Below are 109,505 nucleotides of genomic sequence, written 5' to 3'. Positions count from 1 at the left end.
CGCAGCCCTCACCCCGCCCCTCTCCCCACAGGAAGAGGGAGCAAGCCAGGGGCTCAGAACAGCACGCGGCTGCGAATGGTCCCGTTCACCTTCGACAGCTCTTCGAGCGCCAGGTCGGAAGAAGCCGCGTCGATGTCCATCACCACGTACCCGACCTTCTCGTTCGTCTGCAGGAACTGGGAGGCGATGTTGATGTGGTTGTCCGAGAAGATCTTGTTGATTTCCGACAGCACGCCCGGCACGTTGCGGTGCACGTGCAGCAGCCGGTGCTTGCCCGGGTGCGCCGGCAGCGCCACCTCGGGGAAGTTGACGGACGACGTCGAGGTGCCGTTGTCGCTGTACTTCACCAGTTTTTCCGCCACTTCCAGCCCGATGTTGGCCTGCGCCTCCATCGTCGAGCCGCCGATGTGCGGCGTCAGGATCACGTTGTCCAGGCCGCGCAGCGGCGACAGGAACTCGTCCTTGTTGCTGCGCGGCTCCACCGGGAACACGTCGATGGCGGCGCCCAGCAGCTTCTTCGCCTTCAGGGCCTCGGCCAGCGCGTCGATCTCGACCACGGTGCCGCGCGAGGCGTTGATCAGGATCGACCCGGGCTTCATGGCCGCGATTTCGGCCGCGCCGATCATCCATTGCGTGGCCTGCGTCTCGGGCACGTGCAGGGTCACGATGTCGCTCTGCCCCAGCAGCTGGTGCAGGTCGCGCACCTGGCGCGCATTGCCCAGCGGCAGCTTGGTGATCACGTCGTAGAAGGCCACGTGCATGCCCAGCGCCTCGGCCAGCACCGACAGCTGCGCGCCGATCGAGCCATAGCCCACGATGCCCAGCGTCTTGCCGCGGATCTCGAAGGCGTTGTCGGCCGACTTGAGCCAGCCGCCGCGGTGCGCCACCGCGCTCTTCTCGGGAATGCCGCGCAGCAGCAATATGGCCTCGGCCAGCACCAGCTCGGCCACCGAGCGGGTGTTCGAATAGGGGGCGTTGAACACGGCCACGCCGTGCTCGCGGGCGGCTTCCAGGTCGACCTGGTTGGTGCCGATGCAGAAGCACCCGGCGGCCACCAGCTTGTGGGCGGCGGCGAACACGTCGGCGGTGAGTTGCGTGCGCGAGCGGATGCCCAGGAAGTGCACGTCGGCGATCTTGGCCTTCAGGTCCGCGTCGGGCAGCGCGCCCGGCAGCGACTCGATGTTGGTGTAGCCGGCGGCGCGCAGAACCTCCAGCGCCGAGGGGTGGATGCCCTCGAGCAAGAGGAACTTGATCCTGCTTTTGTCGAGGGAAGTTTTGCTGCTCATGGCGGTCTCGCGGAAGCCCCGGCCGTGGCGACAAGCTGGGCCAAAAAAGGGAGGGCGATGCTAGCATGGTGCGCTGCACCATGCAGGGCCGCAGGCCGCGCCGGGCTTGACGCCAACAGGGCCAAAGGGGTTTCCCCGATTGGAAGAAACCCGCGCACCGTGCGCCAATGTGACGCGGCGGTGTCACGCACATGCCATAGCATCCGCGCTTTCTCTTTTTCCCTTCAGGAGTCTTCATGCGATTCAAGACGCTTGCGCTGGCATCGGCGCTGGCCGCGACCACGCTGTTCAACGTGGCACACGCCCAGACCGAAATCCAGTGGTGGCATTCCATGACCGCCGTCAACAACGAGTGGGTCAACGACCTGGCCAAGCAGTTCAACGAGAGCCAGAAGGAATACAAGATCGTGCCGACCTTCAAGGGCACGTACGACGAATCCATGACGGCTTCCATCGCGGCCTTCCGCTCGGGCAACGCGCCGCACATCCTGCAGGTGTTCGAAGTGGGCACCGCCACCATGATGGCCAGCAAGGGCGCCATCATTCCCGTGGGCCAGGTCATGAAGGACGCGGGCGAGAAGTTCGATCCGGCCGCCTACATCCCCGCCGTGGCCGGTTACTACACCGCCCCCAACGGCCAGATGCTGAGCTTCCCGTTCAACAGCTCGACCACCATCTTCTATTTCAACAAGGACGCCTTCAAGGCGGCCGGCATCCCCACCGACAAGGCACCGTCGACCTGGCCCGAAGTGGTCTCGGCCGCAGCCAAGCTCAAGGCCAGCGGCCACAAGTGCCCGTTCACCACCGCCTGGCAGAACTGGACGCAGGTCGAGAGCTTTTCGGCCTGGCACAACGTGGAGTTCGCGAGCAAGGGCAACGGCCTGCAGGGCCTGGACGCGCGGCTGAAGGTGAATTCGCCGCTGCACCAGCGCCACATCGAGAACCTGGCGAGCATGGCCAAGCAGGGCCTGTTCGTCTACAAGGGCCGCGGCAACGTGCCTGAAGCCTCGTTCGTGTCGGGCGAGTGCGCCATGATCAACACGTCGTCGGGCTTCTACGGCAACGTGGCCAAGAACGCCAAGTTCGCCTACGGCCTGGCCCCCCTGCCCTACTACCCGGACGTGCCGGGCGCACCGCAGAACACGGTGATCGGCGGCGCGAGCCTGTGGGTCATGTCGGGCAAGAAGGCCGCCGAGTACAAGGGCGTGGCCAAGTTCTTCAGCTTCATCTCGACGCCTGAAGTGCAGTCCGCCAGCCACAAGCGCACGGGCTACCTGCCCGTGACCACGGCGTCTTACAAGCTCACCGAGGAATCGGGCTTCTACAAGCAGAACCCCGGCACCGACGTGGCCGTGACGCAGATGATCCGCAAGGTCACCGACAAGAGCCGCGGCATCCGCCTGGGCAACTACGTGCAGATCCGCGCCATCGAGGACGAAGAGCTGGAACAGGTCTGGAACGGCAAGAAGACGGCCAAGGAAGCCCTGGACGCCATCGTGACCCGCGGCAACGAGCAGCTCGAACGTTTTCAGAAGGCGAACAAAAGCTGACGATTGAAGTTCGGGCCCTCGTGTCCGGCTAATATCGCCCGCCCGCGTCCACTCTTGTAGAAGAGTGGGCCCGGCGGGATTTTTTATGTCGAGGGGTACGAGGGGTTCATGGAAAAACGCGTCTTCTTTCGCTCGGGCTGGTTGCCCTGGCTGCTGCTGACACCGCAAATGGCGGTGATCCTGGTGTTTTTCTTCTGGCCAGCGGGGCAGGCCGTGCTGCAGTCGCTGCAGCAGCAAGACGCGTTCGGCACGTCGGTCGAGTTCGTCGGACTCGACAACTTCCGGCATCTGTGGGGCGACTCGAGCTACGCCGCGTCTTTCAGGACGACGGCCGTGTTCTCGGTGCTGGTGGCCAGCATCGGCATCAGCCTGTCGCTCGTGCTGGCCGTGTTCGCCGACCGCATCACGCGCGGCGGCACCTTCTACAAGACCATGCTGATCGTGCCCTACGCCGTGGCGCCCGCCGTGGCGGCCGTGCTGTGGGTCTTCATGTTCTCGCCCTCGCTGGGCGTGGTCGCCTATGCGCTGGGCAAGATCGGCATCAACTGGAACCACCTGCTCGACTCCGGCCACGCCATGACGCTGATCGTCATGGCCTCGGTGTGGAAGCAGATTTCGTACAACTTCCTGTTCTTCCTGGCCGGCCTGCAGTCGATTCCGAAGTCGCTGATCGAGGCCGCCGCCATCGACGGCGCGCGCCCGTGGCGCCGCTTCTGGACGGTGCAGTTCCCGCTGCTGTCGCCCACCACCTTCTTCCTGCTGGTGATCAACGTGGTGTACGCCTTCTTCGACACCTTCGCGATCGTCGATGCGGCCACCCAGGGCGGCCCGGGCCAGGACACCACCATCCTGGTCTACAAGGTCTACCACGACGGCTTCAAGAGCCTGGACCTCGGCGGTTCGGCCGCCCAGTCGGTGGTGCTGATGGTGATCGTGGTGGCGCTGACCGTCATCCAGTTCCGCTACGTCGAGAAGAAGGTTCAGTACTGAAGATGAAACAGCAACAGAAAACCCCAACGGGCGGAGCACGACATGGTTGAACGACGCGGCACCCAGGGCATCCTGGCCCATGTGGTGATGATCCTCGGCGTCCTGATCGTCGCCTTCCCGCTGTACCTGGCCTTCGTGGCCTCCACGCACACCGCGCAGGAGATCGTGCAGGCGCCGATGCCGCTGCTGCCCGGCTCGAACATCATCGACAGCTACAAGGGCGCGCTCTTCGGGCGCGAAAACAGCGCGGGCTCCAACGCCCCGGTGGCGCACATGATGTGGGTGAGCTTCGTGACGGCCATGGTGATCGCCATCGGCAAGATCTCGATCTCGCTGCTGTCGGCCTTCGCCATCGTGTACTTCCGCTTCCCGTTCAAGAAGATCTGCTTCTGGGCGATTTTCGTGACGCTGATGCTGCCGGTGGAGGTGCGCATCCTGCCCACCTACAAGGTGCTGTCGGACCTGAACATGCTGAACTCGTACGCGGGCCTCACGGTGCCGTTGATCGCGTCGGCCACGGCGACCTTCCTGTTCCGCCAGTTCTTCCTGACCGTGCCCGACGAGCTCACCGAAGCCTCGCGCATGGACGGCGCGAGCCCCATGCGCTTTTTCTTCGACGTGCTGCTGCCGTTGTCGAAGACCTCGATCGCGGCGCTGTTCGTGATCCAGTTCATCTACGGCTGGAACCAGTACCTCTGGCCGCTGCTCGCGACCACGAGCGAAGACATGTACCCCGTGGTGGTCGGCATCAAGCGAATGATTGCCGGCGGCGACGGGCAGAACGAATGGAACGTCGTGATGGCCACCGCCATCCTCGCGATGCTGCCACCCGCGCTGGTGGTGATCCTGATGCAAAAGTGGTTCGTCAAGGGCCTCGTGGACACCGAGAAATAAATAACTTGCGGGACAGACCCGGATTGCGAAGCAATCTGCTGCGTCCCCGACCGACTAAGAATATGGCTGCTCTCTCTCTTCGCAACGTCATCAAGCGCTACGGCCACGGGCCCAAAGCCAACCAGGTCATCCACGGCGTGAGCGCCGAGATTGCCGACCATGAATTCATCGTGATCGTGGGCCCCTCGGGCTGCGGCAAGTCGACGCTGCTGCGCATGGTGGCCGGCCTGGAAGAAATTTCCGCCGGCGAAATCTGCATCGGCGGCAAGGTCGTGAACGAGCTCGAACCTTCCGAGCGCGACATCGCCATGGTGTTCCAGAACTACGCGCTCTATCCGCACATGAGCGTGTTCGCGAACATGGCCTACGGCCTGAAGATCGCCAAGGTGCCGGTGCCCGAAATCAAGGTGCGCGTCGACAAGGCCGCCAAGATCCTCGAACTCGGCCATTTGCTGGAGCGCAAGCCGCGCGAACTCTCCGGCGGCCAGCGCCAGCGCGTGGCCATGGGCCGCGCCATCGTGCGCCAGCCGCAGGTGTTCCTGTTCGACGAACCGCTGTCCAACCTCGACGCCAAGCTGCGCGCCCAGACGCGCCTGGAAATCCAGAAGCTGCACCGCGAGCTGGGCATCACCTCGCTGTTCGTCACGCACGACCAGGTCGAGGCGATGACGCTGGCGCAGCGCATCATCGTGATGAACGGTGGCGTGATGGACCAGTTCGCCACGCCCGAGGAGGTGTACAACCGCCCCGCCACCACCTTCGTGGCCAGCTTCATCGGCTCGCCGCCGATGAACCTGCTCAGGCACGCGCCGGGCGTGCGCCCGGGCCAGATCCTGGGCATTCGCCCCGAGCACATGAAGCTCGACGAAAGCGGCTGGACGGTGCAGGTCGAGCAGGTCGAGCTGCTGGGCGCCGAGCGCCTGGTGTACGGCCGCATCGGCGACGAACAGATCATCATGCGCACCGACGAGGGCGACCGCCCGCCCGTGCCGGGCGACACCGTGAAGATCGCCGCGCGCGAAGAAAAGCTGCACTGGTTCGACGCCGGTTCGGGCAAGCGCGCGGACTGAGCGATGGCTTTGTCGACACCCTGGCCCTACCCCCGCTGGGTGGCCCACCGAGGCGCCGGCAAGCTGGCGCCCGAGAACACGCTGGCGGCCTTCCGGCTCGGCGCCTCGCACGGCTACCGCATGTTCGAGTGCGACGCCAAGCTCAGCGCCGACGGCGTGCCGTTCCTGATGCACGACGACACGCTGGAGCGCACCACCGGCGGCCGCGGCACCGGCGGCACCCAGGCCTGGAGCGCGCTGTCGCAACTGGACGCGGGCAGCTGGCACTCGCCCGGCTACGCGGGCGAGCCCTTGCCCACGCTGGAAAACATTGCGCGCTTCTGCCTGGCGAACGACCACCTGCTCAACATCGAGATCAAGCCCACGCCCGGCACCGAGCGCCAGACCGGCGAAGTGGTCGCGCAGCAGGCCGCGCGGTGGTGGCAAGGCAAAGCCGTCCCGCCGCTGCTGACCTCCTTCAAGGTCGATTCGCTCGAGGGCGCGCAGGCGGCGCAACCCGAGCTGCCGCGCGGGCTGTTGCTCGACACCCTTTGGGCCGGCTGGCTCGAAGCCGCGCAGCGGCTGGGCTGCGTGGCGATCGTGTGCAAGCACACGCTGTGGAACGCCGACGTGGTCGCGCAGGTGCACGGCGCGCGCATGCGCGCGCTGAGCTACACCGTCAACGAAGAGACGCACGCGCAGCGGCTCATCGCGCTGGGCACCGACGGCATCATCACCGACCGCGTCGACCTCTTCAGCCCCGCCGGCTGAGGCGCACGTCTCTTACAGGCACTTACCTCGTGGCCGCTTCTATGATGCGGCCATGAATCGGACCTCTCGCCTGGCGCGCCACGGCCTCGCCATCCTGCTGGCCCTGTCGATGTGCGGCGTTGCGCTGGCACAGCCCGACGCCAGCATGAACGCCGGCAACGGCAACCCCAACAACAGCGCCAACACGGCCACGGCGGCGCCCCCCGCGCCCACGGTCGCCGAGTTGCGCGCCCAGTTCAACAAGATCACGGCCGATGCGGGCACCGGTACCGACGACGATCCGCGCAAGCAGCTCGGGCCGATCAACGACATCGGCGCGCAGGCCGACAAGTTCGTGGCCGCGCGCACCAGCGACCTCGCCGACCTCAACGCACGGCTCGGCGAGCTCGGCAATCCGCCAGGCGCCGGCGCCACCGAAGACCCCGACATCACGCGCCAGCGTGCGCGCCTGACCAAGGAGCGCAACGCGCTCGACGCGGACATCCGCCTCGCGAGGCTGCTGTCCATCGACGTGCGCCAGCGCGGCGCCGACCTCGTCACGCAGCGGCGCGAGCTGTTCGAGGCCCAACTCACCGAGCGCGCGGCCTCGCCGCTCACCGGTGCCTTCTGGAACGACCTGCAAGAGGCCTGGCCCGACGACCTGGAACGGCTGCAGACCATGGGCGCGGCGCTCGGCGACGGGTTCGCGCAGGCGCTGGCGCCCGCGTCGCGCACGCTGGTGATCGCCACGCTGATCGGCGCGCTGCTGTTGGCCTTCGTTGGCATCTGGGGCGCCGAGCGCGTGCTCACGCGCCTCGCGATGCGAGTGCTGCCGGCCGGGCGGCTGCGGCGCTCGCTGCTGGTGATTGCCATCGTCGCGAGCCACGTGCTGCTGGTGGCCGTGGCCGCGCACGGCTTCGTGGAGGTGCTCAAGGCGCACGCCACCTGGGACGCGCAGGCGCGCAAGGCGCTGCAATCGGCGGCGCAGGCGCTGACGTTCATGGCCTTCGTCATCGGCCTGGGCCGCGCGCTGCTGGCCACCTCCCGTCCCTCGTGGCGGTTGCCGCCCATTCCGGACGCCACGGCCAGCAAGCTCGCCGTGCTGCCCTGGCTGGTGGCGCTGGTGGCGGCGCTGGCCTGGACGCCGGCCGAGATCAATGCGCTGGTCGACGCCAGCTTTGCCGCGGTGGTGGCCACGCACGTGCTGACGGCGCTGATCCTCACCGCGCTGGTCGGCACCGTGATCTACCGGCTCAAGGCGCTGCGCGCCGACGCGCCCGAGGCCGGCCTGCCCGAGCGGCCGATGTGGGTCGGCCTGCTGGTGGCGCTGATCGGCGTGCTGATGATCGCCATCTGGGTGCTGGTGGCGCTGGGTTACGTGGCGCTGGGCAGCTTCCTGGCCTCGCAGCTGACCTGGACCGGCATTGTGGCCGCGGCCTTCTACGTGCTGTTCAAGTTCGCCGACGACGTGTTCACGGCCGTGGTGTCGTCGCGCAGCGCCTTCGGCCAGAAGCTGCAGAAGAGCTTCGGGCTCGCGCCGCAGACGCTGGACCAGGCGGCCACGGTGCTATCGGGCATCAGCCGGGTGGCGTTGTTCGTCTACATGCTGATCGCGCTGGCCGCGCCGCTGGGCACTTCGCCGGGCGAGGTGTTCCAGCGCAGCGGCAAGCTGGGCTCCGGCGTGAAGGTGGGCGAGTTCCAGCTGGTGCCGGGCGCCATCCTGAGCGCCCTGGCGGTGGCGGTCATCGGGTTCATCGTGCTGCGGGTGTTCAAGCGCTGGCTCGAGCGCAGCTACCTGCCCAACACGCAGCTCGAACCGGGCATGCAGAGCTCCATCACCACGCTGCTGGGCTACGTGGGCGGCATTCTGGTGGTTGCCTTCACGCTGTCGGCAATGGGCATCGGCATCGAGCGCATCGCATGGGTGGCCAGCGCGCTGTCGGTGGGTATCGGTTTCGGCCTGCAGGCGATAGTGCAGAACTTCATCTCCGGCCTGATCCTGCTGGCCGAGCAGCCGGTGAAGGTGGGCGACTGGGTGGTGCTGGGCACGGCCGAGGGCGACGTGCGGCGCATCAACGTGCGGGCCACGGAAATCGTGCTGGGCGACCGCTCGACGCTGATCGTGCCGAACTCGGAGTTCATCACCAAGACCGTGCGCAACATGACGCTGTCCAACGCCGAGGGCCGCGTGCTGATTCGCCTGCCGATGCCGCTGACCACCGACGCGCAGCGCGTGCGCGAGCTGATCCTCACGGCCTGCAGGGCGCATGAAGGCGTGCTCGAAACGCCGGCGCCGTCGCTCACCCTCGAAGGCATCGAGAACGGGCTGCTGATCTTCCAGGCCATCGCCTACGTGGCGAGCCCCCGGCTGGCGGGCGGGGTGCGCAGCGACCTGCTGTTCGTGATCCTCGACGAGCTGAAGAAGGCCTCGCTGCCGCTGGCGGTGCCGACCATGGTGATGGCGGCGACGGCGGCCACACCGGAGCCGCTGGCCACGCCCACGGTGCCTTCGTCGACGACGTCCCCGATTCCGGGCGTGCAAGGTTGACAGGCGTCGCCCGCGTCCGGCGGCGGGACTGAGGGGCTGTCAGCGGCGCCAGCCGCGCATCGCCAGCCACTGCACCGTGCCGCAGACCGCCACCAGCGCGGCGTAGGTCACCATCGAGCCGTCGCGACCGGACACCACGAGACCGGCCACCGACACGACCACACCGGCCAGGAATGTGCAGGCGCATTGCACCCACCAGCGCGGCACGCCGGCGCGCCGGCCACCCAGGAAACGCCCGGCAAAGGCCAGCACCAGCGCCAGGAAAGCCGCGGGTGCCACAAAATTGAGCAGGTGATTCAGGAGGGCCAGCAGGTCCATCGGGAGGAAAGGCGCAAGCGTCGGGTCATGCGGGCAGTGTTATGGCTGTCATAGGGAAAGCCATTTGTCCTTGCGCAAGCCGGGTGCGGCTGCTGATTTTATAATCACGCCCATGTCAGTCTGGGCTCTCGGCTTGAACCACACGACCGCGCCGCTCGATCTGCGCGGTCGTTTCGCGTTCGCGCTCGATCAGATCGCCCCCACGCTGCAGAGCTTGCGCAGCTCTTTCGGCACCGGCCGCCACCCCCAGGTCGAGGCCGCGATCATCTCCACGTGCAACCGCACCGAGATCTATTGCGCCTCGGAGCACATCGCGCTCGACCACACCTTCGGCTGGCTGGCGCAAAGCGGCGGGGTGGCCCCGGCCCTGTTGCGCTCGCATGCCTACACCCTGCACGACGACGAAGCCGCGCGCCATGCCTTTCGCGTGGCCAGCGGGCTCGACTCCATGGTGCTGGGCGAGGCGCAGATCCTTGGGCAGATGAAAGATGCCGTGCGCGCCGCCGAAACCGCCGGCGCGCTCGGCAGCACGCTCAACCAGCTGTTCCAGCGCTCGTTCGCGGTGGCGAAAGAGGTGCGTACCGCCACCGAGATCGGCGCTCACTCCATCAGCATGGCCGCCGCCGCGGTGCGCCTGGCCGGCCAGCTCTTCGAAGACCTGCGCAAGACGCGCGTGCTGTTCGTGGGCGCGGGCGAAATGATCGATCTCGCGGCCACGCACTTCGCGGCCAGGGAACCCAAGTCGATCGCCATCGCCAACCGCACGCTCGAACGCGGCGAAAAGCTGGCCTCGCGCTTCGGCGGCGAAGCCATGCGGCTGGCCGACCTGCCCTCGCGGCTGGCCGAGTTCGACATCGTCGTGAGCTGCACCGCCAGCACGCTGCCGATCATCGGCCTGGGCGCCGTGGAGCGCGCGCTCAAGGCGCGCAAGCACCGCCCGATGTTCATGGTCGACCTGGCGGTGCCGCGCGACATCGAGCCCGAAGTGAAGGCGCTCGAGGACATCTATCTCTACACCGTGGACGACCTCGCCCAGGTCGTACAGCAGGGCCAGGCGAATCGCCAGGCCGCCGTGGCGCAGGCCGAAGTCATCATCGACGCGGGCGTGCAGAGTTTCATGCACTGGCTGGGCCAGCGCGGCACGGTGCCGCTGATCCAGCAGCTCAACGCGCAGGCCGACGAATGGCGCGCCGCGGAAATGACCCGCGCGCGCAAGCTGCTGGCCAAGGGCGAATCGGTCGAGGCCGTGCTCGAAGCCATGTCGCGCGGGCTCACGCAAAAAATGATGCACGGTGCCATGGCCGAGCTGCATGCGGGCGATGCCGAGTCGCGCGAGCAGACGGCGCAGACCATCTCGCGCCTGTTCCTGCGCAAAGAGCGTTAGCGACGCGGGTCATCGGCCGGCCGCGTGGCCTTGGCTTTCATGCGCCCTGCGATCGCACGGCGGCAACCCCTCATTTTTCCGAGCCCCATTCCGCTGTGAAATCCTTTCTGCGCCACCAACTCGAACGCTACGTCCAGCGTTTGGGCGAACTCGACTTCCTGCTCTCGCGCGAAGACATCATGAGCGACATGGCGCAGTACCGCACCATCTCGCGCGAGCATGCCGAAATCACGCAGATCGCCGGCCGCTACGAGCGCTACAAGCAGCGCGAGGCCGACATCGCCGGGGCGAAGGAGATGCTCGACGACCCCGACATGGCCGAGATGGCGAAGGAAGAAATTTCGGGCGCCGAAGCCGAGCTGCTCCAGCTCGAAGAAGAGCTGCAGCGCTTGCTGCTGCCCAAGGACCCGGACGACGCGCGCAACGCCTTCATGGAAATCCGCGCCGGCACGGGCGGCGACGAGTCGGCCCTGTTCGCGGGTGACCTGCTGCGCATGTACACGCGCTACTGCGAGCGCGTCGGCCTGCGCTGCGAGGTCGTGAGCGAAAGCCCGAGCGAGCTCGGCGGCTACAAGGAAGTGGTGATCCGCATCGTCGGCGACGAGGTCTTCGGCAAGCTGCGCTTCGAATCCGGCGGCCACCGCGTGCAGCGCGTGCCGGCCACCGAGACGCAAGGCCGCATCCACACCAGCGCCTGCACGGTGGCCGTGCTGGCCGAGCCCGACGAGACCGTGGCGGTGCAGATCAACCCGGCCGACCTGCGCATCGACACCTACCGCGCGAGCGGCGCGGGCGGGCAGCACATCAACAAGACCGACTCGGCCGTGCGCATCACGCACATCCCCACCGGCATCGTGGCCGAGTGCCAGGACGACCGCAGCCAGCACCGCAACAAGGCCAAGGCACTGCAGGTGCTGTCGGCGCGCATCCAGGAAAAAGACCGCAGCGAGCGCGCCGCCAAGGACGCGGCCATGCGCAAGGGGCTGATCGGCAGCGGCGACCGCTCGGACCGCATCCGCACCTACAACTTTCCGCAGGGGCGGCTCACCGACCACCGCATCAACCTCACGCTCTACAAGCTGCTGGCCATCATGGAAGGCGACCTGGGCGACGTGCTGGAAGCGCTGCGTGCAGCGCGCGAGGCCGAGCAGCTGGCCGAGCTGGAATCGAGCCTGCCGGCGTGACGAGCACCGACAACCCGCGGCCCTCGACCGTGGCGCAGGCGCTCGCGGCAGGCGTCGCGCTGGGCGTGGACCGGCTCGACGCGCAGTTGCTGCTGCTGCACGCCCTGGGCCGTGCCCCGCACGACCGTGCGTGGCTGCTCGCGCACGACACCGACGCAATGCCCGGTGCGGCGTGGTCCGCGCTGGCCGCGCAGCTGTCGCGCCGCCTGGCGGGCGAGCCGGTGGCCTACCTGCTGGGCGAAAAGGAATTCCACGGCCTCGACCTGCGGGTCGATGCGCGCGTGCTGGTGCCCCGCCCCGACACCGAGACACTGGTCGAATGGGCCTTGCAGTGCCTCGACGGCCACGCCGCACCGCGCGTGCTCGACCTGGGCACGGGCAGCGGCGCGATCGCGCTGGCCCTGCAGCACGCCCGCCCCGACGCGCAGGTCGATGCGGTCGATGCCAGCGCCGGCGCGCTTGCGGTGGCGCAGGCCAATGCCCAGCGCCTGCGCCTGCCGGTGCGCTTCGCCCAGGCAAACTGGCTCGACGGCGCCGGCAGCGGCTACGCGGTCATCGCCGGCAACCCGCCCTACATCGCCGCCGGCGACCCTCACCTGCCCGCCCTGCGCCACGAGCCGGTGTCCGCTCTGGTGGCGGGCGCCGACGGCCTCGACGACATCCGCCAGATCGTGCAACACGCACCCGATCACCTCGCGCAAAACGGCTGGCTGCTGCTCGAACACGGCCACGACCAGGCCGCAACCGTGCGGCAACTGCTCGCCGAGCGCGGTTTTTCTGACGTGCAAAGCCGCGACGACCTTGCCGGCATCCCGCGCTGCTCAGGCGGGATCTGGCGCGCGGTGAAATAATCCGTTCAGCCCACTTTTCAGGAGTTCCCCATGTCCGACGCTCAGCAACGCATCGACGATCTCGTCAAAACCAACGAACTCGTGCTCTTCATGAAGGGCAATGCCAGTTTCCCGATGTGCGGCTTCTCGGGCCGCGCCATCCAGATCCTGAAAGCCGTCGGCGTCGACACCAAGGCGCTCAAGACCGTTAACGTGCTCGAAGACGACGGCATCCGCCAGGGCATCAAGGAGTACAGCAACTGGCCCACCATTCCGCAGCTCTACGTGAAGGGCGAGTTCATCGGCGGCTCGGACATCATGATGGAGATGTACGAATCCGGTGAGCTGCAGCAAGTGGTGAACGGCAGCCCCGCCTGATTTTCCGAAGACTGCAATGAGCCACGATCACGGCCATTCGCATGCTCACGGCGATCGTCCGGTCGATTCGACCGAACCGGCCTGGAAGCATGACGGCGTGCGCGTGGTCGCGGCCAACCAGCTCGACGTCAACACCGCGCAGACACCCGGCATGAACCGCGCGGCCGCCATCAACTTCGCGCGCGTCGGCGCGCAGAAGCTGTGGGCCGGCACGGTCACCATCCACGCCGATGCCAAGACCGGCGCCCACCACCATGGGCACCTTGAATCGGTGATCTACGTGGTGCGCGGCCGGGCCCGCATGCGCTGGGGCGAGAAGCTCGAGTTCACGGCAGAGGCCGGACCCGGCGACTTCATCTACGTGCCGCCTTTCGTGCCGCACCAGGAAATCAACGCGAGCGCGACCGAGTCGCTGGAATGCGTGTTGTGCCGCAGCGATGGCGAAGCGGTGGCAGTCAACCTCGACATCGAGCCCGTCGAGAAACCCGAATCGGTGCTGTGGGTCGACCCGACTCACCCACACGGCGCGGTCTGAACGCTTTTCCCCGGCCAAGTCATGGCACCATGGCGCTCTTCGCCGTGCCACCATGAACCTGACCCAAAGCCTGCTCATCATCGTCTTGCTGATCGCGTTGAGCGCGTTCTTCTCCCTGGCCGAAATCACGCTGGCCGCCTCGCGCCGGCTGCGCCTGCGCCAGATGGCCGACGAAGGCGACCCGCGGGCGGAAAAAGTATTGCGCGTGCAGGAGCAGCCCGGCCACTACTTCACCGTGGTGCAGATCGGCCTGAACGCCGTGGCCATCCTGGGCGGCGTGGTCGGTGAAGGCTCGCTCAGCCCCTACTTCGCAGGTTTCTTCGAACGCTGGCTGAGCGTCGAGGCGTCGGCCAGCGTGGCCTTTCTCTGTTCGTTCGTGATCGTCATCGCGGTGTTCCTGGTGTTCGCCGACCTGTTCCCCAAGCGCCTGGGCATGAGCAACCCCGAGCAGCTCGCGGTGCGCATGGTCGGGCCGATGCAGGTGCTCATCACCACCTTCAAGCCGCTGGTGTGGTTTTTCACGCGCTGCACCGACCTGCTGTTCAAGGTGCTCGGCATGCCGATGGCGCGCGACGACAAGATCACCTCGGCCGACATCCTGGCCATGACCGAAGCCGGCGCCCGCGCGGGCGTGCTCGCGGTGCGCGAGCAGCAGGTGATCGCCAATGTGTTCGAGCTGGAGACACGCCTGGTGAGCAGCGTGATGACGGCGCGCGAAAGCATTGCCTGGTTCCTGCACGACGACCCCGAGTCGGTGCTGCGCGCGCGCATCGTGGCCGAGCCCTTCTCGGCGTACCCGGTGTGCGACGGCGACATCGACCATGTGCTGGGCTATGTGGATGCGAAGGACATGTTCCAGCGCGTGCTCAGCGGCCAGCCGCTGGCCTTCGACCAGGGGCTGCCGCTGCACAAGGCGCTGGTCATTCCCGACCGGCTGTCGCTGACCGAGGTGCTCGAGCAGTTCCAGCAGGCGCATGAAGACTTCGCGATCATCGTCAACGAATACAGCCTGATGGTGGGCGTGATCACGCTCAACGACGTGATGAGCACGGTGATGGGCGACCTGGTGACGATGCCCGACGAAGAGCAGATCGTGCGGCGCGACGAGAACTCGTGGCTCATCGACGGCGTCACGCCCATCCAGGACGTGCAGCGCGCGCTGCACATCGACGAGCTGCCGCATGCCGAGGAATACGAAACGCTCGCGGGCTTCCTGATGGTGATGCTGCGCCGCGTGCCCAAGCGCACCGACAACGTGACCTGGGGCGGCTACACCTTCGAGGTGATGGACGTGGACAGCTACCGCATCGACCAGGTGATGGTCACGAAGGGCTCTGGCACCGCGAAGGCGCCGGCCGCCTGACAGGCCTCGGCAGGCATCAAGCGGCCGAGCGGTCCTTGTCCTTGTCTTTCTCGCGCTCGCGTTCCTTGTCGTTGAACGCCCAGAGCCGCTGGTTCGCGAACACCGCGTTCGGGTAAGGAGACTTGCCGCGGCTGCCGTTGTAGCGGCCCAGCGTCATGTAGAGGTCGCCATTCTCGCGGTCGAGATAGTGGCGCAGGATGACGCAGCCGAAACGCAGGTTGGTCTGCATGTGAAAGAGCTTGGCCGAATCGCTGTCGCCGATCACGCGCGTCCAGAACGGCATGACCTGCATGTAGCCCCGCGCACCGGCGCTGGACACCGCGAACTTGCGGAAGTTGCTCTCTACCTGCACCAGCCCGAGCACCAGGCTCACCTCGAGCCCTGAGCGCTTGGCCTCGTACCACGCGGTCTGCAGGAACTCGATGCGCGACGGCGCATCGGCCACCTTCTTCTTGAGCCGTTCGCTCATTTCGCCGAGCCAGCGCAGGTACGCCAGGCGGACCTCGGTGCTGGCGAACTGGGGCACCGGGGGCGCCTTGTTGTGGATCGCCGAACTCAGCGCGGTGCGCACCGAGTCGATCAGCGGCTCCTCGATCTGCGCGCCGGCCAGGGCGGTCCGCGGCAGCGACAGCACCGTCAGGGCGCTCGCCGTCACGGCGCCGCCCAGGCACTGGCGCCGCGAGAGGCCGCCCTCGAGGCTCATGCAGCGAGCTTGCCGGTGATGAAGTCGGCGATGCCGGCCGACGGCACTTTGGTGGCGGCCGTGTCGCGGCGGTGCTGGTATTCGAGCTGGCCCTCTTTCAGGCCGCGGTCGGAGATGACCACGCGGTGCGGCACACCGATGAGCTCCCAGTCGGCGAACATCGCGCCGGGGCGCTCGCCGCGGTCGTCGAGCAGCACGTCGACACCCTTGGCGAGCAGGTCTTCGTAGAGCGCCTCGGCGGCGGTCTTGACCTCGGCGCTGCGGTCCATGCCGATCGGGCAGACCACCACGGTGAACGGCGCGATGGCGTCGGGCCAGATGATGCCGCGCTCGTCGTGGTTCTGCTCGATGGCCGCGGCCGGCAGTCGCGTGATGCCGATGCCGTAGCAGCCCATCTCGAGGAACTGCGGCTTGCCGCCTTCGTCCAGATACGTGGCGTTCATGTCCTTGCTGTACTTGGTGCCGAGCACGAACACATGGCCCACTTCGATGCCGCGCTCGATGGCCAGCACGCCCTTGCCGTCGGGAGAGGCATCGCCGGAGATCACGTTGCGCAGGTCGGCCACAAGTTCCGGCTCGGGCAGGTCGCGGCCCCAGTTGACACCGGTCATGTGGAAGTCGACCTCGTTGGCGCCTGTGATCCAGTCGGCCATGACGGCCACGTCACGGTCGGCCACGAGCTTGACCGGCTTCTTCAGGTTCAGCGGGCCCAGGTAGCCGGGCTTGCAACCGAAGTGCTCGTCGATCTCGGCCAGGGTGGCGAAGCGGAAGCCCTTGTCCAGGCCCGGCAGCTTGCCGACCTTGATCTCGTTCATCTCGTGGTCGCCGCGCAGCAGCAGCAACCAGACCTGCGCGCCCTTGATGTTGCCGGCGGCATCGACGATGTCGCTGGCCAGCACGAGCGATTTCACGGTGGTGGACAGCGGCACGCCGAGCAGCACGGCGACGTCCTCGCAGGTGCTCTTGGCCGGCGTGGGGGTCTTCTCGAGCGCCCTGGCGGCGGCGGGGCGCGGGCCGGCCGGGGCCAGCGCCTCGGCCTTTTCCATGTTGGCCGCGTAGTCGCTGTCGGGGCAATAGACGATGGCATCCTCGCCGGTCGCGGCGATCACCTGGAACTCTTCGCTTAGGTCGCCACCGATGGCGCCGCTGTCGGCGGCCACGGCGCGGTAGCGCAGGCCGAAGCGGTCGAAGATGTTGCGATAGGCCTGCGCCATGATCTGGTAGCTGGCCTTGGCGCCGTCGAGGTCGCGGTCGAAGCTGTACGCGTCCTTCATGATGAACTCACGCCCACGCATCAGGCCGAAGCGCGGACGGCGCTCGTCGCGGAACTTGGTCTGGATCTGGTAGAAATTCTTCGGCAGCTGCTTGTAGCTGCGGATTTCCTGGCGCGCGATGTCGGTCACCACCTCTTCGCTGGTGGGCTGGATCACGAAGTCGCGGTCATGCCGGTCCTTGATGCGCAGCAGCTCGGGGCCCATCCTCTCGAAGCGCCCGGTCTCCTGCCAGAACTCGGCCGGCTGCACGACGGGCATTGCCATCTCGACGGCGCCGGCGCGGTTCATTTCCTCGCGCACGATCGCCTCGACCTTGCGGATCACGCGCAGGCCCATGGGCATGTACGTGTAGATGCCCGTGCCGAGCTTCTTGATCATGCCGGCGCGCGTCATGAGCCGGTGGCTCGCGACCTCGGCGTCAGCGGGCGCTTCCTTGAGGGTGGAGACAAAAAATCGGGAAGCTTTCATCGGGATCGGCGTGATGGATTCGCTGGGTTCGAAGGTGGGAAGTGGGGGACTGCTCCCCCGGAGAGACCCTGAGAGCCTGGCATCGGCAGCTTGCCGGGGACACCCCGGCATGCATAATCGACTCAGTTCAAAAATTGGGGTTTGATTATGCTCGACCGGGACGGCTTCAGGCCCAACGTCGGCATCATCCTGCTCAACCAGAGAAACCAGGTTTTCTGGGGCAAGCGCATACGCACGCATTCCTGGCAGTTTCCGCAAGGCGGCATAGACCGCGGCGAAAGTCCCGAGCAAGCCATGTTCCGGGAACTGCACGAGGAGGTGGGGCTCCACCCGGAGCATGTGCGCATCGTTGCCCGTACCCGTGACTGGTTGCGCTACGAGGTGCCGGATCGGTTCATCCGCCGTGACGCACGGGGCCACTACAAAGGCCAGAAGCAAATCTGGTATTTGCTGCAACTTGTCGGTCACGACTGGGATCTGAACCTGCGTGCCACCGATCATCCCGAATTCGACGCCTGGCGCTGGCACGACTACTGGGTGCCGCTCGAAGTGGTCGTCGAGTTCAAGCGCGGCGTCTACGAGATGGCGCTCACCGAGCTTGCTCGCTACCTGCCACGGCAGGATTTCCGCAACCGCTTCCTGCGCAGCAACGTGCGCGCTCGAGAGTTCGAGCGTCATTCGCTGGACGCTGGAGCGCCGCCCGGACTGGACCTGCCGCCCGGCGGCAGTTTCGATCCGCATCCCGACATTCCTTCCGCGAGCGATGAACCTCCCTTCCACCACAATGCGCCCTTCTTTCCGACGCAACGCTGAACGCGCGCTTCTCCTGGCTTGCTTCGGCATCCTTGCCGGATGCGCATCGGGTCAATACGACACCGACAACCCCGACTGGGCCCAGTCGGGCATGCCGCTGCCGCCCAAGCGCTACGGTACCGAGAAAGAGTGGCAGGAAACAGCCGTGCCGCCGCCGCCGGCTTTCAGCGAAAACCGCCTGCTGCACATCCAGATGCCGCCGTACATGAGCCTGAAGTTCGGCGTGGCCCCAAGCACGATCGTCATCACGGGCGACGGCATCGTGCGCTACGTGGTGGTGGCCCACAACAGCAGCGGAAACGCGGTCAATGCCTTCTACGAGGGTGTGCGCTGTTCGACCGCCGAAATGAAGAGCTATGCGCGCTTCAACAACGGCATCTGGCAAGAGACCCAGACGCCGGAGTGGAAGCAGATCAACGCCATGAACTCCAGCTACACCCGGGCGCTGTCGACCCAGGCACTGTGCCGCGGCAATGCGCCGCGCCCCTCGGTGGGGGAAATGGTCCAGAACATCCGCAACCCGATCCGGGAAGTGCAGTAGAGCGCGCTGCGCCGCGGCAATGAAAAACGGGGCTTCGCGCCCCGTTTTTGTCTTCAGCTCGGCATCAACACCATGTTGTCGCGGTGAACCATTTCAGGTTCAGCGACATAACCCAGCAAACGCTCGAATTCGGTCGATGGCTTGCGGCACAGAAGGCGCGCTTCCACGCTCGAATAGTTCGCCAGGCCACGGGCCAGCTCGACGCCATCGACATCGCGCACCGCGATCACGTCGCCGCGCGAAAACTCGCCCGACACGCTGGTCATGCCGATCGGCAGCAGGCTCTTGCCCTCGGCGCGCACCTTGGCGGCAGCCCCCGCATCGACGACGACCGCACCACGCAACTGGAGATGATCGGCCATCCAACGCTTGCGGGCCTGGTGCTTGGCGGTTTGCGCCACCAGCAGCGTGCCGATGGACTCGCCACGCGACAGGCGCAGCAGCGCATCGGGCTCGCGGCCCCAGGCGATGACGGTGGAAGCGCCCGAGCCGGCGGCGCGCTTGGCCGCGAGGATCTTGGTGATCATGCCGCCGCGGCCGATGCTGGAGCCCGCGCCACCGGCCATCGCCTCGAGCGTCGGATCGCCCGCGGCCGCCTCGTGCACGAACTTCGCGTCCGGGTCCTTGCGCGGATCTGCGGTGTACAGGCCCTTCTGGTCCGTGAGGATCACCAGCGCGTCGGCCTCGACCAGATTGGCCACGAGCGCGCCGAGCGTGTCGTTGTCGCCGAACTTGATCTCGTCGTTGACGACCGTGTCGTTCTCGTTGATGACGGGCACGACGCCCAGCTTCAGCAAGGTGACCAGCGTGGAGCGCGCGTTGAGGTAGCGCTCGCGATCGGCCAGGTCTGCATGGGTCAGCAGCACCTGGGCGCTGCCGATTTCGTTCTCGCGCAGCTTGGTCTCGTACATCTGGGCCAGGCCCATCTGCCCGACGGCTGCAGCCGCCTGCAGTTCGTTGATTTCATGGGGCCGCGTGCGCCAGCCGAGACGCTTCATGCCCTCGGCAATCGCGCCGCTCGACACCATCACGACCTCGCGCCCTTCGCGCACCAGCGCCGCCAGTTGTCGGCACCACTCGCCGATGGCCGCTTCGTCCAGGCCGCGCCCCTCGTTGGTCACCAGGCTGGAGCCCACTTTCACGACGATTCGGCGGGCATCCCGCAAGGCAGTGGATCCGGAGTTCGTGGTCATTTCTGGCGATGCGGTCGTGAATGCTGCAAGGTGTGCCGCTGTCTGTCTTTCGTCAGGCAGCACCAGCGGGCAATGCTGCGTGGGCGCTCACGCGCTTTCGCTCTCCGGCGGCAGCTGCGTGAAGCGCGGATCGACGACGACGGGCACCTGCTCGGCCAAATGCTGCGCCTTGACCTGCTGATAAACCGCTTGCACCAAGTGCTCGCAACCCTCCCGCGTGAGCGCAGAGATTTCGAACACGGGCCCCTTGAAGCGCAGGCGCTTCACGACGTCCTTGATGCGCGCCGGGCGCTCTTCGAGCGGCACCATGTCGAGCTTGTTGAGCACGAGCCAGCGCGGCTTTTCGTAGAGCGCGGCGTCGTACTTCTTGAGTTCGCCGACGATGGCCTTGGCCTGGGCCACGGGGTCGACGGCGTCGTCGAACGGTGCCATGTCGATCACGTGCAACAAAAGGCGCGTGCGCTGCAGGTGGCGCAGGAAGAGATGGCCGAGGCCGGCGCCTTCGGCCGCACCTTCGATCAGGCCGGGAAGGTCGGCCACGACGAAGCTCTGTTCCGGACCGACGCGCACCACGCCAAGGTTCGGGTGCAGCGTGGTGAAGGGGTAGTCCGCGATGCGCGGGCGGGCATTGGAGATGGCGCTGATCAGCGTCGACTTGCCGGCGTTCGGCATGCCGAGCAGGCCCACGTCGGCCAACACCTTCAGTTCGAGCTTGACGCTGCGCTTCTCGCCGGGCCATCCCGGCGTCTTCTGACGTGGTGCGCGGTTGATCGCGCTCTTGAAGCGCATGTTGCCGAAGCCGCCATCACCGCCCTTGGCGATGGTGATGACTTCGCCCTCTTCCAGCAGTTCGAACAGCACCTCGCCCGTTTCGACGTCGGAGATGATCGTGCCGACCGGCATCTTGAGGATGATGTCGTCGCCTGCGGCGCCGAACATGTCGGAGCCCATGCCGTGCTCGCCGCGCTTGGCTTCGTGCCGGCGCGAATAGCGGAAATCGACCAGCGTGTTGAGGTTCGAGTCGGCCACCGCGAAGACGTGGCCACCGCGGCCGCCGTCGCCGCCGTTGGGGCCGCCGAATTCCTTGTACTTCTCATGACGGAACGACACGCAGCCGTTGCCGCCATCGCCTGCAGCGATGTCGATGAAGGCTTCGTCGACGAACTTCATGGGATGTCCAGTTTACAAATGAAGAAGCCCCGGCAATGCGGGGCCTCGGGTGATCGAAGTGACTGCGAGGCTTACGCCGCGGGGGTCACGTTGACCGTGTGCTTGTTCAGTGCACCCTTGAAGCCGAACGACACATGGCCGTCGACCAGGGCGAACAGCGTGTGGTCCTTGCCCAGGCCGACGTTCACGCCGGGATGGAACTTGGTGCCGCGCTGGCGCACGATGATCGAGCCTGCGCTGATCAGTTCGCCGCCGAACGTCTTCACGCCGAGCATCTTGGGCTTGGAATCGCGCCCGTTTCGCGTTGAGCCGCCGCCTTTTTTCTGTGCCATGGAATGTGCTCCTTAGCCGGCGATCGCGCCGATTTGCAGTTCGGTGAACTGCTGGCGATGGCCTTGACGTTTCTGATAGTGCTTGCGACGGCGCATCTTGAAGATGCCGACCTTGTCGTGCTTGCCGTGCGACAGTACCGTGACTGTCACCGTTGCGCCGGACACCAGGGGCGTGCCAACCTTGATTTCAGCGCCGTTTCCGACGGCCAGAACCTGGTCGATCACGATTTCCTGGCCTACGTCCGCAGCAATCTGTTCTACTTTAATTTTTTCGCCGGAAGCAACGCGATATTGCTTGCCGCCGGTTTTTATGACCGCGTACATGTAAACCTCTTAGAAATTGAGTCTCCACGGCGAATTCCGCAGAGCCCAAGATTATAGCGCGCTCCGCGCCTGCCAACCAGTCCGGCCCCTGGCCACACAGGGAGCCTGCGGCGGCTCCCTATAATTTGAGCCTTCCGGCCCCCTTCATACAGCGGCCGCCACCCTCTCCAGCAGCGCCCTGCGCCCACGCTTTGCCAGTTCCCGCCGCCGACACCTCCCCCACCGCCACCGTGCTGGACCTGATTGCCGGCGACATGGTCGAAGTCGACCGTGTGATTGCCCACCGCCTCGATACGGGCGTGCCGCTGGTCAGCCAAGTCTCCAGGTACATCATCTCCGCGGGCGGCAAGCGCCTGCGGCCTGCGCTTTTGCTCCTGATGTCGGGCGCACTGGGCTACACCGGCGAGCAGCGCTTCAATCTGGCAGCCGTCGTGGAATTCATCCACACGGCCACCCTTCTGCATGACGACGTGGTCGACGAATCGACCCTGCGGCGCGGACGGGCGACCGCCAACGAGTCGTTCGGCAACCCGGCCAGCGTACTGGTCGGCGACTTTCTCTATTCGCGTGCGTTCCAGATGATGCTGGACGCGAACAACATGCGCGTGATGCAGATCCTGGCCGAGGCAACCAACGTGATCGCCGAAGGCGAGGTGCTCCAGCTGATGAACATGCACGACGCATCGCTGGACGAAGTCGCCTACCTGCGCGTGATCCGCTCGAAGACAGCCAAGCTCTTCGAAGCCAGCACCCGGCTCGCCGCCGTGCTGGCAGGCGCGACCACGGAAGTCGAGGAGGCTTGCGCCACTTACGGCCAGGCACTCGGCACTGCCTTCCAGGTGATCGACGATGTGCTCGACTACGCGGGCGATGCCCAGGAAACAGGAAAGAATGTGGGAGACGACCTGCGCGAAGGCAAGACCACGCTGCCGCTCATCTTCGCGATGCAGCGCGGCACCTCGGCGCAGAGCGCACTCGTGCGCGCAGCCATCGAGGCCGGAGATACCGCCCAGCTGGGCAAGATCGTCGAGATCGTTCGCGAAACAGGGGCGCTGGACGCCTCGCGCGCGGCGGCTGCCGCCGAAGCACAACGCGCGATTCACGCATTGAAAGACTTCCCGTCCAATTCTTACGCCTCAGGTTTGCTACAATTGGCGGCTCAGTTGCTTGAGCGACGTACCTGAACACCTCTCTGAGTTGACATCTAGGGCGATTAGTTTTTTCTTGCAACCATCGGGGTGTAGCTTAGCCTGGTAGAGCGCTACGTTCGGGACGTAGAGGCCGGAGGTTCGAATCCTCTCACCCCGACCAGCCTTTGGCTGGCATAAGTAAATGGCCGTGCCTGTTGCTGTGCAGCGATTTACAGCGCAGGACTGTTCAGCGATGATCGTGAAGCACTTTTTCACATCTTTTGCATTCGCTGAATGGCCGCTGCCGAACTTCCCGTCAAAGAACCCACGCAGATCGCGCTCCCGGGGCTCGCACGTGCCCTGGTTTCGGCCGGCAAGCTCCCCGCCAAGTCCGCAGAGGACATCTATCAGAAGTCGCTGAGCGGGCGCACCAGCTTCATCGCCGAACTGACCGGCTCCGGCGCCGTCTCGGCGGCCGACCTGGCTCACACGCTTTCGACAGCCTTCGGCGCCCCGCTCCTGGACCTCGATGCGATCGATCCGCAGCGCCTGCCCAAGGACCTGCTCGACGCCAAGCTGTGCCATGCCTACCGCATCGTCGTCCTCAGCAAGCGCAACAACCGCCTGATTGTTGCCACGGCCGATCCGTCGGACCAGCAGGCGGCGGAGAAGATCAAGTTCGCATCCCAGATGGGCGTGGACTGGGTCATTGCCGAATACGACAAGCTGTCTCGCATGATCGAAGCCGCTGCGGTGAGCGCGGCGGAGACCATCAACAACATCGTCGGCAGCGAGTTCGAGTTCGACGAAGTCACTTCCGAAACTTCGAGCGAAGCCTCCGACCAGGCCATTGCGGAGGTCGAAGACGCGCCGGTCGTGCGCTTTCTTCACAAGATGCTGCTCGACGCGATCGGCATGCGGGCCTCGGACATCCATTTCGAACCCTACGAGCATCAATACCGCGTGCGATTCCGGATCGACGGCGAGCTGCGCGAAATCGCCAGCCCGCCCACCGTCATCAAGGACAAGCTCGCGTCGCGTATCAAGGTCATCTCGCGGCTGGACATTTCCGAGAAACGCGTGCCGCAGGACGGCCGCATGAAGCTCAAGATCGGCCCGGACCGCGTCATCGACTTCCGCGTGAGCACCTTGCCCACGCTGTTCGGCGAAAAGATCGTCATTCGGATTCTTGACCCCAGCAGCGCCCGCCTGGGCATCGATGCGCTGGGCTACGACGCGGACGAAAAGGCACGGCTCCTTCACGCCATCGGTCGTCCCTACGGCATGGTGCTGGTGACGGGCCCCACGGGCTCGGGCAAGACAGTCTCCCTGTACACCTGCCTGAACCTGCTGAATCAGCCGGGCGTGAACATCGCGACCGCGGAAGACCCGTCCGAAATCAACCTGCCCGGCGTCAACCAGGTCAACGTCAATGAAAAGGCGGGCCTGACCTTCGCCGCCGCGCTGCGCGCCTTCCTGCGCCAGGATCCGGACATCATCATGGTCGGCGAAATCCGCGACCTGGAAACCGCGGACATCTCGATCAAGGCCGCGCAAACGGGCCACCTGGTGCTGTCCACGCTGCACACCAACGACGCGCCGACCACGCTCACGCGGATGCGCAACATGGGCATCGCGCCGTTCAACATTGCGTCCAGCGTGATCCTGATCACCGCGCAGCGCCTGGCCAGGCGGCTGTGCACCGTGTGCCGCGTACCCACCGAAGTGCCGCGCGAGGCGCTGCTCGAGGCCGGATTCGAGGAAGCACAACTGGACGGAACGTGGAAGCCCTATCGCCCTGTCGGCTGCTCCGCATGCAGCGGCGGCTACAAGGGGCGCGTGGGCATCTACCAGGTGATGCCGATCACGGAGGCGATCCAGGAAATCATCCTGCGCGACGGCAGCGCGCTCGACATTGCCCAGCAGTCCGAGGCCGAGGGCGTGCGCTCGCTGCGCCAGTCGGGCCTGCGCAAAGTCATGCAAGGTCTCACTTCGCTGGAAGAAGTGGTCGCCTGCACCAACCTGTAACGAATACACCGAGAAACCGGAGATCGAATGGCAACAGTGGCATCCCCCCGCTCCAAGCCCACGCACAAGGAGTTTGTCTTCGAGTGGGAGGGCAAGGACCGCAATGGCAAGCTGGTGCGCGGCGAACTTCGGGCCGCCGGCGAGAACCAGGTGCAGGCAGCACTGCGCCGCCAGGGCGTGCTCGCGTCGAAGATCAAGAAGCGCCGGATGCGCTCGGGCAAGTCCATCAAACCCAAGGACATCGCGATCTTCACGCGCCAGCTGGCAACGATGATGAAGGCCGGCGTGCCGTTGATGCAGTCCTTCGACATCGTCGGACGCGGCAACGCGAACGCCAGCGTGGCCAAGCTGCTCAACGACATTCGCACCGATGTGGAAACCGGCACTTCGCTGTCGGCGGCCTTCCGGAAGTTTCCGAAGTACTTCGACAACCTTTATTGCAACCTGGTGGAAGCGGGTGAAGCCGCCGGTATTCTGGAAGACCTGCTGGACCGCCTTGCCACGTACATGGAAAAGACCGAGGCGATCAAGTCCAAGATCAAGTCGGCGCTGATGTACCCGACCTCGGTGGTCGTCGTGGCCTTCGTGGTGGTGGCCATCATCATGATCTTCGTGATTCCGGCGTTCAAGCAGGTGTTCACTTCCTTCGGTGCCGATCTGCCTGCACCCACGCTGTTCGTGATGGCCATCAGCGAATTCTTCGTCACTTACTGGTGGCTGATCTTCGGCGGCATCGGAGGCGGCATCTACTTCTTCCTGCAGGCGTGGAAACGCAACGAGCGCTTCCAGAAAGTCATGGACCGCGTCCTGCTGCGCATTCCCATCTTCGGCACCTTGATCGAGAAATCATGCGTGGCCCGCTGGACGCGAACGCTGGCAACCATGTTCGCCGCGGGCGTCCCCTTGGTCGAAGCCCTCGACTCGGTGGGCGGGGCCTCGGGCAACAGCGTGTACGGCGACGCCACGGCGAAGATCCAGCAAGAAGTGTCGACCGGCACCAGCCTCACCACGGCCATGACCAATGCCAACCTCTTCCCCTCGATGGTCATCCAGATGACCGCCATCGGCGAAGAGTCGGGTTCCATCGACCACATGCTGGGCAAGGCGGCCGACTTCTACGAGTCCGAGGTGGACGACATGGTCGCGGGCCTGTCGAGCCTGATGGAGCCCATCATCATCGTGTTCCTGGGCACCATCATCGGCGGCATCGTGGTGTCGATGTACCTGCCCATCTTCAAGCTCGGCCAGGTCGTCTGATGCTCGTGTCGAGGGAATTCGACACCGCGTTCGCCGGTGTGCTGGGGCTATTGATCGGCAGTTTCCTCAACGTCGTCATCTACCGCACGCCGGTGATGATGTACCGCGACTGGCTCGCCGACGCCGTCGCGAACCTCATGCCGTCGAAGGACGCCCCCTCGCTGTGGTCGCTGGCCTTCGGTTCGAAGGTCGCGCCCCCCGCCGGGCTGGAAGCAGCGGCCGACAGGGCTGCGGCGGTCATCGAAGCCCAGCTTCCCTTCGACCTGGCGCGCCCCGCCTCGCGCTGCGGCGCCTGCGGCCACAGGATCCGCTGGTACGAGAACATCCCCGTGCTGAGCTACCTGGTGCTGCGCGGCCGCTGCGGCGCCTGCAAGACCGCGATCAGTCCTCGCTACCCGTTGGTCGAGCTGGTCACGGGCGCCCTGTTCGCCCTGTGCGCCTGGCGCTTCGGTGTCACGCCCGCGGGCGCGCTCTGGGCCGCGTTCGGCGCCTTGCTGGTCTGCCAGTTCCTGATCGATTTCGACACCCAGTTCCTGCCCGATTCGCTCAACTACCCGCTGCTGTGGCTCGGCCTGATCGGCGCGGCTGCGGGCTGGACCGGGGTGGCGCTGAGTTCCGCCGTGTGGGGCGCCGTGTTCGGCTACCTGAGCCTGTGGCTTGTGTACCATGCCTTTCGCCTGGTCACGGGCAAGGAAGGCATGGGCTATGGAGACTTCAAACTGCTTGCCGCGCTGGGCGCCTGGCTCGGCGCCGACTACCTCATTGCGATCATCCTCGTCTCTTCGCTGGTGGGCGCCGTGATCGGCGTGACGCTGCGCGTGGCCGGCAAGCTGGCGCACAAGGACATCCCGATCGCCTTCGGCCCCTTCCTGGCCGGCGCGGGCCTCATCTGTCTCGTGGCGGGTCCGGAGGTCGTGAGGCAATGGATTCCGTTCGCCTTCCCCCTGGGCGCGTTGCTCCATTGACGCCGGGCATGGTGCGGCGCATCGGCCTGACAGGCGGCATCGGCAGCGGCAAGAGCACCGTGGCCGGCTTGCTGGTGCAGCAAGGGGCGGTGCTGGTGGACACCGACGCCATTGCGCGCGCCATCGCGCAACCGGGCGGCATCGCGATGCCGGCCCTCGAGGCCGCCTTCGGCCCCGGCGTCATCGGCCCGGACCGTGGCCTCGACAGGGCCGCCATGCGCCAGATCGTGTTCGCCGATGCCGGCGCCAAGCTTCGCCTCGAAGCCATCCTCCATCCCCTGATCGGCACCGAAACCCAGCGCCAGGCCGCGGCGGCCGGCGACGATGCGGTGGTGGTGTTCGACGTTCCCCTGCTGGTCGAATCCGGCCGCTGGCGCGCCCTCGTCGACCGGGTGCTGGTGATCGACGCCACCGAGCGAACGCAGCTCCAGCGCGTAATCGCACGCTCGGGCTGGACGCCTGAAGCCGTCCGGGCCGTCATCGCCCAACAGGCCCCGCGCAAGGTGCGCCGGGCGGCTGCGGACGCGGTCATCTACAACGAGCTCCTGACCCTGGAGGACCTCGGTGCGCAGGTGTGGGGTCTCTGGGAACGGTGGGTTCCGGCGGGCACGCGATAATTTGGCATTGACGCCGCAGCGGCGACACGACGATCACGTCAAACGGCGCACACCTCAGCGCCCCTCACGATGCTTTTCAATTCGTATCCCTTCATCTTCGTTTTCTTCCCGCTGGTCCTGATCGGCTTCTTCCTGATCGGTGCGCGCAGTCCCCGAGCGGCGGCGGGTTTCCTGGCACTGGCCTCGCTCTTCTTCTACGGCTGGTGGAGCGTCAAGGCGCTGCCCCTGCTGCTGGGGTCGATCTGCATCAACTACTGGTTCGGGCTGCGGCTCACGCCCTCGCCGGGCCGGGAAGACAAGCACCGCAAGGCGCTGCTGATCATTGCGCTCGCGATCAACCTCGGGGTGCTGGCGGTCTTCAAGTACGCCAACTTCTTCCTCGAAAACATCGATGCCGGCCTGGCCGCCGCGGGCTTCTCGCAGATCGACCTGGTGCACATCGTGCTGCCGATCGGCATCTCGTTCTACACCTTCACCCAGATCGCCTTCCTGGTCGACTGCTGGCAGGGCAAGGTGCAGGAACGCAGCTTCGTCCACTACGCGCTGTTCGTGACCTACTTCCCGCACCTGATCGCGGGCCCGGTGCTGCACCACGCGCAGATGATGCCGCAGTTCAACAGCCCGGCCACCTACCGCTTCAACGCCAACAGCATGGCGCTCGGGCTGGGCATCTTCGTCTTCGGCCTGGCCAAGAAGATGCTGATCGCCGACCCGCTGGGGCAGTACGCCGACATGATGTTCAAGGGCGTGCACGAGGGCGTGCTGCCTTCTCTGTACACCGCGTGGTTCGGCGTGCTGGCCTATACGCTGCAGATCTATTTCGACTTCTCGGGCTACTCGGACATGGCGGTCGGCCTGTCGCTGTGCGTGGGCGTGCAGTTGCCGCTCAACTTCCGCTCGCCCTACAAGTCGACCAACATGATCGAGTTCTGGCGCCGGTGGCACATCTCGCTGTCGACCTTCCTGCGCGACTACCTCTATGTACCGCTCGGCGGCAACCGCAAGGGGCCGGCGCGCCGCTACATCAACCTCTTCCTGACGATGCTGCTGGGCGGCCTGTGGCACGGTGCCGCCTGGACCTTCGTGATCTGGGGTGCGTTGCACGGCGCGTTCCTGATGGTCAACCACTTCTGGAACGCCAAGGTGCGCGGCGGCAGCACCAAGACCACGTGGTACGGCCGCGTGGCCGGCTGGTTCATCACCTTCCTGTGCGTGATGATCGCCTGGGTGGTGTTCCGCGCAGACAGCCTGCCGGCCGCCGTCGAGATCTACAAGGGCATGCTCGGCATGCATGGCGCGCCGGTATCGGCCTTCAGCGAATTCCGCGTGCCGTTCCGCAAGCCCGAGTTCTTCCAGACCATTCTCGTGGGCTTGGTGATCTGCCTGGCGCTGCCGCCCACCATCACGCTCGACCGCTGGATCCCCAACGTCGCGGGCCTGGCCGGACGGCCCCGTCTGCAGCGCGTGGCCACCTGGGTCACCGGGCTGGGATGCGTCTATCTTTTTGGCCTGTGCGTGTCGAAGTTCGGCAACTACAGCCCGTTCCTCTATTTCCAGTTCTGACATGGAAGACACGACATCGGCCAAGACCTGGCTTCGCATCTTCGCCGCGGGTTTCCTGGTGTGCTGCGCGTTGCTGGTTGTCAGCCTGTTCACCCCCATTCCCTATGGCGACCTGACCCGCATCGGGCGCATCTCCGAGCGCGAGTTCGGCTGGCATGCGCCGCCCCCGCCCATCCCCGACGCGGACGTCAAGACCTGGCCGCTCAACGAAGCCGACATCCTGGTGATCGGCGACAGCTTCTCGGTGCGCTATGCCTGGCAGGCCTCGCTCGTGGGCGCGGGCTACAAGGTCACCACCACGCACTGGGACAACCTCGACAGCACGGTGTGCGACGATTTCTCGGACTGGCTGCAGAAGTCCGGTTTCAAGGGCAAGGTCGTGATCGTCGAGAGCATCGAGCGCCTGCTGCAGGAGCGCATCGAAAAGTCCGAGAAGTGCACGACGATGAAGCACGCCTTCAAGCCTTCGCCGCCGCCACTCGAGAACCCGGCCAGGCCCGCTCCCGGCTTCCAGCTCAACTGGGATGCCGAACTGCTCAGCGGCTGGATGACCTACCTCAACACCAGGGCGATCATGGCCTCCGACAGCTGGTCGAACAAGCCCGAGCGCTGGGGCCAGCTGATCGACGCGCGCAGGGTGCCCGACGGCTGCAAACAGTTCAGCCATCGCGCGTGCGACAGGCTGCTGACGACCGCCGAAGACCGCCTGAAGCCAGCGCTGACGGCCGAGTCCGCACGGTTCATGAAGCGTTTCGAAAGCAACGCCGCGCCCTTCAAGGTCGTGTGGATGGTGGTTCCGAACAAGAGCACCGTGTATTTGCAACAAAACCATGCCGATGCCTTCAAGGCCGCGTTCAACCCGCAAAATATCGGCCCGGACCTGTTCGAGCTTTCCGAGCAGAACCGCTTCAAGGTCATGGACCTTTTCCCCGCCAACGAGACACATGTGTCGACCCGGGGTTACATTCTTTTCGGTCAGCGTATGCTGGAGGCTGTGCGCCAGGTGTTCCCCGCGCCGACCGGCAAACCGCAATGAGCTCGAACCTGACGTGAAAAAACGATACGCGTGATCCTCTACGAGTACCCCTTCAACGAGCGCATCCGCACCTACTTGCGGCTGGAGCACCTGTTTCGCCGGCTCGGCGAGCTGGTGCCCTCCGAATCGCCGCTGTCCCACCACTTCGCCCTGATCACGATCTTCGAGATCATGGACGTCGCCGCGCGCGCCGACCTCAAGGCCGACGTGCTGCGCGACCTGGACAAGCACAAGAACGTCTTCAACAGCTACCGCGGCAATCCGGCCATCGCCGAAACCGTGCTCGACCAGGTCGTCGGCCAGCTCGAGCGCAACTTCACCACGCTCAACAGCGTGTCGGGCAAGGCCGGCCAGGCGCTGACGGAAAACGAGTGGCTCATGAGCATCCGCAGCCGCGCCGGCATTCCGGGCGGCACCTGCGAATTCGACCTGCCGGCCTACTACGCCTGGCAGCACCGCCCCGCGCCGAGCCGTCGCGCCGACCTCGAACGCTGGTCGAACACGCTGTCGCCGCTGGCCTCGTCGATCTACCTGCTGCTCAAGCTGCTGCGCGATGCCGACGTGCCCTACAAGGTGATCGCCACCCACGGCCAGTTCCAGCAGAACCTGCCCCAGGGCCGCAGCTTCCAGCTGCTGCGACTGCGCATCGACCCCCGGCTGGGGCTGGTTCCCGAAATCAGCGGCAACCGTCTCATGGTGTCGGTGCGCCTCATGCGCCACGACAAGGACGACCGCCTGCACCAAAGCTCGGACGACGCGCCCTTCGAGCTGACCCTCTGCGCATGAACGCCGTTGTGCGAAGCGCGAAGGTACGCCAATGAGCAAGCTGAACGCGAACGGCGAGCGCATCGTGCGTTGCCCCTCGTGCGGTGGCGACAGCATCTATGCGCCGAGCAACGCCTACCGCCCGTTCTGCAGCGCGCGCTGCAAGGGTGTCGATCTGGGCGCCTGGGCCAGCGAAGAGTTCCGCATGCCGGCCGAGGCGCCGCCCGACGACGACCCCTTCGGCGATCCGAAGATCCAGTAGCAACGGCGCGGGCTACTTGCCCGTGTCTTCGTCCAGCAACGCCGGGTCGATGTACGTCGCGAAGCTGCGCGCATACCGCGGCCGCAGATGCCCGATGTCCTTGTAGGCCGGCGAACCATCGTCCGGCATGCTGCGGACGCACTGGCCGTTCGCGCACAGGCTGGCAAAGGGCGCGATGACCTGCGCCCCGTTGGCTTCGGCCACCTGCTGGAGCCGCGCATTGAGCTGCGCCTGGTCTTGCGGCATCGGTGCTTTCAGCTGCCCGCTGGCGGCCGTCATGCCCCCCAGCCGGCTGCCCTGGATCTGCCTGAGCGGATCGAAATCCATGCCCACCGGGTTGCCGAGCACCAGATAGACCTTCTTGTGCGCCGACAGGCGCTTGAGCACCTCGCCCAACGACTTCAGCGACAGGTCGATACCGTCCCCGCCGAGGAAGGGATGCACCGCCTTCCTGTCGTCCACGAAGTAGTTCACCGTGGGCCCGGCACCGGTGAAGTAGCAGCTCCAGCAGGCCCCGATCACCACAGAATCGATCTCCGGCTTGAGCGCCAGGTCGAGCACCGCCGCGCGCCGCTCGTCGCAGCTGGTGTCGGCGCCACTGAACAGGCCCGGCACCGGCGGGCAGGAGCCCTTGGTCGCGAAGTAGACCGTGCGGGCGTGGTCCGGCTGCGTGCGCACCAGCTCGAGCGCGCGCGGCGCGTACTGCTCGACGTGGCTGTCGCCGATCAGCAGCACGTTGTGCCTGCCGTCGCCGGCGCGGTAGACGAACTGGCCGCCCAGCGCAGACGCCTCGAAGCCGTCGTAGTAGTTGTCTTCGCGCGTGGCGTCGGCCACCGCCTGCAGCGCCGGGTTGTCGTTGCGCGGCAGCGGCGTGCCCAGGAACACCAGCACGCCAGCCAGCGCCAGCGCCGCGCCGCCGCCCGCCAGGCCGCGCAGCATGCCCTGCGACAGGTGCAGCTTCACGAGGCGCTCCAGGAAGCGGTAGGTGGCCCAGGCCAGCACGACAGACGCCACCACCATCGCGATGCGCACCTGCAGCGAAGGCTCGCCGCCCGCGACGATGCGCGCGTACGCCAGCAGCGGCCAGTGCCACAGGTACAGCGGGTAGCTGATGAGGCCGATCCATACCATCACCCGGTTCGACAGCAGGTAGCGGTTGAGCACGCCGCCCGGCCCGGCGGCAATGCAGCTCACCGCGCCCAGCACCGGCAGCAGCGCCCACCAACCCGGAAACGCCTTGGTGCTGCGCGTCATGAAGAGCCCCAGCACGATCAGGCCCACGCCGACGACGGACTGCGCATGCTTCGTCCAGGCACGCGAATCCGCCGCGCCCGCCGGCGCGTTCACGGCCTGCAGGCGCATCGCCGCCAACAGCCCGCCGGCCATCAGCTCCCATGCGCGCGACAGCGGCGAGTAGAACGCCGCCGCGCGGTGCGGCTGAACCGTGAGCACGTTGACCAGGAACGAGACCGCGGCCACCGCCAGCGTCACCCGCAGGATCGGCCAGCGCTTGCGCCAGGCCAGGCCCAGCAGCAGCGGCCAGAAGATGTAGAACTGCTCCTCGATGCCCAGCGACCACAGGTGCAGCAGCGGCTTGGTCTCCGCCGTGGCGTCGAAGTAGCCGGCCTCGCCCAGGAAGACCAGGTTGGCGAAGAAGGCCGCCCCGCCGGTGGTCTGCTTGCCCAGCTGCGAGAACTCGCCCGGCAGCAGCACGTACCAGCCGAAGGCCAGCGTGGCGAGCAGCACCAGCACGAGTGCGGGAAAGATCCGCCGGATGCGCCGCGCATAGAAGTCGCGGTAGCTGAAGTCGCCCGCCGCCAGGCTCTGCAGCAGGATGGTCGTGATCAGGAAGCCCGAGATCACGAAGAAGATGTCCACCCCGATGAAGCCGCCCGGCAGCAGGCTCGGAAAGGCGTGGTACGCCAGCACCGAGCCCACCGCGATGGCGCGCAGGCCGTCTATGTCCGGGCGGTACTTGGGGTGCATCGTTCGCCCGGCCTCGTTCAGCGCGACGGCTGTTGCGCAGCGTTGCCTGGCACGGTCTGCAAGGTCCGGTCGAAGTAGCTTGCCTCTTCCCGCGCATAGCGCGGACGCAAGTGGTTGGCGTCCTTGTAGGCGGGCGCACCATCGGGCAACGTGCGCAGGCACTGGTCGTCCTTGCACAGCATCGCCACCGTGTCGATCGGCTCCGCCCCGCTCGCCTTTGCGATGGCGCGCAGCCGCTCGTTGAGTTGCTTCTGGCCCGGCGGCAGCAGGGTCGTCGGGGTCGAGGTCGTCGCGTCCATGTGCGTCAGGCGGCCACCTTCGATCAGGTGCTTGGGCTCGAACTCCGGGCCGCCGGGGTTGTCGAGCAGCAGGTAGACCTTCTTGTGCCGCGCCAGTTCGCGCAGCATGAACTCCAGCGAGGCCAGGGAACGCTCGATGCCGTCGCCGTTCTGGAACGGATAGACCTTCTTGTCGGCGCCGCGGAAGTAGTATTCGAGCGCCCCCTTCTCAACGAAGTAGCAGTTCCAGCAGCCACCGATCACGACCGAGTCGACCTCCGGAAGCATCGCGTAGGCCAACATGGCATCGCGCTGCTCGGCGCATCCGACGTTCTTGTCCGCCTGCACGCCCGGCACCGGCGGACAGGCGCCCCGGGTCACGAACCAGGCCGACTTGTCCTTGTCCAGCCTCGACGTGCGGGCCAGCTCCAGCGCGCGCGGCGCGTACTGTTGCATGTGGCTGTCGCCCAGGAACAGCACGCGCTTGGGCCCGTCGCCGACCTTGTAGGCCAGCTGGTCGCCGATCATCTCGCGCTTGAAGCCTCCGTAGTAGTCGGCGTCGAACGTGGCGTTTGCCACGACCTGCAGCCTGGCGCCGTTGTGGCGAGGCTCCAGCACGCCGAAGAAGGTCGCTGCTCCGAGCGCGATCAGGAATGCCATTCCGACGCCCAGCGCCTTGAGCGTGCCCGGACCGGGACGGTTCCTCGCATGGCGCTCGACAAAGCGGTACGTGCCCCACGCGAGCAGCACGCTGGCCACCAACGCGCAGGCACGATGCGCAAACGACGGGTTCAGATTCAGCGGGTCGTCCTCCAGGATGCGCACGAACGCCAGCAGCGGCCAATGCCACAGGTACAGCGGATAGCTGATGAGCCCGATCCACACCATCACCCGGTTCGACAGCAGGTACTTGTTCAGCACGCCATTCGGCCCCGCGGCAATGCAGCTCACCGCGCCCAGCGTGGGCAGCAGCGCCCACCAGCCGGGGAAGGCCTTGTTGCTGCGGATCATCACCAGCCCGAGCACGATCAGCCCCACGCCCAGCACCGACTGCACATGGCTGCGCCACGCGTTCGGCGCCGGCGGCTTCAGTCGCATGCAGGCCAGAATGCCGCCCACCATCAGCTCCCAGAAGCGCGACGCCGGCGAGTAGAACGACGCCGCCGGCAGCGGATGCACCGTGGTCACGTTGATCACCAGCGACACCGCCGCCACGGCCAGCACCACGCGCACGATCGGCCAGCGCTTGCGCCAGGCCAGGCCCAGCAGCAGCGGCCAGAAGATGTAGAACTGCTCCTCGATGCCCAGCGACCACAGGTGCAGCAGCGGCTTGGTCTCGGCGGCCGTGTCGAAGTAGCCCGACTCGCTCCAGAACACCAGGTTGGCGACAAAAGCCGAACCGCCCACGGTCTGTTTGCCGAGCTCCGCGAACTCGTCGGACAACAGCATGTACCAGCCGATGAGCAACGTGGCCGACAACACCACAATGAGCGCCGGAAAAATCCGCCGGACGCGCCGCGCGTAGAAGTCGCGGTAGCTGAAATCGCCCGCCGCCAGGCTCTGCAGCAGGATGGTCGTGATCAGGAAGCCCGAGATCACGAAGAAGATGTCGACCCCGATGAAGCCGCCCATCAACGCCGCGGGAAAGGCGTGGTACAGCACCACGGAGCCCACAGCGAGCGCGCGCAGGCCGTCGATATCCGGACGGTACTTGGGATGCATCAGTCGGTCAGCGGGCTGGCTCGACGACCGGCGGCGCCACGAACGGCAGGCCGCGCTCCTCGCACAGCCATTGCAGCACCGGAAATGCGCCCGGCAACACGGGGCTCACGTCCAGCGGCAACTGCTGCCACGCCATCTGCTGGCCTTCGCGCATCTCGAACTCGCCGCTCCACGCCGTCACCTTGCACCAGTGCAGGCGCACCAGCGCATGCGGATAGTCGTGCTCGGTGACCTTCCAGGCCTCGGCGCCCGCGATGGTGATGCCCAGCTCTTCGTGCAACTCGCGCCGCAGTGCCTGCTCGACCGTTTCGCCCGCCTCGATCTTGCCGCCGGGAAACTCCCAGAAGCCCGCGTAGGCCTTGCCTTCGGGCCGGGTCGAGAGCAGCAGCGCGTCGTCGCTCAGGCGGATCAGCACGCCGACAGCGACTTCGGTGTGCTTGCGAGCGGATGCATCGGCCTGGCTCACGCGGCGCTCCGGCCGGCGTCTCGTCCGGCGTAGTCGCGTGCGAACTGGTAGGCCACGCGGCCGCTGCGCGACCCGCGCTCCAGCGCCCACACCAGCGCCTCGGCCCGCGCGGCCTCGATGGCGGCCGGCGTGACGTCGAACGACGACAGCCACTGGGCCACGATCGTCAGGTACTCGTTCTGGCTGAACGGATAGAAGCTCACCCAGAGGCCGAAGCGCTCCGACAGCGAGATCTTTTCCTCGATCACCTCGCCGGGATGGACTTCGCCGTCGTCGGTGTGGGTGTACGTGAGGTTGTCCTTCATGTACTCGGGCAGCAGGTGGCGCCGGTTGCTGGTCGCGTAGATCAGCACGTTGGGCGTCGAGGCGGCAATCGAGCCGTCCAGGATCGACTTCAACGCCTTGTAGCCCGGCTCGCCCTCGTCGAAGCTCAGGTCGTCGCTGAACACGATGAATTTCTCGGGCCGCTGCGAGACCACCTCGACGATGTCGGGCAGGTCCACCAGTTCGGCCTTGTCCACCTCGATCAGGCGCAGGCCCTGCGGCGCGTAGGTCTGCAGGCAGGCGCGAATGAGCGACGACTTGCCCGTGCCGCGCGCGCCTGTCAGCAGCACGTTGTTGGCCGGCTTGCCTTCGACGAACTGGCGGGTGTTGCGCTCGATCTTTTCCTTCTGGACGTCGATTTCCCTGAGCGAATCGAGCGACATCGCGGCCACGTGGCGCACCGGCTCCAGCACGCCGTGGCCGGAGTTGCGGCGGCGGTAGCGCCAGGCGATGGACGCGTTCCAGTCGGCAGGTGCCGACAGCGGCTGCGGCAGGACCGATTCGATGCGGGCAATGAGCTGCTCGGCGCGCTCGATCAGCCTCTGGAACTGTTCACTCATGACCGATAGTCGGCATTGATGGTCACGTAGTCGTGGCTCAGGTCGCAGGTCCACACGGTTTCGCTGGCGTTGCCGCGGCCCAGGCCGATGCGCACCGTGATCTCGCTCTGCTTCATCACGCGCTGGCCGTCTTCCTCGCGGTACGACGGGTTGCGCCCGCCCTTCACGGCCACGTGCACGTCGTCCAGGAACAGGTCGATGCCGGTCTGGTCGAGGTCGGCGATGCCCGCATAGCCGACCGCCGCCAGGATGCGGCCCAGGTTCGGGTCGCTGGCGAAGAACGCCGTCTTCACCAGCGGCGAATGCGCCACGGCGTACGCCACCTGCCTGCACTCCGCCGCATCACGCCCGCCTTCGACCTGGATGGTGATGAACTTGGTCGCGCCTTCGCCGTCGCGCACGATGGCCTGCGCCAATTGGCGGGCCACGTTCTGCATGGCGGCCACGAGCGCCCGGCCGTCGGCCGAGTCGAGCGAGGTGATGGGGGCGTGCGCCGCCTTCTGCGTGGCGATGACCACGAACGAGTCGTTGGTCGAGGTGTCGCCGTCGATGGTCACGCGGTTGAACGAGGCGTCGGCCAGCAGCGTGGCCAGCGGCTGGACCAGAGACGCGTCGATCTTCGCGTCGGTGGCCATGAAGCCCAGCATGGTCGCCATGTTCGGGCGGATCATGCCGGCGCCCTTGCTGATGCCGGTGATGGTGACGGTGGCGCCGCCGACCTGCACCTGCTGGCTGAACGCCTTGGGGATGGTGTCGGTGGTCATGATGCCTTCGGCCGCGCGCGCCCAGTGGTTCGCGTCGGCATCGGCCAGCGCGGCCGGCAGGCCGGCCTCGATGCGCTCGACCGGCAGCGGCTCCATGATCACGCCGGTGGAGAACGGCAGGATCTGCTCGGGCGCGATGTCCAGGTGGCGCGCCAGCGCGATGCAGGTGGAACGCGTGCGCATCAGGCCGTCTTCGCCCGTGCCGGCATTGGCATTGCCGGTGTTGATCACCATCGCGCGAATGCCGTAGTCGGCGGCCAGGTGGGCGCGGCAGACCTGCACCGGCGCGGCGCAGAAACGGTTCTGGGTGAACACCCCGCCGACCGCCGAGCCTTCGTCGATCAGCACGACCGTCAGGTCCTTGCGGTTGGCCTTGCGCACGCCGGCTTCGGCCACGCCGATGCGGACGCCGGGCACCGCGAACAAGGCGGCGGGATCAGGGGCGGACAGGTTCACAGGCATGGGGGTTCTCTTCGAAAGTTACGAGGGGTCAGCTGAGCTTGCCGTGGCACTGCTTGAACTTCTTGCCGCTGCCGCACGGGCACGGATCGTTGCGCCCGACACGCCCGAAGGCCGCGGCTTCGGCGCTGATGGCGCCCGCACCGGCGGCCGCAAGGCGGCGCTGGCTGTCCTCGTCGACACGCACCTCGACCTCGCCGGTCTCGGTGGGCGCGCTGTAGGTGATGTTGGCAACGTTCTCGGCGCGGCTTTCGAGCGCCTCGGCGGCTTCCTCGAGCTGCTCGCCCGACTGCACGCGCACCGTCATCAGCTGGCGCGTGACTTCGTTCTTGACCGAGTCGAGCAGCTGGCCGAAGAGCTCGAAGGCTTCGCGCTTGTATTCCTGCTTGGGCTGCTTCTGCGCATAGCCGCGCAGGTGGATGCCCTGGCGCAGGTAGTCGAGCGAGGCCAGGTGTTCGCGCCAGTGGGTGTCGATGCTCTGCAGCAGCACCATGCGCTCGAACTGGGTGAAGTTTTCCTGGCCGATCAGCGCCAGCTTGGCGTCGAAGGTCTCATTGGCGTGCGCCAGCACCTTCTCGACGATGTCTTCGTCGGCGATGGCGTCCGCGGCTTCCACTTCCTGCTTGAGCGGCATGTTCAGGCCCCACTCGTTGGCGAGGCTCTTCTCCAGGCCGGCGAGGTCCCACTGCTCTTCCACCGATTCGCGCGGCACGTACTGGCGCACGAGGTCGGTGAAGCAGCCTTCGCGCAGCGCCGCGATCTGCGCGGTGAGGTCGCCCGCGTCGAGGATGTCGTTGCGCTGCTGGTAGATCACCTTGCGCTGGTCGTTCGACACGTCGTCGTACTCGAGCAGCTGCTTGCGGATGTCGAAGTTGCGCGCCTCGACCTTGCGCTGCGCGCTCTCGATGCTGCGCGTGACGATGCCCGCTTCGATGGCTTCGCCGTCGGGCATCTTCAGGCGGTCCATGATCGCCTTCACGCGGTCGCCCGCGAAGATGCGCATCAGCGGATCGTCCAGGCTCAGGTAGAAGCGCGACGAGCCCGGGTCGCCCTGGCGGCCCGAACGACCGCGCAGCTGGTTGTCGATGCGGCGCGACTCGTGGCGCTCGGTCGCGATGATGCGCAGGCCGCCCAGCGACTTCACGAACTCGTGGTCCTTGACCCACTCGGCGCGGATGTGCGCGAGGTCGGCTTGCCTGGCGGCCTCGTCGCGGCCTTCGTCGTTCTCGATCGCCTCGATCATCTTCTCGATGTTGCCGCCCAGCACGATGTCGGTGCCGCGCCCGGCCATGTTGGTGGCGATGGTGATCATCTTCGTGCGGCCGGCCTGCGCCACGATGTCGGCTTCGCGGGCGTGCTGCTTGGCGTTGAGCACCTGGTGCGGCAGGTCCGCCTTGATGAGCAGCGCGTCGATGATTTCGGAGTTCTCGATGGACGAAGTGCCCACCAGCACCGGCTGGCCGCGCTCGTAGCACTCGCGAATGTCCTGGATCGCCGCCTCGTACTTCTCGCGCGTCGTCTTGTAGACGCGGTCGAGCTGGTCGTCGCGCTTGCTGATGCGGTTCGGCGGAATGATCATGGTCTCCAGACCATAGATTTCCTGGAACTCGTAGGCCTCGGTGTCGGCCGTGCCGGTCATGCCGGCCAGCTTGCCGTACAGGCGGAAGTAGTTCTGGAAGGTGATCGAGGCCATGGTCTGGTTCTCGGCCTGGATCTCCACGCCTTCCTTGGCTTCCACGGCCTGGTGCAGGCCGTCGCTCCAGCGGCGGCCCGTCATCAGGCGGCCGGTGAACTCGTCGACGATGGTGACTTCGCCCTCCTGCACCACGTAGTGCTGGTCGCGGTGGTACAGGTGGCGGGCACGCAGCGCTGCATTCAGGTGATGCATCAACGTGATGTTGGCCGGGTCGTAGAGCGAGGCGCCGTCGGGCAGCAGCTTGAACTCGCCCAGGATGCGCTCGGCGTTCTCGTGGCCGTCTTCGGTCAGGAACACCTGGTGCGTCTTCTCGTCGACCGTGAAGTCGCCGGGCACCGTGACGCCTTCGCCGGTGCGCGGGTCGGCCTCGCCTTCCTGCTTGGTCAGCAGCGGCACCACCTTGTTGATGGCCAGGTACATGTCGGTGTGGTCTTCGGCCTGGCCGCTGATGATCAGCGGGGTGCGGGCCTCGTCGATCAGGATCGAGTCCACCTCGTCGACGATGGCGTAGTTCAGCACGCGCTGGACCCGGTCGCTCGGCTCGTAGACCATGTTGTCGCGCAGGTAGTCGAAGCCGTACTCGTTGTTGGTGCCGTACGTGATGTCGCTGGCGTAGGCGGCCTGCTTTTCCTCGCGCGGCATCTGCGGCAGGTTGATGCCCACCGACAGCCCCAGGAAGTTGTAGAGCCGGCCCATCCAGGTCGCGTCGCGGTTGGCGAGGTAGTCGTTCACCGTGACCACGTGCACGCCCTGGCCGGACAGCGCGTTCAGGTACACCGGCAGCGTTGCAGTCAGCGTCTTGCCTTCGCCGGTGCGCATTTCGGAGATCTTGCCGTTGTGCAGCGCCATGCCGCCGAGCAGCTGCACGTCGAAGTGCCGCATCTTCATGATGCGCTTGGAGCCCTCGCGCACGACGGCGAAGGCTTCGGGCAGCAGGGCGTCGAGGCTTTCGCCCTTGGCGGCGCGGTCCTTGAACTCTTGCGTCTTGGCGCGCAGCCCGTCGTCCGTGAGCTTCTCGAACTCGGGTTCGAGCGCATTGATGCGTTCCACCGTCTTGCGATACTGCTTGAGGAGCCGATCGTTGCGACTGCCGAAAATCTGGGTCAGGAAGTTGGTTGCCATGGGTGGAGATGGACGGGCACCTGAGACGACAGGCACTTCGACCGGATTCCCTAAGATATGGTGAAAGCAGTTGGGCGCGCTTCCCGTGAAAGCAAGCGGCCCTTTTTCCGGCGCGAACGCCGGCAAACCGGGCATTTTAGCTGTCTTGTTTCTAACCCCTGGATTACCCATGTATCGCCGCACGCCCCCTCCCATTTCGCTGCAGCAGGCAGCGGAAGGCTCGCCCACCCTGGGCAGCCTGATGGCGCGCGCCCGGGACGCCGCGGAGCGGCTCAAGGCCGTGGAAGGCCTGATTCCGCCGGCCATGCGCGCGGCCATCCTGCCCGGTCCGGCCGAGGGCGACGTGTGGTGCCTGCTGGTGAAGGGCAGCGCTGCGGCCGCCAAGCTGCGCCAGCTGTCGCCGATGCTGGTCACTCGCCTGAAGAACCGGGGCTGGGACGTGGCGACCATCCGGATCAAGGTGCACACCGGGCGCTGAACACCGGACGCCGATGCGATGGCGGCGTCTTATTTTTGATTTTTTGTCTGGAAGTAGATAATATTTCCAAATGACATCCTCCACTGCCCCCGCGGACGCCCGGCTCCTGCTGCTCGACAAACACCAGGTCGACGCCCTCCTCTCTCCCGACGACGTGCTCCAGGCCGTGCGCGAGGCCTTCGTGCTGCACAGCGACCGCGAAGGCCGCGTCTTCCCGGTGGTGCGCGAGCCGCTCGCCACGGGCGGCGTGTTCGGCATCAAGTCCGGCGACGTGCAGGCCCAGGGCCTGCTCGGCTTCAAGGCGGCCGGCTTCTGGCCCGCCAACCGCGGGCGCGGCGGCGAGCCGCACCAGGCGACGATCCTGCTGATCGACCCCGCCACCGGCCGGCCGCTGTGCGTCATCGACGGCAACACGGTGACCACGGTGCGCACCGGCGCGGCCGGCGGCCTGGGCCTGCAACAGCTCGCACGGCCCGACAGCATGCGGCTGTGCCTGTTCGGCACCGGCGTGCAGGCGCGCATCCAGCTCGACTTCGCGCTGCGCCTGATGCCCTCGCTGCGCGAGGTTCTCTATATGGGTGTCGACGGCCAGCGCAACACCGCGTTCGAGGCGCATTTCGCCGGCCGATGCGACATCGCCCCCGCGAGCGAGCGCAACACAGCCGTGGCGCGAAGCGACATCGTCATCACCGCCACCCCGGGCGGCGGCGCGCTGTTCGACCTGGACGCCGTACAACCCGGCACGCACCTGAACTGCGTGGGCGCCGACACGAAGGGCAAGCGCGAACTGCCCGAGGGCCTGTTGTCGCGCGTGCGCCTGGTGGTCGACGACCGCGCGCAGGCAATGCAGATCGGCGAAACCCAATGGGCGCCCGACACGCAGAGCACCGAGCTCGGCGACCTGCTGAGCGGCAAGACGCCCTTCGTGCGCGCCCCGGGCGACATCACCGTGTTCGACATGACCGGCCTCGCGCTGCAGGACCTGACGGTCGCGCGCCGGCTCCACGTGCGCGCGACGGAAACCGGCACGGGCACACGCATCGCGTGGCCCTGGTAGCCGTTGTCAGGCGGCGCTGGCGGCAGCGTCGCCGAACAGCTCCGTCATGAACTGCGTCGACTTCAGTCCCGTGCCGGTCAGCAGCACGACCGTGGTTTCGCCCGGACGGATGTCGCCGCGCTGGGCCAGCACCTCGATGGCCGCGGCCGCCGTGGCCGACGTCGGCTCCGCATACAGACCGGTCGATGCGAGCCGGCGCACGGCTGCCGCAATCTGCTCTTCGGTCAGCGCCACCGTCTTGCCGTTCGTCTCCCGCAAGGCCTGAACAACCTCCGGCAGGCGCACGGGCCGCTTGATCGCCGTGCCTTCGGCGATCGTCGGCTTCACGATGCGCTCGACCGGCGTGTCCACGCCGGCGACAAAGCTCGCATCGAGCGGCGAACAATTCAGCGGCTGCGCCACGAAGATCCGCGGCAGCTTCCTGATCTGCCCCGCCGCCAGCAGCTCCTTGAAGCCGATCCAGCACCCGAGCACATTGCTGCCCGCGCCCGCCGGAATCACCACGTTGTCGGGCGCGACAAAACCCAGGTCTTCCCAGAGTTCATAGGCCATGGTCTTCGTGCCCTGCAGGAAGAACGGATGCCAGTTGTGGCTCGCATAGAAGATCGATTCCGACTGGCGCACCGCCTCGTGCTCCGACGCCTCGCGCGGCCCCGGCACCAGCTGCACCTCGGCGCCGAAGGCCCTGATCTGCGCCACCTTCGGCGCCGGTGTGTAGCTGGGCGCCAGCACTTTGACCCGCATGCCGGCCGCCGCACCCGCCGCCGCGATGGCTGCGCCGCCGTTGCCCGAGCTGTCCTCCAGCACCGCGTCGATGCCGAGCTGGCGCAGGAACGACATCATCACCACGGCGCCGCGGTCCTTGAAGCTGCAGGTCGGGTTGAACCACTCGAGCTTGAAGCAAGGCTCCAGCCCGCCCCAGCGCTTCTGCACCAGCGGCGTGCAGCCTTCGCCCATGCTCACGGGCTTGTCGATGGTGACGGGCAGCGCCGCGCGGTAGCGCCACACCGAGCGTTCTCGCGAATCGATGTCGTCGCGCGTGATGCCGGGCAGCGGCGTCACCATCATCGGGTTGCCGTCGTCCGAGCGCCAGCGGCGTTCGGACAGCGCGTGGGTCCTGCCGGTGCGGGGGTCGATGTAGCTCGGCGGTGGGTTGGTTGGCATGTCTGCGTCCTTTGCTACTTGGCCTGATAGGTCTCGGCCGGGTTGTCGTCGGGTTTGTCGATGAGCTGCCGGAGCGCTTCGCTCATCGGCAGGTTCAGCGAGGTGTTGCGCGGCGGAATCGGGTCGACGAACCACCGCGTGTAGAGCTTGGCGAGCTCGCCGTTCTTCATCAGCGCGGCAAGCTGCGTATCGACCGCTTTCTTGAAGTCGGGGTCGTCCTTGCGCAGCATGATCGCCACGGGTTCGACGGCCAGCACTTCGCCGGCCAGCCTGAACTGCGCAGGCTCCTTGGACGATGCGATATTGCCGGCCAGGATGTTGTTGTCGTCGACAAACGCATCCGCACGGCCGGTGGCGAGCAGCAGAAAGCTCTCTCCAGTGTCCTTGCCGTAGACCTCCTGGAAGTTGATGCCCGCGGCCTTTTTGTGAAGCCGCAGGTTCTTGACCGCGCTGGAACCCGAGGTGACCACCACGGTCTTGCCCTCGAGCTGCGCGATCGACGAAATGCCCGACTTCACGTTCACCGCCATGCGCACCTCGGTCACGAAGGTGGTGAGGGCGAAGGACACTTCCTTCTGCCGCGCCTCGTTGTTCGTGGTGGTGCCGCACTCCAGGTCGACCGTGCCGTTGCGCACCAGCGGCATGCGGTTGGCCGAGGTCACGAGCTGGTAGTCGACCACAAGGGGCGGCAGCTTCAGGTCGCGCTTCATGCCGGCGACGATGCGTTCGCACAGCTCGACGTGGTAGCCGGTGTACCGGCCCGCACCCAGCGCGTACGACAGCGGCGCCCCCGATTCGCGCACGCCCAGGACGATGCGTTTCGTCTCGGCCATCTTCTTCAGTGTGTCCGCGGTGGCGAAACCGCTCGCCGTCCCCAGCGCCAATGCGCAAAGTGCCCAACTGACTTTCATGAGATCTCCAGAAGTGATCGGTGCTTGCGTCGATCCGCATCGGCGCGATCTGGAAAATATATCCAATAATGTACTTTTTGTACAGTTTGGATTCTTCGTCCAGACCTGGATACATTCCGGGCATGAAAAAGAAGTCGAACCAACATCTGCTGGAGATGCTGCGCAACATGGCCGAAGGGCTGGGCGAGACCTTTGCGCCGTTCTGCGAAGTCGTGGTGCACGACCTGAGCAATCCGAAGAACGCGATCTACGCGATCGAGAACAACCTGAGCGGGCGGCAGGTGGGCCAGTCGGTCACCGAACTGGGCCTCGCGCGCATCCGCGATCCGCAATACCCGGCGGTGATCGCCAACTACGCGAACACCTTTTCCGACGGGCGCAAGGTCAAGAGCACCTCCATCGGCGTCAAGGACGAGAGCGGCGAGTACGTGGCCGCGCTGTGCCTGAACGTCGACCTCACGCTGTTCCAAAGCTTCCAGGGCGCAATAGCGCAGTTCACGCGCATCGACGACAAGAAGGTGCACGAGCACCTCGACGCGGGTGGCGGCCATTCGGAGCGCATCCACGCGCGCATCGACGAGTTCGCGGCCACGCGCGCCACCACCTCGCGTTCGCTGAAGCCGGCCGACCGCAAGCAGTTGGTGCAGGAACTGAAAAAGGTGGGCCTGCTCGAAGTGCGCCGGGGCGCCGAGATTGCCGCGGCGCACATGGGCGTGTCGCGCGCCACCGTGTACAGCGACGCGAAGTAGCCGGTCAGGCGGGGCGGTCGGGCCAGCTCGGGTCGCTGGCCGCGCTCGCGGTCAGCATCAGCACCACATGCGCATCGGGCGCGATGTCGTTGCTCTCGCGCAGTTGCCGCAGCGCGGCCAGGCCGCCGGCCGCGCACAGCTCGGCGCTGATGCCGGCGGCCGTGAGCAGCCGGCGCGCTTCGCGGGCCTGGTCGTCGTGCACCACCACGGCACCGCCGCCCGTCGCGGTGGCCGCCTGCCACTGCAGGTACGTGACGGTGGCGCCCGCGGTGGAAAACTGCGCGGTGTGCCCCGGGTAGCTGCCGTTGACGGCACCGCCCGCGAGCACGCGCGACAGTCGCGGGAACGGCTCCACCAGCCAGAGTCGGGGCAGGTGCGCAATCTGTCCAGCGGCCAGCAGGTCGCGAAAGCCCGCGTAGATACCCCAGGCCAGGTCGCCGCGCGCGGTGGGAATCACGATGTGGTCCGGCAGGCCGCCGTCCGTCACGCATTCGAGCGCGATGGGCTTGTAGCCTTCGATGGCGAGCGGCGCGCTGCCCAGCGCCGGCAGGCGGTAGTTGGTCAGCGCGAAGTAGCCGGGGTGCTGCGCTCGCTCGCGCACGAAGGCCCAGCGGCCTGCGTTGTCGGCGAACTCATAGCGCCGCGCGCCCAGCGCGTCGAGTTGCCGCACGTATGTGGCCGGCATGCCCTCGTAGGTGGCCACTTCGCAGCCCAGGCCCGCGGCCCAGGCGTAGTGCGCCGCCGAGACCGCCGCGTTGCCCGAGGAGGCCAGTACCAGTGTGTGGGCGTCGAAGTCCAGCGCCTGCGCCACGCCCACGGCGGTCATCCGGTCCTTGTGCGAGCCGGTCGGGTTGCACGATTCGTCCTTCAAGGCCAGCCGCGCCACGCCGAACTGCCGCGCCAGTTCTGGCATGTCCTGCAGCGGCGTGCGGCCTTCGCCCAGCGTGAAGCCTGCGCTGTACGGCAGCGGCATCGCCTCGGCGCCGTCGGCCAGGTAGCTGGCGCGCAGGGCCACGTGGAAGCCGGCGCGCCGGCAGGCCGGACAGCCGTCGTGCGTCAGCGTGACCGGGTAGAGCGCATCGCAGCGCAGGCACTGCAGCCCGCGCAGGTGCGGGTTGCGCAGCGGCTTGGGCGTTCGGTCCCTCACCAGCCCCGAGGGATTTCCCGAAGCGTGCGCGTGGGCATCCGAGGGAGGAACGGCGAACTTGAAGTCCAGAACGGGCGATGTCGTCACGGGGTCAGTGCAATGGAGGTGGAGCCAAATTTTATGCACCAGTGAATAAATCAGGCAGTCCTGACGGGTCGCCCGATCACAAACTTGCCATTGCACCTTGCAAAAGTGTGGCTCCGGCAGCACGCAAGTTCACGGTGGGCACACCCGGGATCACTTCCACGTGAACTCGTGGTTCAGCCCGATCACGAAGCCGCGGACACCCTGGGGCCCGGTGCGCGACGTACTCACATCGACGCTGATCAACGGCGTGAGGCTGAAGCGCCCGCCGACGCGCGAGGTCCACACGTTCGACGCCCGGTTGCGCTCGGCGATGAACGAGACGGTGTCGTTCAGCGCCCACTCCACGGCCGCGCCCACGCGCGAGGTCCGCACGCCGGTGCCCGTGGCCCAGTCGGCGCCGGCATTGGCATGCACCTGCAGGCTGTCGAACGGCCGCCAGGTCACCGGCACGACGAACTGGCCGCCCGCGCGGCCGCCGCGCTTCAGGTCGAACACCGCGCCCATCGACACGGCGGCGCTCAGCGGCGCGTCGGGCGCCTGTCCGTAGAAATTCCACTTGAGCTGCGGCCCGCCGGTGACCGAATGAATGCCGTCCACCGAGGTACGGTCGAAATTCAGGCCCAGTTCGACCGGGCCGACCCGGCATGCGGGCCCGAAGTGAAACCCCGTGACGGGCTCCACGCCCGTGCGGCCCCACCAGGTTTCGTACTGGCACTGGCCCGCATCGAGCGTGCTGGCGTCGTCCACGTCGAAATGCCCGGAGGCGTGGGCGGCCGTTCCCGCAACGAGGCCCAGGCCCAGCAACACACGGGAAGCCGCGAGCCTGCGCCCGCATGTCGGTCGGCTGATCGTTCTTTGGCTGGTGTTGTTCTTCATCGCGCGCATCCCCGGGGGCCCTCGAACCATTCTAGGGACGCGGAAAGTCGGCGCCATGACGCGCCGCGCCGCGCGGGCCCGCCGGCATCAGATCTCGAACTGCGGCTGCAACTCGCGGATGCGCTTGATGGCCACGCCGGCCGCGGCCGTGCGTGTCTCCACGCCCAGCTTCACGTACACCCGCTCCAGGTGCTTCTTGGCCGTGGCCGGGCTGCTGCCCAGGATCTCGCCGATGTCCTTGTTGGTCTTGCCCTTGACCACCCAGTACAGCACCTCGGCCTCGCGCGCAGTGAGCTTCAGGCTCAGGCTCATCGCCTCGATCACGCCGGTGTCGGAAACCTCGCGCATGATGATCATCCACTCGTCGCCGTCGTCGTCGCTGCTGGTCTGCTGGTGCAGCCGCAGCGTGAGGCTGCCCGCGCCCTGCGCGATCGACAGCGCCGGCGGCTCGATGCCGCGCTGGCGCGCATCGGGCGTGTGGTGGCGCAGCCATTCGAGCACCGCGGGCGGCGTTTCGGGGGCGCGCGTCTCGCAGTAGCGCTGCAGCAGGTCGCGCGCCAGCGCCGTCTGCCAGATCAGCCGCCCCTCGGGCAGGCGCACCGTGATGCTCGCGTAGCCGAAGGCGTCCAGCGCGTTGCGCGCCTGGCCGGCCTGCCGCGCGTCCTGCCGCGCGCGGCGCGCGCCCTGCAGGTGCACGTTCATGCGCGCCAGCACTTCCTTGGGCTTGATGGGCTTGGTGACGTAGTCGACACCGCCCGCTTCCAGTGCCGCGACCAGGTGCTCGGTCTCGGTCAGGCCCGTCATGAACACGATGGGAATGTGGGCCGTGGCCGCATCGGCCTTCAGCCGGCGCGCCACCTCGAAACCGTCGATGCCCGGCATCATGGCGTCGAGCAGCACGATGTCGGGGCGCGCCTGCGCGGCGCGCTGCAGCGCCTGCTCGCCGTTGGTGGCAATGAGCACGGTGTAGCCCGATTCGTCGAGCGCGTCGTGCAGCACGGCCAGGTTGTCGGGCACGTCGTCGACGATCAGCACCAGGTCGCTGTTGGCGCCTTGCTGCTCGCGCAGTGTCCGGGCGAGCGGCGAGGTGTCCATGGGAGGTGGCGTCTGGGTCATGCGGCGCTTTCAACGGCTGCGGCGAGCGCGCGGCTCATGGCTTCGAACTGGAACTGGCGCGCCAGCACGCGCTGGGTTTCGGACCAGCCCGTGCATTCGGGCTGCGCCGCGTCGATGGCGTCGAGCTGGTTCATGATGCCGCGGAAATAGCCCAGGCTCACCGCTTCCTCCAGTGCGCGCAGGCGCTCCAGCGAAGGCGCCTGCAGCGCGCGCGGTGCCACCGGCGCAGGCTTGGCGGCGGCATCGGTCCACTGCAGCCCGAGCCGGCGTTCGAGCCAGTCGAGCAGCTCGCTGTGGCGCACGGGCTTGACGAAGAAATCTTCCGGCGCAATGGCCACGTCGTTGTCCAGCCCCTTGTCGAAGGCGTTGGCCGAGACGATGGCCACCGACGCATCGGTCAGCCCCAGCTTGCGCGCGCGGCGGATGGTTTCCCAGCCGTCGATGCCCGGCATCGCGAGGTCGACGAACATCGCGTCGGGCCGGTAGCCCGCGGCGATCAGGTCCAGCGCGTCGTGGCCGCTGGCCGCGCTGCGCAGCTCGAACCCCAGCGGCGCGAGCACGTGGCCCAGCAGGTCGCGGTCCGCCTCCTCGTTGTCGACCACCAGCAGGCGGCGGCGCGGGCCTTCGTAGCCGCGCCGCGGGCGCTGCACCCGCACCGGACGGTTCACGCCCACCGCCGTGTCGTGCACGCGCGGCAGGAACAGCCGCACGCAGAAGAGCGAGCCCACGCCCGGCGTGCTGCTGACCTTCATTTCGCCGCCCATCAGGTCGGTCAGCATCTTGGCGATGGTCAGCCCGAGCCCCGCGCCCGGCGCCGACGACGCGCCGGCGGAATTGCCGCGCGCGAAGGGCTCGAAGATGCGCTCGATCTCCTCGGCCGGCATGCCCGGCCCGGTGTCCTCGATCTCGACCGACGCGAACTCGCGCGCATAGGCCAGCCGCAGCGTGACCTGCCCCTGCGCCGTGAACTTGATCGCATTGCCCAGCAGGTTGATGAGAATCTGGCACACGCGCTTCTCGTCGGCGCGCACCACCTCGGGCAAGGGGCCCGCGGCCTCGAAGCGGAACTGCAGCCCCTTCTCCGCCGCCTGCAGCTCGAACATGTCGGCCAGCTCGCGCAGCGTGTCGGCAAAGCGCATCGGCTGCGCATGCAGCGTGAGCTTGCCGGCCTCGATGTGCGCGATGGCCAGCGTGCCCTCGATGAGCGACAGCAGGTGCTCGCCGCCGCGCTTGATGACGGCCACCGCCTGCTGGCGGTGCGGGGGCACCGAGTGGTCTTCGCCCATCAGCTGCGCATAGCCCAGGATGCTGTTGAGCGGCGTGCGCAGCTCGTGGCTGATGGCGCTGATGTAGCGGCTCTTGGCCTGGTTGGCCTGGTCGGCGGCCTGCTTGGCCTGCTCGGCCGCGAGCTTGGCGTGCTCCGCGATCTCGCGCGCCTCGTCGGCCGCCTGCTTGGCGGCCTGCAGCGCGCGGTCGGTCTCGCGGTGCAGCTCTATTTCGCGCACCAGCAGGTGCGTCTGGCGGTTCGACTCTTCCTGCGCCACCTTGCGGCTCTGGTGCGCCAGCACCAGCCACCACGCCACGATGCCCGCAATGACCAGCAGCGCCATGTAGGCCTTCAGGAAACCCGAGCGCAGCGACAGCTTCTGCACGCCGGCCAGCGCCGCGGCCACGTCGGCCTGCGAGGCCAGCTCCAGCGCGCCTTCGCCGAACGCGCGCAACTCCTGCTGATAGAGCACGCCGAACACCACGGCCAGCAGCGGCACGATGACGAACATCAGCAGCAGGAAGTGCCCCAGGCCCGTGTCCAGGTAACGCCAGCTGCGGCGCGGCAGCAGCCAGCGCAGCACGCCCGACCACTGCGACGACAGGCTCGCATGCGGCTTGCACAGGTCGCCGCAGCGCGCATCGAGCGTGCAGCACAGCGAGCAGATCGCGCCCTGGTAGGCCGGGCAATGGGCCATGTCGGGGCCTTCGTACTCGCGCTCGCAGATCACGCAGTGCTGCACCTTCAGCCGCTGGTAGCTGGCGGTTTCCACGCGCGCCCAGCGCACCGCGCGCGGGCCCTCGGCAGGTGCGAAGGGGACTGCGCCATGGGCTTCGTCGGAGCCGCGCGCCAGGTAGTACTTGCCGCCCGTGGCCCAGGCCAGCAGCGGCGAGGCGACCAGCGCCGTGCCCAGCGCAATGAGCGCCGAGAACGCCTGCGCCAGCGGGCCGAACACGCCCAGGTGCGCCGTGATCGACAGCACCGAGGCCAGCGCCATCGCGCCCACGCCCACCGGGTTGATGTCCCACAGGTGCGCGCGCTTGAACTCGATGCCCGGCGGCGACAGCCCCAGCGGCTTGTTGATGACCAGGTCGGCCACCACCGCCATCATCCAGGCGATGGCGATGTTGGCGAACAGGCCCAGCACGTCGCCCAGCGCCTCGAACACGTTCATCTCCATCAGCATGAAGGCGATGAGAGCGTTGAACACCACCCACACCACCCGCCCCGGGTGGCTGTGCGCCACGCGCGAGAAGAAGTTGCTCCAGGCCAGCGAGCCGGCATAGGCGTTGGTCACGTTGATCTTGAGCTGCGAGATCACCACGAACAGCGCCGTGGCCGCCACCGCCCAGCCGTAGTTCGGAAACACGTACTCGTAGGCGGCCAGGTACATCTGGTTGGGGTCGACCGCGCGCTCCACCGGCACCATGTGCGTGATCGCCAGGTAGGCCAGCAGCGCGCCGCCCAGCATCTTCAGTACACCCAGCACCACCCAGCCCGGCCCGCCGGCCAGCACCCCGGCCCACCAGCGGCGCGCCGTCGCCTTGCTGCGAACCGGCATGAAGCGCAGGTAGTCGGCCTGCTCGCCCATCTGGGTGATCAGCGCAATGCCGACCGTGAGGGCTGCGCCAAACAGGTGCAAATTGAAGCCCTGCGTTCCAGCTCTGACACCGTTGTAGTGCGTTATGCCTGCAAACGCACCAGGATCGCGCACCAGCACGAACACGAAGGGCACCACGAGCATCAGCAGCCACAGCGGCTGCGTCCACAGTTGCAGCCGGCTGATGGCCGACACCCCGTGCGTGACCAGCGGAATCACCACCAGCGCACACACCAGGTAGCCCCACACCGGCGGAATGCCCAGCGCCAGCTCCAGCGCATAGGCCATCACCGCCGCCTCGAGCGCGAAGAAGATGAAGGTGAAGCTCGCGTAGATCAGCGAGGTGAGCGTGGAGCCGATGTAGCCGAAGCCGGCACCACGCGTGAGCAGGTCCATGTCCACGCCGTAGCGCGCCGCGTACACGCTGATCGGCAGCCCCGCCAGGAAGATGATGAGCCCGGTCGCCAGGATCGCCCAGAACGCGTTGGCAAAGCCGTACTGCACCAGCAGCGTGGCGCCCACCGCCTCCAGGATCAGGAACGACGCCGCGCCGAACGCCGTGTTGGCCACCCGCCATTCGGACCACTTTCGAAAGCGCTGCGGCGTGTAGCGCAGGGCGTAGTCTTCCAGCGTTTCGCTGGCCACCCAGCTGTTGTAGTCGCGCCGGACCTTGACGATGCGCTGGGGAGCGTCGTCTGGCGGCAGGGGCGGGGCGTCGGGATTCACACCGTTTCGGTGCATCTTTCATGCCACCTGTACGGCTTTTGGCGAACAGGGCACGACTGTTGCAAAGAAGCTTGCTTGCCCATAATGGCCGCCTCCCCCAGCCACCCGATGCCGATCCCATGGAACTGACCCCGCGCGAAAAAGACAAGCTGCTGATCTTCACCGCGGCGCTGCTGGCCGAACGCCGCAAGGCCCGCGGCCTCAAGCTCAACTACCCCGAGGCCATCGCGCTGATTTCCGCCGCCGTGATGGAAGGCGCCCGCGACGGCAAGAGCGTGGCGGAACTCATGAGCGACGGGCGCGCCGTGCTCACGCGCGCCGACGTGATGGACGGCATTGCCGAGATGATCCCGGACATCCAGGTCGAGGCCACCTTCCCGGACGGCACCAAGCTCGTGACCGTGCACCAGCCGATCGTCTGACCTCCGCCACAAGAAGAAAGACCTTTTCATGCGCCTCGCCAAGACCCTCAAGACCCTCCCCCTGCTCGCCACACTGCTGCTGCCGTTCGCAGCCAGCGCCCACGTCGGTGTCGACGGCGGCATGCACCATGGCTTCGCCACCGGCTTCCTGCACCCGCTGACCGGCGCCGACCACCTGGCCGCCATGGTCGCGGTCGGTTTCTGGAGCGCCCTGGCCGCGCGCCGCGCCTGGCCCGACCTGCTCTGGGCGCCGCTGGCCTTCGCCGGCATGCTGCTAGCGGGGGCGCTGATGGGCCTGGCCGGCGTGCAGCTGCCGGCGGTCGAGCCGATGATCGCGGCGTCTCTGCTGGTGCTGGGCTTGCTGGTGGTCACGCGCGTGCACCTGCCGGCCGGCGTGGCGATGGCGGTCGTCGGCGTGTTCGCCGTGTTCCACGGCGTGGCGCACGGCCACGAACTGGCGAGCGGGCAGGGCGCGGCCCTCACGCTGGCCGGCATGGTCGGCGCGACGGTGCTGCTGCACCTTGCGGGCATCGCGCTCGGCTGGTCGCTGCGCCATGCCCACGGCTTGACGGCCTGGCTGCCGCGCGTGGCCGGTGCCGCGGTGGTCGGCCTGGGTGCCACGCTGCTGGCCCAATCCCTCTGAGGCCGGCCATGATTCCCGGCGAACTCCTCACCGACAACGGCGAGCACACGCTCAACCCCGGCCGCCGCACCCTCACGCTGGTGGTGCGCAACACCGCCGACCGGCCGATCCAGGTCGGCTCGCACTACCACTTCGCCGAGACCAACGGCGCGCTCGGCTTCGACCGCGAGGCCGCGCGCGGCATGCGGCTGAACATCGCCTCGGGCGCCGCGGTGCGCTTCGAGCCGGGACAGCAGCGCACGGTCGAGCTGGTCGACTATTCGGGCGATCGCATCGTCTACGGCTTTCGCGGCCTGGTTCAAGGAAAGCTCTGATGGCGACCATTTCAAGGCGTGCCTACGCCGAAATCTTCGGCCCCACGGTGGGCGACCGCGTTCGCCTGGCGGACACCGACCTGCTGATCGAGGTCGAGGCCGACTACACCCTGCGCGCTGGCGGCTATGGCGAAGAGGTGAAGTTCGGCGGCGGCAAGACCATCCGCGACGGCATGGCGCAGTCGCAGCGCACCAGGGCGCAAGGCGCGGTCGACACCGTGCTTACCAACGCCCTCATCGTCGACCACTGGGGCATCGTCAAGGCCGACATCGGACTGAAGGACGGCCGCATCGCCGCCATCGGCAAGGCCGGCAACCCCGACGTGCAGCCGGGCGTGGACATCGTCATCGGCCCGGGCACCGAGATCATCAGCTGCGAAGGCAATATCGTCACCGCCGGCGGCATCGACAGCCACATCCACTTCATCTGCCCGCAGCAGATCGAGGAGGCGCTTTCCTCCGGCGTCACTACCATGCTCGGCGGCGGCACCGGCCCGGCCACCGGCACCTTCGCGACCACCGCCACGCCCGGCCCCTGGCACATCGAGCGCATGCTGCAGGCGGCCGACGCGTTCCCGATGAACCTGGGCTTTCTGGGCAAGGGCAACGCCAGCCTGCCCGACGCGCTGCACGAGCAGATCGACGCCGGCGTCATCGGCCTGAAGCTGCACGAAGACTGGGGCACCACGCCCGCGGCCATCAGCAACTGCCTGGACGTGGCCGACGCCACCGACACGCAGGTGGCCATTCACAGCGACACGCTCAACGAATCGGGCTTCGTGGAGAACACCATCGCGGCGGTGGGCGGGCGCGCCATCTGCGCCTTCCACACCGAGGGCGCGGGCGGCGGCCATGCGCCCGACATCCTGCGCGTGGTGGGCGAGGCCAACTTCCTGCCGTCGTCGACCAACCCCACGATGCCCTACACCGTGAACACGCTCGACGAGCACGTCGACATGCTCATGGTGTGCCACCACCTGGACGCCGGCATCGCCGAGGACCTGGCCTTTGCCGAGTCGCGCATCCGCAAGGAAACCATTGCCGCCGAAGACGTGCTGCACGACCTGGGTGCCATCAGCATGTTCAGCTCCGACAGCCAGGCCATGGGCCGTGTCGGCGAGGTCATCATCCGCACCTGGCAGACCGCGCACAAGATGAAGCTGCAGCGCGGCACGTTGCCCGAAGACAACGAGCGCAACGACAACTTCCGCGCCCGGCGCTACATCGCCAAGTACACGATCAACCCGGCCATCGCGCACGGCATCGCGCACGAGGTGGGTTCGCTCGAAGTCGGCAAGTGGGCCGACATCGTGATCTGGAAGCCGGCCTTCTTCGGCGTGAAGCCCTTCACCATCCTGAAGGGCGGCACCATCGCCATGGCCGCAATGGGCGACCCCAGCGCATCGATCCCGACGCCGCAACCGGTGCACTTTCGCCCGATGTTCGGCGCGTACGGCGGCTCGCTCGCAAAGAGCTCGCTGACCTTCGTGTCGCAGGCCGGCCTGGCATCGGGCATCAAGGAGCGCTACGGCCTGGCCAAGCACCTGAGCGCTGTGAAGAACATCCGCGGCGTGCGCAAGCAGCACATGGTGCACAACGGCTACACGCCGAAGATGGAAATCGACGCCCAGACCTACGCCGTGCGCGCCGACGGGCACCTGCTGACCTGCGAGCCGGCGAAGCTGCTGCCGATGGCGCAGCGGTACTTTTTGTTCTAGATGCCGCGGGCCTCAGGGCGAACGAGTTGCCATGTGGCTGCGGATCCAGCTGGCGAAGCTGCTCTCGTCCATGGCGCTGGCCGCCACATCGAGCATCACCAGCGTGGCCTCGGCCTGCGTCGCCACCAGTCGCTGGCCGTTCAGGGCGAGGAACAGACCGACCGACAGAAATGCCGCGCGCTTGTTGCCGTCGATGAACGGGTGGTTCTTGGCCAGTCCCACCCCGTAAGCGGCCGCGAGGTCAGCCACGTCGGGCGACCCGTAGCTCACGAGGTTAAGCGGACGGGCCAGCGCGGACTGCAGCATCGTTTCGTCGCGCAGGCCCGAGGCTCCACCATGCTCGGCGAGGCTTTCGTCATGCAAGAGGATCAGGGTGCGCCTGTCGATCCAGCGCCAGCTGCTCATTTGGCGAGCTGGTGGAAGGTGTCGCGGAATTCGCGCATGAATTCGCGGCCCAGCTTCAGCTGTTCTTCGACGTCGGGGTCGTACGGCGTCAGGGTGACGCCATTGGCGGCTTCGGTCAGGAACAGCGTGTCGCCCTTTTCCACCTTGAGCCGCGCCAGCACTTCCTTGGGAAGAATCACCCCGACGGAATTGCCGATCTGGGTCAATTTGAGTGCTGACATGAGGGGCTCCAACGTTATAACAAACGTTATATTATCGACATTTTCCCGCTGAAAGCAAGTCTCCATGCTCACCGCCAACAAACTCATGCCCCAGGGCCGCGGCCTTGCGCCCGTGCTGCTCAAGCGCGCCGCCACCATCGAGCTCGACTGGGACGTCCGCCAGAAAAGCCGTTTCGACGCCACCGATTCGCAGGGCCGCCAGATCGGCGTGTTCCTGCCGCGCGGCACGGCGGTGCGGGGTGGGGACGTGCTGGTGACCGAAGACGGTTCGCTGGTGCGGGTGATCGCGGCGCCGCAATCGGTTTTGCGCATCACGCATTGCACGGCCCACGGCACGCCGTTCGACCTGACGCGCGCGGCCTATCACCTGGGCAACCGGCATGTGCCGATAGAGCTCAAGCCCGACCACCTGAAGATCGAGCCCGACCACGTGCTGGCCGACATGCTGCGTTCGATGCACCTGATCGTGGTGGCGGTCGACGAAGCCTTCGAACCCGAGGGGGGCGCGTACGGGTCGCACGGCGGGGGTCACAGCCATGACCACGGCCCGTCGCATGGCGCCAGCAAAGGGCCGAAGCCGCTCGTGCTGGCACCGGAACTGCTCGACGACCATGACCATTCGCACGGTCACGATCACCACGGTCACTCGCACTGAAATGCGGTCCTGCTTCTCTTTTCGCTGCCGCAGGGTTCATTCGGGGTGCGCTCGCGTTTTCAGAGCAGTCGTTGATCGGGGCACACCGACAGCGTGTCCGGTGCACAGGGCGTCGGGTGCTCCCCTCCGCGAAATAAAGGAGGAGCGAAGCGGGGGACATTCGCGCAGGGGAGTACCCGGCGGCCTGTGCACTCGCCCTGAACAGCAGCGCCCCGAACGACAGCGCCAAGAACGACAGCGCCAAGAACGCAAACAGGAAGCCTGACATGCCCACCCAGGCAAACAGTCTCCTGCAGCTCATCTGGCTCGCCTCCCCCGCCCTGCCGGTGGGCGGCTTTTCGTACTCCGAAGGCGTCGAGGCGGCTGTCGAATGGGCCGGCGTCGATTCGGAATCGAAAGCCGACGAATGGCTCTCCGACCAGTTGCACCTGAGCTTTGCGCGCGGCGACCTCGCCCTGTTCGCGCAGGCCGTTGCAGCCTGGCGCGCCAACGACATGCCGCGCATTCGCGAACTCAACCAGTGGGTCGTGGCCACCCGCGAATCCGCCGAATTTTTCCTGCAGACCGAGCAGATGGGCCGCTCCTTCGTCGAGTGGCTCAAGCTGCACCACGCAGACACGGCCGAGGTCTTCAAAGACCTGCCCGCAACCTACCCCGTGGCCTTTGCATTCGCCGTGAGCCGCACGGGCGCCAGCGCGCACGACGGCTGCCTGGCCTTCGCCTTCGGCTGGGCCGAGAACATGGTCGGCGCCGCCGTCAAGGCCGTGCCGCTGGGCCAGAGCGCGGGCCAGCGCATCCTCGGGCGGCTGTCGCAAGAAATACCCGCCGCCGTGACCCGCGCCATGGCTTTGGGCGACGACGACCGCCAGGCCTTCGCCCCCCTGCTGGCCGTGCTGTCGGCGCGCCACGAAACACAATATTCCCGCCTCTTCCGAAGCTGAACCGAGCACATCCGCCATGACCTCCGCCCTGCACCACATCCCGAACCGCACCAAGAGACTTCCCCCCCTGCGCGTGGGCATCGGCGGCCCGGTCGGCTCCGGCAAGACCACGCTGCTCGAAATGCTCTGCAAGGCGATGCGCGACAAGTACGACCTGATCGCCATCACCAACGACATCTACACCAAGGAAGACCAGCGGCTGCTGACCGTGGCCGGCGCGCTGCCGGCCGAGCGCATCATGGGCGTGGAAACCGGCGGCTGCCCGCACACCGCCATCCGGGAGGATGCGTCGATCAACCTCGAAGCGATCGACCGCATGCTCGAGGACTTTCCGGACGCCGACATCGTTTTCGTCGAATCCGGCGGCGACAACCTGGCGGCCACGTTCAGCCCCGAGCTGTCGGACCTCACCATCTACGTGATCGACGTGGCCGCCGGCGAGAAGATCCCGCGCAAGGGCGGCCCCGGCATCACCAAGAGCGACCTGTTCATCATCAACAAGACCGACCTGGCGCCCTACGTGGGCGCCAACCTCGATGTGATGGAGCAGGACACGCAGCGCATGCGCCGCCAGCGTCCCTACGTGATGACCAACCTCAAGACCCACACCGGCGTGGCCGAGGTGGTGGCGTTCATCGAGGCGCGAGGCATGCTCGCCGAGGGCTGAGCCCGCCGACGGTCAGGGCAGGCCGAGGTAGACGCGCAGGTCGTCCTTCACCGTGCCCGCCGAGGCCACCGCGGTGCGCAGGCGGGCCTCGCTCACGCCGAACCATCGGGTCCAGTAGTCGACCTCCTTGAGGTCGGTGACATCGATGCGGTCATCGTCCTGAGGAATGCGGATTTCGGTGTCTTCGCGCATCGTCTTCTCCTGAAAAACTGAGGTGGGTGGGGAACGAAAGCAAGTTGCTGGCAGGGAGAACAGTTTCCCTGCCAGGGGCACCCCGCCAGCCGGACGATTCCGACGCGCCTTGCAGGACATCGCCCTCATCCCGTGGCGGCAATCTCGGCTTTTGCCGACTTTTGGCGGCGTCGTCCTGCACGCCGCGCGACCGCACCAATGTTTCAATTTGCTCCAGATTCATATTTGGAGAAGCAACATGGAGCCTGACCACCAGCGACTGCTGAGTGTTGGCGTACCGGGCCTGAACGACGTGCTCGGCGGCGGGCTGGAGCCCAACCGCCTGTACCTGCTCGAAGGCGCGCCCGGCGCGGGCAAGACCACCATCGCGATGCAGTTTCTGCTCGAAGGCGCGCGCCGGGGTGAATCGGTGCTCTATGTGACGCTGTCCGAAACCGAGACCGAATTGCGCGGCGTGGCCGCCTCCCACGGCTGGGACGTCTCGCCCATTCATGTGCGCGAGATGCTGCCCACGCAAGACAGCCTGCAGCCCGACGAGCAGTACACGATGTTTCACCCGTCGGAGGTCGAGCTCAGCGAGACCACGCTGCGCATCCTGAGCGATGTGGAAGCCTTGAAGCCCTCGCGCATCGTGTTCGACTCGCTGTCGGAGCTGCGGTTGCTGTCGGGCACATCGCTGCGCTACCGGCGGCAGATTCTGGCGCTCAAGCAGTTCTTTGCAGGGCGCCAGTGCACGGTGCTGCTGCTGGACGACATGACCGCCACCGAACACGACCTTCAGGTGCAGAGCATCGCGCACGCGGTGGTGCGGCTGGAGCAGACCAACTCCGACTACGGCGCCTCGCGCCGCCGCCTGCTGGTGGTCAAGTACCGCGGGCAGGAGTTTCGCGGCGGCTACCACGACTACAAGATCCACCGTGGCGGCCTGCAGGTGTTCCCGCGCCTGGTCGCCGCCGAGCATGTCTCCGACATGGAGATGACCAAGCTGCCCAGCGGCATCGGCGAGCTCGACGCCCTGCTCGGCGGCGGGCTCGAGAAGGGCACCAGCACGCTGCTGGTCGGTGCGCCCGGCACCGGCAAGTCATCGGTGGCGGTGCAGTTCGCCATCGAGGCCGCGCAGCGCGGGGAATCGTCGGCGCTGTTCATCTTCGACGAGAGCGTCAACACCCTGCGCACACGCTGCGCCGGCCTGGGCATGACACTGGAGCCGCACCTGGCGTCGGGGCTCATCCGCATCAAGCAGGTCGACCCGGCGGAACTGTCCCCGGGCGAGTTCGTGCACGAGATTCGCACGGAGGTGACCCAGCAGGCCGCGAAGGTGATCGTCATCGACAGCCTGAACGGCTACCTGAACGCGATGCCGGACGAGCGCTTTTTGATCGTGCAGCTGCACGAGCTGCTGACCTACCTGGGCCAATCGGGCGTGGCGACGATCCTGGTCGGCGCGCAGCACGGCCTGATCGGCGCGCAGATGCAGAGCTCGGTGGACGCCAGCTACCTGGCGGACGCCGTGGTCCTGCTGCGCTATTTCGAAGCCGAAGGCGAGGTGCGCCAGGCCATCTCGGTGCTCAAGAAGCGCGGCGGGGCGCACGAGCGCACCATCCGCGCCTTCTCGATGGATGGCACCGGGCTGCACGTGGGTCCTCCGCTGCGGCATTTCCGCGGCATCCTGACCGGCGTGCCGGTGCCGGTCGACGGCACCGTCCCGCCCCAGCCGTGACGGACGCCGTCGCCCTCCGGAACCCGCAGTTGCGCGTTCTGATGAGAACGGCCACGCCGCGGGACGCCGTCATGGCGTCGGCAGTCCTGTCGAGCGCCAGCATCGAGACGCAGGTGTGCGCCGATCTGCCGGAGCTCCTGCGCGGCGTGGGCGAAGGCGCCGGCGCGCTGCTAGTGTCCGAGGAAATGCTCACCGGCACCGGCGCCAACCAGCTCGCCGCCGCGGTGGCGGCCCAGCCGCCGTGGTCCGACCTGCCGGTGCTGATCCTCGCGCGGCAGGGCGCCGACTCGCGCGCCATTTCCACCGCCATGGAGGGCATGGCCAACGTCACCGTGCTGGAGCGCCCGATTCGCGTGGCGTCGCTGGTGAGTGCGCTGCGCAGCGCCTTGCGCGCACGGCGCCGGCAGTACGAACTGCGCCGCATCCTGGAAGACCTCAACGATGCGGACAAGCGCAAGAACGAATTCCTTGCCACCCTGGCGCACGAGCTGCGCAACCCGATGGCCCCGTTGAGCACCGCGCTGGCCATCCTCAAGCGCAAGGCCCTGACGCCGGAAACCGCGTTGCCCTACTACGAGCTCATGGGCCGCCAGCTGGACCACATGGTGCGGCTCGTGAGCGACCTGATGGAGGTCTCGCGCATCACGCGCGGAAAGATCGAGCTGCAGCCCGCGGAGCTGGCGCTCAACCAGGTGATTCGCGGCGCGGTGGAACTCAGCCGCCCGTTGATGGACGCCGGCAAGCACACGCTGTCGCTGCACATGGCCGACACCTCGCTGGCGGTGGAAGGCGACGGCGTGCGCCTGACCCAGGTGTTCGCCAACCTGCTGAACAACGCGGCCAAGTACACACCCGAGGGCGGGCGCATCGATGTCTTCGTGGAGCGCGACGACCAAGGCCACGCGGTGGTGCGCGTGAAGGACAGCGGCGCGGGCATTCCGAGCGCGATGCTGGGCACCATCTTCGACATGTTCGTGCAGGTGAGCGGCACGGCGCGCGCCGCGCAGGGCGGCCTGGGCATCGGCCTCACGCTGGTGAAAAGCCTGGTGGAGCTGCACGGCGGCACGGTCAGCGCGAAGAGCGACGGCGCCAACCAGGGCAGCGAATTCACCGTCGTGCTGCCGCTGCTCGAACATGGCGTGCGGGCCGGCGCCAAGCCCGGTGCGTTGCAGGAGACGATGGTCGCGCAGCACCGCATCCTGGTGGTGGACGACAACCGCGACGCCGCGGAATCTCTCGCGGCGCTGCTCGGCCTGCTGGGTGCGCAAACCGCCGTGGCGTTCAGCGGCGCGGACGCGCTGGAACAGGCGGAGCGCTTCAACCCCTCGTTCGGCATCCTGGACATCGGCATGCCGGGCATGGACGGCTGCGAGCTGGCGCGCCGGCTTCGGGCCCATCCGCAACTGCATGGCATGGGGTTGATCGCGCTCACCGGGTGGGGCCAGGCCGACGACCGGCTGCGCATCGCGCGGGCCGGCTTCGACCACCACCTGCTGAAGCCGGTCGATGTCGAGGAGCTGTCGGCCACGCTGCACAAGCTCGCGCAGCGCGGCACCGGCTGAAGCACCGCCGCACCGGCGGCGCAACGCGCCCGCTCAGAGCTCGCTGCCGTCGCGCAGCTGGCGCGCCTTGTACACGAGCCGCACGCTGGCGCGGCGCGGGTCGCTGACCTGCTGCACGTAGACGTCGGTGTCGTTGCTCACCCAGGCGGCGTAGGCGCTGCCGGGGTCGCGCGAGGCGAGCTCGGCGCCGAACACGCCGCGGCCCCATTGCACGAGCGACGCGAAGGCAGCAGCGCCGCTGTCCGGCGTGGCTTGCATGGCCTGGGCCGTGGCCACGTACTCGACGCGGCGCAGCTCCGAGGCTGCAAAGAAGAAGGTCGGCTCGAACAGCAGGCCGGCCATCTCGACCGGTGCGGCGTGCCAGCTGCCGACCAGGCCGCCGCTCAGGCGCTGCGGTCGTTGCACGCGCTCGGCGGCGGGTACCACGACCCGCAGTTCATCGGCCGACATGCCCAGGCGCACGCCCGGTGGGAGCGCCTGCGCATGCAGAGCGCCCGCGGCGAGAAGTGCCGCGCTCGCGGCAAGCGCACGAAGAAGGGTCAGGGAAGCGAAAAGGCGCACGTTCGGCATCGGGGAAAAAGCAGCGGAACCATGGGACCGCGAGTATGACGCGGAGTTCCGTGATGCCGCTTGTCCAGCTTTTCCAGGGCCCTGCGACGCGTCACTCCTCGACGAAAGCCTCTTCCCGCTTGGCTTTCACGGAAGGCAGCAGCACGACGACCAGCAGCAACGCCGCCACCACCAGCAGGCCCGCCGACAGCGGCCGCGTGACGAACACGCTCCAGTCGCCGCGCGACAGCAGCAGCGCGCGGCGCAGGTTCTCTTCCATCATCGGCCCCAGGATGAAGCCCAGCAGCAGCGGCGCGGGCTCGCATTTGAGCTTCAGGAAGGCATAGCCCACGATGCCGAAGATCGCGACCATCCACACGTCGAAAGTGTTGTTGTTCTCCGAGTACACGCCCACTGCGCAGAACAGCACGATCGACGGAAAGAGCCACTTGTAGGGAATGGTCAGCAGCTTGATCCAGATGCCGATCAGCGGCAGGTTCAGCACGATGAGCATCAGGTTGCCGATCCACATCGAGGCGATCAGGCCCCAGAACAGCTCGGGGTTGCTGGTCATCACCTGTGGGCCCGGCTGGATGTTGTGGATGGTCATGGCACCCACCATCAGCGCCATCACCGCGTTGGGCGGAATGCCGAGCGTCAGCAGCGGAATGAAGGAGGTCTGCGCGCCGGCGTTGTTCGCCGATTCGGGGCCCGCCACGCCGCGGATGTTGCCCTTGCCGAAGGGCACTTCGCCCTTCTTCAGCTTCATCTTCTTCTCGATGGTGTAGGCCGCGAAGGCCGACAGCAGCGCGCCGCCGCCGGGCAGGATGCCCAGCGCCGAACCCAGCGCGGTTCCGCGCAGCACCGCAGGCGTCATGTCCTTGAAGTCCTGCTTGGTGGGCCACAGGCCCTTGACCTTGGCGGTGAACACCTCGCGCTCGTGCTCGGGCACCGCCAGGTTGGCGATGATTTCGCCGTAGCCGAAAACGCCCATCGCGATGGCGATGAAGCCGATGCCGTCGGTGAGCTCCGGAATGTCGAAGCTGTAGCGCGCCACGCCCGAGTTGACGTCGGTGCCCACCAGGCCCAGGGCCAGGCCGAACAGGATCATGGTGATCGCCTTGAGCAGCGAGCCCGAGGCCAGCACCACGGCACCGATCAGGCCCAGGATCATCAGCGAGAAGTACTCGGCAGGGCCGAACTTGAAGGCCAGTTCGGTCAGTGGTGGCGCAAAGGCCGCCAGGATCAGCGTGCCGACGCAGCCCGCGAAGAACGAGCCCAGCCCGGCCGCGGCGAGCGCCGGTCCGGCGCGCCCCTTTCTTGCCATCTGGTAGCCGTCGATCACGGTCACCACCGACGAAGACTCGCCCGGCAGGTTGACCAGGATGGCCGTGGTGGAGCCGCCGTACTGGGCGCCGTAGTAGATGCCGGCCAGCATGATCAGCGCCGACACGGGCGGCAGCGCGTACGTGGCGGGCAGCAGCATCGCGATGGTCGCGACCGGGCCGATGCCCGGGAGCACCCCGATCAGCGTGCCCAGCAGGCAGCCGACGAAGGCATAAACGAGGTTCTGCGCCGTGAAGGCGACGCCGAAGCCGATCGAAAGATTGGAAATCAGGTCCATGGGTCTTGTCTTGTTCTTGTGCGAATCAGCCGGCGATGAAGGTCGGCCACACGGGGAACTGCAGCTTCAGCGCGACCACGAAGGCCAGGTAGCTGCCGATTGCCAGCACGGTCGCAAGCACGGTCACTCCCTTCCAGCCGAAGTTGTCCCCCGCGAGGCTGGCGATGAAGGTCAGCGCGTAGATGGCCACGATCAGTCCCATCGACGGCAGCCCGATGCTCGGCAGCCCGCCCAGCAGCACGCCGAAGACCAGGTTCGCGCCGATGATGAAGACCAGCGGCTTCCATGCGATGCGCCCGATGGGCTCGCCGTCTTCCGTCTCGACGCTGAGCGCCTTGAGCGTGACGGCCACGCCCATGAGGGCAATGAGGATGCCCACGATCAGGGGAAAGTAACCGGGGCCCATGCGGGCGCCCGAGCCCACGTTGTAGGTCGTGGCGCCCCATGCGAAGGCCACGCCGAAGGCGCTGAAAAGCACGCCTGAGCAGAAGTCTCTCTGACTCTTGATTCTCACCGTTGATGTCTCCTGGAACTGCGTTGATCGGCACGCGTTGTGCGCCGCGCGATCCTAGGAATTCAGGCGGCTTTTGTGCATGACCAAGACATTGCCGTTCGGCAATGTGGCGAACGAACGCGCAGCGTTCAGTCGCTGGCCATCGGCAGGTCGATGCACGCGCGCAGCCCCGGGCGCGCGTCCGCGAACTGCAGCCGCCCGCCATGCAGCGCCACCACCGCCTGCACGCTGGCCAGCCCCAGGCCGTGTCCTGGTGTGCTGCGGTCCAGCCGGTGGAAGCGCACGCCGATGCGCTCGTACTCGGCGGCGGGAATGCCGGGGCCGTCGTCCTGCACGAAGAGCTGCGCTCTGCCGTCCACCGTGTGCGTGCCGATGCGCACGGTGGCACCGGTGCCTGCGTATTTCAGCGCGTTGTCCAGCAGGTTGGCCGCCGCGCCGGCCAGCAGGTCGCGGTCGCCCAGCGCCACGGCGATGTCGGCGGGCTCGCGCAGCAACGCGATGCCCTGCATTTCCGCCACGGCCTCGTACAACTCCGCCACGTCGTCGGCAATCACGTGCAGCGCCACCGGCGCGAACTGCTGCCGGCGCGCACCGGCCTCGACCTCGGCGATCTGCAGCAGCTTCTCGAACACCACCGCGAGTTCCTCGAGCTCGCGAATCGCGGTAGCCACGGCCTCGCGCTGCGGGTCTTGCGCCTGCAGCGCGGCTTCCACCGCGCGCAGCCGCACCAGCACGCGCGTGAGCGGCGTGCGCAGGTTGTGGGCGATGGTGTTGGACACATGGCGCACGCCGTCCATCAGCGACTGGATGCGGTCGAGCATGGCGTTGATGTCGTGCTCCAGCAGCGCGAACTCGTCCTCCTCGCCGGACGGCGCCACACGCTCCTGCAGCTCGCCGGCGGCGATGCGCGCGGCCGTGCGGCGCACCGCGCCCACGCTGCGCTCCAGCTCCTGGCGGAACACGAAGGTGCCGCCGATCAGCAGCAGCACCGCCACGATGCCCGCCGCCGCGCTGGCGCTGGCCACCAGCGATTCGATCGACTCCTGGTCGCGCAGGTCGTGCCCCACCACCAGCTGGCCGCCGTCCGGCAGCGGGCGCAGCACGATGTAGGCGACGACGGTCTGCCCCGCGCGCACCACGCGCCGGTGCACGCCGTCGCCCGCGTCGGGCGCCGCCGAGGGCAGCTGGTCGAGGTTGCCCGCGAGCTTGTTGCCTGCGCGGTCGGTCAGCAGATAGATCTCGTTGTCGGAGTTGCGCCCGTCCGACAGCGCATTCGAGATTTCGCCCGCCACGCCGTCGGCACCGCGTGCGTCGTAGCGCACCATCAGCTGCTGCATGCTGGCGGCCACCTGCCGCACCATGCGCTGCTGCAGCACGCCCACCGTCTGCATGTACACGATGGCCAGTGCGGCGAGCATCGTGATGGCCACGAGCAGGCCGTAGTAGAAGGCCAGCCGGAAGCCGACCGAGCGCCACAGCTGGCGCAGGGTGCGTGTCATTGCGGCGGGGCCAGCGTGTAGCCCACGCCGCGCACGGTGTGAATCAGCGTGGGCGCGCCGCCCGCGTCGAGCTTGCCGCGCAGGCGGCTCACCTGCACGTCGATCACGTTGGTCTGCGGGTCGAACTGGTAGTCCCACACGGCCTCCAGCAGCATGGTGCGCGTGACCACCTGGCCCGGATGCATCATCAAATAGGCCAGCAGCCTGAACTCGCGCGGCTGCAGCGCGATGGGCCGGCCGCCGCGCTCCACGTGCCGGCGCGCCAGGTCGAGCGTGAGGTCGGCCAGCTGCAGCATGCGGATCTCGGGCCCGGTGCGCGAGCGCCGCACCAGCGCCTCGGCGCGCGCCGCCAGCTCCGAGAAGGCGAAGGGCTTGGCCAGGTAGTCGTCGCCGCCGGCCTTGAGGCCGCGCACGCGTTCGTCGAGCGCGCTCAATGCGCTGAGCACCAGCACCGGCGTCTTCTTGCCGAGGGCGCGCAGGGTCGAGAGGATCGACAGCCCGTCCACGTCGTTGGGCAGCATCCGGTCGAGGATCACCAGGTCCCACGGCTCGCCCGTGGCGCGCGCGAGCGCATCGGCACCGTCGCGGCTGATGACGGCCACGTGGCCGAGCGAACGGAAGCCGTCGGCGATGTAGCGCGCGTTGTCGGCATCGTCCTCGACGATGAGGCAGCGCCACATGGCGGTGGGGCCTAGCACGCCGGTGTCGCGCCCTCGTGCGGGGCAACGCGACGGGCCGGGGAAACAAGAAGATCGGGGAGTGACTGCGTTCGGGTGCTCATGGCGATGGAGTCGGCCGGCCCCCCGTTCATCCGGGCGCCGCCGGGGCCATCCTAGCCGCGATTGAACCAGAGAAAGCGCAGCAGCTTCATTGCCGTTTGTCCATGTTGGCGCACGCCTGCCGCTGCCGGCTATGCCTGCAGCGGCAGGCGCAGCGTCAGGCCCAGCACGCCGCCCGCACACGGCGCCGAGTAGATGCGCCCGCCGTGGTGGTCGGCAATGCGCTCGCAGGCCCGGGCACTGGCGCCGGCTGCGTGCGCGCTGTCGAAGAACCTCGCGAGCGGCGGCCGCGCATCGACGGCATCGAGGTCGCGCCAATGGATCACGGCCTGCTCGCCTTCAGCGTGCGCGGACACCTGCAGCGTCGCGCCCGCGCGCATCACGCTGGCCGCATAGGCCGCGACCTTGGCGAGCAGTTCGCGCAGCTCGGCCTCGATCGCGAGCACAGGCACCGCTTGCGGCGGCAGCTGGACTTCGAAGCGGATGGCCTTGCCGTGCGTATCGTCCGAGGCCGCGTCGAGGAGCGGGCGAAGGTCTTGCACGCGGCTGGCGCCCAGCCGCTGCTGCGCGTCCTGCCTGGCTTGCGCCGCGAATTCACGCGCCTTCGCGCCCTGGCGCAGGTTGGCGACGAACAGCGAGCCCATCAGGCAGACCACGCCGCCCAGGCCCAGCGAGATCACGCTGGCGATGATGACGCCGAGGTTGCCGGACTGCAGTTGTCCGCCGGACATCAACGCGCTCCCGGCACAGGGGCGTCGGGTTCGCCCGGCGCGCCGCGCTTGCAGTCATTGCCCGCACCGTTGCGCTGGCCGTCACAGCCCTCCCACCCGGGCGCCGGCGGCCTGCGGGCGCCGCCAAAAGGCATGGGCGGCGCTTCACCGCGAAAGCCCGGCGGCGGTGCGCGGTAAGGCATGGGCGGCGGGGGCAGCACGATGCAGCCCGCGAGGCCGGCGGCCGCGAGGGCGACCGCCAGAAGTCGAATTCTGTTCATTGAAAAGCTCACTGCTGAATGGACGGGTTGCGCACGGGAAAAAAGGGCATGCGCCCTTCTTTCATTCCGCGCACAGTGCGCGCACCACGTCGTCAGAACGCGTGGCGAATGCCGAAGTCGTAGCCGGTCGACGAACGCGGCACGCCCGAGAAGCCCACGCCCGCGCTGCCGTAGCCCGTGGTGCTCGCCGAGACCAGGCTGCCCGTGTAGTTGGCATCGTTGCGGTTGCTCACGCGCGCCACCGTCGCGTACAGCGCCGTGCGCTTGGACAGGTTGTGCACGTAGCCGATGGCCAGCTTCTGCGCGCGCGGGTCTTCGCCCGTGATGCCGGCCGCGCCCTCGTTGTAGCGAACCACCGAGTACGACGCGCGGATCAGGCCCGCGCCCACCGGCACCGTGGCGCCGATCAGGTAGCCGTTGTAGCTGTCGTGCGTGTTGCTGAGCGCCGTGTCGAACTTGTTCTTCACGTTCGACAGCTCGCCGAACAGCTTCACCGGGCCGAAGTCGTACGACGCGCCCAGGTTCACCGTCTGCACCTTGCGCTCCAGCGTGGTGGTGTCCACCGCCACGCTCTGGCCCACGCCCAGGGCCACGTCCAGCGGGCCGTTGGCATAGCCGAAGCGCCCGCCCACGTAGCGCCCGGCGCTGCTGCTCGTGGCCGCCGTGGTCGACGTTGCGCTGGTGCTGGTGTTCTCGTTGAAGCTGTACTGCAGCTGGCCGTAGAAGCCGCCCAGGTTCGGCGGCAGGAAGTAGCCCACCGAGTTGCTCGCACGCACGTAGTTGGCGTTGTTGATGGCGGTGTTGCCGCTGACGGTGCTGATCACGTTGGTGCCCGAGCCGTTGGTGCCGAACGGGTCGAACACGGTGTCGTTCCAGAACGTGGGCGTGTAGTCGCGGCCCAGGCGCACTTCGCCGAAGCCACCCGACAGGCTCACGGTGGAGCGCCGCGCGAAGGTGCTGATGCCGGTGGCGCCGTCGTCGTTGGTGATGGGCGCTTCGAGCCAGAAGCTCGCAGCCAGGCCGCCGCCCAGGTCTTCGGTGCCACGAAAGCCGATGCGGCTGGAGTTGTAGCCGGAGTTGCTCAGGCTGGTCTTGCTTTGCTTGACCGAGGCGCCCGTGAGCGGGTCGCGCGCGGTGGCCGACTGGTAGGTCACCGCGGCGTCGACGACACCGAACAGCGTGACGGACGATTGGGCAGAGGCCAGGCCACAGACGGCCAGGGCAGCGAATGCCGTGAGGGTTTTCTTCATTGGGGTTCTCCGGTTTCAGCGGCTCTTCAGCGAGCTGCAGACACGCATGGTCTCGTTCAAATTCGGAGGAATCTTGTGATTGCCCGCTCTTTGCACGGAATGTTGTTTGCGTGCACATGGCCTGCGTGCCGCCCGGAAGCACCCCGTACGAAAAGTCTCCCAAAAGCCGCGCGATGCTCGGCGACCGAAGGAGTGACCCATGACCATTGCCTTGCAAAGCAACACCGCCTCGACACTGGGCGCGCAGCTGCTCGCCAGCGCGTTCAGCCCCGCCTTTTCGCACCTGCGCATTCTTCGCGACCTCGTGATTCCCATGCCCGAGGGCCATGCGGTGCGCACGGCGCGCATCGATGCGGTGGTGGTGTGCGAGACCGGCATCTACCTGTTCGAGATCAAGCCGTGGCGCAATGCCTTCGTCTACAGAAAGAAGTCGGACCAGTCGCCACCGCGCTGGTTCTTGCGGCTCAACGGCTGCAAGAGCGCACGCGAGGTGAAAGACCCGGCGTGGCAGGGCGGGCGCAAGACGACGCAGTTGCGCAGCCTGTTGCCCGACGATTTACGCCTGCAGTACTTCGTGTTGTTGCCATGTGAAGGCATCGAACTCGAAGGCGTGATGCCGGCGGCTGTCATCACGCAGCAAGACCTGCCCTACATCGCACGCCTTGTTCGCAACCACGGGCGAACGGCTCGCACGTACCCTCTTCTCGATGCGCAGGGCATCGACCGGACCGTGGAACGGCTGCTCGAAATACAGGGGGCGACGCACGCCACGGTGCTGCAATAGCCTTGCGTTCAGGGCGCGTGCGCCCTGAACGACAGCCACTACACCCCCCAAAGTAAAGACACGGCACAGCCCCGAGCCGCTCGGGGTAGTCCCAAATTTCTCCGACATTGGCGAAGACCATGCGGCGATGCATTTACCGAAGTCCCTCGCAGCGGCCGCCGTGCTGCTTGCCTCGCTGGCTGCCCTCCCCGCATGGGCCACCGATCCGTTCACCGTGCGGGACATCCGCCTCGAAGGCCTGCAGCGTGTCGAACCCGGCACCGTGTTCGCCACCCTGGGGCTGAAGGCCGGCGACACCTACAACGACGAGCGTGGCACCAACGCCATTCGCGAGCTGTTCAAGCTCGGCCTGTTCAAGGACGTTCGCATCGACGTGAACGGCAACGTGCTGGTGGTGGTGGTCGAAGAACGGCCCACCGTCGCCGACGTCGACTTCGTGGGCACCAAGGAGTTCGACAAGGCCGCGCTGCAGAAGGCGCTGCGCGAGATCGGCCTGACCGACGGACAGGCCTACGACAAGGCGCTGGCAGACCGCGCCGAGCAGGAGCTCAAGCGCCAGTACATCAGCCGCAGCCTCTACAACGCCCAGGTGGTCACCACCGTCACGCCGCTGGAGAACAACCGCGTGAACCTGACCTTCACCGTGACCGAAGGCGAACCCGCGCGCATCAAGGAAGTGCACGTGGTGGGCAACAAGGCCTTCAGCGAAAGCACCCTGCTCGACCTGTTCGACCAGGACAACGGCGGCTGGCTCGACTGGTACACCAAGTCCAACCAGTACTCGCGCACCAAGTTCAACGGCGACATGGAAACGCTGCGCTCGTACTACATCACGCGCGGCTACCTCGAATTTCGCATCGACTCGTCGCAGGTGGCCATCTCGCCGGACCGCCAGACGCTCACCCTCACCATCAACATCACCGAAGGCGAGAAGTTCGTGGTGGCCGGCGTGCGGCTGGCGGGCGACTACATGGGCCGCGACGACGAGTTCAAGACGCTGGTGACCATTCGCCCCGGCGCGCCCTACAACGGCGAGCAGGTGGCGGCCACCACCAAGGCCTTCACCGACTACTTCGGCACCTTCGGCTACGCCTTCGCCCGCGTGAAGGCCGAGCCGGAGATCGACCGCGCGAACAACCGCGTCACCCTGGTGCTGAACGCCGAGGCCTCGCGGCGCGCGTACGTGCGGCGCATCAACATCGGCGGCAACGCCAAGACGCGCGACGAAGTGATCCGCCGCGAGTTCCGCCAGTACGAAGGCGCCTGGTACGACGGCAACAAGATCCGCGCCTCGCGCGACCGCATCGACCGGCTGGGCTTTTTCACCGAGGTGAACGTCGACACCGTCGACGTGCCCGGCTCGCCGGACCAGGTCGACCTGGCGGTGACGCTGACCGAGAAGCCGACCGGCTCGCTGCAGCTGGGCGCGGGCTACTCGTCCACCGACAAGGTGTCGCTGAGCTTCGGCATCACGCAGGAGAACGTGTTCGGCAGCGGCAACTACCTGGGGCTGAACGTGAACACCAGTTCGTACAACCGCACCATCTCGCTCACGGCCACCGACCCGTACTTCACCAAGGACGGCATCTCGCGCACGCTGAACGTGTTCCACACCACCACCCGGCCCTACTACGAGGCCGACGGCAACTACAAGCTCGCGAGCGACGGCGGCTCGGTGCGCTTCGGCTTTCCGGTGGGCGAGCAGGACACGGTGTACCTGGGCATCGGCGTGGAGCGCTATTCGTTCACGCCGGGCACCAACGGCACCTACGCGCTGGTGGACGGCTCGTACGTGTACACGGCCACGCCGCAGGCCTACCTGGACTACTTCAAGTGCACGGGCACCGCGCCGAGCGTGAGCTGCGCCAGGTCGAGCATCGTGGGCATCCCGGCCACGCTGGGGTGGTCGCGCGACGACCGCGACAGCGCGCTGGTGCCCACGCGCGGCGTGCTGCAGAGCGCCAACCTCGAGGTGGGCGTGGGCAGCGAGCTGCGCTACATGAAGTCCAACTACCAATACCAGCAGTACTTTGCGCTGTCCAAGCAGTACACGCTGGCCGTCAACGGCCAGCTGGGCTACGCGCGGGCGCTCGGCAACAGCACGTTCCCGATCTTCAAGAACTTCTATGCCGGCGGGCTGGGCTCGATTCGCGGGTTCGAGCAGAACTCGCTCGGCCCGACCGACGCGGTCACGGCCGGCTCGCTGGGCGGCACGCGCAAGGCGATCTTCAACATGGAGTTCAGCACGCCCTTCCCCGGCGCGGGCAACGACAAGACGTTGCGGCTGTACTCCTTCTTCGACGCGGGCAATGTATTCGCCGACCGCACCGCCAGCATGACCGACGCGCAGTGGAAGGCGCAGAACCGCCTTCGCGCGTCGGCCGGCATCGGCATCAGCTGGATCTCGCCGCTCGGGCCGCTGCGCCTGGCGTATGCGGTGCCGCTGCTCTACCAGAAGGCGGACACGGCCAACGGCATCACGGCCGACCGCACGCAGCGCTTCCAGTTCCAGATCGGCACGTCTTTCTGAACCGGAGAACGAGAAGCCATGGGTCGCATCCTGCTGGTGGAAGACGCTCGCGACAGCGCCTCGCAATTGCTCGCGCACCTGCACGGCGCGGGCCACGAGGTCGAGCAGACCGAAGACGCGGCGGCGGCGCTGGCGCGCATCCTGACGGCGCCGCCGGCGCTCACGCTGCTGGGCACCGAGGACGGCATCGCGGTGCTGCACAGGGTGCGCGCGCACGGCAACCACCCGGTCATCGTGCTGGCGGCGCGCGCGCAGGAGGCCGACCGGTTGCTGGCGCTGGACGCGGGCGCCGACGACTGCGTGTGCAGGCCCTTCTGGCCGAGGGAAGTGGTGGCGCGCGTGAACACCGTGCTGCGCCGGCATGCGCAGCGCCAGGACGCCGGCCGGCCGTCCACCGCGGTGAACTTCGCCGGCGCGCCGGGCATGCGGGGCAACGCCCGGCTGGAGGGCCATGCGCTCGCGCTCACGCGCCGCGAGTTGCTGCTGCTGCGCGCACTGTCGAACGACCCGGGGCGGGTGTTCACGCGCTCCAAGCTGCTGGAAGCGGCGTTCGCCGAGGCGCTCGACGTGAACGAGCGCGCGGTGGACGGGCACATCAAGAACCTGCGCAAGAAGCTGTCGGACGCCGCGCCCGCGCACGACTGGATCCGCTCGGTCTACGGCGTGGGCTTCAGCTTCGCGGAGCGGCCTGCGGCTTGATCGGCGACCGGGGCAGCCGCCCGCGCATGCACGCTCAGCCTGCGGTGCGTGGTGGTACGAGCGCCTTGACGCGCGCGGCGCCGTCCAGCGCACGGCTGCGTGCAGGACCGCCGTCGCCCATCGGCATGCCGCGCATGCCCATGCCACCCGGAGGCGGCATTCCGCCAGGGGGCATGGCGCCCATCCGCATGCCGCCCGGCGGCGGCGGCCGGTCGACCACGGGGGCCGCGGCCGGGTCGACCACCAGCGCGAGCGTGGCCACGTAGCGCCGGCGCTCTTCGCGCACGGCGCCGAGCACCGTGTCGCCGGCCTTCAGCGCAATGCCGTCGAGGCTGTTGAGCGTGTCGCGCACCCGCGAGCGCTGGTAGAGCGAGACCTGCGTGTAGAGAAACTCGCTCAACGCATCGGGCAGGAAGAACTGCGAAGTGAGCACGGCGCGCGTGCCGTGGAGCACCTTCATGTGGATGTGCGTGGTGCGCCCCGCATACCAGCCCGGGTAGACGGTGGCGAACGCGGCGCCGCCGTCGCGGTCGGTGAACTGGCTGCCGCGCAGGAAGGTCTGGCCCTCGAAGGTGCCCGCGCGGTCGTCGCCCTGCCCGGCAAAGCCCGAGTAGCGGCCCTGCATGTCGCAGTGCCAGAGGTCCACGCGCAGCCGGGGCAGCGGCTTGCCGGCGACGTCGCACACGGTGAAGCGCACGTCCAGCGGCACGCCTTCGAGCCCTTCGGTGATGTCGCGGCGAACCTGCGCCAGGTCCAGGTAGTAGGGGCCTTCGGTGGTCTGCGCGGTCAGCGGCAGGGGCTTTGCGGCAGCCTGCACCGGGCGCGCGGAGGCTGTGCCCATCGCCGCGGCGCCGAGGGTGGCCAGCAGGCCGCGGCGGCCGATGGAAGAAGTGGGTGGTTGTGTCATGGTTTGTCCTCCTCGTCGTTGGATCCGGCACCGGCCGCTCGCGTGGCACGCCCCTCGGCCCACAGGACCAACAGCGTCCACGCCTGCGCGACCATCCAGAAGAACACGGTGATCGCACCCAGCAGCGCAAAGTTCAGGCTCGGTGTCATGCAGCCATGCTGGGGCCGCATTCGGGAGAAATGATGGAGAAACCTGGGGGCGCCGTCTCCCAATTTCCTCCACATTCGGGCGACATCATCGGTTTTCTCCCCCCCGACACCCCCGTCCGCCCGATCGCCATGCATGTCGCAGAATGCGCCCATGCCTCCCCTGTGCCCATGCCCCAACTGACCCTTTCCCGCAAGATCTTCCTGGCGCTGGCCGCCCTGCTGATCGTGCTGCTCATCAGCTTCGCGGGGTTGTCGATCATTGCGCTGCAGCGCGGCCTGGGCTCCTATGTGGCCGAGATCGAGATCCGGCGCATGGACTGGCTGGCGCAACTGGTGCTGAAGAACTACGCGACCCACGGCGACTGGAAGAACCTGCGCGACAACGACGACGCCTGGCAGCGCCTGCAGATGGGCCGCTTCGCCAATGTGCTCGACAGCGCCATAGCCAACGGCGACGAGCGGCGCCTGCCGCCCTGGTACGAATACCGCGCCATGCGCGCCGCGACGCCCGAGGGCGCCTCCGCCGACGGCGCGAGCGACGGCAGCCCGCCGCCGCCGTCCCCCCAGCTCGACCTGCTGCCGCGCCGACTGCCCGGCATGCCGCCGGGCATGCCGCCGCCCTGGGTGTTTCCCGATCCGCGCGGCATGCACGACGCCATCTACCAGCGCCTGGCCGTGCTCGACGCGAACGGCGCGCGCGTGGTGGGCGCCGACATCGACCTGCCGAACGCCGCGCGCATGCCGATCCGGCACAACAAGTCGGTCGTCGGCTACCTGGCGCTCGCACCGCTGCAGGGGCTGGAGAGCGAGGCCGACCGCGCCTTCGTCGCGCGCCAGTCTGGCGTGATCGTGCTCACGGGCCTGTGCGGCCTGGGCTTCGCGCTGGTGCTGTCGTGGCTGCTGGCACGCCGCTGGTTCAAGCCCATCGACGAGCTCACCCAGGCCGCGCAGGACGTGGCCCGCGGGCGCCTGTCGACCCGCGTGGCGGTGCAGGGTTCGGACGAGCTGGCCCTGCTGGGCAAGACCTTCAACGACATGGCGCAGCGCCTGGACACGGTGGAGGCCTCGCGCCGCGCCTGGCTGGCCGATGCGGCGCACGAGCTGCGCACGCCGCTGGCCGCCATGCGCGCCGAGATCGAGGCGCTGCAGGACGGCGTGCGCACCTTCGACGAACGCACCGCGCTGCGCCTGCACCGCCAGGTGATCCGCCTGGGCCAGCTGGTCGACGACCTGCGCAGCAGCATGCGCGAGCCGCGCAGCGACGCCCTCACCGCCACGGTGTACCCGCTGTCGCTGCTGAAAGAAGCGCTCGACCACACGCGCGACCGTTTCGCCAAGCGCGCCATCGCCGTGGACCGCGGCGCCGTCGATCGCATCGACAGCTTCTCGCAACCCACCGTCGACGGCGACGCGCACCGGCTGCACCAGGTGTTCATGAACCTGCTGGAGAACACGCTGGCCTACACCGACGAAGGCGGCACGCTGCGCATCGACGTCACGGTGGAAGGCGCGTGGACCGGCAACTGCCTCACGCTGCTGTTCGACGACAGCTCGCCCGGCGTGCCCGAGAGCGAGCTGCCGCGCCTGTTCGACCGGCTGTTCCGCGGCGAGACCTCGCGCAGCCGCGAACACGGCGGCTCGGGGCTGGGCCTGTCGATCTGCCGCGCCACCGTCGAGGCGCACGGCGGCACCATCGACGCGTCGGCCTCGCCGCTGGGCGGGCTGCGCGTGACCATCACCCTTCCACTGGCCGCATCGTCATGACCCGCATCGCCATCGTCGAAGACGAGATCGACATCGCCTCGGTGGTGCAGGACTACCTGCGCCACGCGGGCTACGAGACCACGCATTTCACCGACGGGCAGAGCGCGCTCGAGGGCATCGTGGCCGCGCCGCCCGACCTCACGCTGCTGGACATCATGCTGCCGCGGCTGGACGGCATCGAGGTGCTGCGCCGCGCGCGCGAGCACACGACGCACCCGATCATCATGCTCACCGCGCGCATCGAGGAAGTCGACCGCCTGCTCGGCCTGGAGCTGGGCGCCGACGACTACGTGTGCAAGCCCTTTTCGCCACGCGAGCTGGTGGCGCGGGTGCGCGCGGTGCTGCGGCGCACCGCCGGGCCGGCCTCGGGCGCGCAAGGCTCGGCCTCGGCGGACCAGGCGCCGGGCCTGGTGCTGGACGATGTGCACTGGCGCGCCTCGCTCGAAGGCGCGCCGCTCAACCTCACGCGGCGCGAGTTCGGGCTGCTGCAGGTGCTGTCGCGGCACCCGGGGCGCATCTTCTCGCGCGCCCGCCTGCTGGAGCTGGCCTACGACGACACGGTGGACGTGACGGAGCGCGCCATCGACAGCCACGTGAAGAACCTGCGCCGCAAGCTGGGCGCGGTGACGCCCGCGCACGACTGGATCCGCTCGGTGTACGGCGTGGGCTTCGCGTGGGAAGCGCCGGCCGAAGCCGGGCACTGAACGCGGCGCCGCCTTCTTGCCGGTCTTACCGGTAGGCCGCCAGCTCCTGCCTGGCGATGGCGTTGCGGTGCACCTCGTCGGGGCCGTCCGCCACGCGCAGGTGGCGCTCGTAGGCGTAGAAGTGGGTGAGCAGGGTGTCCTGGCTCAGGCCCATCGCGCCGAAAGCCTGCATGGCCCAGTCGATCACCTTCACGCAGTTGTTGGGCGTGAGCACCTTGATCATCGCGATCTCCTTCGCGGCGACCTTGTTGCCCACGGTGTCCATGCGGTAGGCGGCGTTGAGCACCATCCAGCGCGACTGCTCGATGAGCATGCGCGACTCGGCAATGCGCTCACGCCACACGCCCTGCTCCGACAACGGCTTGTGGAACGCGGTGCGCGACACCAGCCGCTGGCACATCATTTCCAGCGCCGACTCGGCCATGCCGATGGCGCGCATGCAGTGGTGGATGCGGCCCGGGCCGAGGCGGCCCTGCGCAATCTCGAAGCCGCGGCCCTCGCCCAGCAAGATGTTCCCGACCGGCACGCGCACGTTGTCGAACACGATCTCGGGGTGGCCGAACGGCGGGTCGTACATGCCGAGCAGCTGCATGTCGCGCACGATGGTCACGCCGGGCGTGTTCCTGGGCACCAGCACCATCGACTGCTGCTTGTGGCGGTCGGCGTTGTCGGGGTCGGTCTTGCCCATGAGCACGAAGATTTCGCAGCGCTCGTGCATGGCACCGGTGATGTACCACTTGCGCCCGTTGATGACGTACTCGTCGCCTTCGCGCACGATGCTGCAGCGGATGTTGGTGGCGTCGCTGGAGGCCACCTCGGGCTCGGTCATGGCGAACGACGAGCGAATTTCGCCCGCCAGCAGCGGCGTGAGCCAGCGTTCCTGCTGCGCCTTGGTGCCGTAGCGCGCCAGCACTTCCATGTTGCCGGTGTCGGGGGCGGAGCAGTTGAAGATTTCGGCGCACCAGTAGCGCCGGCCCATGATCTCGCACAGCGGCGCGTACTCGACGTTGGTGAGGCCGGGGCCGTGCCCGGCCTCGGGCAGGAACAGGTTCCACAGGCCGCGCTTGCGCGCCTCGGCTTTCAGGCCGGCCATCATCGGCAGCTCGGCATAGGGGTGGCCGGCGCGGGCGTTGGCGGCCAGTTCTTCCTCGCGGCGCTTTTCGTTCGGGTAGACGTGCTCGTCCATGAACTTCAGCAGCTCGTCGCGCAGCGCGATCACCTTGGGTGTGAATTCGAAATGCATGGGTCTCGTCCTTCTTCTTTCAGTGTGCGGTGACGATACGTGGCGCCGCGTCGGGCGTCGGTCGTTCGCGCGACACATGCGGCCTGCGCAGTCCCGCGTAGGACAGCGCCGCTCAATCCCGCACCCTCGTGCTCGGGTACGCGGGCGGCCTCACACTGCCGGCTTGCAAGCAGGCGAGCGCTCAGGAGGAAACCCATGTCACACGACCACCTTCCCATGAAAGAAGACGCCTCACGCGCACCGGGCGGGCTCACGCGGCGTGACGCCGTTCTCGCCGCCGCGGCGGTGGCCGCGCAGGCGGCGCTGTTCGGCTGGCCGGGCACGGGCGGCGCGCAGCCGGCACCGGCGGCTGCGGCGGCTGCAACCACGGGCACCGTCGACGGCGAAGCCATCGCCCGCTTCCTCGCGTTCTCCAAGGCCATCACCGGCCACGACGACATCGACCCCCTCACCTCGGCGCGCATCCGCGAGGCGATGCTGCAGGGCGACGCCGCCTTCGCGCAGCAGGCCGCCTCGCTCGCGGGCCTGGTGCAGCCGGGCATCGCCCCCGAGGCCCTGCTGGGCGCGGCCACCAGCGCCGGCCTGCGCGAAGCGGCGCTGGCCGTGGTCACGGCCTGGTACACGGGCACCGTGGTCGCCGGGCAGAAGACCACCGTGGTGGCCTACGAGCAGGCACTGATGTACCGGCCCGTGGCCGACGCGCTCACGGTACCCACCTACTGCAACGAAGGCCCGATGTGGTGGACCGCCGCGCCGCCCGACGTCGGCGTGCCGACGCCGCAGGAAGCGGCACGGCCCACACAAGACACACATTCCCAATGAAAAAGACAGCATTCGATTCAGATGGCAACGCGACCGCCGACGTGGTCGTCGTCGGCTCCGGCGTGGTCGGCGCGATGATCGCCGACCAGCTCGCGGGCCAGGGCCACGCCGTGCTCATGCTCGAGGCCGGCCCGCGCATCCAGCGCGCGCAGGCGGTGGAGAACTGGCGCAACATGCCCTTCGCCAACCGCGTGGGCTCGGACTTCCAGGGCCTGTTTCCGCAGTCGCCGCTGGCGCCCGCGCCGCTGTACTTTCCGCCCAACGACTACGTCGGCCTCTCGGGGCCCGACGGCAAGGGCTTCCAGCAGGGCTACCTGCGCGTGGTGGGCGGCACCACCTGGCACTGGGCCGCGTCGAGCTGGCGCCACCTGCCGGTGGACCTGCGCATGAAGTCGACCTACGGCGTGGGCCGCGACTGGCCCATCGGCTACGACGAGCTGGAGCCCTTCTACTGCCGCGCCGAAGAACAGATGGGCGTGGCCGGGCCGAACGACCCGGCGCAGCAGTCGCCCTCGGAGCGCAGCAAGCCCTACCCGATGGACATGGTGCCCTGGAGCTACGGCGACAAGCGCTTCGCCGAGGTGGTGAACGCGCACGGCTACCGTTCGGTGCCGATTCCGCAGGGCCGCAGCACGCGGCCATGGAACGGCCGGCCGACCTGCTGCGGCAACAACAACTGCCAGCCGATCTGCCCGATCGGTGCCATGTACAACGGCATCCACCATGTGCAGACGGCGGAGGCCAAAGGCACCACACTGCTGCCCGAGGCCGTGGCCTACCGCATCGACACGGACGCGAACAACCGCATCACCGCGGTGCACTGGTACGACAAGGACAGGAAGTCGCACAAGGCCACGGGCCGCCAGTTCGTGATTGCCTGCAACAGCCTGGAAACGCCGCGCCTGCTGCTGCTGGCGGCCAACGACCGCAACCCCACGGGCATTGCCAACAGCTCCGACCAGGTGGGGCGCAACATGATGGACCACTCGGGCTTTCACTGCACCTTCCTGGCCAACGAGCCGCTGTGGATCGGCCGCGGCCCGGCGCAGAGCAGTTGCCTGGTGGGGCCGCGCGACGGCGCGTTCCGCAGCGAGTACTCGTCGAACAAGATGATCCTGAACAACATCACGCGCGTGGGGCCGGCGACGCAGCAGGCACTCAAGCTCGGGCTGGTGGGCAAGGCGCTGGACGAAGAAATTCGCCGCCGCGCGGCCTTCGGCGTCGACCTGTCGATCAGCCTGGAGCCGCTGCCCGACCCGAACAACCGGCTCACGCTGAGTGCCACGCGCAAAGACCCGCTGGGCCTGGCCTGCCCCGAGATCCACTACGACGTGGGCGACTACGTGCGCAAGGGCGCGGCGGCGGCGCACAAGCAGCTGGCGCACATCGGCAGCCTGTTCGGCGCGACGGAGTTCAACATCACGACCGCGCTGAACGCCAACAACCACATCATGGGCGGCACCATCATGGGCGCCGACCGAAAAGACTCGGTGGTCGACGGCGACTGCCGCACGCATGACCACGACAACCTGTGGCTGCCCGGCGGCGGGCCGATTCCCTCGGCCAGCGTGGTCAACAGCACGCTCACCATGGCGGCGCTGGGCCTGAAGTCGGCCGACGCGATCGGCCGTGCACTGGCGAAGGGTTGAGCGCATGACGAACCTGCGTGCATGGGCGGCGACGCTGCTCGTATTCGGCGCTGTCGTCGGCCAGGGTGCCATGGCGCAGGAGGCGCCGGCCGCGCTAGTCGACAAGGGCCGCCAGCTCGCCATCGCGGCCGACTGCATGGCCTGCCACACCGCGCCCGCCTCGCTCGGCCTGCCGGGTGGCGGCAAGCCCTTCGCGGGCGGCTACGCCATCGAGTCGCCGCTGGGGAGCATCTACGCGACCAACATCACGCCGTCGAAAGCGGCCGGCATCGGCGACTACACCGAGGCCGAGTTCGCACGCGCGCTGCGGCAAGGCGTGCGGCGCGACGGCAGCCACCTGTACCCGGCCATGCCGTACACCTCGTACACGCAACTGAGCGACGAGGACACCGGCGCGCTCTACGCGTACTTCATGCACGGCGTGGCGCCGGTCGACGCAGATGCGGAAAAGACGATGCTGCCCTTCCCCTTCAGCCAGCGCTGGTCGATGGCGATCTGGAACCTGCTGTTCCTGGACGACCGGCGTTTCGTGCCCGACGCCACGAAAAGCGCCGAATGGAACCGCGGCGCCTACCTGGCCGGCGCGCTGGGCCACTGCAGCGCCTGCCACACGCCGCGCAACGCGCTGATGGCCGAGCGCGGCGGCCAGGCCTTCGCGGGCGGCGCGGTCGGGCCCTGGTACGCGCCCAACATCACATCCGACCCGGTGAGCGGCATCGGCGCTTGGAGCGAACAGGAACTGGTGCAGTACCTGCGCACCGGCCGCGTCGAGGGCAAGGCGCAGGCCGCGGGCGGCATGGCCGAAGCCGTGCAGAACAGCCTGCAGCACCTGCCCGAAGCCGACCTGCGCGCGATGGCGGTGTACCTGAAGGGCACGCCGCCGATCCGCGACGCGGCGGACAAGGGTGACAACAGCAAACCCGCGCATGCATGGGGCGCGGCGTCGAGCAGCGAGGCCACGCTGCGCGGCAGCCGGCCGTTCAACAGCGTGGCGCGGCTCACCAGCGGCGAGCAGCTCTACAACGGCTACTGCGCCAGCTGCCACCAGTCGAACGGCGCGGGCAGCCGCAACCAGGCCTACCCGAGCCTGTTCCACAACACGGCCACGGGGCTGGCGAATCCGGCGAACCTGGTGGCGGCCATCCTGTACGGCGTGGACCGGCAGGTGGGCGACACGCACGTGCTGATGCCGCGCTTCGACGCGCTCTCTTACGTCGACCCGCTGACCGACGCGCAGGTTGCCGACATCTCCAACTACGTGCTCGGGCGCTACGGCAACGGCGCGGTGCACGTGAGCGAAGCGGACGTGGCCCTGTCGCGCGCGGGCGGGCCCCGGCCGCTGCTGGCGCAGGTGCAGCCGTACATCCTGCCGGCGATGGGTGTCGGGCTGCTTCTGCTGGCGGGGCTTGCGCGCCTGTGGTGGGTGCGGCGGCGTCGCGGGCCGCGGGTGGCCTGACCCGCACGGGGGCCAGCCCCGGGTCGGCTGGCCGTGGCATGCATCGTGCAAGATCGGCGTCATGCTTCCCCTGTCTCCCGACGCGCTGCGCCAGCGGCTGCGGTCTTTCGCTTCCCGCGCGCAGCCCGTGCGCATTCTTCTGACGCTCGGCAGCCTCATGGCGCTGTGCGGCGCCACCGGCCATCCCGACGCGGTGATTCCGCTGTTCCTGGGCGCCATCGCCAGCGCGCTCGCGGAAACCGACGACAGCTGGCGCGGCCGCCTGCGCGCGCAGCTGGTCACGCTGGCCTGCTTCGGCGCCATCGCGTTCGCGGTGGAGGCGGCCTTCGGCCTGCCGCTGCTGTTCATCGCCGGGCTGGCCCTCGCGGCCTTCGCGCTCACGATGCTGGGCGCGGTGGAGGCGCGCTACAAGGCGATTGCGTACGCCACGCTGATCCTCGCGATGTACGCCACGCTCGGCATCGAAAACATGGCCGCGCATGGCGTGCACGGTGGACTGGCCGCGCGCGGACGCGAGCCCTTGCTGCTGCTGGCGGGCGCCGCCTGGTACGGCGTGTTCTCGGTGCTGTGGTGCGCCGTGTTCCCGGCGCAGCCGGTGCAGGCGCGGCTGGTGTCGCTGTTCACGGTGCTGGGCAACTTCGTGCGCTTCAAGGCGTCGCTGTTCGAGCCGCTGCGCGGCATCGACATCGAGCGCAAGCGGCTCGCGCTCTCGCAGCTCAACGCCGAGGTGGTGACGGAGCTGAACGCGGCCAAGGAAAGCATCTTCCGGCGCATCGGCGCACGCGCGCCGACCGGGCGCCTGTCGCGCTACCGCGGCCTCTATCTCATTGCGCAGGACGTGCACGAGCGCGCCAGCTCCTCGCACGACGACTACAACGCGCTGGCCGACGCCTTCTTCCACAGCGACCTGCTCTACCGCTGCCAGCGGGTGCTGGGCCTGCAGGGGCTGGCGTGCCAGCGGCTGGCCGACTCGATCGCGCGGCGCGAGCCCTTCGACGCGGGCACGGAGACCGTGCAGGCGCTGGCCGACCTGCAGAGCGCCATCGCGCACGAGCGGGCACGCGCGATCGAACATGAACGCGCCGCCCCGCCCGAGCGGCTCGCGCTGCTCGCCTCGGTCGAGGCGCTGGCGCGCAACCTGGCGCTGCTCGACGGGCAGCTGGTGGGCGCCAGCCAGCCTTCGGCACGCGCCGGGCGCACGGAGATGGGCCTGTTCGACCGCTCGCCGCGCTCGTGGCGCGACGCGGCAGAGCGCGTGCGGCGGCAGCTCACCCCGCGCTCGCCGCTTTTCAGGCATGCGCTGCGGCTGTCGATCGCGCTGGTGGTCGGCTATGGCGTGATGCAGGCCATCCACCCCGCGCAGGGCTACTGGATCCTGCTGACCACGCTGTTCGTGTGCCAGCAGAGCTACGGCGACACCATCGCGCGCATGGGCCAGCGCATCACGGGCACCGCGCTGGGCGTGGTGGCGGGCTGGGCGCTGCTGCAGCTGTTTCCGCAGCCGCTGGTGCAGTCGGTGATCGCGGTGGCCGCCGGCGTGGTGTTCTTCGCCACCCGCACCACGCGCTACCTGCTGGCCACCGCGTCCATGACGCTGCTGGTGCTGATGTGTTTCAACCAGGTGGGCGACAGCGGCGTGCTGCTGGTGCCGCGGCTGGTCGACACCGCCATCGGCAGCGCCATCGCGGGCCTGGCCGTGCTGCTGGTGCTGCCGCACTGGCAGGCCAGGCGCATCAACGAGCTGGCGGCCGCCGCGCTGCGCGGTCATGCGGGCTACCTGCGGCAGATCGTCGCGCAGTACCGCACGGGCGCGCGCGACCACCTCGACTACCGGCTGGCGCGGCGCAACGACCACAACGCCGATGCGGCGTTGTCCACCGCGGTGTCGGACATGTTCCGCGAGCCGGGCTTCGTGCGGCCGCGCGCGGGGGTGGCGCTGCGCTTTCTCATCCGCTCGCACACGCTGCTGAGCTATCTCTCGGCCCTGGGCGCCCATCGCTCGGCGCTGCCCGACTCGGCGCAGATGGCGGTGCTGCGCACCGCCGCCGAAGGCGCCATCGCGGCGCTGGAGGGCCTGGCGGCGGGGCTGGACAAGGGCAGCGTGGACAGCCCGGTGGACGCGCAGGCCGAAGCAAGCGCCCGCGCCGCGCTCGTGCAGGCCATTGCCGACAGCGGCACAAGCGGCGCAGGCGGCGACCCGCAGGCGCGAACTTTTCACACGGAACTCGGTCTGATATGGCTGCAGATCGACGCATTGCGCACCCACGCGAGCGAGTGGCTGCAGCCCCCAGGCAGCGACACCCCGACCGCGCCGGCCTGAGCGAACATTCCTGCAATCCGGTCGGTTGAAAAAGGTTGAATTGGCGCAAGGCGGATTTGCCGCCGCGCGCCGGGTAAAATTAACCCTCATGTCCCGCTGGTTTACCGCCACTGTCCTTGCCTTCATGTTGTCCTGCTACGGCTTTGCCGTGCTTGCCCACAGCATGACCGGTGGCGGCCATTCGCAAAGTGACCTGTCCGCGCAGACCGCCCAGGTGCTCGTGAGCAGCGTTTCGCTGTCCGACGCGCCGGACGGCACCGATGCCGACGCGGCCTCGGACGACTCCCTTTCCGTCGACGAAGCCGGCTCCGAACACGCCGAGCTGGTCGACGCACGCAACGACGCGCCCGCGCTGCTGCGCTTCACGGAACAGCTGCCCAAGCTGGGCCTGACCACCACCATCTCGCCGTTCCTCGAACGGCCCAAGCGCCCACCCCGGGCCGCTTACTTCGTCGCCTAGGCCCTGAAAAGCCTTCGCGACCGGGCGCCGCCCTGGCGCCCGCCCCTCGATCCGGGCCTGCCGGCCACACGGCCGTACCCGCATCGACACCACGACACCCCCCATTCGGGCCGCTTGCCATCTGAACGCGTCATTCCGTCCAGCCAGCGCCGGTCCACCCCTCAAGGAATCATCACAATGAACAACAGCCCTACCGCCTTCAACCCCGGCTTCGAGGCCCCCATCGCCTCGGTGCAGGAACGCAACCGCGTGCTGCGCAACACCTACTGGCTGCTCGCCCTCTCGATGGTGCCCACCGTGCTGGGCGCCTGGATCGGCGTGGCGACCGGCTTCTCGCGCGCCATGTCGCCCGGCATCGGCCTGATGGTCTTTCTCGGCGGCGCCTTCGGTTTCATGTACGCCATCGAAAAAACCAAGGAATCGGCTGCCGGCGTGCCGGTGTTGCTGGCCTTCACCTTCTTCATGGGCCTGATGCTGTCGCGCCTGGTCGGCTCGGTGCTGGGCCTGGCCAACGGTGCGAGCCTGGTGATGACGGCGTTCGCCGGCACCGGCGCCATCTTCTTCGGCATGGCCACGCTGTCGTCGGTCATCAAGCGCGACCTGTCGGCCATGGGCAAGTGGCTGTTCATCGGCGCCATCCTGCTGCTGGTGGCGGGCATTGCCAACTTCTTCATCCAGTCGAGCGCACTGATGATGACGCTGTCGGTCGCGGCCATCGGCATCTTCTCGGCCTTCATCCTGCATGACCTGAAGCGCGTGAAGGACGGCCTGGAAACCAACTACATCTCCGCCACGCTGGGCGTGTACCTCAGCATCTACAACGTGTTCCAGTCGCTGCTGGCCCTGCTGGGCCTGGCCGGCGGCCGCGACGAGTAATCCCCACGAAGGAATATTGACATGCGCCTCACCACCAAAGGCCGCTTCGCGGTCACCGCGATGATCGACATCGCCCTGCACGGCCGCTCGGGCCCCGTCACGCTGGCCTCGATCAGCCTGCGCCAGCGCGTGTCGCTGTCGTACCTCGAACTGCTGTTCGGCAAGCTGCGCCGCGCCGACCTGGTCGAGTCGACCCGCGGCCCGGGCGGCGGCTACTCGCTCAGCCGCAAGGCAGCGGACATTTCCGTGGCCGACATCGTGCTGTCGATCGAGGAACACGACATCGACAACCGCCGCCGCGAAGCCGGCGAACCGGGAGAAGCCGGCCGCTGCCAGATCGACGACCTGTGGGCCACCGTGAACCTGCGCGCGGTCGAGTTCCTGAAGTCGATCACGCTGCAGGCGCTGGTCGACGAACAGAAGGCCAAGGGCGTGCAGGCCGCCACGCGGCCCGAGCCCCGCCGCGCCGCGCCGGGCGCGCCCGCGCGCAAGCCCTTCGTCGTCGATGCGCCGAACTCGGTGTTCGCGCTGGGACTGCGGCACCAGCAAGGCGCGGGCTGAGGCCTGCGCGCGCCATGCCGCCCGGGGGCCTCGCGCCCCCCGGCGGGCCTGGAACTGGGTCCGCGTGGCCTTGTCTTCCTCGCTGCCGGCACGAACCGGTGAAGTGAAATGAAGGCCGCCGCTCAGCGCGGCGACCCGATGAATGCAAGGGCGAGCCCCGCGCAACCCGCTGCGGCGGCGCAGACCGCGAGCCACGCAGCGCCGCGCGGGCGGTACGGCAGCAGCAGCGCGACCGGCAACGCGCCGGCCGACAGAAAGCCCAGCCAGGCGACCGCGCCCACCGTGGCGCCCCACGCCGTCATGCAGGGCACTGCCGCTGCCGCCAGCAGCGCGGCGCCGCCGGTGCGCAGCAGCACGCGCCGGCGCGCGGGCACTTCGCGCTGCCGCGTCAGTTGTTCGTGATGCCGGTCCATGGCAAAGCTCAAGCCCGCCATGCCGGCATAGGCGAGCGCAAGGCCGAGCAGCGAGGCGTACACGGTCGTCATGGGGCGGACCTGCGCAGGTGGCGCAGCGCGCCGAGAGCCGCAAGCCCGAAGGCCACCGCGCCCAGCTCGACGCCGGCGCTTTCCCAATCGCTCCGCAGCAGTTGCGCCGGCAGGTGGTCGCCGGTGGTCAGCACGTTCAGCACCGGCAGCAGCAGGCACAGCGCGGCCAATGCGCCGAGCTGCTCGCGCCACGCCTGCGCCGGTCGGCGAAGAAAGGCATGCAGCAGCGACAGCCCCCACAGCGCGAAGAAGGCATACAGCTCCACGCTCGCGCGATGGTCCACACCCACCGGCACCAGCCGGTTGGCCCACAGGTAGCCCACGCAGGCCACGGCCAGCCCCGCGATGGCCGCGACATTCAGCGCCTCCACCAGGCGGTAGACCCGCGCGGTCGCGCCGCCGAATTCGTCCAGGTGCTTGCGCCGCCGCTTGACGATGAACAGCACCGCGCCCGATCCCATCATCGCGGTGCCCGCCAGCCCGCACAGGAAGTACAGCCATTTCATGCCCCAGCCGCCGTAGGTGACCATGTGCAGCCCGCTCATGGCCGACTGCGCGAGCAGCGCCGCGCCGCCGTCGGCCGCGCCCGGCATGCGCACGCGCTGCACCTCGCCGCTGGCGGCCGAGAACAGCGCCATGCCGGTGGTGCCGCTGAGGCGGCGCACGGAGTCGTCTTCGCTGTTCCAGCCATAGACGCCGATGCGCGCGCCCGTGTCGCCCGGGTGGTCGATGACGACCGCGCGCACCGCCTGGCCGGTGAGCTGCTGGCCGCGCGCGGCGAAGGGCTCCAGCGCGGGCACGGCCAGGGCGCGGCCCGTGCGCGCCGGCTTGGCGCCATCGCTCAGCTCCGACGCGAACTGCGCCTGCGCGTCGTGGCCCGTGCCGTAGTGCAGGACCTTCCCGGCCGGCATGAAGGTGGTGCCCGAGATCACGATGCCGGTGTAGGCAATCATGAACTGGAAGGGCAGCGTCAGCACCGCCACCGCGTTGTGCGCGTCCAGCCAGCTGCGCTGGCCCTTCTTCGGCCGGAAGGTGAAGAAGTCCTTGAAGATGCGCTTGTGCGTGATGACGCCCGACACCAGCGCCACCAGCATCGCCATGGCGGCGATGCCCACGATCCACAGGCCGACGGTGCCGGCGTGCAGCTCGTAGTGGAAGTCGACGAAGTGGTGCCCGCCGAGCGTGGCGCGTGCCGCGTGACCGGACTGCACCGCCAGGGGCCGGCCGGTGGCCGGGTCGAGCGCGGCCGACGCGTACTGGTTGTTCGCATCGAACCAGAACACATTGAGCTCGCCGCCGCCGCCGGCGTCGGAAGGCCACAGCTCCCACATCCGCGCGCCCGGATGGTGCTCGGCCATGTAGGCCAGGCCCCAGGCCAGGCGCTGCGCGCGGTCGGCCGCGGGCGCGGTCTTCGATGCCGCCTTGGCCACCTCGGCGGCTTCCTCGGCGTGGTGCTCCGGCGTCATCCAGTGGGTGATGGGGTCGTCGAACACCGCGAGCGTGCCGGTGAGGAACACCGCGAACAGCAGCCACGAGAACCACAGCCCGCACCAGGTGTGCAGCCAGGCCTGGGCCTGGCGGAAGCCGCCCTGTGTCCTGGTCATGGGCTCACCCCGCCCGGCATGCCGCGCAATGCCCAGCCCAGGCCGGCGAGCACCACGGCCGGCAGCAGCAGCCCCAACCACACGCGCAGCAACGACACGGGCGAGAACGCCCAGATCACCGCGGCAGTGCAGACCACGAAGCTGAGCTGCATGCCACCGATGACGGCTTCGGCGCGGCCGGCCGGCAGCACGGCGGCAAAAAAGACGGCCGCCGCGGCAGCCAGCGCATAGCCGCCGAACACGGCAGCCGCGACGCGGCCCCACAGCAACAGCCCAGCGGGAATGGAGGAAAGACGGGAGTTCATCGTGAAAAGAAAACGGGGTGCAGAAGTGCACCCCTTCCTCACATGACAAGCGAGAACGGAAAAAGGGTCATGCCGGGCAAAAGAAAGCGCCTTTTCCGCCTCTTTCCGTCAGAACTTGTAGCTCAGCGTGGCCACCGCATTGCGCGGCGTGCCGAAGAAGGCCTGCCCGTCGACGTTGCTGTAGTACTTCTTGTCGAGGAGGTTTTCGATGTTGAGCTGCAGCGACAGCTTGGGCGTGAACGCATAGCGCGCCATCAGGCTCACGACCGCGAACGAGCCCTGCTGGTAGCGCATGTCGACGTTGCCCACGGTGTATGCGGAGTACATGCGGTTCTGCCAGTTGACCCCGCCACCCACGGTGAGCCGCTGCCAGCTGCCCGGCAGCCGATAGGTGGTGAACAGCGTGGCCTGGGTGGTCGGCATGGCGGTGTTGATGCGCGCGCCCTCGCCGTCGCGCGCCAGGGTGCGCGCAATGCCCGCGCTCATCTGCCAGCCGGGGGCCAGCTCGCCCGACACCTGCAGCTCGATGCCCTTGCTGACGACGCCGCGCGCGCCGTAGTAGGCGCCGTCGCTCGAGTTGGGCACCAGCTTCGTGCCGTCGCGCTGGGCCACGTTCTCCTGCGCGGTGCGGAACACCGCGACCGAGGTGTTGAGCTTGCCGCCCAGGTGCTCGCCCTTCACGCCCACCTCGTAGCTCTTGCCGGTGACGGGGTCGAGGTAGGCGCCGCTCGTGTCGCGGTAGTTCTGCGGCTGGAAGATGTCGGTGTAGCTCGCATAGACCGAGTAGTTCTCGCTCAGGTCGTACACCAGGCCCGCATAGGGCGTGAACACCTCGTGGCGGCGCGTGGCGCTGTCGCTCGCGGTCTGGCGGGTCGAGCGCCAGCTGTTCTGCCGGCCGCCCACGATCAGCTTGAGCGAATCGGCCAGCGACAGGCGCGCGGCGCCGTAGTAGCCGGTCTGCCGCGTCTTGGTGACGGCGGACACATTCAGCGCGCCCCAGGTCGGCTCGGGGTACGAACCGTTCCATTCGTAGAAGTTGCCGGTGCCGGGCAGCGCGCTGGTGCGCGGATGGTTGGCCTCCACGTAGCGCGACTGGCTGTTGGTCAGGCCCACCACCAGCTCGTGCTTGCGGCCCAGCAGCTCGAAGGGGCCGGTCGCCTGCAGGTCGAGGCTGTTCTGGCGGAATTCATGTTCGAAGTAGCCCGGCAGCGAGCGCAGCCCGGTGCCTGCAAGGCGGTCGAGGCCGCCGAAGAGGTACAGCAGCTTGGCGTTCTGCTTGCTCTCGCGGTGCGACGCGTTGGCCTTGAGCTTCCAGCCGTTGTCCAGGCGGTGCGTGAGGTTCGCGAAGGCCGTGGTCGTCGTGGTGTCCCAGTGAGTCCAGGGCGTGCCGATGGTCTTGCCCGTGTCCCAGTTCGCGACGGTGCCGTCGCTGAAGGTCAGCGGCAGGCCGCCCCAGGTCGACGAGGTCGGCCGGTTGGCCTGCGAGTCGATGCCCACGCTCAGGGTGGTGTCGGGCGTGAGGTCGGCGTCGACCACGCCGTACAGCACATGCTTGCGCCCGTGGTACATGTCGATGAAAGAGTCGCGGTCCTCCGTCATGCCGATGATGCGGGCGCGCACGCGGCCGTCTTCGGTCAGCGGCGCCTGCAGGTCGAGCGTGGCGCGGCGCAGGTTCCACGAGCCCAGCGCCAGCGACGCGCTGCCGGCGAACACCTTGCTGTCGGCATGCTTGCGCACCAGGTTGACCGAGGCCGACGGGTTGCCCGCGCCGGTCAGCAGGCCGGTGGAGCCGCGCACGACCTCGATGCGGTCGTACAGCACCGGGTCGTTGTTGGAGGCGCCGAAGAAGTCGGTGGTGACGGTGGTGGGCACGCCGTCGTACTGGTAGTTGTCGATGTAGAAGCCGCGCGCGTACAGGTCGGTGCGGTCGCTGTCGGAGCTCACGGCGAACACGCCCGGCACGCTCTTCATGGCCTGGCCGAGCGACAGCAGGTTCTGGTCGTCGATCTGCTGGCGCGTGAGCACGGTCACCGACTGCGGCGTGTCGCGCAGCGACAGCGACAGCCCCGTGGCCGCGGCCGTGGCGGACGTGGTGTACGCGCCGGTGCCTTCGGTGGTGCCGCTGCGATCGGCTTCGGCCACCACGGTGACGGGCAGCAGCGTGTCGACGCCGGGCTGGGCGGCGGTGCCCGCGTTCGCCTCGCGGCGGCTCAGCGTGTAGTTGCCGTCGGTGCGCGCCACCACCTGCAGGCCGCTGCCGGCAAGCAGGCGCTCGATGACTTCGCGCGCGGTGTAGCGCCCCGCAACGGCCGGGCTGCTGCGCCCCTGCGTCAGCGCGGGGTCGAACGACAGCGCAATGCCGCTGCCGACGGCAAAGGCAGCCAGCGTGCGACCGAGCGGGCCGGCGGGAATGTCGCAGGCGCGGGCGCTGGCAGCGTCCAGCGACACCGCACCGGCCGCGAAGGCGGGCAACCCCGCGCCGGCCAGCCCGCCGAGAGCGAGCACCATCAGGGCATGGCGAAGGGCGTTGTTCAGGCGGCGCTCTGCGGGCGGGCGCGGAGCAAACGGACGGCGGGATGCGGACATGGAAACGAGCCTTTCGGTTGGGCAACGGTGAGTTCTTCACCTTCCTTGCCAGCCGAAACGAAAAAAAGTCTCACCCCTTGGCGGAAAAATTTTTCATGGCCCCTGTCGCCTCGCCCGCGTCGAGGCGAGGCACCAGCGTGACCCAGTACCCGCGCAGCCGCGTCACCGCATCCACCGGGTAGGTCGACACCAGCATGCGCAGCACGCGGTCGGTGTCGTCGATGGGGAACGCACCCGAAATGCGAAGGTTGCCCACGGCCGCGTCGCACTGCAGCGCGCCCGGCCGGTAGCGCGAGAGTTCGACGGCAAACTCGGCCAGGCGCATGCCGTCGGCCTGCAACATGCCTTGCGCCCAGGCCACGCCGGCTTCGTCCGCCGGGGTGAAGGGCTCGATGCCGTCGGCCTTGAAGCGGGCCTGCTGTCCGGTGGGGAGCACGCGCGATGCGGCCGCGCGCGGCGCGATGCGCACCGCGCCTTCGAGCACCGCGATGCGGGTGGCACCGTCTTCCTTGCGCACGCTGAAGCGGGTGCCCAGCGCCTGCATGGTGCCGTGGCCGGTCGCCACGCGAAACGGCCGATGCGCCGTGCCGGTGTCGGGCGCGGTGGCGATCAGGATCTCGCCCGCGTGCAGCATGACCAGGCGCTGCGCCCCGTCGAAGCGCACGTCGATCGCGCTGGCGGTGTTCAGCACCAGGCGGCTGCCGTCGGCCAGGCGCAGTTCGCGGCGCTCGCCGGTGGCGGTGCGGTGCTCGGCCGTCCAGCCGCGTTCGCTGGCCAGTTGCCAGCCCAGCCAGCCGGCGGGCACGGCCGCCAGCAGCGCGGCCAGCCGGCCGACGGCCGCGCGGCGTCCGCCGTCGCGCGCAGAGAGAGATGGCCGCGTGAGCGAAGGCATCGCCAGCGCCGAGGGCAGGCCGCCGAGCTTGTTCATCAGCAGCTCGGCGCGCGCCCAGGCGCGGGCGTGGTCGGGATGGCTCAGGCGCCAGTGCGCGCACGCGCGACGGTCGGCCTCGGTCACCGTGCTGTCGTGCAGGCGCATCAGCCACTCTGCAGCCTCGTCGAGCACGCGGGAGGCGATGGCGGACGACGGCGCACCCAGCATGCTCGACGAGGCCGAAGGCTTCACGGCGCTCACTCCATCAACGCCAGGCAGCCGCGAAAGCCCTGCTGCATGTAGCGCTTGACGGTGGCCAGCGACACGCCGAGCTCGCGCGCGATGTCCTCGTACTTCATGCCGTCGAGCTGCGACAGCAGGAAGGCGCGCCGCGCGAGCGGCTTGAGGGCGTCGAGCATGGCGTCGATCTCGTGCAGCGTCTGCAGGATGAGCAGGCGCTGCTCCGGCGAAGGCGCCTCGGGCTCGGGCATGAGGGCCAGCGCCTCCAGATAGGCCCGCTCCAGCGCCTGGCGCTGGTACCAGTTCACCAGGATGTTCTTGGCCACGCTCGTGAGGTAGGCGCGCGGCTGCGCGATGACCTCGGGGTTGCGCGCGGTGAGCAGGCGGGCGAAGGTGTCCTGCGCCAGGTCGGCTGCGTCGAACGAATTGCCGAGCTTCTTGCGCAGCCACGACTGGAGCCAGCCGTGGTGGTCGCTATAGAGGGTGTGGACTTGCTGGAAGGCAGCTTCGGCGGACATCGTTCGGCAAGGTGCGGGCGCAGCGGCGGGGCCACCGCGTACAAATAAGAATTATTCTCATTGTAGACAAAAGCTTTCGCCCTTTTGCCCCGCATCGAACGGTGCGGCTCCGTGCCCACCTGGGGCAAAGCGTCAAGGCGCCACGTGGGTGTGGAAGATCTTGCTGATCACCGTCCATTGGCCTTCGACCTTCAGAAGGTGGAAGAAGTCGGTGAAGCAGAAGCCCGAGACGTCGTTGGTGTCGATGCGCGCGCTGGCTGCGGTGCCCACGATGTCGACTCTGACGATGGCGCCTTGGGCTTCGGGCGACGGGCGGAATCCGCTGTCGATGCCGTCGAACAAAGCCTGGATCGCGCCGCCGGTCAGCTTGCCCTCGCCATCGACGCTGAACATCGTCGCCTTGTCGTTGAAGGCGGGCTTCATGATGCTGCTACTGGCCTGCTTGCAGCCTTCGTTGTACTTGTTCAGCACTTCGACAATGGCCTGGTACTCCGGCACGTAGGTGGGTTTGTTCATGGTGTCACTCCTGGTGGTTGAAAAGAGTCGTCAGAAAAAGCCGGCCGCTGTCGGCCGGCATGGGCGTCAGACCGTGCAGCCGTCCGCAACGGCTTCTTCGGTCGAGACCCAGGGCCCCAACTGGCGAAGCTTGTCTTCGCGATGGTCCAGCCACCAACCGGCCTGGATGTTCCAGTCGGCATGCGCTGCGTCCGCGCGGGCCGCCCCCAGCGTGTGCTGCGCATGCAGCGGAAAGTGCGGATCGCGCAGCGCTGCATGGCCGAGCGCGACCAGGTCGGCTTGGCCCGACGCGATGACCTCTTCGGCCTGGCGCGGATCGGTGATCATTCCCACGGCCATGGTGCCGATGCGCGCCTCGCGGCGGATCTGCGCAGCGAAAGGCACCTGGAAGCCGTATCCGCTGGGGTACTCGAAAACACCGAAGCCGCCCGACGAGCAATCGACGACATCGACGCCGACCGCCTTCAAGGCCTTGGCGAAGGCCACGCTGTCGTCGATCGTCCAGCCGCTGCGGCTGCCATCGACCGCCGACACGCGCACGAACAGCGGCTTGTCCTGCGGCCAGACTTCGCGCACCTCGCGCGCGATCTCCAATGGCAGGCGGATGCGGTTCTCGAAGCTGCCGCCGTAGTGGTCGCTGCGGTCGTTGGTCAGCGGCGAAAGAAATGCGTTGAGCAGGAAACCGTGCGCGCAGTGCAGTTCCAGCACGTCGAACCCTGCCTGCAAGGCGCGCCGCGCCGCGGCGACGAAATCTGCACGCACCTTCGCGATGCCCTCCGCATCCAGGGCCTCGGGCACCAGCCAGCCCTTGGCCGCCGGCTGCGCGCTCGGCGACACCACCGGCCAGGGGTGCTCGCCACGCGCGGCATCACGCTCGTCGAGCGGGCCATTGCCTTCGAAGGCGCGCTGGATGCTGGCCTTGGGCCCGGCGTGCGCCAGCTGGATGCCCGGTGTTGCACCGTAGGCCTTGGCGAAGGCGGCGATGCGCGACAGGCCTTCGATGTGGGCGTCATCCCACAGGCCCAGGTCGCCGTGGGTGATGCGGCCTTCGGGCGACACCGCGGTGGCCTCGATCATCAGCAGGCCGAACCCGCCGAGGGCAAAGCGACCGTAGTGGGCGCGGTGATAGTCGTTGACGTGGCCGTCGGTCGCCGTGTATTGGCACATCGGACTGAGGGCGAAGCGGTTGCGCAGGGTCACGCCGCGCAAGGTCAAGGCTTCAAAAAGTTTGCTCATGGTTTCGTAGCTTCAGGATGGATCGATGGATGGATGGGTTCATGCGTGCAGGTCAGTCGTTATATAGCAAGCACTACAGAACACGTATTGTATAGTGGGTGCTACAGATATCGTCATCCCATCCGAAATTTCCAGACAGGAACATCCATGTCGAATGACAGATCGCTCGCAGAGCTGCCTCAGAACAAGGGGGGGCGCCCTCGCGGCTTCGACCGCGACCAGGCGCTGACGCGCGCGCTGGATGTGTTCTGGCGCAGGGGCTACGAACTGGCGCCGGTGGCCGAGTTGTGTTCCGCGATGGGGATCAATCCACCCAGCCTCTATGCCGCATTCGGAAACAAGTCGAAGCTGTTCCTGGAAGCGGTGGACTTCTATGAACATCGCTACTGGGATGCGACCTGGGAGGCTCTGGAGGTCGAACCCGACATTCATCAGGCCGTGGCGAATTTCTTCGATGCCTCCGCGCGCATCCTGTTGTCGCCGCAGGCGCCTTGCGGTTGCCTCGTCGCGCTGGCTGCCGTCAGCGTCTCCGACGCATCGGTCGAAGTCAGGGAGGCCATCGACGCATTGCGCCGGGAAGGCAAGGCGCTGTTCGTCAAGCGCCTCAAGCGCGCTGTGAAGGAGGGTCAACTTCCTGCGCAGACAGAACTGAAGTCGTTGGCGGGTGCGCTCAACACCATGCTCGAAGGCCTGTCGATTCAAGCGCGCGACGGACTGAGCGTGCCTGAAATGAGGCGCCTCGCGGCGCACGCGGTGCGCTTGCTGCCGACCCTCCCGGAGAACACACCTTGATCGCAGAGCTCAAGACTTTCATTGCCGTCTGCAAGCACGGCACCTTCGCGGCGGCCGCCGACCGGATCGGCCTGACCCAGTCCGCGGTCAGCAGCCAGATCAAGCGGCTCGAGGGGTCGCTGGGGTTCGAGCTTTTCGACCGCACCGGCCGCTCTGCCACGTTGAATGCATCGGGGCAGACAACGCTTTCGCGCGCCGAGGAAATTTGCGCGCTCTACGCGAAGCTGGGCGATGTGTCCGACGACAGTTCGACGCGGGGTCTCTTGCGAATCGGCGCCATCGCTTCGACGCAGCCGACACTGCTCGCCCGTGCGCTCGGACGCCTGCGCGCCGCTTACCCCATGGTGCGCGTGCACGTGTCGCCTGGCGTTTCCATGCGATTGATGGACGACCTGGATGCCGGCAAGATCGATGCCGCGGTGATCATCAGGCCGCCATTCGGCTTGCTTCCCGAGTTGACCTGGACCGCACTGGTGCACGAACCCTTCGTCCTTGTCGTGCCGGACTCGATCAAGGGAAGAAACTGGCGCGAACTGGTTCAGGCGCAACCTTTCCTGCGGTACGACCGCGCCTCGTTCGGTGGCCGGATGGTCGAAGGTTTTCTTCGTCGCGAGGGACTTGTCGTCAACGAAGCCATCGAGGTCGACGAGATTTCCGGGCTCGTGCATCTGGCCTCGAAGGGCTTGGGCGTAGCGCTCATCCCGATGGTCGAGGCGCACCTTCCATTGCCGCCGAACCTGCGCGTGATCTCGCTCGGCGAGGCGACTTTTTACCGGGAGATCGGCCTGCTGCAGCGCAAGCCGCGCGCGACGCCTCCCATCGTCGCGCAGTTCGCCCAGTGCCTTCGGGAGGCCAGCGAGGAACAAGCACGGCCGGCAACTTCGTCGACCGGCGGCGGCGCGAGAACAACGCGCAAAGTGCGGGTGGCTGCGAAACGTTGAGCTCATCGGCAGCACCGGCGCGCGCAGGCACACCGGGTCGACGCTCACTACCGCGCCTCGTACTCTTCCATCGGCTTGTCGGTCGGATTCGCCCAGGCTGCCTTGGTCATCTCGGTCGCAGGCAGTCCGACGATCGCGTTTTGAGGCGGGATCGGCTTCATGAACCATTTGTCATAGATGCGGGCGACCTCGCCGCTTCTGGCCATCGCCACGATGCTCTGGTCGACGGCTTTCTTGAAAGCCGCATCGCCCCTGGGCAGCATGATTGCAATGGGCTCGGTGCTCAGGACCTGGTCGAGCAACTTGTATCGAGCGGGTTCCTTGCTCTTCGAGATCAGCGTGGCAAGGATCTGTCCATCGGCGACAAAGGCGTCGGCACGGCCGGTCTCCAGCAAGAGAAAGCCCTCGCTGTTGTCCTTGGCCATCACTTCGGTCGCTTCGCTCTTGAGCTTTCGCAGCAGCTGGACGGAAGTGCTTCCGGTCGTGGCGGCCACTGTCTTGCCCGCAAGCTGAGCCGTCGACTTGATCGGCGCACCGGCCTTGACCGCAATGCGAACCCCCTCGACATAGAGCGTGGGCGCGAAGGCCACATCTTTTTGGCGCGCGGCGTTGTTCGTCGTCGTGCCGCATTCGATGTCGACCGTTCCGTTCTGGACAAGCGGTATGCGGTTTTGTGGCGTCACCAGCTGGTAGCGCACTTCCAGCTTGTCGAGCTGCGCCGACTTCCTGATGTCGGCAATGACGCGCTCGCAGATTTCGACATGGAAGCCGGTGTACTTGCCCGGCCCCGTGGTGAACGACATTGCGCCGGAACCATCGCGCACGCCCATCGTGATCACGCCCGAGTCCTTGATCTTCTTCAGGGTGTCCGTCTGGGCGGCAGCAGAGCCTGCGAATATCACCAAAGCGCCGGCCACGGCCGCGTTGACCAGGGTTCGAGTCTTCATGATGGCCCTCATTTCGCGAAGAGCGAGCTCAGGTCCGCGAAAGACTTCATCTCGATGGCATTGCCCGAGGGGTCGAGGAAGAACATCGTGGCCTGTTCACCCGGTTCGCCCTTGAACCGGATGTAGGGCTCGATCACGAACTCGGTCTTCCGCGCGACCAGCTTGTCGGCCATGGCCTGCCACCTGTCCATGGGCACGATCGCGCCGAAATGGCGAACCGGCACCTGATGGCCGTCGACGGCACTGCTGGTCTTGTGACCGCATTCATCGGGTGCCAGGTGCGCGACGATCTGGTGACCGTAGAAGTCGAAGTCGACCCACTCCGGCGCGCTCCGGCCTTCAGGGCAGCCCAGCAGTTCGCCGTAGAAGGCGCGAGCTTCGGCAATATCGCGCACGGGAAAAGCGAGATGGAATGGGATGCGTTGAGCTGCTTCTGTCATGGCGTCTCGTGGGGTTCAAGTTGTGATGGCGCAACTTTAAGAACGAAAGCACATAACCGAAAACGCTATATTTCTTTGCTGAGCTCCACTATTTTCTATGTGTGGGACGTCAGGCCCCGGAGCTGGGAAAGGCGATAGCGCTGCGCCGCCTACCGCTGTCGCGCTACCTTCGCGCCCCGCGAGGCCTGCGCCGCGATCAGGTCATACAGCGCCTGCGCCGCCGGTGACAGCCGTGCCGTGCGCCGCGTCATGAGCACCAGCGTGCGCGACACCCGCGGCTCCACCAGCTCGATGGTCTTCAGCGCCGGGTACGCGCCCTTCTGCAGCGCCAGCCGTGGCACCACCGCGGCCGCCACGCGCTCGGCCACCAGCCCCACCGCCGTCGAGCTGCGCTGCACCTCGTAGAAGGGCTTCAGGTTCGCGGCGGCGGCGCCCAGCGCACCGTCGAGCAGCGGCCGGTTCTCGCTCGCCTGGCCGGCGAAGATCAGCGGATGCGGCTGCAACTGCCGCCAGGCCACGCGCTTGCGCCCGGCCAGCGGATGCGACGGGTGGCAGATCAGCACGTAGTCGTCCTCGATCAGCGGCACGCTCGTGAGCTCGGGCGAATGCGCGCCCGCCATGCCGATGCCGAACTCCACCTCGCGGTGCAGCACCGCATGCGCCACCGCCGACGACGAGTGGTCGAGGATCTTGATGCGGTTGTGCGGATGGCGCGCCGAGTACGCCTGCATGATGCGCGGCAGAAACTGCACGCCCGCCGTGGGCACGCAGGCCATCGACACGTCGCCGCGCTCGGCCTTGCCGGTCTCGCGGATTTCCAGCAGCGAATCGGACAGCTCCACCAGCAGCCGCCGCGCGCGCGGCACGAAGTCGCGCCCGATGGTGGTGAGCGACACCGAGCGCGTGGTGCGCTCCACCAGCGCCACGCCCAGAAAGTCTTCCAGTTTGCGCAGCCGTTGCGTGATGGCGGTCTGCGTGACGTGCAGCGCGTCGGCCGCCGCCTGGAAGCCGCCCTCGTCGGCGATGGCCACGAAGGCCTGGATTCCGAGGATGTCGATCTTCATCAGTTTCATGAATCAATGGCCAGAATAAATTCATTTTACGAACGGCATGCGCCTCGGCAAACTGCGCCCACCACAGCAAGGAACACCCGATGACCTGGTCCGCCAAGCAATACAGCGCCTTCGAAGAAGAACGCACACGACCGGTTCGCGACCTGGTCGCTGCCGTTCCGCACGGCGAACGCCCGGTGCGTTTGGCCATCGACCTGGGCTGCGGTCCGGGCAATTCCACCGAAGCGCTGGCGCAGCGCTTTCCCGACGCCGCGGTGAGCGGCATCGACAGCTCTGGCGACATGATCGAAACGGCGAAGAAACGCATGCCCGACGTGCTCTTCGCCGTGGCCGACATCGCGACATGGCATGCAGCGCGGCCGATGGACCTGATCCTGGCGAACGCATCGCTGCAATGGCTGCCGGACCACGCCACGCTCTACCCGCACCTGGCAGCGCAGCTTGCGCCCGGGGGCCACCTGGCCGTGCAGACGCCCGACAACCTCGAGGAGCCCGCGCACCGGCTGGCACGCGAGGCGGCGGCGAGCCCCGAGTTCGCCGAACGCATCGGCGCCGTGCGGCATCCCGCGCGGCATGGCGCCATCGACTACTACGCGATGCTGCGGCCGCACTGCAGCCGCGTCGACGTGTGGCGCACCACCTACTACCACCCGCTGGCGGGCGCGGCGGCGGTGGTCGAGTGGTTCAAGGGCTCCGCACTGCGGCCCTACCTGGCGCTGCTGAGCGCCGCGCAGCAGGCCGCGTTCCTGTCGCGCTACCAGGCGGCGATTGCGCAGGCCTACCCGGCACTGGCCGACGGCAGCGTGCTGCTGCCGTTCCCGCGGCTGTTCATCGTCGCCACACGCTGAGCTTGCCGGCGCCGGCAGGTGGGTTGTGTCCTGTTTTTGCGTAGATGCGCACGGTTCCACGGCAGCGCGCCGTCCCAGAATGAACCGGCCGTACGCTGCACGGCACCGCGCATTCCATAAAACCAAGGAGACACCCTCATGTCCCGTTCTCGTCGCGGCCTGCTGGCCGCATCCGCCGCCATGGCCACCGGTGCCCTTGCCGGTTGTGCATTGCCCGCAGGCGCTGGCCGCACATCGGGCACATCGGCCACGGTGTTCGACGTTCCGGCATCAACCATTCCGATCGTCGGCAGCGAGCAGGTCTTTCCGGTGCGCCGCATCTACTGCATCGGCCGCAACTACGAGGCCCATGCGCGCGAGATGGGGTCGGACCCAAGCCGCGAGCCGCCCTTCTTCTTCCAGAAGCCGGCCGACGCCATCCAGGTCGTGACGCCCGGCGTGGTGGCCGACCACCCGTACCCCTCGCTCACGAAAAACTACCACTACGAAGTGGAACTGGTGGTGGCGCTGGCCAAGGGCGGTCGCAACATTCCGATCGCCTCGGCCCTCGACCATGTGTACGGCTATTCGCTCGGACTGGACATGACGCGCCGCGACCTGCAGCGCGAGATGGGCGACCAGAAGAAGCCGTGGGAAATCGGCAAGAGCTTCGACCATTCGGCGCCCATCGGACCGATCCACCCGGTGGCGAACGTCGGGCACTTCACCGACGGCGCGATCTGGCTCAAGGTGAACGGGCAGACGAAGCAGAGCGCCACGCTCAAGCACATGATCTGGTCGGTGGCCGAGCAGATCAGCCGGCTGTCGCAGGCCTTCGAGCTGCAACCGGGCGACGTCATCTACTCGGGCACGCCGGAGAACGTGGGGCCGGTGGTGCGTGGCGACGTGATCCAGATTCACATCGACCGGCTGCCCGACCTGTCGGTGCGCATCGTCTGAGGCCAAGGGCTGCGCTGGCGGGCGGCGCGGCCCTCTTTTTTTCTACCAGATCGCTGCCGATCATCGGGCCTTCGCCATTTCCAGCCGTGCCATGTCCCAGCCTCCCAACGCCATTTACGTCGACGACCTGCATGCCCCCCAGGTGTTCGCGGACGAAGTCTCGGGCTACTGGGTCAACGCGGGCTGCGTCCACATCACCCTGGATGCCAGCCGCGTCGACCACAGTTCCGACAACTGCCCCGTCAACCGCGCCGCGGTGCTGCGGCTCACGCTGCCGATTCCCATCGCGCAGGTGCTGGCCGTCAGCCTCTACGACTTCCTGAAGCAGCGCGGGCTGGCGCCTGCGCCGGGCAACGGGCACTGAAGGGCGCGTCAAACCGCACCGGCTGCAAGGCCGCCTTCCCAGATTCCTACGAGATGCGCCACGAAGATGAGATTCGTTCTTATCCATCAAGTGAGCCACCGTTGAACCAAAGACGCCTGAACGCCACCGCCACCCCTTCCCTCTCATTCAGGCGCAGCACGCTCGGCCCGCCAGCGCGCGCCACGCTGCTGGTGCTGTGGGCCGCCACGCAAGGCGGCCGGGCGCTGGCCCAGGACGCGCAGGCCCCCGCCGGCACCGCGCTGCCCACGGTGACCGTCACGGCGGATTCGCAGGACGACACGCCCCAGCACCTCGGCGCGAAAGTGAGCAGCGGCGCGCTCGGCGCCCGCTCGCAGCTGGACACGCCCTTCTCCACCACCGTGGTGCGCGCCGAGGACATGGCCGAGCGCCAGGTGTCCAAGCTCGGCGACGTGTTCGCGCTGGACGCCTCGGTGTCCGACAACAGCGGCGCCTACAACAGCTGGGCCAGCTACATCACGGTGCGCGGCCTGCCGCTGGACTGGCAGAACGGCTACCGCATCAACGGCCAGCCCTTTCTCAGCTACGCCATCACGCTGCCCTACGAGCAGTTCGAGCAGATCGAGCTGCTCAAGGGTTCGTCGGGCTTCATGTACGGCTTCGGCGCGCCCGGCGGCATCGTCAACTACGTGACCAAGAAGCCGGGCGACACGCCCGTGCGCAGCATCGAGGTCGGCTACAAGACGGCCGGCATCTGGAGCGAGCACGTCGACCTGGGCGGGCGCTTCGGCGCGGACGAGCGCTTCGGCTACCGGCTCAACGCCACGCACGAGGAAGGCAAGACCTACAACGACGGCCAGGTGCGCCGCAACTCGGTGTCGCTCGGCCTGGACGCGAAGCTCAGCGACAAGCTCACCTGGACCTTCGACTCGCTCTACCAGAAGCGCACCGCCACCGGCCAGACGCCGTCGATCTACACGGGCGGCTACACCGGCACCAGCCTGCCCGCCACCATCGGCGCGAACAACGCGAACCTGGTGGGCCCGGGCCAGCACCTGGCCACCGATTTCACGATGTACGCGACCGGCCTGCAATACCAGCTCTCGCCCGACTGGACGCTGGCCACCAGCTACAGCCACAGCAGCGCCACGCGCAGCCGCAACGAGAGCATCGCCTACCTGCAGGACGCGAGCGGCGCCTACGACGACTACCGCTACGACGGCGCCGAAGGCCACCGCTTCAACCAGTGGCAGGCCATGGCCACGGGCAAGCTGCGCACCGGCGGCTTCGAGCACCAGCTGACGCTGGGTGCTTCGTGGCAGAAGCAGGTGAACGACTACAGCGCCAACAGCGTGTACCGGTTCATCGGCACCGGCAGCATCTTCGCGCCGAACACCAACGCCTACGAGAGCACCACCGCCTTCACGCGCTACCGCAACAGCGACATCACGCAGCGCGCGGTGTTCGCGAGCGACACCCTGAAGCTGTCCGACCGATGGTCGGTGCTGGCCGGCCTGCGCAGCACCCGCTACGAGCAGAACGGCTACGACACCGCCGGCCTGCGCAACGCCGGCTACCGCAAGAACGGCGTGCTCACGCCCACGCTGGCGCTGATGTTCAAGACCGCGCCCGACACCACGCTGTACACCAGCTACGTCGAGTCGCTGGAGCCGGGCAGCACGGTGAGCAACCTGTACGCCAACGACGGCCAGCTGCTCAAGCCGCTGAAGAGCCGCCAGTACGAGCTGGGCCTGAAGACCGGGCGCGAACGCTGGAGCGCCACGGCCGCGCTGTTCCGCATCGAGCGCGGCGCGCAGTACGCCAACAGCGCCAACGTGCTGGTGCAGGACGGGCAGTCGATCTACCAGGGCGCGGAGCTCGGCGCCTCCACGCGGCTGGGTTCGCAATGGCAGGTGGGCGCCAACCTGATGCTGCTGGACAGTTCGTACGAGCGCGGCAGCAGCTACGCCGGCAACCGCGTGGCCGGCGCGCCGAAGCTGGTGGCGACCGCGCAGGTGGCCTACGACGTGGCGCAGGTGCCGGGGCTGAAACTGTCGGCCGACCTGAAGTACACGGGCGGCACCATGCTCGACGCGGCCAACCGGCTGAGCGTGCCGGGCTACACGGTGGCCAACATCGGCGCGAGCTACGTCACGCGCATCGGCGGGCGCCCCACCACCTTGCGCGCGGCCATCAACAACGTGGCGAACCGCCGCTACTGGGAGTACCAGTACGACAGCTACATCAAGCCCGGCGATCCGCGCACCTTCAGCCTGAGCGCCAAGCTGGATTTCTAGCCGCCCATGACATCGCTGTTCCATCGAGCGACAACGGCAGCCGGCGCGCTGTGCCTGTGCATGGCGTGCGGCATGTCGAATGCCGCGGCGCAGGCCCGCGTGGTGTCGAGCACCTGGCTTCCCGGCGGCAAGTACGCGCTGGTCTGCGCGTTCGAGGGGGCCGAGTACATGACGATCACTGCGGACCCGCCCGGCGCGTGCGTCGCCGCCGCCGCGCCTCCCGAGGCTGCGCAGCAGCCTGCGCCGCCGTCGGCACCCGTCGTCTCGCGCGCAGAGGCCTTTCCCACGTCGTCCAGCTATGTCGGCGGCTTCTTCATCGACCCGCTCTCGGCGGCGCTGCGCGCCACGGGACTGGGCCTGCTGCTGGGCGGAAGCTGGCCGAGCGGGCTCCATGGCCTCGACCGTTGAGGCCGCGCGCATCCAGGCGGCCGACGTCCCATTTTTCTCCCGCTTTGAAGTTCACCATCTGTCCATGAAAAGCCCTTGGCATCGCAACACCCACGGCGTCTCGCAGGCGCTGCGCTTCAACGACCTGCTGGCGGCGGGCTCGGCAAAAGACCTGCACCGCAGGCTTCCCATGCCAGCCCGATGGCACCAGGCACAGCCCGCGCACGTCGCCCCCCGCCGCCTGCGCAAGACCGCATGGATGCCGCGCCTCGCAGGCGTGCTGGCGTTCGGGGCGCTCGCCTTCGGCGTCTTCGTGGCCGGCAGCGACACCTGCGCGGCGCATGAAACCGGCGGCGGCAACTACAGCCAGTCGACCCTCGCGCCGATCAGCGACTCGGGCGCGGATGCGACGCCCGCCAACGCGCGCGGCGGCGCCTGCCAGCGAAAGCGCAAGGCCGGCCGCTTCGCGCACCAGAAGACGGTGCCCTGAACGCCTCGCCCGTGTTCAGGCCCGAGCTCTTCTCCAGCGCCCTGGTGGTCGAAAGCGACCCCGCCGTCGCGTGCCGCATGCGGCGCATCCTCGGCGCGCTGGCACCGGGCCGGCAGGTGCTGCTGGCGCCCACGCACGCGCAGGCCGACGCGCTGCTGGCCATCGTCCGGTTCGACCTGGTGTTCGTCGACATTCAGCTTCACCCGCAGGGCGACGGCGCGCGGCTGATTGCACAGGTGCGCGCCGCGCAACCTCGCGCGCAGGTCGTCGCGATGTCGGACATGGACAACCACGACCTGGTGCTGCACGCCTTCGCCGCAGGTGCCACGGGCTACCTGCTGAGCGAGGCCGAAGACGCCGAGATCGCCCATGCGCTGCGGGCCCTGCAGCGCGACGGCGCCGCGCTCGACTCGCGCGTGGCGCGCCGCGTGCTGGGCATGCTGGCCGCGTCGCTGCAGCCCGGGGCGCACCTGCCGCCAGGGCCAGGGCCAGCGACACCGGCGGCGCAGTGCGCGCTGAAGCCGCGCGAACTGCAGTTCCTGCGGCTGGTCGCGAGCGGCCTGAGCAACCGGCAGATCGCGCACACGCTCGCGCTGTCGATCCACACCGTCGATTTCCACGCGAAGAACACCTACCGCAAGCTCGACGTCAGGTCCCGGACCCAGGCCATCCTGGAGGCAACGCGCCACGGCCTTCTGGGCTGACGGGCCGCGGCTGCCGCGTCAGCACGGTCAGCAACGCCAGGTGCTTCGCGTCCCAGGCGAAGAACAGCGCCAGCAACACGGCGTCGCCCACGGCCAGCGCGATCAGGGTGCGCCAGTCCCACAGCCAGTCGAGGAATGTCATGGGGCTATAGAGGTGATGAATGCGAAGCCTCCAGCTTGCGGCCCGTGCATTGCCCGCAGATTTCAGCGTGTTGCAGCGTGCCTGCCGCGCGGGGCCGGCCGCGAAGGCTCAGGCTTCGCGCGTGCGCGTGACCGAGGGCACGAACATGTAGCCCTCGTTGCGCACGGTGCGGATCAGGTCGGCCCGCACCTCGCCCGCCGCCAGCTTGCGGCGCAGGCGGCTGATCTGCACGTCGATGGCGCGGTCGTACGAATCGCTTTGCGCGCCCAGGGCGTACTGCACCAGCTGGTCGCGCGTGAGCACGCGCCGCGGGTGCTGCACCAGCGCGCGCAGCAGCCGGAACTCGCCGTCGGACAGGTCGACGGGCTGGTCCTGCGGGTCGTGCAGCAAGCGGGTTTCGAGGTCGATGCGCCAGCCCGCGAAGTACAGCACCGTGGCGGGCGCATCGGTCGGCGCCTGCAGGGCTGCCACAGCCTGCGCGGCAGGCCGTGCCGCGGCGTTCGCGTTGGCCGTGCGCCGCAGCACCGTGCGAATGCGCGCCAGCAGCTCGCGCGGATTGCAGGGCTTGGCCAGGTAGTCTTCCGCGCCGATCTCCAGGCCCACGATGCGGTCGATGTCCGTGCCCACGGCCGACAGCATGATGACCGGCGGCCCGCCCACGCGCTGCAGCTCGCGCAGCGCGCTCAGGCCGTCTTCGCCGGGCATCATCACGTCGAGCACGATGAGTGCGTAGTCGGCCTGCGCGAGCCGCTCGCGCATTTCACCGGGGTGGCCGGCCGCGTCGACCTGGAAGCCGTGCTTTTCCAGGAAGGACGCCACCAGGCTGCGAATGCCGGCGTCGTCGTCGACGATGAGGATGCGGGTGTACAGGTTCACGTTGCGGCGGGTCGGGTAGCGGATCATAGGCCGCGCATCGGCGCCGCCCGAAGGCCTGCAGGCGATGCAGGCAATGCAATGAACTGCAATGCGCTGCAATGCGGCGGCAACACGCGCGCGCCACACTGGGCCGTGACATCGCCATCCGTCCGTGCCAGCATCGGCCCATGAACCCCCAAGGTACCGCGCGCCGCTGGCCGGGCACGTCGCTGGCCCTGCAGATCATGGCGCTGCTGCTCGGTGGCCTGGTGGTGGCGCAGGGCGTGACGCTGGCGCTGACCATGCTGCTGCCGCCCGAACCACAGCGCCAGTGGGAGCTGGGCGACATCGCGCGCGTGCTCTCGGGCCACGCCGCCGAAGGCCGCAACGCGAACCTGCTGCTGCGCTCGCTGCAAGCGCGCGCACCCGAGCCCAAGGGGCAGGGCTGGCTGACCTCCGAACGCTCGCGGCATGACCTGGCGCAACTGCTGGAACGCGACGAGACCGAGGTGCGGCTGTACTTCTTCACCCCGCTGCCGTTCGCCGGCACCACGGGGCCGGTCGCGGATGCGGGCGGCGCGCAGCCGGCAGACGCAGGACCGCGCCCGATCGCCACCGCGTTCGCGGTATCCGCGTCGGCATCGGCATCAGGTGGGGACGGTAACTTCCTGAGGGTGCAGGCGGGCGGCCCCGGCGGACCGGGCGGCGCGGCGGGGCCGGCGTTTCCCGGGGGCATGGGCGGCTCGAACGGTGGCTTCGGCATCGGGCGGGGCAGCGTGGGCAACGGTGGCGGCTTCTCGCAGCCGCCGCAGCCCGGCGGGGTCACCGGCTCCGCGGCGCGCGGCACTGCGCCGGGCTATCCGTCCGCGCCCGCTGCTGCCATCGGGAGCGCGCCGGGCATTGCGCCCGCACCCGCGTTCGCCGCACCGAGCGCGCCGGGCTCGCCCGGCGCGCTGGCCGTGCCCACCACGCCAGGGACAGCCGCCGCACCGGGGCTGTCGATGGGCGCCCCGCCGGGCCTGCCGGCGCATGCAGGCGCCCCGTCGCTTGCAGCGCCCTCGTTCCCGCCGGGCCTTCCACCGGGAGAACGTGCCATGCAGCCCCTGCCCGAGCTGCCTTCGCTGCAGGCGCTCCCGCCCGTCGTCGAAAGGCCCGCGCCTCGCAAGGCACCGGCCACGACCGAGGCGCCCGCCACGCCGACGCAGCGCACCGATCCCGCGGCCCGCGCACCTGCTTCGAGCCCTGCCGAACCCGTGCCCGTGCCCGGGCCGCGCACCGACGCACAGGCGCCGCGCCCACCGCACGGCGCTGACATCCCGCGCACGCCGCCGTCCACCGACACCACCGCCGAGGTCGAACGCCCCGCCGCGCGCGGCCTCTTCGGCCTGGCGCCAGCGCCCTTCGTCGAAGGCGACTTCATTGCCGCCGTCTACACGCGCGAAGGCAGCTGGGTGGTGGTGCAGCCGGTGCCCGAATCTTTTCCCAACGCGTGGCAGCGGCGCGTGCTGCTGTGGTTCCTGCTGGCCGCGGCCATCGTGGTGCCCGCGGGCTGGTTGTTCTCGCGCCGGCTGGTGCGCCCCCTCACCGGCTTCGCGCGCGCAGCCGACCAATTGGGCCGCGACCCGTCGGCGCCGGTGCTGGCGCTCGAAGGCCCCGCCGAGATCGGCCGCGCGGCGCAGGCCTTCAACCGCATGCAGGCGCGGCTGCGCAGCTTCGTCGAAGACCGCACGGTGATGATCGGCGCCATCAGCCACGACCTGCGCACGCCCCTCACGCGGCTGCGCTTTCGCATCGAGGACGTGCCCGACGAGGTGCGCGCGGGCATGCTCGACGACGTGGAAGAGATGGAACGGATGATCGGCTCCGTGCTCAGCTTCATCCGCGACGCCTCGGTGGTCAGCGCGCGCGAGCGCATGGACCTGTCGAGCCTGGTGGAAGACGTGGTCGAGCAGGCCGTGTTCGTCGGCAAGGACGTGCGGCTGCTGCGCACCGAACCCGCGCCGGTGGAGATCGACGCCATGGGCATGCGGCGCGTGCTCGACAACCTGATCGAGAACGCCGTCAAGTACGGCCACCAGGCGCGCGTGCGGCTGTTCACGGACGGCGCCGATGCCGTGGCCGAGATCAGCGACCGCGGACCGGGCCTGCCCGACGACGAACTGGAGCGGGTGTTCAAGCCCTTCTATCGCTCGCCGCAGGCCCTCGCCTCGCGCGCGGCGGGCAGCGGTCTCGGCCTGGCCGTGTGCCGCTCGATCGTGCGTGCGCATGGCGGCGACGTGGTGCTGAAGTCCGGCCCGCACGGGCTCCTTGCGCAGGTGCGCGTGCCGCTGGCGCTGGACGCCGAAGCGAAACGCCCTGTGCTGCAGGCCGCCGTCGCGCCCTGAGACCCGCGCCAGCGCGACGGCACGGCGCCGCCGTGCACATCCGACAACGCCTGCGCCAGATTCCTCCCACTTTGCATGGTCGACTCCGCCCTCGGAAGTTTCTGATTGTTTCCGACACACGAGGAGAAGAACACCCATGCCAAGGCTGCAGAAGAGGTCTCGCCGTGCGCGCGCGCACGGCTTCACGTTGATCGAACTGATGGTGACCGTGGCCATCGTCGCCATCCTCGCCGCCATCGCGTACCCCTCGTACACCGACTACGTGATGCGCGGGCGCATTGTGGACGCCACCAGCGGCCTGTCGGTCATGCGCGCGAACATGGAGCGCTACTTCCAGGACAACCGCACCTACCTGTCCACCGGCAGCTTCACCTCGCCCTGCCTGGTGTCCTCCACGCTGCGCATGGTCGGCACCTTCACGCTGTCGTGCGACGGCACGTACGGCGCGGCGACCGCCACCGGCTACACGCTGGTGGCCACGGGCAGCGGCGGCACCGCGGGGTTCATCTTCACCGTCGACCAGTCCAACAACCGCGCGACGGTGGGCGTGCCCACGGGCTGGACCACCTGCAGCAGCGACTGGGTCTCGAAGCGAGGGGCCTGCTGATGAAGCGCGACGTGCCGTCCGCCGGCTTCACGCTGATCGAGCTCGCGGTGACGCTGGCGGTGATGGCCGTGCTCATGGCGCTGGCCATGCCCTCGGTCTTCGCGTGGATCGCCAACGCCCGGGTGCGCACGGTGAGCGACGCGCTGCAGAACGGCTTGCGCCAGGCGCAGGCCGAGGCGGTTCGCCGCAGCCGTACAGCGGTGTTCTCGCTGACCAACGACACGGCCCCCAAGACCAGCCTGACCGCCGTGGCCAACGGCAGCCACTGGTCGATCAACTTCGTGGCTTCGTCGACGCTCGACACGGCCGGCATCGCCACCTTCGTCGAAGCCGGCGTGCTGAGCGTCGCCGGCACCGGCGTGCGCATCAGCGGGCCCGCCGCGGTCTGCTTCAACCCGCTGGGGCGGCTGGTGGCCAACGCCAGCACGGGCGTCACGGGCGCGACCTGCAGCCTGAGCGCAACGCCCACCTACGACATCGCGATGACTTCGGCCGACCGCCCCCTGCGCGTGGTCGTGAGCCTGGGCGGACAGGTGCACATGTGCGATCCGGCCCGGACGCTGTCGTCCGGCGCGCCCGACGGCTGCCCGGGCTGAACATGAAAGCCCCCCTCCAACGCCGCACCCCGTCATCGGGCTTCGCGCTGCTCGAGGTGCTCGTGTCGCTGCTGCTGTTTTCCTTCGGACTGCTCGGCATGGCCGGCCTGCTGACGCGCGCGATCACCGTGTCCGTCGACGCCGACGACCGCAACCGCGCCGCGCTGCTGGCCAACGACATCGCCAGCACCATGTGGCTGAAGAACGCCGTCGCCGTCGACACCGCCGCCTGGCAAACCCGCGTGAGCGACCTGGCCCACGGGGGCCTGCCCAACGCCACGCTCAGCGTGACGGCCGTGTCGGGCGCAACCAACAGCGCGGGCGCGGCCAATGCCGCGGACATCGTGATCGCCTGGCGCGCCGTGACGCGCGATGCGGCCGCGGCCAACGCGGGCAGCCGGCTCGTCACGCGCGTGGTGCTGCCATGAGACGCCGGCGGCAACACGGCCTCACGCTGATCGAGCTGATGGTGGCGATCGTCATCGGCCTGGTGGTCACGCTGGCCGCGACCCAGCTGTTGATCTTCAGCGAGTCGAGCAAGCGCACCACCACCGCCACCAACGACATGGGCCAGACCGGCGCCTACGCCGCCTATGTGCTCGACCGCGCCGTGCGCAGCGCCGGCTCGGGCTTCACGCAGTCGTGGAGCCTGGCGGGCGCCTTCGGCTGCCTGCTGAACGCCACGCTGCCGGGCACGCCGAACCTGCCGCGCGG

Annotated in this window: 107 protein-coding genes and 1 tRNA gene (1 of these 108 only partly in view); 62 read left to right on the top strand and 46 right to left on the bottom strand. The window is 67.9% G+C overall.

Annotated features, from left to right (window positions below; translation table 11 throughout):
- Positions 1-53: 53 nt before the first annotated feature.
- Positions 54-1,286, bottom strand: a complete 1,233-nt coding sequence (gene serA / locus ACSFA5_RS29365) for a phosphoglycerate dehydrogenase (RefSeq protein WP_435447562.1) — start codon at positions 1,284-1,286, stop codon at positions 54-56.
- Between the two features lie 236 nt (positions 1,287-1,522).
- Between serA and ugpB the strand changes: the two genes are divergently transcribed.
- The 6 genes from ugpB to ACSFA5_RS29335 all read left to right on the top strand — a co-directional run bounded on the left by ugpB (position 1,523) and on the right by ACSFA5_RS29335 (position 9,067).
- Positions 1,523-2,836: a sn-glycerol-3-phosphate ABC transporter substrate-binding protein UgpB gene (ugpB, locus tag ACSFA5_RS29360; protein WP_435447561.1), complete on the top strand. Its 1,314-nt coding sequence runs from the start codon at positions 1,523-1,525 to the stop codon at positions 2,834-2,836.
- A 108-nt stretch (positions 2,837-2,944) separates the two neighbouring features.
- Positions 2,945-3,826, top strand: a complete 882-nt coding sequence (ugpA, locus tag ACSFA5_RS29355; RefSeq protein WP_435447560.1) for a sn-glycerol-3-phosphate ABC transporter permease UgpA — start codon at positions 2,945-2,947, stop codon at positions 3,824-3,826.
- Positions 3,827-3,868: 42 nt separating this feature from the next.
- Positions 3,869-4,720, top strand: a complete 852-nt coding sequence (gene ugpE / locus ACSFA5_RS29350) for a sn-glycerol-3-phosphate ABC transporter permease UgpE (RefSeq protein ID WP_435447559.1) — start codon at positions 3,869-3,871, stop codon at positions 4,718-4,720.
- 62 nt (positions 4,721-4,782) lie between these two features.
- A complete protein-coding gene (ugpC, locus tag ACSFA5_RS29345; protein WP_435447558.1) occupies positions 4,783-5,790 on the top strand; it encodes a sn-glycerol-3-phosphate ABC transporter ATP-binding protein UgpC in 1,008 nt (335 codons plus the stop codon).
- Between the two features lie 3 nt (positions 5,791-5,793).
- The gene (gene ugpQ, locus ACSFA5_RS29340) at positions 5,794-6,540 is read left to right on the top strand and encodes a glycerophosphodiester phosphodiesterase (RefSeq protein WP_435447557.1); all 747 of its coding nucleotides are present in this window, start codon (positions 5,794-5,796) and stop codon (positions 6,538-6,540) included.
- 52 nt (positions 6,541-6,592) lie between these two features.
- Positions 6,593-9,067 (top strand): DUF3772 domain-containing protein, encoded by a 2,475-nt coding sequence (locus ACSFA5_RS29335; RefSeq protein WP_435447556.1) that lies wholly within the window; start codon positions 6,593-6,595, stop codon positions 9,065-9,067.
- 39 nt (positions 9,068-9,106) lie between these two features.
- Here the strand turns inward: ACSFA5_RS29335 and ACSFA5_RS29330 are convergent, their stop codons facing one another.
- Entirely contained in the window at positions 9,107-9,385 is a 279-nt protein-coding gene (locus ACSFA5_RS29330) for a hypothetical protein (protein WP_435447555.1), read from the bottom strand.
- Positions 9,386-9,497: 112 nt separating this feature from the next.
- Between ACSFA5_RS29330 and hemA the strand changes: the two genes are divergently transcribed.
- The 6 genes from hemA (at position 9,498) to paeA (ending at position 15,059) form a co-directional block, all read left to right on the top strand.
- Positions 9,498-10,769 (top strand): glutamyl-tRNA reductase, encoded by a 1,272-nt coding sequence (gene hemA / locus ACSFA5_RS29325; RefSeq protein ID WP_435447554.1) that lies wholly within the window; start codon positions 9,498-9,500, stop codon positions 10,767-10,769.
- A 95-nt stretch (positions 10,770-10,864) separates the two neighbouring features.
- Positions 10,865-11,953: a peptide chain release factor 1 gene (gene prfA, locus ACSFA5_RS29320; protein ID WP_435447553.1), complete on the top strand. Its 1,089-nt coding sequence runs from the start codon at positions 10,865-10,867 to the stop codon at positions 11,951-11,953.
- Positions 11,950-12,804 (top strand): peptide chain release factor N(5)-glutamine methyltransferase, encoded by an 855-nt coding sequence (gene prmC, locus ACSFA5_RS29315; RefSeq protein ID WP_435447552.1) that lies wholly within the window; start codon positions 11,950-11,952, stop codon positions 12,802-12,804. Before prfA ends, prmC begins: the two co-directional genes overlap by 4 nt.
- A 30-nt stretch (positions 12,805-12,834) precedes the next feature.
- The gene (grxD, locus tag ACSFA5_RS29310) at positions 12,835-13,161 is read left to right on the top strand and encodes a Grx4 family monothiol glutaredoxin (RefSeq protein ID WP_093134857.1); all 327 of its coding nucleotides are present in this window, start codon (positions 12,835-12,837) and stop codon (positions 13,159-13,161) included.
- A 16-nt stretch (positions 13,162-13,177) separates the two neighbouring features.
- Positions 13,178-13,696 (top strand): cupin domain-containing protein, encoded by a 519-nt coding sequence (locus ACSFA5_RS29305; protein WP_435447551.1) that lies wholly within the window; start codon positions 13,178-13,180, stop codon positions 13,694-13,696.
- A 52-nt stretch (positions 13,697-13,748) separates the two neighbouring features.
- Complete coding sequence (paeA, locus tag ACSFA5_RS29300) at positions 13,749-15,059, top strand: polyamine export protein PaeA (protein ID WP_435447550.1); 1,311 nt, start codon at positions 13,749-13,751, stop codon at positions 15,057-15,059.
- A 16-nt stretch (positions 15,060-15,075) separates the two neighbouring features.
- On the opposite strand, the gene ACSFA5_RS29295 is transcribed toward paeA, so the two are convergent.
- Both ACSFA5_RS29295 and ACSFA5_RS29290 read right to left on the bottom strand, forming a co-directional pair.
- Positions 15,076-15,762: a lytic transglycosylase domain-containing protein gene (locus tag ACSFA5_RS29295; RefSeq protein WP_435447549.1), complete on the bottom strand. Its 687-nt coding sequence runs from the start codon at positions 15,760-15,762 to the stop codon at positions 15,076-15,078.
- Positions 15,759-17,504 (bottom strand): proline--tRNA ligase, encoded by a 1,746-nt coding sequence (locus ACSFA5_RS29290; protein ID WP_435447548.1) that lies wholly within the window; start codon positions 17,502-17,504, stop codon positions 15,759-15,761. The genes ACSFA5_RS29295 and ACSFA5_RS29290 overlap by 4 nt, the downstream gene beginning before the upstream one ends.
- A gap of 147 nt (positions 17,505-17,651) precedes the next feature.
- Between ACSFA5_RS29290 and ACSFA5_RS29285 the strand changes: the two genes are divergently transcribed.
- Together ACSFA5_RS29285 and ACSFA5_RS29280 are read left to right on the top strand one after the other, a co-directional pair.
- On the top strand, positions 17,652-18,317 hold the full coding sequence (locus tag ACSFA5_RS29285) for an RNA pyrophosphohydrolase (protein WP_435447590.1): 666 nt from the start codon (positions 17,652-17,654) through the stop codon (positions 18,315-18,317).
- Positions 18,289-18,858: a CNP1-like family protein gene (locus tag ACSFA5_RS29280; protein WP_435447547.1), complete on the top strand. Its 570-nt coding sequence runs from the start codon at positions 18,289-18,291 to the stop codon at positions 18,856-18,858. The genes ACSFA5_RS29285 and ACSFA5_RS29280 overlap by 29 nt, the downstream gene beginning before the upstream one ends.
- A 53-nt stretch (positions 18,859-18,911) precedes the next feature.
- On the opposite strand, the gene proB is transcribed toward ACSFA5_RS29280, so the two are convergent.
- The 4 genes from proB to rplU form a co-directional block, all read right to left on the bottom strand.
- Positions 18,912-20,051: a glutamate 5-kinase gene (gene proB, locus ACSFA5_RS29275; protein WP_435447546.1), complete on the bottom strand. Its 1,140-nt coding sequence runs from the start codon at positions 20,049-20,051 to the stop codon at positions 18,912-18,914.
- Positions 20,052-20,138: 87 nt separating this feature from the next.
- Positions 20,139-21,221, bottom strand: coding sequence for an Obg family GTPase CgtA (gene cgtA / locus ACSFA5_RS29270; protein ID WP_435447545.1), 1,083 nt, complete (start codon positions 21,219-21,221; stop codon positions 20,139-20,141).
- 71 nt (positions 21,222-21,292) lie between these two features.
- Positions 21,293-21,553 carry a 50S ribosomal protein L27 gene (gene rpmA / locus ACSFA5_RS29265; RefSeq protein WP_435437239.1) on the bottom strand — a complete coding sequence of 87 codons (261 nt, stop codon included), beginning with the start codon at positions 21,551-21,553 and terminating at the stop codon, positions 21,293-21,295.
- 12 nt (positions 21,554-21,565) lie between these two features.
- Positions 21,566-21,877 (bottom strand): 50S ribosomal protein L21, encoded by a 312-nt coding sequence (gene rplU / locus ACSFA5_RS29260; protein ID WP_042578903.1) that lies wholly within the window; start codon positions 21,875-21,877, stop codon positions 21,566-21,568.
- Between the two features lie 191 nt (positions 21,878-22,068).
- Here rplU and ACSFA5_RS29255 point away from each other — a divergent pair, with 191 nt between their 5' ends.
- From ACSFA5_RS29255 to ACSFA5_RS29210, 10 genes are all read left to right on the top strand, one after another.
- Positions 22,069-23,061, top strand: a complete 993-nt coding sequence (locus ACSFA5_RS29255) for a polyprenyl synthetase family protein (RefSeq protein ID WP_435447544.1) — start codon at positions 22,069-22,071, stop codon at positions 23,059-23,061.
- A 50-nt stretch (positions 23,062-23,111) separates the two neighbouring features.
- Positions 23,112-23,188: transfer RNA gene (locus ACSFA5_RS29250), tRNA-Pro, on the top strand.
- 113 nt (positions 23,189-23,301) lie between these two features.
- The gene (pilB, locus tag ACSFA5_RS29245) at positions 23,302-25,035 is read left to right on the top strand and encodes a type IV-A pilus assembly ATPase PilB (protein WP_435447543.1); all 1,734 of its coding nucleotides are present in this window, start codon (positions 23,302-23,304) and stop codon (positions 25,033-25,035) included.
- Between the two features lie 27 nt (positions 25,036-25,062).
- Positions 25,063-26,292: a type II secretion system F family protein gene (locus tag ACSFA5_RS29240; protein WP_435447542.1), complete on the top strand. Its 1,230-nt coding sequence runs from the start codon at positions 25,063-25,065 to the stop codon at positions 26,290-26,292.
- Entirely contained in the window at positions 26,292-27,257 is a 966-nt protein-coding gene (locus ACSFA5_RS29235) for a prepilin peptidase (RefSeq protein ID WP_435447541.1), read from the top strand. The genes ACSFA5_RS29240 and ACSFA5_RS29235 overlap by 1 nt, the downstream gene beginning before the upstream one ends.
- Positions 27,258-27,265: 8 nt before the next feature.
- Positions 27,266-27,874: a dephospho-CoA kinase gene (coaE, locus tag ACSFA5_RS29230; protein ID WP_435447589.1), complete on the top strand. Its 609-nt coding sequence runs from the start codon at positions 27,266-27,268 to the stop codon at positions 27,872-27,874.
- A gap of 69 nt (positions 27,875-27,943) precedes the next feature.
- Entirely contained in the window at positions 27,944-29,437 is a 1,494-nt protein-coding gene (locus ACSFA5_RS29225) for an MBOAT family O-acyltransferase (RefSeq protein WP_435447540.1), read from the top strand.
- A 1-nt stretch (position 29,438) separates the two neighbouring features.
- On the top strand, positions 29,439-30,473 hold the full coding sequence (locus ACSFA5_RS29220; RefSeq protein WP_435447539.1) for an alginate O-acetyltransferase AlgX-related protein: 1,035 nt from the start codon (positions 29,439-29,441) through the stop codon (positions 30,471-30,473).
- A gap of 30 nt (positions 30,474-30,503) precedes the next feature.
- The gene (gene zapD, locus ACSFA5_RS29215) at positions 30,504-31,259 is read left to right on the top strand and encodes a cell division protein ZapD (protein WP_435447538.1); all 756 of its coding nucleotides are present in this window, start codon (positions 30,504-30,506) and stop codon (positions 31,257-31,259) included.
- Between the two features lie 31 nt (positions 31,260-31,290).
- Positions 31,291-31,500, top strand: a complete 210-nt coding sequence (locus tag ACSFA5_RS29210; RefSeq protein ID WP_435447537.1) for a DNA gyrase inhibitor YacG — start codon at positions 31,291-31,293, stop codon at positions 31,498-31,500.
- Between the two features lie 12 nt (positions 31,501-31,512).
- On the opposite strand, the gene ACSFA5_RS29205 is transcribed toward ACSFA5_RS29210, so the two are convergent.
- The 6 genes from ACSFA5_RS29205 to secA are packed head-to-tail and all read right to left on the bottom strand — an operon-like array spanning position 31,513 to position 40,877.
- Positions 31,513-33,486 (bottom strand): acyltransferase family protein, encoded by a 1,974-nt coding sequence (locus ACSFA5_RS29205; RefSeq protein WP_435447536.1) that lies wholly within the window; start codon positions 33,484-33,486, stop codon positions 31,513-31,515.
- A gap of 17 nt (positions 33,487-33,503) precedes the next feature.
- Complete coding sequence (locus ACSFA5_RS29200; RefSeq protein ID WP_435447535.1) at positions 33,504-35,486, bottom strand: acyltransferase family protein; 1,983 nt, start codon at positions 35,484-35,486, stop codon at positions 33,504-33,506.
- Between the two features lie 7 nt (positions 35,487-35,493).
- Positions 35,494-35,952 (bottom strand): NUDIX domain-containing protein, encoded by a 459-nt coding sequence (locus ACSFA5_RS29195; protein WP_435447534.1) that lies wholly within the window; start codon positions 35,950-35,952, stop codon positions 35,494-35,496.
- Positions 35,949-36,836, bottom strand: a complete 888-nt coding sequence (locus ACSFA5_RS29190) for an ATP-binding protein (RefSeq protein WP_435447533.1) — start codon at positions 36,834-36,836, stop codon at positions 35,949-35,951. The genes ACSFA5_RS29195 and ACSFA5_RS29190 overlap by 4 nt, the downstream gene beginning before the upstream one ends.
- Positions 36,833-38,062 carry a bifunctional glutamate N-acetyltransferase/amino-acid acetyltransferase ArgJ gene (gene argJ / locus ACSFA5_RS29185; RefSeq protein WP_435447532.1) on the bottom strand — a complete coding sequence of 410 codons (1,230 nt, stop codon included), beginning with the start codon at positions 38,060-38,062 and terminating at the stop codon, positions 36,833-36,835. The genes ACSFA5_RS29190 and argJ overlap by 4 nt, the downstream gene beginning before the upstream one ends.
- A gap of 28 nt (positions 38,063-38,090) precedes the next feature.
- Positions 38,091-40,877, bottom strand: coding sequence for a preprotein translocase subunit SecA (gene secA / locus ACSFA5_RS29180; protein WP_435447531.1), 2,787 nt, complete (start codon positions 40,875-40,877; stop codon positions 38,091-38,093).
- A 169-nt stretch (positions 40,878-41,046) separates the two neighbouring features.
- Here secA and ACSFA5_RS29175 point away from each other — a divergent pair, with 169 nt between their 5' ends.
- On the top strand, positions 41,047-41,355 hold the full coding sequence (locus tag ACSFA5_RS29175) for a hypothetical protein (RefSeq protein WP_435447530.1): 309 nt from the start codon (positions 41,047-41,049) through the stop codon (positions 41,353-41,355).
- A 70-nt stretch (positions 41,356-41,425) separates the two neighbouring features.
- Entirely contained in the window at positions 41,426-42,412 is a 987-nt protein-coding gene (locus tag ACSFA5_RS29170; protein WP_435447529.1) for an ornithine cyclodeaminase family protein, read from the top strand.
- Between the two features lie 6 nt (positions 42,413-42,418).
- Here ACSFA5_RS29170 and ACSFA5_RS29165 read toward each other — a convergent pair whose 3' ends face one another.
- Positions 42,419-43,576: a threonine synthase gene (locus ACSFA5_RS29165; RefSeq protein ID WP_435447528.1), complete on the bottom strand. Its 1,158-nt coding sequence runs from the start codon at positions 43,574-43,576 to the stop codon at positions 42,419-42,421.
- Positions 43,577-43,590: 14 nt separating this feature from the next.
- Positions 43,591-44,487, bottom strand: coding sequence for an amino acid ABC transporter substrate-binding protein (locus ACSFA5_RS29160; RefSeq protein WP_435447527.1), 897 nt, complete (start codon positions 44,485-44,487; stop codon positions 43,591-43,593).
- Positions 44,488-44,609: 122 nt separating this feature from the next.
- On the opposite strand from ACSFA5_RS29160, the gene ACSFA5_RS29155 reads away from it, so the two are divergent.
- Positions 44,610-45,236 carry a helix-turn-helix transcriptional regulator gene (locus ACSFA5_RS29155; RefSeq protein WP_435447525.1) on the top strand — a complete coding sequence of 209 codons (627 nt, stop codon included), beginning with the start codon at positions 44,610-44,612 and terminating at the stop codon, positions 45,234-45,236.
- A 4-nt stretch (positions 45,237-45,240) separates the two neighbouring features.
- Here the strand turns inward: ACSFA5_RS29155 and ACSFA5_RS29150 are convergent, their stop codons facing one another.
- The 4 genes from ACSFA5_RS29150 to ACSFA5_RS29135 all read right to left on the bottom strand — a co-directional run bounded on the left by ACSFA5_RS29150 (position 45,241) and on the right by ACSFA5_RS29135 (position 52,070).
- Positions 45,241-46,470 (bottom strand): pyridoxal-phosphate dependent enzyme, encoded by a 1,230-nt coding sequence (locus ACSFA5_RS29150; protein ID WP_435447524.1) that lies wholly within the window; start codon positions 46,468-46,470, stop codon positions 45,241-45,243.
- A gap of 150 nt (positions 46,471-46,620) precedes the next feature.
- Positions 46,621-47,346, bottom strand: a complete 726-nt coding sequence (locus ACSFA5_RS29145; RefSeq protein ID WP_435447523.1) for a hypothetical protein — start codon at positions 47,344-47,346, stop codon at positions 46,621-46,623.
- Positions 47,347-47,433: 87 nt separating this feature from the next.
- Positions 47,434-48,441, bottom strand: coding sequence for a response regulator transcription factor (locus ACSFA5_RS29140; RefSeq protein WP_435447522.1), 1,008 nt, complete (start codon positions 48,439-48,441; stop codon positions 47,434-47,436).
- A gap of 17 nt (positions 48,442-48,458) precedes the next feature.
- Entirely contained in the window at positions 48,459-52,070 is a 3,612-nt protein-coding gene (locus ACSFA5_RS29135; RefSeq protein ID WP_435447521.1) for a hybrid sensor histidine kinase/response regulator, read from the bottom strand.
- 104 nt (positions 52,071-52,174) lie between these two features.
- On the opposite strand from ACSFA5_RS29135, the gene ACSFA5_RS29130 reads away from it, so the two are divergent.
- The 4 genes from ACSFA5_RS29130 to ureC are packed head-to-tail and all read left to right on the top strand — an operon-like array spanning position 52,175 to position 55,152.
- Complete coding sequence (locus ACSFA5_RS29130; RefSeq protein WP_116909187.1) at positions 52,175-52,477, top strand: urease subunit gamma; 303 nt, start codon at positions 52,175-52,177, stop codon at positions 52,475-52,477.
- A gap of 28 nt (positions 52,478-52,505) precedes the next feature.
- Positions 52,506-53,120, top strand: a complete 615-nt coding sequence (locus tag ACSFA5_RS29125) for a HupE/UreJ family protein (RefSeq protein ID WP_435447520.1) — start codon at positions 52,506-52,508, stop codon at positions 53,118-53,120.
- Between the two features lie 8 nt (positions 53,121-53,128).
- On the top strand, positions 53,129-53,434 hold the full coding sequence (locus tag ACSFA5_RS29120; protein ID WP_435447519.1) for an urease subunit beta: 306 nt from the start codon (positions 53,129-53,131) through the stop codon (positions 53,432-53,434).
- Positions 53,434-55,152 carry an urease subunit alpha gene (ureC, locus tag ACSFA5_RS29115; RefSeq protein WP_435447518.1) on the top strand — a complete coding sequence of 573 codons (1,719 nt, stop codon included), beginning with the start codon at positions 53,434-53,436 and terminating at the stop codon, positions 55,150-55,152. Before ACSFA5_RS29120 ends, ureC begins: the two co-directional genes overlap by 1 nt.
- 12 nt (positions 55,153-55,164) lie before the next feature.
- Here the strand turns inward: ureC and ACSFA5_RS29110 are convergent, their stop codons facing one another.
- Both ACSFA5_RS29110 and ACSFA5_RS29105 read right to left on the bottom strand, forming a co-directional pair.
- Positions 55,165-55,557: a type II toxin-antitoxin system death-on-curing family toxin gene (locus tag ACSFA5_RS29110; protein WP_435447517.1), complete on the bottom strand. Its 393-nt coding sequence runs from the start codon at positions 55,555-55,557 to the stop codon at positions 55,165-55,167.
- Complete coding sequence (locus ACSFA5_RS29105; RefSeq protein WP_093023691.1) at positions 55,554-55,778, bottom strand: AbrB/MazE/SpoVT family DNA-binding domain-containing protein; 225 nt, start codon at positions 55,776-55,778, stop codon at positions 55,554-55,556. Before ACSFA5_RS29105 ends, ACSFA5_RS29110 begins: the two co-directional genes overlap by 4 nt.
- 64 nt (positions 55,779-55,842) lie before the next feature.
- On the opposite strand from ACSFA5_RS29105, the gene ureE reads away from it, so the two are divergent.
- The 3 genes from ureE to ureG all read left to right on the top strand — a co-directional run bounded on the left by ureE (position 55,843) and on the right by ureG (position 58,041).
- Entirely contained in the window at positions 55,843-56,433 is a 591-nt protein-coding gene (ureE, locus tag ACSFA5_RS29100; protein WP_435447516.1) for an urease accessory protein UreE, read from the top strand.
- A gap of 266 nt (positions 56,434-56,699) precedes the next feature.
- A complete protein-coding gene (locus tag ACSFA5_RS29095) occupies positions 56,700-57,374 on the top strand; it encodes an urease accessory protein UreF (protein WP_435447515.1) in 675 nt (224 codons plus the stop codon).
- Between the two features lie 16 nt (positions 57,375-57,390).
- The gene (gene ureG / locus ACSFA5_RS29090; protein WP_435447514.1) at positions 57,391-58,041 is read left to right on the top strand and encodes an urease accessory protein UreG; all 651 of its coding nucleotides are present in this window, start codon (positions 57,391-57,393) and stop codon (positions 58,039-58,041) included.
- A 12-nt stretch (positions 58,042-58,053) separates the two neighbouring features.
- Here ureG and ACSFA5_RS29085 read toward each other — a convergent pair whose 3' ends face one another.
- The gene (locus tag ACSFA5_RS29085; RefSeq protein ID WP_435447513.1) at positions 58,054-58,233 is read right to left on the bottom strand and encodes a DUF3606 domain-containing protein; all 180 of its coding nucleotides are present in this window, start codon (positions 58,231-58,233) and stop codon (positions 58,054-58,056) included.
- Between the two features lie 238 nt (positions 58,234-58,471).
- Here ACSFA5_RS29085 and ACSFA5_RS29080 point away from each other — a divergent pair, with 238 nt between their 5' ends.
- Both ACSFA5_RS29080 and ACSFA5_RS29075 read left to right on the top strand, forming a co-directional pair.
- Complete coding sequence (locus ACSFA5_RS29080) at positions 58,472-59,953, top strand: ATPase domain-containing protein (protein ID WP_435447512.1); 1,482 nt, start codon at positions 58,472-58,474, stop codon at positions 59,951-59,953.
- 71 nt (positions 59,954-60,024) lie between these two features.
- On the top strand, positions 60,025-61,515 hold the full coding sequence (locus ACSFA5_RS29075) for a hybrid sensor histidine kinase/response regulator (protein ID WP_435447511.1): 1,491 nt from the start codon (positions 60,025-60,027) through the stop codon (positions 61,513-61,515).
- 33 nt (positions 61,516-61,548) lie between these two features.
- On the opposite strand, the gene ACSFA5_RS29070 is transcribed toward ACSFA5_RS29075, so the two are convergent.
- The 7 genes from ACSFA5_RS29070 to ACSFA5_RS29040 form a co-directional block, all read right to left on the bottom strand.
- Positions 61,549-62,085 (bottom strand): hypothetical protein, encoded by a 537-nt coding sequence (locus ACSFA5_RS29070; RefSeq protein WP_435447510.1) that lies wholly within the window; start codon positions 62,083-62,085, stop codon positions 61,549-61,551.
- 91 nt (positions 62,086-62,176) lie between these two features.
- A complete protein-coding gene (locus ACSFA5_RS29065) occupies positions 62,177-63,688 on the bottom strand; it encodes a tripartite tricarboxylate transporter permease (protein ID WP_435447509.1) in 1,512 nt (503 codons plus the stop codon).
- Positions 63,689-63,713: 25 nt separating this feature from the next.
- Entirely contained in the window at positions 63,714-64,202 is a 489-nt protein-coding gene (locus tag ACSFA5_RS29060; protein ID WP_435447508.1) for a tripartite tricarboxylate transporter TctB family protein, read from the bottom strand.
- Between the two features lie 128 nt (positions 64,203-64,330).
- On the bottom strand, positions 64,331-65,701 hold the full coding sequence (locus ACSFA5_RS29055; RefSeq protein WP_435447507.1) for a sensor histidine kinase: 1,371 nt from the start codon (positions 65,699-65,701) through the stop codon (positions 64,331-64,333).
- Entirely contained in the window at positions 65,698-66,381 is a 684-nt protein-coding gene (locus ACSFA5_RS29050) for a response regulator transcription factor (RefSeq protein ID WP_435447506.1), read from the bottom strand. The genes ACSFA5_RS29055 and ACSFA5_RS29050 overlap by 4 nt, the downstream gene beginning before the upstream one ends.
- A 230-nt stretch (positions 66,382-66,611) precedes the next feature.
- A complete protein-coding gene (locus tag ACSFA5_RS29045) occupies positions 66,612-67,211 on the bottom strand; it encodes a sensor histidine kinase (protein WP_435447505.1) in 600 nt (199 codons plus the stop codon).
- Between the two features lie 352 nt (positions 67,212-67,563).
- A complete protein-coding gene (locus tag ACSFA5_RS29040) occupies positions 67,564-68,721 on the bottom strand; it encodes a porin (RefSeq protein ID WP_435447504.1) in 1,158 nt (385 codons plus the stop codon).
- Between the two features lie 199 nt (positions 68,722-68,920).
- Here ACSFA5_RS29040 and ACSFA5_RS29035 point away from each other — a divergent pair, with 199 nt between their 5' ends.
- The 3 genes from ACSFA5_RS29035 (at position 68,921) to ACSFA5_RS29025 (ending at position 72,734) form a co-directional block, all read left to right on the top strand.
- Positions 68,921-69,505 carry a nuclease-related domain-containing protein gene (locus tag ACSFA5_RS29035; protein WP_435447503.1) on the top strand — a complete coding sequence of 195 codons (585 nt, stop codon included), beginning with the start codon at positions 68,921-68,923 and terminating at the stop codon, positions 69,503-69,505.
- Positions 69,506-69,632: 127 nt separating this feature from the next.
- Positions 69,633-72,035 (top strand): outer membrane protein assembly factor BamA, encoded by a 2,403-nt coding sequence (bamA, locus tag ACSFA5_RS29030; protein WP_435447502.1) that lies wholly within the window; start codon positions 69,633-69,635, stop codon positions 72,033-72,035.
- Positions 72,036-72,053: 18 nt separating this feature from the next.
- Complete coding sequence (locus ACSFA5_RS29025) at positions 72,054-72,734, top strand: response regulator transcription factor (protein WP_435447501.1); 681 nt, start codon at positions 72,054-72,056, stop codon at positions 72,732-72,734.
- A 34-nt stretch (positions 72,735-72,768) separates the two neighbouring features.
- On the opposite strand, the gene ACSFA5_RS29020 is transcribed toward ACSFA5_RS29025, so the two are convergent.
- Together ACSFA5_RS29020 and ACSFA5_RS29015 are read right to left on the bottom strand one after the other, a co-directional pair.
- Positions 72,769-73,641: an intradiol ring-cleavage dioxygenase gene (locus ACSFA5_RS29020; RefSeq protein WP_435447500.1), complete on the bottom strand. Its 873-nt coding sequence runs from the start codon at positions 73,639-73,641 to the stop codon at positions 72,769-72,771.
- Positions 73,638-73,790, bottom strand: coding sequence for a hypothetical protein (locus ACSFA5_RS29015; RefSeq protein ID WP_435447499.1), 153 nt, complete (start codon positions 73,788-73,790; stop codon positions 73,638-73,640). The genes ACSFA5_RS29020 and ACSFA5_RS29015 overlap by 4 nt, the downstream gene beginning before the upstream one ends.
- A gap of 168 nt (positions 73,791-73,958) precedes the next feature.
- Between ACSFA5_RS29015 and ACSFA5_RS29010 the strand changes: the two genes are divergently transcribed.
- Positions 73,959-75,554 (top strand): ATP-binding protein, encoded by a 1,596-nt coding sequence (locus ACSFA5_RS29010; protein ID WP_435447498.1) that lies wholly within the window; start codon positions 73,959-73,961, stop codon positions 75,552-75,554.
- Entirely contained in the window at positions 75,551-76,258 is a 708-nt protein-coding gene (locus ACSFA5_RS29005) for a response regulator (protein ID WP_435447497.1), read from the top strand. Before ACSFA5_RS29010 ends, ACSFA5_RS29005 begins: the two co-directional genes overlap by 4 nt.
- 25 nt (positions 76,259-76,283) lie before the next feature.
- Here ACSFA5_RS29005 and ACSFA5_RS29000 read toward each other — a convergent pair whose 3' ends face one another.
- Complete coding sequence (locus ACSFA5_RS29000; protein ID WP_435447496.1) at positions 76,284-77,501, bottom strand: acyl-CoA dehydrogenase family protein; 1,218 nt, start codon at positions 77,499-77,501, stop codon at positions 76,284-76,286.
- Positions 77,502-77,717: 216 nt separating this feature from the next.
- Between ACSFA5_RS29000 and ACSFA5_RS28995 the strand changes: the two genes are divergently transcribed.
- The 7 genes from ACSFA5_RS28995 to ACSFA5_RS28965 all read left to right on the top strand — a co-directional run bounded on the left by ACSFA5_RS28995 (position 77,718) and on the right by ACSFA5_RS28965 (position 85,645).
- The gene (locus ACSFA5_RS28995) at positions 77,718-78,323 is read left to right on the top strand and encodes a sugar dehydrogenase complex small subunit (protein WP_435447495.1); all 606 of its coding nucleotides are present in this window, start codon (positions 77,718-77,720) and stop codon (positions 78,321-78,323) included.
- Positions 78,320-79,972 carry a GMC family oxidoreductase gene (locus ACSFA5_RS28990; protein WP_435447494.1) on the top strand — a complete coding sequence of 551 codons (1,653 nt, stop codon included), beginning with the start codon at positions 78,320-78,322 and terminating at the stop codon, positions 79,970-79,972. The genes ACSFA5_RS28995 and ACSFA5_RS28990 overlap by 4 nt, the downstream gene beginning before the upstream one ends.
- A gap of 4 nt (positions 79,973-79,976) precedes the next feature.
- The gene (locus ACSFA5_RS28985) at positions 79,977-81,428 is read left to right on the top strand and encodes a c-type cytochrome (protein ID WP_435447493.1); all 1,452 of its coding nucleotides are present in this window, start codon (positions 79,977-79,979) and stop codon (positions 81,426-81,428) included.
- A gap of 61 nt (positions 81,429-81,489) precedes the next feature.
- The gene (yccS, locus tag ACSFA5_RS28980; RefSeq protein WP_435447492.1) at positions 81,490-83,748 is read left to right on the top strand and encodes a YccS family putative transporter; all 2,259 of its coding nucleotides are present in this window, start codon (positions 81,490-81,492) and stop codon (positions 83,746-83,748) included.
- 88 nt (positions 83,749-83,836) lie between these two features.
- A complete protein-coding gene (locus ACSFA5_RS28975) occupies positions 83,837-84,208 on the top strand; it encodes a hypothetical protein (RefSeq protein ID WP_435447491.1) in 372 nt (123 codons plus the stop codon).
- A 177-nt stretch (positions 84,209-84,385) separates the two neighbouring features.
- Positions 84,386-85,084, top strand: coding sequence for a Bax inhibitor-1/YccA family protein (locus ACSFA5_RS28970; RefSeq protein WP_435447490.1), 699 nt, complete (start codon positions 84,386-84,388; stop codon positions 85,082-85,084).
- A 21-nt stretch (positions 85,085-85,105) separates the two neighbouring features.
- Positions 85,106-85,645 (top strand): Rrf2 family transcriptional regulator, encoded by a 540-nt coding sequence (locus ACSFA5_RS28965; RefSeq protein ID WP_435447489.1) that lies wholly within the window; start codon positions 85,106-85,108, stop codon positions 85,643-85,645.
- 122 nt (positions 85,646-85,767) lie between these two features.
- Here the strand turns inward: ACSFA5_RS28965 and ACSFA5_RS28960 are convergent, their stop codons facing one another.
- From ACSFA5_RS28960 to ACSFA5_RS28925, 8 genes are all read right to left on the bottom strand, one after another.
- On the bottom strand, positions 85,768-86,130 hold the full coding sequence (locus ACSFA5_RS28960) for a DUF3325 domain-containing protein (protein WP_435447487.1): 363 nt from the start codon (positions 86,128-86,130) through the stop codon (positions 85,768-85,770).
- Entirely contained in the window at positions 86,127-87,734 is a 1,608-nt protein-coding gene (locus ACSFA5_RS28955) for a PepSY-associated TM helix domain-containing protein (RefSeq protein WP_435447486.1), read from the bottom strand. The genes ACSFA5_RS28960 and ACSFA5_RS28955 overlap by 4 nt, the downstream gene beginning before the upstream one ends.
- Entirely contained in the window at positions 87,731-88,039 is a 309-nt protein-coding gene (locus ACSFA5_RS28950) for a DUF3649 domain-containing protein (protein ID WP_435447485.1), read from the bottom strand. Before ACSFA5_RS28950 ends, ACSFA5_RS28955 begins: the two co-directional genes overlap by 4 nt.
- Positions 88,040-88,147: 108 nt before the next feature.
- Entirely contained in the window at positions 88,148-90,625 is a 2,478-nt protein-coding gene (gene fhuE / locus ACSFA5_RS28945) for a ferric-rhodotorulic acid/ferric-coprogen receptor FhuE (protein ID WP_435447484.1), read from the bottom strand.
- A 70-nt stretch (positions 90,626-90,695) separates the two neighbouring features.
- A complete protein-coding gene (locus ACSFA5_RS28940; RefSeq protein ID WP_435447483.1) occupies positions 90,696-91,748 on the bottom strand; it encodes a FecR domain-containing protein in 1,053 nt (350 codons plus the stop codon).
- Positions 91,749-91,753: 5 nt separating this feature from the next.
- A complete protein-coding gene (locus ACSFA5_RS28935) occupies positions 91,754-92,254 on the bottom strand; it encodes a sigma-70 family RNA polymerase sigma factor (RefSeq protein ID WP_435447482.1) in 501 nt (166 codons plus the stop codon).
- 132 nt (positions 92,255-92,386) lie between these two features.
- Entirely contained in the window at positions 92,387-92,770 is a 384-nt protein-coding gene (locus tag ACSFA5_RS28930) for a nuclear transport factor 2 family protein (RefSeq protein ID WP_435447481.1), read from the bottom strand.
- 66 nt (positions 92,771-92,836) lie between these two features.
- Positions 92,837-94,006: an NADH:flavin oxidoreductase/NADH oxidase gene (locus tag ACSFA5_RS28925; protein WP_435447480.1), complete on the bottom strand. Its 1,170-nt coding sequence runs from the start codon at positions 94,004-94,006 to the stop codon at positions 92,837-92,839.
- Positions 94,007-94,153: 147 nt separating this feature from the next.
- Between ACSFA5_RS28925 and ACSFA5_RS28920 the strand changes: the two genes are divergently transcribed.
- Both ACSFA5_RS28920 and ACSFA5_RS28915 read left to right on the top strand, forming a co-directional pair.
- Positions 94,154-94,798 (top strand): TetR/AcrR family transcriptional regulator, encoded by a 645-nt coding sequence (locus ACSFA5_RS28920; RefSeq protein WP_435447479.1) that lies wholly within the window; start codon positions 94,154-94,156, stop codon positions 94,796-94,798.
- A complete protein-coding gene (locus ACSFA5_RS28915) occupies positions 94,795-95,739 on the top strand; it encodes a LysR family transcriptional regulator (RefSeq protein WP_435447478.1) in 945 nt (314 codons plus the stop codon). Before ACSFA5_RS28920 ends, ACSFA5_RS28915 begins: the two co-directional genes overlap by 4 nt.
- 47 nt (positions 95,740-95,786) lie before the next feature.
- Here ACSFA5_RS28915 and ACSFA5_RS28910 read toward each other — a convergent pair whose 3' ends face one another.
- From ACSFA5_RS28910 to ACSFA5_RS28900, 3 genes are all read right to left on the bottom strand, one after another.
- On the bottom strand, positions 95,787-96,686 hold the full coding sequence (locus ACSFA5_RS28910; protein ID WP_435447588.1) for an amino acid ABC transporter substrate-binding protein: 900 nt from the start codon (positions 96,684-96,686) through the stop codon (positions 95,787-95,789).
- 8 nt (positions 96,687-96,694) lie between these two features.
- On the bottom strand, positions 96,695-97,126 hold the full coding sequence (locus ACSFA5_RS28905) for a VOC family protein (protein ID WP_435447477.1): 432 nt from the start codon (positions 97,124-97,126) through the stop codon (positions 96,695-96,697).
- A gap of 149 nt (positions 97,127-97,275) precedes the next feature.
- The gene (locus ACSFA5_RS28900) at positions 97,276-98,190 is read right to left on the bottom strand and encodes a LysR family transcriptional regulator (protein ID WP_435447587.1); all 915 of its coding nucleotides are present in this window, start codon (positions 98,188-98,190) and stop codon (positions 97,276-97,278) included.
- An 89-nt stretch (positions 98,191-98,279) separates the two neighbouring features.
- Between ACSFA5_RS28900 and tam the strand changes: the two genes are divergently transcribed.
- The 7 genes from tam (at position 98,280) to ACSFA5_RS28865 (ending at position 104,207) form a co-directional block, all read left to right on the top strand.
- Complete coding sequence (tam, locus tag ACSFA5_RS28895) at positions 98,280-99,047, top strand: trans-aconitate 2-methyltransferase (RefSeq protein ID WP_435447476.1); 768 nt, start codon at positions 98,280-98,282, stop codon at positions 99,045-99,047.
- Between the two features lie 138 nt (positions 99,048-99,185).
- A complete protein-coding gene (locus ACSFA5_RS28890) occupies positions 99,186-99,986 on the top strand; it encodes a fumarylacetoacetate hydrolase family protein (protein WP_435447475.1) in 801 nt (266 codons plus the stop codon).
- A 91-nt stretch (positions 99,987-100,077) separates the two neighbouring features.
- The gene (locus ACSFA5_RS28885) at positions 100,078-100,350 is read left to right on the top strand and encodes a hypothetical protein (RefSeq protein ID WP_435447474.1); all 273 of its coding nucleotides are present in this window, start codon (positions 100,078-100,080) and stop codon (positions 100,348-100,350) included.
- A 53-nt stretch (positions 100,351-100,403) separates the two neighbouring features.
- Complete coding sequence (locus ACSFA5_RS28880) at positions 100,404-102,626, top strand: TonB-dependent siderophore receptor (protein WP_435447473.1); 2,223 nt, start codon at positions 100,404-100,406, stop codon at positions 102,624-102,626.
- A gap of 6 nt (positions 102,627-102,632) precedes the next feature.
- Entirely contained in the window at positions 102,633-103,034 is a 402-nt protein-coding gene (locus tag ACSFA5_RS28875; RefSeq protein ID WP_435447472.1) for a hypothetical protein, read from the top strand.
- 64 nt (positions 103,035-103,098) lie between these two features.
- Positions 103,099-103,503 carry a hypothetical protein gene (locus ACSFA5_RS28870; RefSeq protein WP_435447471.1) on the top strand — a complete coding sequence of 135 codons (405 nt, stop codon included), beginning with the start codon at positions 103,099-103,101 and terminating at the stop codon, positions 103,501-103,503.
- An 11-nt stretch (positions 103,504-103,514) separates the two neighbouring features.
- Positions 103,515-104,207, top strand: coding sequence for a LuxR C-terminal-related transcriptional regulator (locus ACSFA5_RS28865; protein WP_435447470.1), 693 nt, complete (start codon positions 103,515-103,517; stop codon positions 104,205-104,207).
- Here ACSFA5_RS28865 and ACSFA5_RS28860 read toward each other — a convergent pair.
- Positions 104,152-104,349 (bottom strand): hypothetical protein, encoded by a 198-nt coding sequence (locus ACSFA5_RS28860; RefSeq protein WP_435447469.1) that lies wholly within the window; start codon positions 104,347-104,349, stop codon positions 104,152-104,154. The two genes, ACSFA5_RS28865 and ACSFA5_RS28860, sit on opposite strands and share 56 nt — an antisense overlap.
- 108 nt (positions 104,350-104,457) lie before the next feature.
- Positions 104,458-105,252, bottom strand: a complete 795-nt coding sequence (locus ACSFA5_RS28855; RefSeq protein ID WP_435447468.1) for a response regulator — start codon at positions 105,250-105,252, stop codon at positions 104,458-104,460.
- Between the two features lie 140 nt (positions 105,253-105,392).
- Here ACSFA5_RS28855 and ACSFA5_RS28850 point away from each other — a divergent pair, with 140 nt between their 5' ends.
- The 5 genes from ACSFA5_RS28850 to ACSFA5_RS28830 form a co-directional block, all read left to right on the top strand.
- Complete coding sequence (locus tag ACSFA5_RS28850) at positions 105,393-107,588, top strand: ATP-binding protein (RefSeq protein ID WP_435447467.1); 2,196 nt, start codon at positions 105,393-105,395, stop codon at positions 107,586-107,588.
- A gap of 136 nt (positions 107,589-107,724) precedes the next feature.
- Positions 107,725-108,195: a type IV pilin protein gene (locus tag ACSFA5_RS28845; RefSeq protein WP_435447466.1), complete on the top strand. Its 471-nt coding sequence runs from the start codon at positions 107,725-107,727 to the stop codon at positions 108,193-108,195.
- The gene (locus tag ACSFA5_RS28840; protein ID WP_435447465.1) at positions 108,195-108,791 is read left to right on the top strand and encodes a GspH/FimT family pseudopilin; all 597 of its coding nucleotides are present in this window, start codon (positions 108,195-108,197) and stop codon (positions 108,789-108,791) included. Before ACSFA5_RS28845 ends, ACSFA5_RS28840 begins: the two co-directional genes overlap by 1 nt.
- A gap of 2 nt (positions 108,792-108,793) precedes the next feature.
- The gene (locus ACSFA5_RS28835; RefSeq protein ID WP_435447464.1) at positions 108,794-109,219 is read left to right on the top strand and encodes a prepilin-type N-terminal cleavage/methylation domain-containing protein; all 426 of its coding nucleotides are present in this window, start codon (positions 108,794-108,796) and stop codon (positions 109,217-109,219) included.
- On the top strand, positions 109,216-109,505 hold the 5' end (the start) of the coding sequence (locus tag ACSFA5_RS28830; RefSeq protein WP_435447463.1) for a PilW family protein. 901 nt of this gene lie beyond the right edge of the window; only the first 290 of its 1,191 coding nucleotides appear in the window; it begins with the start codon at positions 109,216-109,218; the stop codon falls past the right edge of the window. Before ACSFA5_RS28835 ends, ACSFA5_RS28830 begins: the two co-directional genes overlap by 4 nt.

It is taken from the genome of Variovorax monticola (assembly GCF_051216855.1).
Lineage (GTDB): Bacteria > Pseudomonadota > Gammaproteobacteria > Burkholderiales > Burkholderiaceae_C > Variovorax.
Note: the sequence above shows the minus strand (reverse complement) of the source record. Positions and strands in the feature narration are given on the sequence as shown.

What these genes read in the sequence shown, in the direction of transcription:
- serA (WP_435447562.1), bottom strand. Translation starts at nt 1,286, where the DNA reads ATGAGCAGCAAAACTTCCCTCGACAAAAGCAGGATCAAGTTCCTCTTG.
- ugpB (WP_435447561.1), top strand. Translation starts at nt 1,523, where the DNA reads ATGCGATTCAAGACGCTTGCGCTGGCATCGGCGCTGGCCGCGACCACG.
- ugpA (WP_435447560.1), top strand. Translation starts at nt 2,945, where the DNA reads ATGGAAAAACGCGTCTTCTTTCGCTCGGGCTGGTTGCCCTGGCTGCTG.
- ugpE (WP_435447559.1), top strand. Translation starts at nt 3,869, where the DNA reads ATGGTTGAACGACGCGGCACCCAGGGCATCCTGGCCCATGTGGTGATG.
- ugpC (WP_435447558.1), top strand. Translation starts at nt 4,783, where the DNA reads ATGGCTGCTCTCTCTCTTCGCAACGTCATCAAGCGCTACGGCCACGGG.
- ugpQ (WP_435447557.1), top strand. Translation starts at nt 5,794, where the DNA reads ATGGCTTTGTCGACACCCTGGCCCTACCCCCGCTGGGTGGCCCACCGA.
- ACSFA5_RS29335 (WP_435447556.1), top strand. Translation starts at nt 6,593, where the DNA reads ATGAATCGGACCTCTCGCCTGGCGCGCCACGGCCTCGCCATCCTGCTG.
- ACSFA5_RS29330 (WP_435447555.1), bottom strand. Translation starts at nt 9,385, where the DNA reads ATGGACCTGCTGGCCCTCCTGAATCACCTGCTCAATTTTGTGGCACCC.
- hemA (WP_435447554.1), top strand. Translation starts at nt 9,498, where the DNA reads ATGTCAGTCTGGGCTCTCGGCTTGAACCACACGACCGCGCCGCTCGAT.
- grxD (WP_093134857.1), top strand. Translation starts at nt 12,835, where the DNA reads ATGTCCGACGCTCAGCAACGCATCGACGATCTCGTCAAAACCAACGAA.
- ACSFA5_RS29305 (WP_435447551.1), top strand. Translation starts at nt 13,178, where the DNA reads ATGAGCCACGATCACGGCCATTCGCATGCTCACGGCGATCGTCCGGTC.
- paeA (WP_435447550.1), top strand. Translation starts at nt 13,749, where the DNA reads ATGAACCTGACCCAAAGCCTGCTCATCATCGTCTTGCTGATCGCGTTG.
- ACSFA5_RS29295 (WP_435447549.1), bottom strand. Translation starts at nt 15,762, where the DNA reads ATGAGCCTCGAGGGCGGCCTCTCGCGGCGCCAGTGCCTGGGCGGCGCC.
- ACSFA5_RS29290 (WP_435447548.1), bottom strand. Translation starts at nt 17,504, where the DNA reads ATGAAAGCTTCCCGATTTTTTGTCTCCACCCTCAAGGAAGCGCCCGCT.
- ACSFA5_RS29285 (WP_435447590.1), top strand. Translation starts at nt 17,652, where the DNA reads ATGCTCGACCGGGACGGCTTCAGGCCCAACGTCGGCATCATCCTGCTC.
- ACSFA5_RS29280 (WP_435447547.1), top strand. Translation starts at nt 18,289, where the DNA reads ATGCGCCCTTCTTTCCGACGCAACGCTGAACGCGCGCTTCTCCTGGCT.
- proB (WP_435447546.1), bottom strand. Translation starts at nt 20,051, where the DNA reads ATGACCACGAACTCCGGATCCACTGCCTTGCGGGATGCCCGCCGAATC.
- cgtA (WP_435447545.1), bottom strand. Translation starts at nt 21,221, where the DNA reads ATGAAGTTCGTCGACGAAGCCTTCATCGACATCGCTGCAGGCGATGGC.
- rpmA (WP_435437239.1), bottom strand. Translation starts at nt 21,553, where the DNA reads ATGGCACAGAAAAAAGGCGGCGGCTCAACGCGAAACGGGCGCGATTCC.
- rplU (WP_042578903.1), bottom strand. Translation starts at nt 21,877, where the DNA reads ATGTACGCGGTCATAAAAACCGGCGGCAAGCAATATCGCGTTGCTTCC.
- pilB (WP_435447543.1), top strand. Translation starts at nt 23,302, where the DNA reads ATGGCCGCTGCCGAACTTCCCGTCAAAGAACCCACGCAGATCGCGCTC.
- ACSFA5_RS29240 (WP_435447542.1), top strand. Translation starts at nt 25,063, where the DNA reads ATGGCAACAGTGGCATCCCCCCGCTCCAAGCCCACGCACAAGGAGTTT.
- ACSFA5_RS29235 (WP_435447541.1), top strand. Translation starts at nt 26,292, where the DNA reads ATGCTCGTGTCGAGGGAATTCGACACCGCGTTCGCCGGTGTGCTGGGG.
- coaE (WP_435447589.1), top strand. Translation starts at nt 27,266, where the DNA reads ATGGTGCGGCGCATCGGCCTGACAGGCGGCATCGGCAGCGGCAAGAGC.
- ACSFA5_RS29225 (WP_435447540.1), top strand. Translation starts at nt 27,944, where the DNA reads ATGCTTTTCAATTCGTATCCCTTCATCTTCGTTTTCTTCCCGCTGGTC.
- ACSFA5_RS29220 (WP_435447539.1), top strand. Translation starts at nt 29,439, where the DNA reads ATGGAAGACACGACATCGGCCAAGACCTGGCTTCGCATCTTCGCCGCG.
- ACSFA5_RS29210 (WP_435447537.1), top strand. Translation starts at nt 31,291, where the DNA reads ATGAGCAAGCTGAACGCGAACGGCGAGCGCATCGTGCGTTGCCCCTCG.
- ACSFA5_RS29205 (WP_435447536.1), bottom strand. Translation starts at nt 33,486, where the DNA reads ATGCACCCCAAGTACCGCCCGGACATAGACGGCCTGCGCGCCATCGCG.
- ACSFA5_RS29200 (WP_435447535.1), bottom strand. Translation starts at nt 35,486, where the DNA reads ATGCATCCCAAGTACCGTCCGGATATCGACGGCCTGCGCGCGCTCGCT.
- ACSFA5_RS29190 (WP_435447533.1), bottom strand. Translation starts at nt 36,836, where the DNA reads ATGAGTGAACAGTTCCAGAGGCTGATCGAGCGCGCCGAGCAGCTCATT.
- argJ (WP_435447532.1), bottom strand. Translation starts at nt 38,062, where the DNA reads ATGCCTGTGAACCTGTCCGCCCCTGATCCCGCCGCCTTGTTCGCGGTG.
- secA (WP_435447531.1), bottom strand. Translation starts at nt 40,877, where the DNA reads ATGGCAACCAACTTCCTGACCCAGATTTTCGGCAGTCGCAACGATCGG.
- ACSFA5_RS29175 (WP_435447530.1), top strand. Translation starts at nt 41,047, where the DNA reads ATGTATCGCCGCACGCCCCCTCCCATTTCGCTGCAGCAGGCAGCGGAA.
- ACSFA5_RS29170 (WP_435447529.1), top strand. Translation starts at nt 41,426, where the DNA reads ATGACATCCTCCACTGCCCCCGCGGACGCCCGGCTCCTGCTGCTCGAC.
- ACSFA5_RS29165 (WP_435447528.1), bottom strand. Translation starts at nt 43,576, where the DNA reads ATGCCAACCAACCCACCGCCGAGCTACATCGACCCCCGCACCGGCAGG.
- ACSFA5_RS29160 (WP_435447527.1), bottom strand. Translation starts at nt 44,487, where the DNA reads ATGAAAGTCAGTTGGGCACTTTGCGCATTGGCGCTGGGGACGGCGAGC.
- ACSFA5_RS29155 (WP_435447525.1), top strand. Translation starts at nt 44,610, where the DNA reads ATGAAAAAGAAGTCGAACCAACATCTGCTGGAGATGCTGCGCAACATG.
- ACSFA5_RS29145 (WP_435447523.1), bottom strand. Translation starts at nt 47,346, where the DNA reads ATGAAGAACAACACCAGCCAAAGAACGATCAGCCGACCGACATGCGGG.
- ACSFA5_RS29140 (WP_435447522.1), bottom strand. Translation starts at nt 48,441, where the DNA reads ATGGACACCTCGCCGCTCGCCCGGACACTGCGCGAGCAGCAAGGCGCC.
- ACSFA5_RS29135 (WP_435447521.1), bottom strand. Translation starts at nt 52,070, where the DNA reads ATGCACCGAAACGGTGTGAATCCCGACGCCCCGCCCCTGCCGCCAGAC.
- ACSFA5_RS29130 (WP_116909187.1), top strand. Translation starts at nt 52,175, where the DNA reads ATGGAACTGACCCCGCGCGAAAAAGACAAGCTGCTGATCTTCACCGCG.
- ACSFA5_RS29125 (WP_435447520.1), top strand. Translation starts at nt 52,506, where the DNA reads ATGCGCCTCGCCAAGACCCTCAAGACCCTCCCCCTGCTCGCCACACTG.
- ACSFA5_RS29120 (WP_435447519.1), top strand. Translation starts at nt 53,129, where the DNA reads ATGATTCCCGGCGAACTCCTCACCGACAACGGCGAGCACACGCTCAAC.
- ureC (WP_435447518.1), top strand. Translation starts at nt 53,434, where the DNA reads ATGGCGACCATTTCAAGGCGTGCCTACGCCGAAATCTTCGGCCCCACG.
- ACSFA5_RS29110 (WP_435447517.1), bottom strand. Translation starts at nt 55,557, where the DNA reads ATGAGCAGCTGGCGCTGGATCGACAGGCGCACCCTGATCCTCTTGCAT.
- ACSFA5_RS29105 (WP_093023691.1), bottom strand. Translation starts at nt 55,778, where the DNA reads ATGTCAGCACTCAAATTGACCCAGATCGGCAATTCCGTCGGGGTGATT.
- ureE (WP_435447516.1), top strand. Translation starts at nt 55,843, where the DNA reads ATGCTCACCGCCAACAAACTCATGCCCCAGGGCCGCGGCCTTGCGCCC.
- ACSFA5_RS29095 (WP_435447515.1), top strand. Translation starts at nt 56,700, where the DNA reads ATGCCCACCCAGGCAAACAGTCTCCTGCAGCTCATCTGGCTCGCCTCC.
- ureG (WP_435447514.1), top strand. Translation starts at nt 57,391, where the DNA reads ATGACCTCCGCCCTGCACCACATCCCGAACCGCACCAAGAGACTTCCC.
- ACSFA5_RS29085 (WP_435447513.1), bottom strand. Translation starts at nt 58,233, where the DNA reads ATGCGCGAAGACACCGAAATCCGCATTCCTCAGGACGATGACCGCATC.
- ACSFA5_RS29080 (WP_435447512.1), top strand. Translation starts at nt 58,472, where the DNA reads ATGGAGCCTGACCACCAGCGACTGCTGAGTGTTGGCGTACCGGGCCTG.
- ACSFA5_RS29075 (WP_435447511.1), top strand. Translation starts at nt 60,025, where the DNA reads ATGGCGTCGGCAGTCCTGTCGAGCGCCAGCATCGAGACGCAGGTGTGC.
- ACSFA5_RS29070 (WP_435447510.1), bottom strand. Translation starts at nt 62,085, where the DNA reads ATGCCGAACGTGCGCCTTTTCGCTTCCCTGACCCTTCTTCGTGCGCTT.
- ACSFA5_RS29065 (WP_435447509.1), bottom strand. Translation starts at nt 63,688, where the DNA reads ATGGACCTGATTTCCAATCTTTCGATCGGCTTCGGCGTCGCCTTCACG.
- ACSFA5_RS29055 (WP_435447507.1), bottom strand. Translation starts at nt 65,701, where the DNA reads ATGACACGCACCCTGCGCCAGCTGTGGCGCTCGGTCGGCTTCCGGCTG.
- ACSFA5_RS29050 (WP_435447506.1), bottom strand. Translation starts at nt 66,381, where the DNA reads ATGTGGCGCTGCCTCATCGTCGAGGACGATGCCGACAACGCGCGCTAC.
- ACSFA5_RS29045 (WP_435447505.1), bottom strand. Translation starts at nt 67,211, where the DNA reads ATGTCCGGCGGACAACTGCAGTCCGGCAACCTCGGCGTCATCATCGCC.
- ACSFA5_RS29040 (WP_435447504.1), bottom strand. Translation starts at nt 68,721, where the DNA reads ATGAAGAAAACCCTCACGGCATTCGCTGCCCTGGCCGTCTGTGGCCTG.
- ACSFA5_RS29035 (WP_435447503.1), top strand. Translation starts at nt 68,921, where the DNA reads ATGACCATTGCCTTGCAAAGCAACACCGCCTCGACACTGGGCGCGCAG.
- bamA (WP_435447502.1), top strand. Translation starts at nt 69,633, where the DNA reads ATGCATTTACCGAAGTCCCTCGCAGCGGCCGCCGTGCTGCTTGCCTCG.
- ACSFA5_RS29025 (WP_435447501.1), top strand. Translation starts at nt 72,054, where the DNA reads ATGGGTCGCATCCTGCTGGTGGAAGACGCTCGCGACAGCGCCTCGCAA.
- ACSFA5_RS29020 (WP_435447500.1), bottom strand. Translation starts at nt 73,641, where the DNA reads ATGACACAACCACCCACTTCTTCCATCGGCCGCCGCGGCCTGCTGGCC.
- ACSFA5_RS29015 (WP_435447499.1), bottom strand. Translation starts at nt 73,790, where the DNA reads ATGACACCGAGCCTGAACTTTGCGCTGCTGGGTGCGATCACCGTGTTC.
- ACSFA5_RS29010 (WP_435447498.1), top strand. Translation starts at nt 73,959, where the DNA reads ATGCCCCAACTGACCCTTTCCCGCAAGATCTTCCTGGCGCTGGCCGCC.
- ACSFA5_RS29005 (WP_435447497.1), top strand. Translation starts at nt 75,551, where the DNA reads ATGACCCGCATCGCCATCGTCGAAGACGAGATCGACATCGCCTCGGTG.
- ACSFA5_RS29000 (WP_435447496.1), bottom strand. Translation starts at nt 77,501, where the DNA reads ATGCATTTCGAATTCACACCCAAGGTGATCGCGCTGCGCGACGAGCTG.
- ACSFA5_RS28995 (WP_435447495.1), top strand. Translation starts at nt 77,718, where the DNA reads ATGAAAGAAGACGCCTCACGCGCACCGGGCGGGCTCACGCGGCGTGAC.
- ACSFA5_RS28990 (WP_435447494.1), top strand. Translation starts at nt 78,320, where the DNA reads ATGAAAAAGACAGCATTCGATTCAGATGGCAACGCGACCGCCGACGTG.
- ACSFA5_RS28985 (WP_435447493.1), top strand. Translation starts at nt 79,977, where the DNA reads ATGACGAACCTGCGTGCATGGGCGGCGACGCTGCTCGTATTCGGCGCT.
- yccS (WP_435447492.1), top strand. Translation starts at nt 81,490, where the DNA reads ATGCTTCCCCTGTCTCCCGACGCGCTGCGCCAGCGGCTGCGGTCTTTC.
- ACSFA5_RS28975 (WP_435447491.1), top strand. Translation starts at nt 83,837, where the DNA reads ATGTCCCGCTGGTTTACCGCCACTGTCCTTGCCTTCATGTTGTCCTGC.
- ACSFA5_RS28970 (WP_435447490.1), top strand. Translation starts at nt 84,386, where the DNA reads ATGAACAACAGCCCTACCGCCTTCAACCCCGGCTTCGAGGCCCCCATC.
- ACSFA5_RS28965 (WP_435447489.1), top strand. Translation starts at nt 85,106, where the DNA reads ATGCGCCTCACCACCAAAGGCCGCTTCGCGGTCACCGCGATGATCGAC.
- ACSFA5_RS28960 (WP_435447487.1), bottom strand. Translation starts at nt 86,130, where the DNA reads ATGACGACCGTGTACGCCTCGCTGCTCGGCCTTGCGCTCGCCTATGCC.
- ACSFA5_RS28955 (WP_435447486.1), bottom strand. Translation starts at nt 87,734, where the DNA reads ATGACCAGGACACAGGGCGGCTTCCGCCAGGCCCAGGCCTGGCTGCAC.
- ACSFA5_RS28950 (WP_435447485.1), bottom strand. Translation starts at nt 88,039, where the DNA reads ATGAACTCCCGTCTTTCCTCCATTCCCGCTGGGCTGTTGCTGTGGGGC.
- fhuE (WP_435447484.1), bottom strand. Translation starts at nt 90,625, where the DNA reads ATGTCCGCATCCCGCCGTCCGTTTGCTCCGCGCCCGCCCGCAGAGCGC.
- ACSFA5_RS28935 (WP_435447482.1), bottom strand. Translation starts at nt 92,254, where the DNA reads ATGTCCGCCGAAGCTGCCTTCCAGCAAGTCCACACCCTCTATAGCGAC.
- ACSFA5_RS28930 (WP_435447481.1), bottom strand. Translation starts at nt 92,770, where the DNA reads ATGAACAAACCCACCTACGTGCCGGAGTACCAGGCCATTGTCGAAGTG.
- ACSFA5_RS28925 (WP_435447480.1), bottom strand. Translation starts at nt 94,006, where the DNA reads ATGAGCAAACTTTTTGAAGCCTTGACCTTGCGCGGCGTGACCCTGCGC.
- ACSFA5_RS28920 (WP_435447479.1), top strand. Translation starts at nt 94,154, where the DNA reads ATGTCGAATGACAGATCGCTCGCAGAGCTGCCTCAGAACAAGGGGGGG.
- ACSFA5_RS28910 (WP_435447588.1), bottom strand. Translation starts at nt 96,686, where the DNA reads ATGAAGACTCGAACCCTGGTCAACGCGGCCGTGGCCGGCGCTTTGGTG.
- ACSFA5_RS28905 (WP_435447477.1), bottom strand. Translation starts at nt 97,126, where the DNA reads ATGACAGAAGCAGCTCAACGCATCCCATTCCATCTCGCTTTTCCCGTG.
- ACSFA5_RS28900 (WP_435447587.1), bottom strand. Translation starts at nt 98,190, where the DNA reads ATGAAGATCGACATCCTCGGAATCCAGGCCTTCGTGGCCATCGCCGAC.
- tam (WP_435447476.1), top strand. Translation starts at nt 98,280, where the DNA reads ATGACCTGGTCCGCCAAGCAATACAGCGCCTTCGAAGAAGAACGCACA.
- ACSFA5_RS28890 (WP_435447475.1), top strand. Translation starts at nt 99,186, where the DNA reads ATGTCCCGTTCTCGTCGCGGCCTGCTGGCCGCATCCGCCGCCATGGCC.
- ACSFA5_RS28885 (WP_435447474.1), top strand. Translation starts at nt 100,078, where the DNA reads ATGTCCCAGCCTCCCAACGCCATTTACGTCGACGACCTGCATGCCCCC.
- ACSFA5_RS28880 (WP_435447473.1), top strand. Translation starts at nt 100,404, where the DNA reads ATGCGCCACGAAGATGAGATTCGTTCTTATCCATCAAGTGAGCCACCG.
- ACSFA5_RS28875 (WP_435447472.1), top strand. Translation starts at nt 102,633, where the DNA reads ATGACATCGCTGTTCCATCGAGCGACAACGGCAGCCGGCGCGCTGTGC.
- ACSFA5_RS28870 (WP_435447471.1), top strand. Translation starts at nt 103,099, where the DNA reads ATGAAAAGCCCTTGGCATCGCAACACCCACGGCGTCTCGCAGGCGCTG.
- ACSFA5_RS28860 (WP_435447469.1), bottom strand. Translation starts at nt 104,349, where the DNA reads ATGACATTCCTCGACTGGCTGTGGGACTGGCGCACCCTGATCGCGCTG.
- ACSFA5_RS28855 (WP_435447468.1), bottom strand. Translation starts at nt 105,252, where the DNA reads ATGATCCGCTACCCGACCCGCCGCAACGTGAACCTGTACACCCGCATC.
- ACSFA5_RS28850 (WP_435447467.1), top strand. Translation starts at nt 105,393, where the DNA reads ATGAACCCCCAAGGTACCGCGCGCCGCTGGCCGGGCACGTCGCTGGCC.
- ACSFA5_RS28845 (WP_435447466.1), top strand. Translation starts at nt 107,725, where the DNA reads ATGCCAAGGCTGCAGAAGAGGTCTCGCCGTGCGCGCGCGCACGGCTTC.
- ACSFA5_RS28840 (WP_435447465.1), top strand. Translation starts at nt 108,195, where the DNA reads ATGAAGCGCGACGTGCCGTCCGCCGGCTTCACGCTGATCGAGCTCGCG.
- ACSFA5_RS28835 (WP_435447464.1), top strand. Translation starts at nt 108,794, where the DNA reads ATGAAAGCCCCCCTCCAACGCCGCACCCCGTCATCGGGCTTCGCGCTG.